General features: G+C 64.5%; 100 protein-coding genes, 2 pseudogenes and 1 riboswitch (2 of these 103 running past the window's edge). Of the genes and pseudogenes, 61 read left to right on the forward strand and 41 right to left on the reverse strand.

Annotated features, from left to right (window positions below; translation table 11 throughout):
• Both C7R54_RS17800 and C7R54_RS17805 read left to right on the forward strand, forming a co-directional pair.
• A protein-coding gene (locus C7R54_RS17800) for a 3-hydroxyacyl-CoA dehydrogenase/enoyl-CoA hydratase family protein (RefSeq protein WP_129151767.1) crosses the window boundary here: on the forward strand, nucleotides 1-2,014 show its 3' portion. It extends 440 nt beyond the left edge of the window; the window shows 2,014 of its 2,454 coding nt (coding positions 441-2,454); its start codon lies beyond the left edge, outside the window; its stop codon occupies nucleotides 2,012-2,014.
• Between the two features lie 86 nt (nucleotides 2,015-2,100).
• Nucleotides 2,101-3,306, forward strand: a complete 1,206-nt coding sequence (locus C7R54_RS17805; RefSeq protein WP_129151768.1) for an acetyl-CoA C-acyltransferase — start codon at nucleotides 2,101-2,103, stop codon at nucleotides 3,304-3,306.
• A 34-nt stretch (nucleotides 3,307-3,340) separates the two neighbouring features.
• Here C7R54_RS17805 and C7R54_RS17810 read toward each other — a convergent pair whose 3' ends face one another.
• From C7R54_RS17810 to C7R54_RS17825, 4 genes are all read right to left on the reverse strand, one after another.
• The gene (locus tag C7R54_RS17810) at nucleotides 3,341-4,216 is read right to left on the reverse strand and encodes a CPBP family intramembrane glutamic endopeptidase (RefSeq protein ID WP_129151769.1); all 876 of its coding nucleotides are present in this window, start codon (nucleotides 4,214-4,216) and stop codon (nucleotides 3,341-3,343) included.
• 74 nt (nucleotides 4,217-4,290) lie between these two features.
• The gene (locus tag C7R54_RS17815; protein WP_129151770.1) at nucleotides 4,291-5,166 is read right to left on the reverse strand and encodes a DMT family transporter; all 876 of its coding nucleotides are present in this window, start codon (nucleotides 5,164-5,166) and stop codon (nucleotides 4,291-4,293) included.
• A 173-nt stretch (nucleotides 5,167-5,339) separates the two neighbouring features.
• Complete coding sequence (locus tag C7R54_RS17820; protein WP_129151771.1) at nucleotides 5,340-5,909, reverse strand: SRPBCC family protein; 570 nt, start codon at nucleotides 5,907-5,909, stop codon at nucleotides 5,340-5,342.
• 42 nt (nucleotides 5,910-5,951) lie between these two features.
• Nucleotides 5,952-7,160 (reverse strand): O-antigen ligase family protein, encoded by a 1,209-nt coding sequence (locus tag C7R54_RS17825; protein ID WP_129151772.1) that lies wholly within the window; start codon nucleotides 7,158-7,160, stop codon nucleotides 5,952-5,954.
• A 259-nt stretch (nucleotides 7,161-7,419) separates the two neighbouring features.
• Here C7R54_RS17825 and C7R54_RS17830 point away from each other — a divergent pair, with 259 nt between their 5' ends.
• Genes C7R54_RS17830 through rfbC form a run of 6 tightly spaced genes read left to right on the forward strand, consistent with a single transcriptional unit; the run spans nucleotide 7,420 to nucleotide 12,920 of the window.
• Nucleotides 7,420-8,535, forward strand: a complete 1,116-nt coding sequence (locus C7R54_RS17830) for an MraY family glycosyltransferase (RefSeq protein WP_129151773.1) — start codon at nucleotides 7,420-7,422, stop codon at nucleotides 8,533-8,535.
• On the forward strand, nucleotides 8,526-9,497 hold the full coding sequence (locus C7R54_RS17835) for a glycosyltransferase family 2 protein (protein WP_240039587.1): 972 nt from the start codon (nucleotides 8,526-8,528) through the stop codon (nucleotides 9,495-9,497). The genes C7R54_RS17830 and C7R54_RS17835 overlap by 10 nt, the downstream gene beginning before the upstream one ends.
• Nucleotides 9,498-9,499: 2 nt before the next feature.
• Nucleotides 9,500-10,570, forward strand: coding sequence for a dTDP-glucose 4,6-dehydratase (gene rfbB, locus C7R54_RS17840; protein WP_129151774.1), 1,071 nt, complete (start codon nucleotides 9,500-9,502; stop codon nucleotides 10,568-10,570).
• Nucleotides 10,567-11,466, forward strand: coding sequence for a dTDP-4-dehydrorhamnose reductase (rfbD, locus tag C7R54_RS17845; protein WP_129151775.1), 900 nt, complete (start codon nucleotides 10,567-10,569; stop codon nucleotides 11,464-11,466). The genes rfbB and rfbD overlap by 4 nt, the downstream gene beginning before the upstream one ends.
• Before the next feature lie 3 nt (nucleotides 11,467-11,469).
• Nucleotides 11,470-12,366 carry a glucose-1-phosphate thymidylyltransferase RfbA gene (gene rfbA, locus C7R54_RS17850; RefSeq protein WP_129151776.1) on the forward strand — a complete coding sequence of 299 codons (897 nt, stop codon included), beginning with the start codon at nucleotides 11,470-11,472 and terminating at the stop codon, nucleotides 12,364-12,366.
• On the forward strand, nucleotides 12,363-12,920 hold the full coding sequence (gene rfbC, locus C7R54_RS17855) for a dTDP-4-dehydrorhamnose 3,5-epimerase (RefSeq protein ID WP_129151777.1): 558 nt from the start codon (nucleotides 12,363-12,365) through the stop codon (nucleotides 12,918-12,920). The genes rfbA and rfbC overlap by 4 nt, the downstream gene beginning before the upstream one ends.
• A 58-nt stretch (nucleotides 12,921-12,978) precedes the next feature.
• On the opposite strand, the gene cysQ is transcribed toward rfbC, so the two are convergent.
• Nucleotides 12,979-13,761, reverse strand: a complete 783-nt coding sequence (gene cysQ / locus C7R54_RS17860) for a 3'(2'),5'-bisphosphate nucleotidase CysQ (RefSeq protein ID WP_129152031.1) — start codon at nucleotides 13,759-13,761, stop codon at nucleotides 12,979-12,981.
• Nucleotides 13,762-14,112: 351 nt separating this feature from the next.
• Between cysQ and C7R54_RS29535 the strand changes: the two are divergent.
• The 18 genes and pseudogenes from C7R54_RS29535 to C7R54_RS17945 all read left to right on the forward strand — a co-directional run.
• Nucleotides 14,113-14,301, forward strand: a pseudogene (locus C7R54_RS29535) (helix-turn-helix domain-containing protein); the annotation flags it as partial.
• Between the two features lie 444 nt (nucleotides 14,302-14,745).
• Nucleotides 14,746-15,597: a sulfate adenylyltransferase subunit CysD gene (gene cysD / locus C7R54_RS29275; protein ID WP_240039604.1), complete on the forward strand. Its 852-nt coding sequence runs from the start codon at nucleotides 14,746-14,748 to the stop codon at nucleotides 15,595-15,597.
• On the forward strand, nucleotides 15,597-17,486 hold the full coding sequence (gene cysN / locus C7R54_RS17870) for a sulfate adenylyltransferase subunit CysN (RefSeq protein ID WP_129151778.1): 1,890 nt from the start codon (nucleotides 15,597-15,599) through the stop codon (nucleotides 17,484-17,486). Before cysD ends, cysN begins: the two co-directional genes overlap by 1 nt.
• An 11-nt stretch (nucleotides 17,487-17,497) precedes the next feature.
• A complete protein-coding gene (locus C7R54_RS17875; protein ID WP_158021237.1) occupies nucleotides 17,498-18,859 on the forward strand; it encodes an FAD/NAD(P)-binding protein in 1,362 nt (453 codons plus the stop codon).
• Nucleotides 18,860-19,024: 165 nt separating this feature from the next.
• Nucleotides 19,025-19,843, forward strand: coding sequence for an ABC transporter permease (locus C7R54_RS17880; protein ID WP_129151780.1), 819 nt, complete (start codon nucleotides 19,025-19,027; stop codon nucleotides 19,841-19,843).
• Nucleotides 19,833-21,215 (forward strand): ABC transporter ATP-binding protein, encoded by a 1,383-nt coding sequence (locus tag C7R54_RS17885; protein WP_129151781.1) that lies wholly within the window; start codon nucleotides 19,833-19,835, stop codon nucleotides 21,213-21,215. Before C7R54_RS17880 ends, C7R54_RS17885 begins: the two co-directional genes overlap by 11 nt.
• A complete protein-coding gene (locus C7R54_RS17890; protein WP_129151782.1) occupies nucleotides 21,208-25,839 on the forward strand; it encodes a glycoside hydrolase family 99-like domain-containing protein in 4,632 nt (1,543 codons plus the stop codon). Before C7R54_RS17885 ends, C7R54_RS17890 begins: the two co-directional genes overlap by 8 nt.
• Nucleotides 25,840-25,980: 141 nt before the next feature.
• Nucleotides 25,981-27,261, forward strand: a complete 1,281-nt coding sequence (locus C7R54_RS17895; RefSeq protein ID WP_129151783.1) for a hypothetical protein — start codon at nucleotides 25,981-25,983, stop codon at nucleotides 27,259-27,261.
• A 30-nt stretch (nucleotides 27,262-27,291) separates the two neighbouring features.
• Nucleotides 27,292-28,065 carry a glucose-1-phosphate cytidylyltransferase gene (gene rfbF / locus C7R54_RS17900; protein WP_129151784.1) on the forward strand — a complete coding sequence of 258 codons (774 nt, stop codon included), beginning with the start codon at nucleotides 27,292-27,294 and terminating at the stop codon, nucleotides 28,063-28,065.
• The gene (rfbG, locus tag C7R54_RS17905) at nucleotides 28,047-29,141 is read left to right on the forward strand and encodes a CDP-glucose 4,6-dehydratase (RefSeq protein ID WP_240039588.1); all 1,095 of its coding nucleotides are present in this window, start codon (nucleotides 28,047-28,049) and stop codon (nucleotides 29,139-29,141) included. Before rfbF ends, rfbG begins: the two co-directional genes overlap by 19 nt.
• An 80-nt stretch (nucleotides 29,142-29,221) precedes the next feature.
• Nucleotides 29,222-30,544 carry a lipopolysaccharide biosynthesis protein RfbH gene (gene rfbH, locus C7R54_RS17910; RefSeq protein WP_129151785.1) on the forward strand — a complete coding sequence of 441 codons (1,323 nt, stop codon included), beginning with the start codon at nucleotides 29,222-29,224 and terminating at the stop codon, nucleotides 30,542-30,544.
• Nucleotides 30,545-30,555: 11 nt separating this feature from the next.
• Nucleotides 30,556-31,380, forward strand: coding sequence for a transketolase (locus C7R54_RS17915; protein WP_129151786.1), 825 nt, complete (start codon nucleotides 30,556-30,558; stop codon nucleotides 31,378-31,380).
• Nucleotides 31,377-32,324: a transketolase family protein gene (locus C7R54_RS17920; RefSeq protein WP_129151787.1), complete on the forward strand. Its 948-nt coding sequence runs from the start codon at nucleotides 31,377-31,379 to the stop codon at nucleotides 32,322-32,324. Before C7R54_RS17915 ends, C7R54_RS17920 begins: the two co-directional genes overlap by 4 nt.
• Nucleotides 32,321-33,259 (forward strand): NAD-dependent epimerase/dehydratase family protein, encoded by a 939-nt coding sequence (locus C7R54_RS17925; protein ID WP_129151788.1) that lies wholly within the window; start codon nucleotides 32,321-32,323, stop codon nucleotides 33,257-33,259. Before C7R54_RS17920 ends, C7R54_RS17925 begins: the two co-directional genes overlap by 4 nt.
• The gene (locus C7R54_RS17930; RefSeq protein ID WP_129151789.1) at nucleotides 33,256-33,678 is read left to right on the forward strand and encodes a GtrA family protein; all 423 of its coding nucleotides are present in this window, start codon (nucleotides 33,256-33,258) and stop codon (nucleotides 33,676-33,678) included. Before C7R54_RS17925 ends, C7R54_RS17930 begins: the two co-directional genes overlap by 4 nt.
• Nucleotides 33,671-34,627 (forward strand): glycosyltransferase family 2 protein, encoded by a 957-nt coding sequence (locus tag C7R54_RS17935; RefSeq protein WP_129151790.1) that lies wholly within the window; start codon nucleotides 33,671-33,673, stop codon nucleotides 34,625-34,627. The genes C7R54_RS17930 and C7R54_RS17935 overlap by 8 nt, the downstream gene beginning before the upstream one ends.
• 3 nt (nucleotides 34,628-34,630) lie before the next feature.
• Nucleotides 34,631-35,602, forward strand: coding sequence for a lipopolysaccharide heptosyltransferase I (gene waaC, locus C7R54_RS17940; RefSeq protein WP_129151791.1), 972 nt, complete (start codon nucleotides 34,631-34,633; stop codon nucleotides 35,600-35,602).
• An 81-nt stretch (nucleotides 35,603-35,683) separates the two neighbouring features.
• Nucleotides 35,684-36,979 carry a 3-deoxy-D-manno-octulosonic acid transferase gene (locus C7R54_RS17945; protein ID WP_129151792.1) on the forward strand — a complete coding sequence of 432 codons (1,296 nt, stop codon included), beginning with the start codon at nucleotides 35,684-35,686 and terminating at the stop codon, nucleotides 36,977-36,979.
• Here the strand turns inward: C7R54_RS17945 and C7R54_RS17950 are convergent.
• Genes C7R54_RS17950 through C7R54_RS28985 form a run of 6 tightly spaced genes read right to left on the reverse strand, consistent with a single transcriptional unit; the run spans nucleotide 36,971 to nucleotide 44,712 of the window.
• The gene (locus C7R54_RS17950) at nucleotides 36,971-38,386 is read right to left on the reverse strand and encodes a hypothetical protein (protein ID WP_129151793.1); all 1,416 of its coding nucleotides are present in this window, start codon (nucleotides 38,384-38,386) and stop codon (nucleotides 36,971-36,973) included. The two genes, C7R54_RS17945 and C7R54_RS17950, sit on opposite strands and share 9 nt — an antisense overlap.
• 20 nt (nucleotides 38,387-38,406) lie before the next feature.
• Nucleotides 38,407-39,681, reverse strand: coding sequence for a glycosyl transferase (locus C7R54_RS17955; protein ID WP_129151794.1), 1,275 nt, complete (start codon nucleotides 39,679-39,681; stop codon nucleotides 38,407-38,409).
• Complete coding sequence (locus C7R54_RS28980) at nucleotides 39,678-41,330, reverse strand: glycosyltransferase family protein (protein WP_192903687.1); 1,653 nt, start codon at nucleotides 41,328-41,330, stop codon at nucleotides 39,678-39,680. Before C7R54_RS28980 ends, C7R54_RS17955 begins: the two co-directional genes overlap by 4 nt.
• 10 nt (nucleotides 41,331-41,340) lie before the next feature.
• Nucleotides 41,341-43,185, reverse strand: a complete 1,845-nt coding sequence (locus C7R54_RS17965) for a sulfotransferase (RefSeq protein WP_129151795.1) — start codon at nucleotides 43,183-43,185, stop codon at nucleotides 41,341-41,343.
• Nucleotides 43,179-44,531, reverse strand: coding sequence for an ABC transporter ATP-binding protein (locus tag C7R54_RS17970; RefSeq protein WP_192903688.1), 1,353 nt, complete (start codon nucleotides 44,529-44,531; stop codon nucleotides 43,179-43,181). The genes C7R54_RS17965 and C7R54_RS17970 overlap by 7 nt, the downstream gene beginning before the upstream one ends.
• Nucleotides 44,532-44,559: 28 nt before the next feature.
• Nucleotides 44,560-44,712, reverse strand: coding sequence for a hypothetical protein (locus C7R54_RS28985; protein WP_192903689.1), 153 nt, complete (start codon nucleotides 44,710-44,712; stop codon nucleotides 44,560-44,562).
• Between the two features lie 287 nt (nucleotides 44,713-44,999).
• Here C7R54_RS28985 and C7R54_RS17975 point away from each other — a divergent pair, with 287 nt between their 5' ends.
• Entirely contained in the window at nucleotides 45,000-46,595 is a 1,596-nt protein-coding gene (locus tag C7R54_RS17975; RefSeq protein WP_204524355.1) for a hypothetical protein, read from the forward strand.
• On the opposite strand, the gene C7R54_RS17980 is transcribed toward C7R54_RS17975, so the two are convergent.
• Entirely contained in the window at nucleotides 46,592-47,416 is an 825-nt protein-coding gene (locus C7R54_RS17980; RefSeq protein ID WP_129151796.1) for a type III pantothenate kinase, read from the reverse strand. The two genes, C7R54_RS17975 and C7R54_RS17980, sit on opposite strands and share 4 nt — an antisense overlap.
• A gap of 39 nt (nucleotides 47,417-47,455) precedes the next feature.
• The gene (locus tag C7R54_RS17985; RefSeq protein WP_129151797.1) at nucleotides 47,456-48,286 is read right to left on the reverse strand and encodes a biotin--[acetyl-CoA-carboxylase] ligase; all 831 of its coding nucleotides are present in this window, start codon (nucleotides 48,284-48,286) and stop codon (nucleotides 47,456-47,458) included.
• Nucleotides 48,287-48,595: 309 nt separating this feature from the next.
• Between C7R54_RS17985 and C7R54_RS17990 the strand changes: the two genes are divergently transcribed.
• The 5 genes and pseudogenes from C7R54_RS17990 to C7R54_RS18010 all read left to right on the forward strand — a co-directional run bounded on the left by C7R54_RS17990 (nucleotide 48,596) and on the right by C7R54_RS18010 (nucleotide 53,079).
• Nucleotides 48,596-49,726 (forward strand): MlaE family ABC transporter permease, encoded by a 1,131-nt coding sequence (locus C7R54_RS17990; protein WP_129151798.1) that lies wholly within the window; start codon nucleotides 48,596-48,598, stop codon nucleotides 49,724-49,726.
• Nucleotides 49,723-50,569: pseudogene (locus C7R54_RS17995) on the forward strand (ABC transporter ATP-binding protein). Before C7R54_RS17990 ends, C7R54_RS17995 begins: the two are co-directional and overlap by 4 nt.
• Complete coding sequence (locus C7R54_RS18000; protein ID WP_129151800.1) at nucleotides 50,556-51,503, forward strand: MlaD family protein; 948 nt, start codon at nucleotides 50,556-50,558, stop codon at nucleotides 51,501-51,503. The pseudogene C7R54_RS17995 and the gene C7R54_RS18000 overlap by 14 nt, the downstream one beginning before the upstream one ends.
• A gap of 2 nt (nucleotides 51,504-51,505) precedes the next feature.
• On the forward strand, nucleotides 51,506-52,156 hold the full coding sequence (locus tag C7R54_RS18005; RefSeq protein WP_129151801.1) for an ABC-type transport auxiliary lipoprotein family protein: 651 nt from the start codon (nucleotides 51,506-51,508) through the stop codon (nucleotides 52,154-52,156).
• A gap of 272 nt (nucleotides 52,157-52,428) precedes the next feature.
• Nucleotides 52,429-53,079 (forward strand): alpha/beta hydrolase, encoded by a 651-nt coding sequence (locus C7R54_RS18010; protein WP_129151802.1) that lies wholly within the window; start codon nucleotides 52,429-52,431, stop codon nucleotides 53,077-53,079.
• Here the strand turns inward: C7R54_RS18010 and C7R54_RS18015 are convergent.
• Complete coding sequence (locus tag C7R54_RS18015; protein WP_129151803.1) at nucleotides 53,051-55,198, reverse strand: putative bifunctional diguanylate cyclase/phosphodiesterase; 2,148 nt, start codon at nucleotides 55,196-55,198, stop codon at nucleotides 53,051-53,053. The two genes, C7R54_RS18010 and C7R54_RS18015, sit on opposite strands and share 29 nt — an antisense overlap.
• Before the next feature lie 324 nt (nucleotides 55,199-55,522).
• Here C7R54_RS18015 and C7R54_RS18020 point away from each other — a divergent pair, with 324 nt between their 5' ends.
• The 5 genes from C7R54_RS18020 to lipA all read left to right on the forward strand — a co-directional run bounded on the left by C7R54_RS18020 (nucleotide 55,523) and on the right by lipA (nucleotide 60,018).
• Nucleotides 55,523-56,818 carry a D-alanyl-D-alanine carboxypeptidase family protein gene (locus tag C7R54_RS18020; protein WP_129151804.1) on the forward strand — a complete coding sequence of 432 codons (1,296 nt, stop codon included), beginning with the start codon at nucleotides 55,523-55,525 and terminating at the stop codon, nucleotides 56,816-56,818.
• 160 nt (nucleotides 56,819-56,978) lie between these two features.
• Nucleotides 56,979-57,851: a D-amino acid aminotransferase gene (locus tag C7R54_RS18025; protein ID WP_129151805.1), complete on the forward strand. Its 873-nt coding sequence runs from the start codon at nucleotides 56,979-56,981 to the stop codon at nucleotides 57,849-57,851.
• 112 nt (nucleotides 57,852-57,963) lie between these two features.
• Nucleotides 57,964-58,239: a DUF493 family protein gene (locus C7R54_RS18030; protein WP_129151806.1), complete on the forward strand. Its 276-nt coding sequence runs from the start codon at nucleotides 57,964-57,966 to the stop codon at nucleotides 58,237-58,239.
• A gap of 49 nt (nucleotides 58,240-58,288) precedes the next feature.
• Nucleotides 58,289-58,954: a lipoyl(octanoyl) transferase LipB gene (gene lipB, locus C7R54_RS18035; RefSeq protein WP_129152037.1), complete on the forward strand. Its 666-nt coding sequence runs from the start codon at nucleotides 58,289-58,291 to the stop codon at nucleotides 58,952-58,954.
• Nucleotides 58,955-59,007: 53 nt separating this feature from the next.
• Nucleotides 59,008-60,018: a lipoyl synthase gene (gene lipA / locus C7R54_RS18040; protein WP_129151807.1), complete on the forward strand. Its 1,011-nt coding sequence runs from the start codon at nucleotides 59,008-59,010 to the stop codon at nucleotides 60,016-60,018.
• Between the two features lie 64 nt (nucleotides 60,019-60,082).
• On the opposite strand, the gene C7R54_RS18045 is transcribed toward lipA, so the two are convergent.
• The 7 genes from C7R54_RS18045 to C7R54_RS18075 all read right to left on the reverse strand — a co-directional run bounded on the left by C7R54_RS18045 (nucleotide 60,083) and on the right by C7R54_RS18075 (nucleotide 65,833).
• Nucleotides 60,083-60,646: a cob(I)yrinic acid a,c-diamide adenosyltransferase gene (locus C7R54_RS18045; protein WP_129151808.1), complete on the reverse strand. Its 564-nt coding sequence runs from the start codon at nucleotides 60,644-60,646 to the stop codon at nucleotides 60,083-60,085.
• Nucleotides 60,639-61,184 (reverse strand): GNAT family N-acetyltransferase, encoded by a 546-nt coding sequence (locus tag C7R54_RS18050; RefSeq protein ID WP_240039589.1) that lies wholly within the window; start codon nucleotides 61,182-61,184, stop codon nucleotides 60,639-60,641. Before C7R54_RS18050 ends, C7R54_RS18045 begins: the two co-directional genes overlap by 8 nt.
• Nucleotides 61,185-61,343: 159 nt before the next feature.
• On the reverse strand, nucleotides 61,344-62,684 hold the full coding sequence (gene hslU, locus C7R54_RS18055; RefSeq protein ID WP_129151809.1) for an ATP-dependent protease ATPase subunit HslU: 1,341 nt from the start codon (nucleotides 62,682-62,684) through the stop codon (nucleotides 61,344-61,346).
• Between the two features lie 50 nt (nucleotides 62,685-62,734).
• Complete coding sequence (hslV, locus tag C7R54_RS18060) at nucleotides 62,735-63,274, reverse strand: ATP-dependent protease subunit HslV (RefSeq protein ID WP_129151810.1); 540 nt, start codon at nucleotides 63,272-63,274, stop codon at nucleotides 62,735-62,737.
• 152 nt (nucleotides 63,275-63,426) lie between these two features.
• A complete protein-coding gene (gene dksA / locus C7R54_RS18065) occupies nucleotides 63,427-63,891 on the reverse strand; it encodes an RNA polymerase-binding protein DksA (protein WP_129151811.1) in 465 nt (154 codons plus the stop codon).
• 40 nt (nucleotides 63,892-63,931) lie between these two features.
• Complete coding sequence (locus C7R54_RS18070; RefSeq protein ID WP_129151812.1) at nucleotides 63,932-65,023, reverse strand: CobW family GTP-binding protein; 1,092 nt, start codon at nucleotides 65,021-65,023, stop codon at nucleotides 63,932-63,934.
• Between the two features lie 258 nt (nucleotides 65,024-65,281).
• Nucleotides 65,282-65,833, reverse strand: a complete 552-nt coding sequence (locus tag C7R54_RS18075; RefSeq protein ID WP_129151813.1) for a Fur family transcriptional regulator — start codon at nucleotides 65,831-65,833, stop codon at nucleotides 65,282-65,284.
• Nucleotides 65,834-66,141: 308 nt separating this feature from the next.
• Here C7R54_RS18075 and aztA point away from each other — a divergent pair, with 308 nt between their 5' ends.
• From aztA to C7R54_RS18105, 5 genes are all read left to right on the forward strand, one after another.
• The gene (gene aztA, locus C7R54_RS18085; protein ID WP_129151815.1) at nucleotides 66,142-66,909 is read left to right on the forward strand and encodes a zinc ABC transporter ATP-binding protein AztA; all 768 of its coding nucleotides are present in this window, start codon (nucleotides 66,142-66,144) and stop codon (nucleotides 66,907-66,909) included.
• Nucleotides 66,900-67,772: a metal ABC transporter permease gene (locus tag C7R54_RS18090; protein WP_129151816.1), complete on the forward strand. Its 873-nt coding sequence runs from the start codon at nucleotides 66,900-66,902 to the stop codon at nucleotides 67,770-67,772. Before aztA ends, C7R54_RS18090 begins: the two co-directional genes overlap by 10 nt.
• 21 nt (nucleotides 67,773-67,793) lie before the next feature.
• Nucleotides 67,794-68,810, forward strand: a complete 1,017-nt coding sequence (locus C7R54_RS18095; protein ID WP_129151817.1) for a metal ABC transporter substrate-binding protein — start codon at nucleotides 67,794-67,796, stop codon at nucleotides 68,808-68,810.
• A gap of 170 nt (nucleotides 68,811-68,980) precedes the next feature.
• Complete coding sequence (locus C7R54_RS18100) at nucleotides 68,981-69,622, forward strand: DUF1007 family protein (RefSeq protein WP_275669700.1); 642 nt, start codon at nucleotides 68,981-68,983, stop codon at nucleotides 69,620-69,622.
• Between the two features lie 113 nt (nucleotides 69,623-69,735).
• Nucleotides 69,736-70,941: a nickel/cobalt transporter gene (locus C7R54_RS18105; RefSeq protein ID WP_338026207.1), complete on the forward strand. Its 1,206-nt coding sequence runs from the start codon at nucleotides 69,736-69,738 to the stop codon at nucleotides 70,939-70,941.
• 78 nt (nucleotides 70,942-71,019) lie between these two features.
• Here the strand turns inward: C7R54_RS18105 and xerC are convergent, their stop codons facing one another.
• Genes xerC through C7R54_RS18130 form a run of 5 tightly spaced genes read right to left on the reverse strand, consistent with a single transcriptional unit; the run spans nucleotide 71,020 to nucleotide 75,546 of the window.
• A complete protein-coding gene (gene xerC / locus C7R54_RS18110) occupies nucleotides 71,020-71,982 on the reverse strand; it encodes a tyrosine recombinase XerC (RefSeq protein ID WP_129151818.1) in 963 nt (320 codons plus the stop codon).
• 50 nt (nucleotides 71,983-72,032) lie between these two features.
• A complete protein-coding gene (locus C7R54_RS18115) occupies nucleotides 72,033-72,698 on the reverse strand; it encodes a DUF484 family protein (RefSeq protein ID WP_129151819.1) in 666 nt (221 codons plus the stop codon).
• A gap of 2 nt (nucleotides 72,699-72,700) precedes the next feature.
• Nucleotides 72,701-73,615, reverse strand: coding sequence for a diaminopimelate epimerase (dapF, locus tag C7R54_RS18120; RefSeq protein ID WP_129151820.1), 915 nt, complete (start codon nucleotides 73,613-73,615; stop codon nucleotides 72,701-72,703).
• 48 nt (nucleotides 73,616-73,663) lie between these two features.
• The gene (locus C7R54_RS18125; RefSeq protein ID WP_129151821.1) at nucleotides 73,664-74,686 is read right to left on the reverse strand and encodes a lysophospholipid acyltransferase family protein; all 1,023 of its coding nucleotides are present in this window, start codon (nucleotides 74,684-74,686) and stop codon (nucleotides 73,664-73,666) included.
• Complete coding sequence (locus C7R54_RS18130) at nucleotides 74,683-75,546, reverse strand: lysophospholipid acyltransferase family protein (RefSeq protein WP_129152041.1); 864 nt, start codon at nucleotides 75,544-75,546, stop codon at nucleotides 74,683-74,685. The genes C7R54_RS18125 and C7R54_RS18130 overlap by 4 nt, the downstream gene beginning before the upstream one ends.
• 245 nt (nucleotides 75,547-75,791) lie before the next feature.
• Between C7R54_RS18130 and metK the strand changes: the two genes are divergently transcribed.
• The 4 genes from metK (at nucleotide 75,792) to C7R54_RS18150 (ending at nucleotide 80,089) form a co-directional block, all read left to right on the forward strand.
• Nucleotides 75,792-76,955 (forward strand): methionine adenosyltransferase, encoded by a 1,164-nt coding sequence (gene metK / locus C7R54_RS18135; protein WP_129151822.1) that lies wholly within the window; start codon nucleotides 75,792-75,794, stop codon nucleotides 76,953-76,955.
• Nucleotides 76,956-77,368: 413 nt separating this feature from the next.
• The gene (locus tag C7R54_RS18140; RefSeq protein WP_129151823.1) at nucleotides 77,369-78,253 is read left to right on the forward strand and encodes an alpha/beta fold hydrolase; all 885 of its coding nucleotides are present in this window, start codon (nucleotides 77,369-77,371) and stop codon (nucleotides 78,251-78,253) included.
• 120 nt (nucleotides 78,254-78,373) lie between these two features.
• Nucleotides 78,374-79,624, forward strand: coding sequence for an ABC transporter substrate-binding protein (locus tag C7R54_RS18145; protein ID WP_129151824.1), 1,251 nt, complete (start codon nucleotides 78,374-78,376; stop codon nucleotides 79,622-79,624).
• Nucleotides 79,625-79,798: 174 nt separating this feature from the next.
• The gene (locus C7R54_RS18150; RefSeq protein WP_377814084.1) at nucleotides 79,799-80,089 is read left to right on the forward strand and encodes a DUF1289 domain-containing protein; all 291 of its coding nucleotides are present in this window, start codon (nucleotides 79,799-79,801) and stop codon (nucleotides 80,087-80,089) included.
• A gap of 49 nt (nucleotides 80,090-80,138) precedes the next feature.
• Here the strand turns inward: C7R54_RS18150 and C7R54_RS18155 are convergent, their stop codons facing one another.
• Complete coding sequence (locus C7R54_RS18155) at nucleotides 80,139-80,786, reverse strand: OmpW/AlkL family protein (RefSeq protein ID WP_129152043.1); 648 nt, start codon at nucleotides 80,784-80,786, stop codon at nucleotides 80,139-80,141.
• A gap of 169 nt (nucleotides 80,787-80,955) precedes the next feature.
• Here C7R54_RS18155 and C7R54_RS18160 point away from each other — a divergent pair, with 169 nt between their 5' ends.
• The 4 genes from C7R54_RS18160 (at nucleotide 80,956) to metF (ending at nucleotide 84,996) form a co-directional block, all read left to right on the forward strand.
• Entirely contained in the window at nucleotides 80,956-81,987 is a 1,032-nt protein-coding gene (locus C7R54_RS18160) for a glycosyltransferase family 4 protein (protein WP_129151825.1), read from the forward strand.
• Nucleotides 81,980-82,111: riboswitch (S-adenosyl-L-homocysteine riboswitch) on the forward strand. Its footprint overlaps the gene before it by 8 nt.
• Nucleotides 82,112-82,248: 137 nt before the next feature.
• Nucleotides 82,249-83,667: an adenosylhomocysteinase gene (gene ahcY, locus C7R54_RS18165; RefSeq protein WP_129151826.1), complete on the forward strand. Its 1,419-nt coding sequence runs from the start codon at nucleotides 82,249-82,251 to the stop codon at nucleotides 83,665-83,667.
• A 151-nt stretch (nucleotides 83,668-83,818) separates the two neighbouring features.
• Nucleotides 83,819-84,157, forward strand: a complete 339-nt coding sequence (locus C7R54_RS18170; RefSeq protein WP_129151827.1) for a phage holin family protein — start codon at nucleotides 83,819-83,821, stop codon at nucleotides 84,155-84,157.
• Nucleotides 84,154-84,996, forward strand: coding sequence for a methylenetetrahydrofolate reductase [NAD(P)H] (gene metF / locus C7R54_RS18175; RefSeq protein ID WP_129151828.1), 843 nt, complete (start codon nucleotides 84,154-84,156; stop codon nucleotides 84,994-84,996). The genes C7R54_RS18170 and metF overlap by 4 nt, the downstream gene beginning before the upstream one ends.
• 84 nt (nucleotides 84,997-85,080) lie before the next feature.
• On the opposite strand, the gene C7R54_RS18180 is transcribed toward metF, so the two are convergent.
• On the reverse strand, nucleotides 85,081-85,518 hold the full coding sequence (locus tag C7R54_RS18180; protein ID WP_129151829.1) for an Lrp/AsnC family transcriptional regulator: 438 nt from the start codon (nucleotides 85,516-85,518) through the stop codon (nucleotides 85,081-85,083).
• Between the two features lie 164 nt (nucleotides 85,519-85,682).
• Between C7R54_RS18180 and C7R54_RS18185 the strand changes: the two genes are divergently transcribed.
• Nucleotides 85,683-86,561 (forward strand): DMT family transporter, encoded by an 879-nt coding sequence (locus C7R54_RS18185; RefSeq protein WP_129152044.1) that lies wholly within the window; start codon nucleotides 85,683-85,685, stop codon nucleotides 86,559-86,561.
• Here C7R54_RS18185 and C7R54_RS18190 read toward each other — a convergent pair.
• From C7R54_RS18190 to C7R54_RS18210, 5 genes are all read right to left on the reverse strand, one after another.
• Entirely contained in the window at nucleotides 86,549-87,412 is an 864-nt protein-coding gene (locus C7R54_RS18190) for a proteasome-type protease (protein WP_129151830.1), read from the reverse strand. The genes C7R54_RS18185 and C7R54_RS18190 overlap by 13 nt on opposite strands.
• 36 nt (nucleotides 87,413-87,448) lie before the next feature.
• Nucleotides 87,449-88,249: a transglutaminase family protein gene (locus C7R54_RS18195; protein ID WP_129151831.1), complete on the reverse strand. Its 801-nt coding sequence runs from the start codon at nucleotides 88,247-88,249 to the stop codon at nucleotides 87,449-87,451.
• A 17-nt stretch (nucleotides 88,250-88,266) separates the two neighbouring features.
• Nucleotides 88,267-89,235 (reverse strand): alpha-E domain-containing protein, encoded by a 969-nt coding sequence (locus C7R54_RS18200; RefSeq protein WP_129151832.1) that lies wholly within the window; start codon nucleotides 89,233-89,235, stop codon nucleotides 88,267-88,269.
• A 6-nt stretch (nucleotides 89,236-89,241) separates the two neighbouring features.
• Nucleotides 89,242-90,672: a circularly permuted type 2 ATP-grasp protein gene (locus tag C7R54_RS18205; protein ID WP_129152045.1), complete on the reverse strand. Its 1,431-nt coding sequence runs from the start codon at nucleotides 90,670-90,672 to the stop codon at nucleotides 89,242-89,244.
• Nucleotides 90,673-90,984: 312 nt separating this feature from the next.
• Nucleotides 90,985-91,611 (reverse strand): 5-formyltetrahydrofolate cyclo-ligase, encoded by a 627-nt coding sequence (locus tag C7R54_RS18210; protein ID WP_129151833.1) that lies wholly within the window; start codon nucleotides 91,609-91,611, stop codon nucleotides 90,985-90,987.
• A 46-nt stretch (nucleotides 91,612-91,657) separates the two neighbouring features.
• Between C7R54_RS18210 and C7R54_RS18215 the strand changes: the two genes are divergently transcribed.
• A complete protein-coding gene (locus C7R54_RS18215; RefSeq protein ID WP_377814081.1) occupies nucleotides 91,658-93,841 on the forward strand; it encodes a lytic transglycosylase domain-containing protein in 2,184 nt (727 codons plus the stop codon).
• 113 nt (nucleotides 93,842-93,954) lie between these two features.
• Nucleotides 93,955-95,028 carry a tRNA nucleotidyltransferase/poly(A) polymerase-related protein gene (locus C7R54_RS18220; RefSeq protein ID WP_192903697.1) on the forward strand — a complete coding sequence of 358 codons (1,074 nt, stop codon included), beginning with the start codon at nucleotides 93,955-93,957 and terminating at the stop codon, nucleotides 95,026-95,028.
• A gap of 42 nt (nucleotides 95,029-95,070) precedes the next feature.
• Here the strand turns inward: C7R54_RS18220 and C7R54_RS18225 are convergent, their stop codons facing one another.
• The 6 genes from C7R54_RS18225 to pap form a co-directional block, all read right to left on the reverse strand.
• Entirely contained in the window at nucleotides 95,071-96,243 is a 1,173-nt protein-coding gene (locus tag C7R54_RS18225; protein WP_129151835.1) for a class I SAM-dependent methyltransferase, read from the reverse strand.
• Nucleotides 96,244-96,468: 225 nt separating this feature from the next.
• Nucleotides 96,469-98,361 carry a DEAD/DEAH box helicase gene (locus C7R54_RS18230; protein WP_129151836.1) on the reverse strand — a complete coding sequence of 631 codons (1,893 nt, stop codon included), beginning with the start codon at nucleotides 98,359-98,361 and terminating at the stop codon, nucleotides 96,469-96,471.
• Between the two features lie 324 nt (nucleotides 98,362-98,685).
• The gene (locus tag C7R54_RS18235) at nucleotides 98,686-99,441 is read right to left on the reverse strand and encodes a uracil-DNA glycosylase (RefSeq protein WP_129151837.1); all 756 of its coding nucleotides are present in this window, start codon (nucleotides 99,439-99,441) and stop codon (nucleotides 98,686-98,688) included.
• A gap of 27 nt (nucleotides 99,442-99,468) precedes the next feature.
• Nucleotides 99,469-99,942: an STY0301 family protein gene (locus tag C7R54_RS18240; RefSeq protein WP_129151838.1), complete on the reverse strand. Its 474-nt coding sequence runs from the start codon at nucleotides 99,940-99,942 to the stop codon at nucleotides 99,469-99,471.
• Nucleotides 99,943-100,024: 82 nt separating this feature from the next.
• Nucleotides 100,025-100,489: an HIT family protein gene (locus C7R54_RS18245; RefSeq protein ID WP_129151839.1), complete on the reverse strand. Its 465-nt coding sequence runs from the start codon at nucleotides 100,487-100,489 to the stop codon at nucleotides 100,025-100,027.
• A gap of 48 nt (nucleotides 100,490-100,537) precedes the next feature.
• The gene (gene pap, locus C7R54_RS18250) at nucleotides 100,538-102,007 is read right to left on the reverse strand and encodes a polyphosphate:AMP phosphotransferase (RefSeq protein WP_129151840.1); all 1,470 of its coding nucleotides are present in this window, start codon (nucleotides 102,005-102,007) and stop codon (nucleotides 100,538-100,540) included.
• A gap of 121 nt (nucleotides 102,008-102,128) precedes the next feature.
• Between pap and selD the strand changes: the two genes are divergently transcribed.
• Entirely contained in the window at nucleotides 102,129-103,190 is a 1,062-nt protein-coding gene (selD, locus tag C7R54_RS18255; protein ID WP_129151841.1) for a selenide, water dikinase SelD, read from the forward strand.
• A 96-nt stretch (nucleotides 103,191-103,286) separates the two neighbouring features.
• Here selD and C7R54_RS18260 read toward each other — a convergent pair whose 3' ends face one another.
• A complete protein-coding gene (locus tag C7R54_RS18260) occupies nucleotides 103,287-104,204 on the reverse strand; it encodes a LysR family transcriptional regulator (protein ID WP_192903690.1) in 918 nt (305 codons plus the stop codon).
• 122 nt (nucleotides 104,205-104,326) lie between these two features.
• Between C7R54_RS18260 and C7R54_RS18265 the strand changes: the two genes are divergently transcribed.
• From C7R54_RS18265 to C7R54_RS18285, 5 genes are read left to right on the forward strand one after another with little or no spacing between them, the layout of a single operon-like run.
• A complete protein-coding gene (locus C7R54_RS18265) occupies nucleotides 104,327-105,343 on the forward strand; it encodes a TRAP transporter substrate-binding protein (RefSeq protein ID WP_129151842.1) in 1,017 nt (338 codons plus the stop codon).
• 12 nt (nucleotides 105,344-105,355) lie between these two features.
• Nucleotides 105,356-107,230, forward strand: coding sequence for a TRAP transporter large permease (locus C7R54_RS18270; protein WP_129151843.1), 1,875 nt, complete (start codon nucleotides 105,356-105,358; stop codon nucleotides 107,228-107,230).
• Nucleotides 107,231-107,246: 16 nt separating this feature from the next.
• Nucleotides 107,247-107,786, forward strand: a complete 540-nt coding sequence (locus tag C7R54_RS18275) for a VOC family protein (RefSeq protein ID WP_129151844.1) — start codon at nucleotides 107,247-107,249, stop codon at nucleotides 107,784-107,786.
• A gap of 35 nt (nucleotides 107,787-107,821) precedes the next feature.
• Complete coding sequence (locus tag C7R54_RS18280; RefSeq protein ID WP_129151845.1) at nucleotides 107,822-109,087, forward strand: ribulose-bisphosphate carboxylase large subunit family protein; 1,266 nt, start codon at nucleotides 107,822-107,824, stop codon at nucleotides 109,085-109,087.
• A complete protein-coding gene (locus C7R54_RS18285; protein WP_129151846.1) occupies nucleotides 109,080-110,522 on the forward strand; it encodes a four-carbon acid sugar kinase family protein in 1,443 nt (480 codons plus the stop codon). Before C7R54_RS18280 ends, C7R54_RS18285 begins: the two co-directional genes overlap by 8 nt.
• 18 nt (nucleotides 110,523-110,540) lie before the next feature.
• On the opposite strand, the gene C7R54_RS18290 is transcribed toward C7R54_RS18285, so the two are convergent.
• Nucleotides 110,541-111,785 (reverse strand): aminotransferase-like domain-containing protein, encoded by a 1,245-nt coding sequence (locus C7R54_RS18290; protein ID WP_129151847.1) that lies wholly within the window; start codon nucleotides 111,783-111,785, stop codon nucleotides 110,541-110,543.
• 188 nt (nucleotides 111,786-111,973) lie between these two features.
• Between C7R54_RS18290 and C7R54_RS18295 the strand changes: the two genes are divergently transcribed.
• Nucleotides 111,974-112,798, forward strand: coding sequence for a YggS family pyridoxal phosphate-dependent enzyme (locus tag C7R54_RS18295; RefSeq protein WP_129151848.1), 825 nt, complete (start codon nucleotides 111,974-111,976; stop codon nucleotides 112,796-112,798).
• Between the two features lie 172 nt (nucleotides 112,799-112,970).
• Nucleotides 112,971-113,552 carry the 5' portion of a Bug family tripartite tricarboxylate transporter substrate binding protein gene (locus tag C7R54_RS18300; protein ID WP_129151849.1) on the forward strand. Its footprint extends 384 nt past the window's final position, so only the first 582 of its 966 coding nucleotides appear in the window; it begins with the start codon at nucleotides 112,971-112,973; its stop codon lies off the right edge, out of view.

The following is a 113,552-nucleotide window of genomic DNA, read 5'->3' on the forward strand; positions in this document are numbered from 1 at the left end:
CCTGCCCGAAGACATCCAGCCCCGTTTCTGCGGCGTGCACTTTTTCAATCCGCCGCGCTACATGCCGCTGGTCGAGTTGATACCGGGGCCGCGCACGGCGCCCGAACTGCTGGATCGCCTGGAGACCTTCCTGGTGGCCGGCCTCGGCAAGCGCGTCGTGCGCGCGAAGGACACGCCCAATTTCATCGGCAATCGCATCGGCGTGTTCGGCATCATGGCGGCCATGGTGGAAGCCGATCGTCATGGCCTGACCTACGACATGGTCGACGAGCTGACCGGCAAGCGGCTGGGGCGCGCCAAGTCCGGCACCTTCCGCACGGCGGACGTGGTGGGCCTGGATACCTTGGCGCACGTCATGCGCACCATGCAGGACGGCCTGCCCGACGATCCCTTCCACCCGGCGTTCGCCACGCCGCCCGTGCTGGCCGAATTGCTGCGCAACGGCGCGCTGGGACAGAAGGCGGGGGCGGGCTTCTATCGCAAGGCGGGCAAGGCCATCCTGCGCCTGGATCCGCAAACCCGCGACTACGTGCCGGCCGATGCGCGGCTGGACGACGCGGTCGCCGCCGCGCTGGCGCAGCGCGATCCCGTGGGGCGCTTGCAGGCCCTGCGCGCTTGCGACCATCCGCAGGCGCGCTTCGTGTGGGCCTTGCTGCGCGACACCTTCCATTACGCCGCCGTGCACCTGGCCGATATCGCGGATAACGCGCGCGACCTGGACCAGGCCATGCGCTGGGGCTTCGGCCATGCGCAGGGGCCTTTCGAGGTCTGGCAGGCGGCAGGCTGGTTGCAGGTGGCGCGCTGGATACAGGAGGATATCGACCAGGGACATGCCCTGGCGGCCGTGCCCTTGCCGGCTTGGGTATTCGAAGGGCCCGTGGCGCAGGCGGGCGGCGTGCACACGCCCGCCGGCTCGTGGAATCCATCGCGTGGCGAATTCCAGGCGCGGCGCAAGCTGCCGGTCTACGCCGCGCACTTGGCGCCCCCCTTGATGTTCGGCGAAGCGACGGAGGCCGGGGCGCTGCTGGGAGACACGGTGTACGAGGATGCCGACATCCGCTTGTGGACCGCGCCCGCGCCGGGTCGGGGCGACGTGCTCATCGCGTCCTTCAAGACCAAGATGCATACCATCAGTCCCGCCGTGACGGCGGGGCTGTTGCGGGCGATCGACCTGGCCGAGCATAGCTACCGTGGCCTCGTCGTCTGGCAGGACGGGGAGCCGTTCTCCGCCGGTGCCGACCTGCAGGCCATGCTGCCGGCCTTCATGCAGGGCGGGGCTGCCGCCATCGAACCCATGGAGCGCGACTTGCAGCGCGTGGCTCAACGCATGCGCAACGCGCAGGTGCCGACCGTCGTTGCATTGGCGGGATTGGCCTTGGGCGGCGGTTGCGAGATCGCCGTGCATGCGTCGGCGCGAGTCGCGCACATGGAAACCTACATCGGCCTGGTCGAAGTCGGCGTCGGGCTGGTGCCGGGCGCGGGTGGCCTGGCCTACTGCGCGCGCCGCGCTGCCGAATTACGTGCGGCGAGCGCGCCCGACGCGCCGCTGTTGTGGTTCGTACAGAAATTCGCCCAGGCGGTCGCCACCGCGCAAGTCTCGCGTTCCGCCCTGGAGGCGCGCGATATCGGTTATCTGCGCGAAAGCGATCCCATCGTGCCGCATCCCGATGCCTTGCTCCACGCCGCCTTGCAGCAGGCGGGCGCCTTGGCCGATGCCGGTTGGCGTCCGCCCTTGCCGCAGCCCTTTCCGGTGGCGGGACGTGACGGCATCGCGACGCTGACGGCGCAGCTGGTGAACATGCGCGATGGCGGCTTCGTCTCGGCCTACGACTACGAGCTTGGGCTCGCGGTCGCGGAAGTCATCTGCGGCGGCGACGTGGATCCTGGATCATTGGTGGACGAGGAATGGATGTTGGCGCAGGAGCGCCGCGCCTTCCTGCGCTTGCTGGGCCAGCCCAAGACGCAGGAGCGCATTGCCGGCATGCTCAAGACGGGCAAGCCGGTGCGCAACTGAGGGCGGTTATTGCGGCCTGGTCCAGGCGATGGGGAGCGCCGACACGTGCGATAGCACTATCGTTGATAGAAAAATCGAGGAATACCATGTCTCGCACTTTGCAGGATGTCTATATCGTTGCGGCGACCCGCTCGCCGGTCGGCAAGGCGCCGCGTGGCGCGCTGCGCACGGTGCGTCCCGATGATTTGCTGGCGCACGTCATACGCGCGGCGCTGGCACAGGCGCCGACGCTGGACCCAGCCGCCATCCAGGACGCCGTGATCGGATGCGCGCGGCCCGAAGGCTCGCAAGGCTTGAACGTCGCGCGCCTGGCCGTGTTGCTGGCTGGCTTGCCCGATACCGTCGCGGGCATGACCGTGAATCGCTTCTGCGCGTCGGGGCTGAGCGCCATCGCGCTGGCGGCGGACCGCATCCGCGTCGGCGAGGCCGACGTCATGCTGGCCGGCGGCACGGAATCCATGAGCCAGGTGCCGATGATGGGGTACGCGCCGTCCTTCTCGCCGTCCGTGTTCGCGGAGGACGAGAACATCGGCATCGCCTACGGCATGGGCCTGACCGCCGAGCGGGTGGCGCGCCAGTGGAAGGTGTCGCGCGAAGACCAGGACGCGTTCGCGTTACGTTCGCATCAGCGTGCGTTGGATGCGCAGAAGAACGGCGAATTCGATGACGAGATTACGAGCGTGCCCGTTACGCTGCGCGCCCCCGACCTGTCCATGGGCACGGGCTTGCCCGTACAGGCGGGCATTGCGTTCTCGCGCGATGAAGGGCCGCGCGAGGATACCTCCTCCGAGGCCTTGGGCCGCCTCAAGCCCGTCTTCGCCGCGGGCGGCAGCGTCACCGCGGGGAACAGTTCACAGACCTCGGACGGCGCGGCCGTGCTTTTGCTGGCATCCGAACGCGCCGTGCGCGACCACAGCCTGACGCCGCTGGCCCGTTATGTGGGCTGCGCGGTGCGCGGCGTCGCGCCGGACATCATGGGCATAGGCCCGCGCGTCGCCATTCCCGCCGCATTGGCGCAGGCCGGCCTGTCCTTGAACCAGATCGACTGGATAGAACTGAACGAGGCGTTCGCCGCGCAGTCGCTGGCCGTCATGCGCGACCTGGGCCTGGATCCGGACAAGGTCAACCCGCTGGGCGGCGCCATCGCCCTGGGCCATCCCCTGGGCGCCACCGGCGCCATCCGCGCGGCCACGCTGGTGCATGGCTTGCGGCGCCGGCAGTTGAAGTACGGGATGGTGACGATGTGCGTCGGGACGGGGATGGGGGCGGCGGGGGTGTTCGAACGAGTGTGAGTCGGCCCCCGCGCAGGCGCCATCAAAGGCAGGTCTACTGTGTCGGGGGCATCTGCAATGCGGGATAAGTGAAAAAGAAGAAATGCACGGCGTTCAGCCCGAAGTGCGTCAACACCGCCGCTCGCAAGCCGCCGCGGCGATACGCCAGTCCATAGGCCAGGCCCGCCACGCCGGCCAGCAGCATCCAGCGCCATCCCCCCGCATAATGCGCGAACCCGAACAGCACGGCGGACAATATCCACGCGCCGTTGCGAGCCAGTTCGCCGTTGCCCAGCAAGCGCGACAACCCACCTTGCACATAACCTCGAAAGAACGCTTCCTCGGCCACGCAAACCAGCAGCAGATTATTCAAGATCCAGATCAATGAATACGGCGGAATCTTGGGCGCCCAATGCACCATCCCTAGCGCCACTGCCAGGATCATGCAGATAGGGACCGCCAGGGCCAGCGCCAGGCCCGTCGCGGGAAACGCTTGCCGCCAAAACCGACGGCACGCCATCCAGGGGAGGGCTAGTACGATCCAGAACCCGGCCAGCGGTTTATCCAGATTCAAATACATCGTAAAAGGCGCGGCATCCGGCGTAGTGCGCATGGCGTTGATCACCATCGGGTTATCGAACCCCGGAAGCACGTGGATGCTCAGCGCGACTGCTGTCGCCACATAGATGGCATGGCCGCAGAAGCGTAGCGAAGGATGCCTGCGAGGCTGGACCGCACAGCCCGCGATGAACAGCACAGCCAGTATGGCCAGGGCCTCCCAGGACAGCAGCAGGTCCAGGGTCGCCGCCGTATAGCCGCAGGCAAGCAACAGCGTTGCGTGCATACTCCAGCGAGGCGGCTGCAACCAGACACATGCCGCACCCAGGAAAATGCAGGCCCAGGTGAACCAGGCTAGGGGGTCGTACAACATATAACGTCTTCCATCGTGAGATTACGCGGTATATCGGCGTGCCGCACGTCGGCACACCGCAACCGTGCACGACGTCAGCGCAGGGCGGGCAGCTTCACCAGGCCCAATGCCAGCGCGGTGCCGGCCAATACGACCGCGGCGCCTGCCAGCATGTTGGGCGTGACGATTTCGTCCAAAAGGAACGCGCCCCAGAACACGCCGAAGATAGGTACCAAAAACGTCACACTAATCGCACCGGTCGGTCCGACGCTGGCGATAAGCCGGAAAAACAGGACGTAGGCGAAGGCAGTGCAGGCCAGCGCCAGCAAGAGGGTGGCGCTCCAGGCCTGGAAGGAGACCGGCTCATGCGGCCAGGTCCAGATCGCGAAGGGCAGTAGCGTCAACGCGGAAGCGAGCATGCTGCCGGTGGCGTTGGTCAAGGCGTCGACACCCGCCAGGTAGCGCTTGGTGCAATTGGCCGCGATGCCATAGCAGACGGGAGCGAGCAGGGCGGCGAGGACGGCAAGGCCGCTGCCGCCGGCGTCGAAGTGGAACTTGTCCCAGACCAGGACGACGATGCCCGCCAGGCCCAGCAGCATTCCCGCTACTCGCGAGGCTGGCAGGCGGTCGCCCAGCCAGATCCAGCCTATGGCCGCGCCCCACATCGGCGTGACGGCGTTGGCAATGGACAGGAAGCCGGCCCCTAGTTGCTGGGCGGCATAGGCGTAAAGAATGAAGGGCAGGGTGGCGTTGAACGTGCCGACGACCAAAATCGCCTTCCAATGGCGCAGCAGCACGCGCAACTTGTGCTGCCAGAGCAACAGGGGCAGAAGCGCCAGGGCGGCCAGGCCGACGCGCAATGCGATCAGGGCTGCCGGGCCGAACTCCGGCACGCCCATGCGCATGAACAGGAACGATCCGCCCCAGACGGCGGCCAGGACGAGCAGGTCGGTAATATCGCGGCTACGCATGGCGGGCCAGAACTTACGGTCTTGGGGCCGCAAGCATATCACCCGGACGTCGGCGGCCATGGCCGTTGCGTGGCGCTACGCGAGTAATCCGGTCAGGTCATCGGGCCGTTGGCCGCCCGGCCGCCTCCTCGCAGGGAAGTGGCATCAACCAACCGTGAAACAGCCTGCGATGTTCAGGTGAAGAAGGCGTGGTATCCGACGAACACCAGCACCACCGCCATGACCGCAGCCCACGACCACGGCGAATTCCGCAGGCCGCGCGACTCGGGTTCCGGCGGTGGCGGCGGTGGAGCCACGCGCGGTTGCCGCGACATATAGTCGATGAAGGACGCGAAGAACTTCTCTACGATCTTCTCCGCCGCTTTCATCAACGTCGCTTCACCGATCTCGCCCAGCTTGCCGCCGGCCATCGCCGCCACCGTATAGGACAGGCGGGTGCCTTCGTCCTTGGGCGTCAGGTTGACCTGGGCGGTGCCTATCGCCAGGCCGGCCGCCGCGCCCTTGCCTTCGAAGACCAGCGTACAGCCGTGGGGGGCGTTGACATCCGAAAGCAAAACCTCGCCTTCGTAGTCTGCTCCCAGGCCGGCTACCTTGGCCCTGACGGTAAAGGCATATTCCGTCGGCGATCTGCACTCCACCTGCACGCAGCCGGGAATGCACTCCCGGAGAACCGAACAGGTGGTCAACGCTTCCCAGGTCTGATGCTGGGTCGACGGAATCCATTGAGCATCTGAAATGCGCATGGCTGTCTCCTTTTTATGGAGTTTCAGCCATTCTGTACCTGTTCAGGTGCTCCGTCCATGGGGTTGTCCATAGTGGACGGTTGCAGAATGTGACGCGGCAAGCAGCCAAGCCACGCTGACCGCATAGAAGGAGACGGTGCGCATGCCGCGGAACATCAGTTCGGTCAGGCCGAAGATGGCGAAACCCAGGCAGAAGGCGAGTCCCATGGCCGCCGCCACCCGGTACTCCTGGGGAATTCCATTGCGAATCAATCGCTTAAGAAAAATCCAGGCCGGGGCGAAGTAGGCCAGCAGCAGGCCGATGCCACCCAGGATACCCGTCGTGGCGAGGGTATACAGCGGGTCGCTGTGCGCTTCGCCGAAGTTCTGGGCGACGTAGGTGGATACGCCCCGGCCTTCTTCCGCCTGGAGGCGGGCGACAAAGGGTTTGCCGCCACCGATGCCGAATAGCGGCTGTTCCGTGAACATCCGCCAGGCGGCGCCCCACAGTTGCAGGCGTATGCACATGGAGCTGTCGGTCAAGGGCGCTATTTCGCACTTGTGCAATTCCGTCACGCCCAATTCGACGCGCTGGCGCAGCGCGGAACTGCTGGCGCCCACGGCGGCGGCCAAGGCGAGGGCGATAAAACAGGCGGCGATTGCCTTGCGACGCCCCGCCTTGTGGGCGAACAGGGCCACGCCGATCAGGATGAACACGGGTACGGCCATCCACCCCGTGCGCGTCTGGGTCAGGACAAATCCATAGAACGCGGCGACGGCGGTGACGATCTTGACGGCCGCTTCGGTTCGCGAGTGGCGGGTCAGCCGCCAGCCAAGCGAAAACACGACGAGAACGCCGAACAAGAGCAGCAGGTTGCCGTAGCCGACTGCGTTGTACTCCTCCGTTTCCGGGCGGCCGCCGGTGGCCCAGGCCAGTTTTGCGACGGTAACGGAGGCTACCCAGCCGGCCAGGGCAAAACCGAGGAGGGGATAGCGGAGGTCGCGAGGGTCCAGCCGGCGCAGGGCGGCCAGGCAGACCAGCATGCCCAGGACAAGGCGGCCGGCGCGCTCGAACTCGGAACCGGAGCCGGAAGCGAAATGGTGCGCGGCCTGGCTGGCCAGCACGGCCACCAGCGTGACGGCCAGGCATGCCGCCAGCGTCTTGTAGCCCCCCAGACTGCCGTCCGGCGGGGCGGGCAGACAGGCCAGGGCGGCCAGGCTGGCCACCAGCGAGACATAAAACAGGGCGCTGCCGCCCTGGGACGTCGCCATCAGCAAGACCGGTAACAGGCCGATAGATCCGTTAAGCAATATGGAAAAAATGCAATAGCGGGGGTTTTTGGTCATGAAGCCGTGACATTGCGCAAGTAAAGGTGGCAGGCAACGTATCTCGAAAAACAAGTAAAATCGCCCTGCTATCTGATGGGGTAATGATAGCTGATGACGTCCGGCGGGCTCCGAGGAGCGCCGGTCTCTTAATGTTTCGCACCAGCCCTACAATATTCGAATAGTACTGGGTGGGTGTTCATTCATGCTTTATGTGTCAATCGCATTTATCGCTTCGGCCGTATTTACGCTGCTGACGCTGCGCTTTGGACATTGGCATGCGCGGTATACGGCTGATCATGACATGACTGGTGTCCAGAAGTATCACGTGCGACCCGTACCGCGTGTCGGCGGCGTATCTCTTCTGGTGGCGATGCTGTTCGTATGTGCGGTGGCGGCATGGCGCGAGCCGTTTCTGTTGAAGCAGCTTCTGTTGTTGATGCTCGCCAGCCTGCCGGCGTTCGTAGGCGGTCTCACCGAGGACATCACGAAAAACGTTCGTGCGAGTGTACGCCTGGTTCTTGCCATGGCGGCCGGCGCCTTGGGATATTTTTTTCTCGGTGCCGCGGTGGTGCGGCTCGACATTATCGGTGTCGATTGGCTGCTGCAGTTCACGGTTATCTCGTTCCTATGCACGATGATTGCCGTGGGCGGAGCAGCTAATGCCATCAATATTATTGACGGGTACAACGGACTGGCAGCCGTGGTTTCTGTCATGATCCTCGCTGGTCTGGCGTACGTTTCCTATTACCTCGGAGACCGCCTGCTGGTTGTAGCCGCGGTCGGAATGATAGGGGCGATAGGTGGATTTCTGATTTGGAATTACCCGCGTGGTTTGATATTCCTGGGTGATGGCGGCGCTTATTTCATCGGTTTTTTCATCGGTGAGCTTTCGGTATTAATGCTATATCGTCATCCGGACGTGTCGGCGTGGTTTCCTTTGCTCCTGTGTATCTACCCGGTATTTGAAACACTGTTCTCTGTTTATCGGAAACGATGGCTGCGAGGCCGGTCCCCCGGTATGCCGGACGGCGTGCATCTGCATATGCTGGTTTATAAGCGACTGGTGCGGTGGGCGATCGGATCGACCGAGGCCAAGGATAAGGTGCAACGCAACGCCATGACGTCGCCGTACCTGTGGGCACTTTCCTCTCTCGCGGTTATTCCCGCGGTATGCTTCTGGCAGTATGAATATGTGCTGATGGCTTTTGCGGCACTTTTTTCGATTGTTTATCTGGGCCTTTATCGAACCCTGGTCCGTTTCGCGTCACCACGTTGGCTGATGGTGAAGAAAGAGGTGGACGAATCTGAATGCAAGTAATGTCTTCAGCGGGAACCGAAACCGTGCTGCGCGATAGCGGCACTCCCCATGTCATCGTGTTGCTTTGCGCGTACAACGGCGAACGCTATTTGGCGGAGCAATTGGACTCGATCGCTGCCCAGACGCATCAGGAATGGACGGTATGGGTCTCCGACGATGGGTCCACCGACGGAACTCACGGCATACTCGAACACTATCGGCAGCGCTGGGGGGCCGACCGCCTGCGTGTCGTTTCAGGGCCGGGACGAGGTTTTGCGACGAACTTTCTTTCGTTAGTCTGCCGTACCGAAATCGTGGGCGACTATTTTTCCTATTCCGATCAGGACGATATCTGGCATCCTGAAAAGTTACAGCGCGCGTTGGAACGTCTGGAAACTCACGGTCGCGTAGTGCCCACGCTATACTGCTCGCGCACTCAGTTGATCGACGAGCAAGGCCGTAAATTGGGTTTTTCACCGTTGTTTACCCGGGCGCCTGGCTTCCGCAATGCCCTGGTCCAGAATGTCGGTGGGGGAAACACCATGGTTTTCAACCAGGCAGCGCGGCAACTGCTGGTGTCGGCCGGGCCGGACCTGAGAGTCGTTGCCCACGATTGGTGGACCTATGTGGCGGTCAGCGCGGCGGACGGTGTGGTGGTGTACGACCCGCAACCCACACTCCTTTACCGGCAGCATGGCGGTAATCTGATAGGCTCAAACCTCGGTTGGGGCGCGCGCTTGCAGCGGATACGCCTGCTCATGCATGGCCAATTGCGGGGATGGATAGACGAGAACATGGCGGGAATTCGCAGAATTTCTCCGCGCCTGTCCCCGGCCAACCGGCTAACATTCGATGCTTTTCTGGCGGCTCGCGACGGCGGGCCACTACGCCGCATGTGCGGCTTGAAGCGGTCTGGCGTATTCCGTCAGACGTTTATGGGTAATGTCGGGCTCTTTGCCGCGGCGTTTTTCAAGAAGCTATAGCCATGGCGATACTCGTTACCGGCGGTGCCGGTTTTATTGGTGGCAATTTCGTTCTGGACTGGTTGGCACAGTCCGGCGAACCGGTCATCAACGTCGACAAACTGACGTATGCCGGAAATCTGGAGACGCTCAAGTCCATCGACGGAAATCCAGCGCATCTTTTTGTCAAGGCGGATATTGGCGACCGCGCGGTCATCGGCGAGTTGCTGCGCACGCACCAGCCGCGGGCGGTGATCAACTTCGCGGCGGAGTCGCACGTGGACCGGTCGATCGATGGGCCAGGGGAATTCATTCAGACCAACGTAGTCGGCACATTCAATCTGCTGGAAAGCGTGCGCGGCTATTGGAACGAGCTGGATGAAGCTGCGCGCGCAGCGTTCCGCTTCCTGCACGTGTCCACCGATGAAGTGTACGGCACGCTGGAAGCGGACGATCCGCCGTTCAGTGAAAGCAACGCCTACGAGCCGAATAGTCCGTATTCCGCCAGCAAGGCCGCGTCCGACCATCTGGTGCGCGCCTGGCACCATACCTATGGCTTGCCGGTGCTGACGACCAATTGCAGCAATAACTACGGCCCTTACCATTTCCCTGAAAAACTGATTCCCCTCGTGATCCTCAACGCCATCGCAGGCAAGCCCCTGCCCATCTATGGCGACGGGCAACAGGTGCGGGATTGGCTCTTCGTAAAGGACCACTGCGCGGCGATCCGTGCGGTGCTGGCGGGCGGCAAGGTGGGCGAGACATACAACGTAGGCGGCTGGAACGAGAAGCCCAACTTGGACGTCGTGAAAACTATCTGCGGGATCCTCGACGAGTTGAAGCCGCGCACCGATGGTCTGTCCTACGCCGAACAGATTGCGTTCGTAAAGGACCGTCCTGGTCATGATCGTCGTTATGCCATCGATGCTCGCAAGCTGGAAAGGGAGCTTGGCTGGAAACCGGCCGAGACCTTTGAAACGGGCATACGGAAGACGGTGGCATGGTACCTGGAGAATACCCAGTGGACCGCCAATGTGCAGAGCGGCGCGTATCTGCAATGGGTCGAGAAAAACTACGCGGATCGGAACTCGTGAAAATATTGTTGCTTGGGTGCAATGGCCAGGTTGGATGGGAGCTTCAACGGTCGCTCGCCCCGCTCGGGCAGGTGACGGCGCTTGGCCGCGCCACCAGCGGTGATCTGTGCGGCGATCTCTCGGATGCCGACGGCCTGGCGCGGACGGTCCAGGTCGTGGCTCCAGACGTCATCGTCAATGCTGCGGCGTACACCGGGGTGGACAAGGCGGAAAGCGAAGAGGACTTGGCGCGGATGATTAATGGTGACGCGCCGGGCGTATTGGCGCGCGCTGCCGCGAAAACGGGTGCGCTGCTCGTCCATTATTCGACCGATTATGTTTTCGACGGATCGGGAGAAACGCCATGGCGGGAGGACGACCACACTGGTCCCTTGAGCGTGTACGGCAGCAGTAAACTGGCAGGCGAGTCGGCGATCCTTGCGTCCGGTTGCCACCACTTGATATTTCGTACCAGCTGGGTTTATGCCGCGCGGGGTGGAAATTTCGCCAAGACCATGTTGCGCTTGGCAGGCGAGCGGGACCGTCTCAGTGTCATCAATGACCAGTTCGGGGCTCCAACAGGCGCTGACCTTATCGCCGACGTGACTGCGCAGGCCGTCGCATCGCATCGCCGTGATGCTTCCTTGTCGGGCGTCTACCATCTGGCTGCGGCGGGCGTGACGACCTGGCATGCCTACGCTCGCTTCGTCCTGCATACTGCCGGCGAACTTGGCCTGGTTTTGCGCGCGACCGCTGATGCCGTCGATGCTGTTCCTACCTCGGCCTACAAGACGGCAGCCCAGCGGCCGAAAAATTCGCGATTGGACACTACCAAGCTTACGCGAGCCTTTGGGCTGGTCTTGCCCCCGTGGGAAAGCGGCGTCGCCCGCATGCTTGCCGAAGTTCTAGAGAAATAAGCCATGACCCAACAAAAAAAGCGTAAAGGCATCATCTTGGCCGGCGGATCGGGTACCCGCCTGTATCCGGTGACGAAGGCAGTGTCGAAGCAGTTATTGCCGATCTACGACAAACCGATGATTTATTACCCGCTTGCCACGCTGATGCTGGCGGGCCTACGTGACATCCTGATCATCTCGACACCGCAGGATACGCCGCGCTTCCAGCAACTGCTGGGGGACGGCAGCGACTGGGGCATGAACCTTGAATATGCCGTCCAGCCGAGTCCGGATGGCCTGGCGCAGGCTTTCATCATCGGCAAGGACTTCCTGGATGGCGCGCCGTCGGCGCTCGTGCTGGGCGATAACATCTTCTATGGCCACGATCTGCATGTGCAGCTCGATACCGCGTCCAATCGTAGTGAAGGGGCGACAGTCTTCGCCTATCACGTGCATGATCCGGAGCGCTACGGTGTGGTGGATTTCGATAGTTCGGGGCGTGCGACCTCCCTGGAAGAGAAACCGACGCAACCCAGGTCGAGCTATGCGGTAACTGGCCTGTATTTCTATGATTCGCAAATCATCGACATCGCAGCGTCGCTGAAGCCGTCGGCGCGAGGCGAGCTGGAAATCACCGATGCGAACCGCGTTTATCTCGAACGCAACCAGTTGAATGTAGAAATCCTCGGCCGCGGCTATGCCTGGCTCGATACGGGAACGCACGAAAGCTTGATCGAAGCCAGCAACTTCATCGAGACCATCGAGCATCGCCAAGGCCTGAAAGTGGCATGCCCGGAAGAAATCGCATATCGGCACGGATTTATCGACGCCGGCCAGTTGCAAAAGCTGGCGGAGCCACTCGCCAAGAGCACCTATGGGCAATACCTGATGCGTCTTTTGAAGAATGAGGTGCGTACGTGAACGTCATAGCCACCGACATCCCGGATGTGCTGATCATCGAACCGCGTGTATTCGGTGACGAGCGCGGGTTCTTCTTTGAAAGTTTCAATAGCCGGCTGTTCGACGAGGCCGTCGGTCGCAAGGTTAGCTTTGTACAGGACAACCATTCCCGTTCCGTGCGAGGTGTGCTGCGCGGCCTGCACTACCAGATGGAGCAGACGCAGGGGAAGCTGGTGAGAGCGGTCCACGGGACGGTCTACGATGTCGCCGTCGATATTCGCAAGTCCTCGCCCACGTTCGGAAAGTCCGTGGGCGTGCTCCTCAGCGCGGAGAACAAGCGGATGTTCTGGGTGCCCGAAGGTTTCGCGCACGGATTTCTGGTCTTGTCGGAGTCCGCGGATTTTCTCTATAAGACGACGGATTACTATCTGCCCCAGGCCGAGCGCTCCATTGCCTGGGACGATCCCGACCTGGCTATCGAATGGCCGCTGGACCAATTGCAGGGGGAGCAGGTTCAGCTGTCGGCCAAGGACAGACAAGGCGTCAAATTTCGCGAGGCGGAAGTCTTTGCCTGATAGCGGGGCGTGGCGGAGGACTGCATCCCCTCACTCCTCCGCGCTGGCCCGGCTCGGACTATTTAGCCCGTTCGCGCATTGCACGGGCGTAGAAATGGGGATTTTCGTAGCCGGCCTTGCCATAGCCCAGCGGCTGTTGGTCCAGGGTCAGGACCTCGCCGCCGGCGGCAAGCAGGACAGCATGGCCCGCAGCCGTGTCCCATTCCATCGTCCGGCCAAGGCGCGGATAAAGATCCGCACTGCCTTCCGCCACCAAGCAGAATTTCAGTGAGGAACCTGTCGATACGAATTGCTTGACGCAATAATCGACAAGAAAGCGCTTCATCGCCACTGCGTCGTTATGCGACCGGCTGCCCACCACGGTCAGACCATCGTGGGGGTGGACACGGCATTGCAGTGCCCGGTATTCGTTCGGACGACGGACAAACGCCCCGTGTCCGAGAGCGCCTGTATAGAGGGTTTTCAGGGCAGGGGCGTAAACGGCGCCCAGTATGGGCTGGCCTTTGTAGATGAGTCCGGCGTTGACCGTGAACTGTCCGTTGCGGCTAATGAATTCCCGCGTTCCATCCAGGGGGTCGACCAGCCAAAACCAGTCCTGGACGGCGTTGGCGCCGGCCTCATAGGCCTCCTCCGCAATGATTGGGATATCGGGCGTCAGGCGTCCCAATCCCTCAATCAGTATTTTCTCGGCCCGGCGATCCGCGAGGGTCTGTGGGCTGCCGTCCACCTTGGTCACCGTTTCGCAGTCCGCGGACGCATATACATCGAGCACCTCGCGTCCTGCGGTCAGCATCAGTTCGGTGAGCGCATCTAGGAGCGACGGGGCGTTGTAATTGTTCATGACTTTAAAAGTTTTAAGAAGAATCTCGTTTTTCCGGTCGGGAATTTGACTGTGCAAGTCAGTTAATGTTTAAATCGTTCATGTCTCCAGGGAGCGCAGCCCATGACCGGAAAACACCTAAACATGCAGGAACTCAATCAACGCCGCCGTGCGGCCGTACGGCTGCGCCTGCAAGGCCGCATGTTGCATGAGATTCGCGCCAGCACCGGGCTGTCCGCCCCTACTATTATCGCGGCTCACAAGGCTTATGAGCGCGGCGGTTGGGAAGGCGTGGACGTTTTGCGGCGAGGCAGGGCCGTGGGTGCCGGACGGGCGCTAACCGAGGAAGATGTGGATGACCTGCTGGCCGCCATGCTGCATTCTTCACCGGAGGAACATGGCCTGGCCGGCCAGGTATGGCAGACCGCCAGCTTGCACGGCCTGCTGGAACAGCGTCTCGATCGGACGCTGAGCGACCGCACGGTTGACCGTTATCTGGCCCGCTGGTCGTGGCCGGATCCCTTGGCGGCATTCAAGCAGGACGACGACGCCGCCATTCAACGCTGGTTGGCGACAGACTATGCGCGTCTTAATCAGCGCCGGCGTGCGGAGGGCGGCGACATCTACTGGTTGGCGCGGTGGAAGTCGGAGGCGGGTGTGTTGCTCATCGCGCGCAACCGGCGCGGCGCCCTGTATTGGGCGGGCGCTGCCGACGATGCCGAAGCCGGGGCTACGCAGGCGCAGGAGTGGGACGGCTTCGCACAGCGTTTGCAGCGCACCGTGGCTCACAAGACGTGGCTGATCCTCCCACAGGGAGCGCCCATCGAGGGCCTCTCGAACAGTCACCGTATCGAATGGGTCGCGCCGCGATTGGAGCCAGATGTTCCCGCGGGCAAAGATGAAGGCAAGGGCACCAGCATTATTTCGACCGAACGCATCCTGCGCCCCGGTATCGAAGGCGCGTTGACTCACCTGGATCGACTGGAAGCGGAGAGCATCCATATCATGCGGGAGGTGGTAGCCGAAGCCGAGAACCCGGTCATGCTGTATTCGATAGGAAAAGATTCGTCGGTGATGCTGCATCTGGCGCTGAAGGCCTTCTATCCCGCGCCGTTGCCGTTTCCATTGCTGCATGTCGACACGCGCTGGAAGTTCCGGGAGATGTACAAGTTTCGCGACCAACGGACGAAGGACATCGGTGCGAGGCTGATCACGCACATCAATCCGGAAGGAGTGGCCCAGGACGTAAATCCGTTCACGCACGGATCGGCTGTTCACACCGACATCATGAAAACTCAAGGCCTGAAGCAGGCTTTGGACAAGTACGGTTTCGACGCAGCTTTCGGTGGGGCGCGCCGCGACGAGGAAAAGGCGCGTGCGAAGGAACGGATTTTTTCCTTCCGCTCCGCCGGCCACCGTTGGGATCCGAAGAACCAGCGTCCCGAACTCTGGCGCCTCTATAACGGACGCAAGCGCGCGGGCGAAACGCTGCGGGTCTTTCCTTTGTCTAACTGGACGGAGTTGGACATATGGCTCTACATCCATCGCGAAAACATTCCCATCGTGCCCCTGTATTTCGCCGCCCAGCGTCCGGTAGTCGAACGGGACGGCATGCTTTTCATGGTCGACGACGATCGCATGCCGCTGCGCGAAGGTGAGCGGCCCGAAATGCGCCAAGTGCGGTTTCGCACCCTGGGCTGCTATCCGCTCACCGCGGCCGTAGAGTCCGACGCAACTACGTTGACCGACATCATCAAGGAAATGCTGGTCGCAACTACCTCCGAGCGGCAAGGGCGGGTCATTGACTTCGATGGCGCCGGCTCCATGGAGAAGAAAAAGCAGGAGGGATATTTCTGATGCGCTACGATCCTGGTTCCGACATCGCGCAGTATCTGGAAGCGCACGCCCGCAAGACCTTGCTGCGGTTCATCACCTGTGGCAGCGTGGATGATGGCAAGAGCACGCTGATCGGGCGCCTGCTTTACGAAGCCAAGCAGCTATTCGACGATCAACTGACGGCATTAGCGAGTGAGTCGCGTAAATACGGCACGCAGAACGGGCAACTGGACTTCGCATTGCTGGTCGACGGCCTGGCCGCGGAGCGCGAACAAGGCATCACCATCGACGTGGCCTATCGGTTTTTTTCCACCGAGAAACGCGAGTTCATTGTCGCCGACACGCCCGGCCACGAGCAATACACCCGCAATATGGTGACGGGCGCGTCCACAGCGGACGTGGCAGTGATTCTCGTCGATGCGCGGGCGGGCCTGCTCACGCAAACCCGCCGGCATAGTTTTCTCGTCTCGCTGTTGGGCATCCGCAATGTGGCGCTGGCGGTGAACAAGATGGACCTGGTCGATTATGACGAGGCGGTGTTCCGCAAGATAGAGGCCGAGTACAGGAGTTTCGCAAAGGAAGTGGGCCTGGAGTCCGTGACCGCGATCCCGGTATCCGCGCTGCGTGGTGACAACATCATGCAGGCGAGCGACGCGATGCCTTGGCACCAAGGCCCGACGCTCATCGATTATCTGGAGAATGTGCCCGTTCAGCAGCAAGCCGACGACGGCGCCTTCCGCTTGCCGGTGCAATGGGTCAACCGGCCCAATCAGGATTTCCGGGGCTATGCGGGCACTGTGGTGTCCGGTCGCATTGCCGTGGGAGATGCTGTGCGCGTGCTGCCGTCGGGGCGGGAAGCTGCCATTGCCCATATCGTGGGTTACGAATGTGATCTCGAACATGCGGTCGCCAACCAGGCTGTTACCCTGGTTCTGGACCGGGAGGTCGATGTGTCGCGCGGCGATGTACTCGTGAAAGCCGACGCGCCGGCAGAGGTCGCCGACCAGTTCGAAGCCCACATTGTCTGGATGGCAGATGCGCCCTTGTTGCGCGGTCGGCAGTACTTGATGAAGCTCGGCGCGCAGTCCGTAAACGCTAGTGTCACCGACATCAAGTACCAGGTAAACGTCAATTCGCTGGAACGCCTTGCGGCCAAAACCTTGCCCTTAAACGGCATCGGTATTTGCAATCTGCAGACGGACAGGCCCGTCGTGTTCGATCCCTACACCGTCAACCGGGATATGGGCGGGTTTATCCTTATCGACCGGATAACTTATGCCACGGTAGCGGCCGGCATGCTGCACTTCGCGCTGCGGCGTTCCAGCAATATCCATGTCCAGCATATCGACATCGACAAGCGAGAACGCGCCCGTATTAAAGGGCAGGCGCCGGGCGTGGTGTGGCTGACGGGCTTGTCCGGCTCGGGGAAATCAACGATTGCGAACCGCCTCGAGCAGCACTTGCACGCGCAGGGTTATCACACCTACATCCTTGATGGCGACAATGTGCGGCACGGCCTCAACAAGGACCTCGGTTTCACGGACGCTGATCGGGTCGAGAATATCCGACGAGTGGCGGAGGTCGCCAAACTCATGGTCGATGCTGGCCTGGTGGTGATCACCGCCTTCATATCTCCTTTCCGTGAAGAACGTCGTATGGCACGCGACCTGTTCGCGGCGGGCGAATTCATGGAGGTCTACGTCGATACGCCTCTGGCAGTGGCGGAGCAGCGCGATCCCAAGGGCCTTTACAAGAAGGCGCGCGCCGGCCAGCTCAAGAATTTTACCGGCATCGATTCGCCGTACGAGGCTCCGGAGACGCCGACGCTGCGTCTGCGCGCAGCCGAACAACCGCTCGACGAGATGGTCGCCGAGATCGTGCGCCTGCTGGCGGCACGCCCGCTGGGATGAGGAAAGTGATCATGCCCGACATTCGTAACTGCGCTCCGGCGCGCCGTATTGGTATCGTCGGCGGCGGGTTCAGCGGATCATTGATGGTCGTCCAGTTGTTGCGCCAAGCCACGAGCCCCTTGCAGATCGTCCTCTTCGAGCAGAAAGGCGTGCGCCTTGGCAAGGGGCTGGCCTATGGCACGACGGACGATTGCCACCTTCTCAATGTGCCCGCCGGGAAAATGAGTGCGCTGCCAGACCAATCGGACCATTTCCTCGACTGGGTCAGACGCCATGGCGGATTGCCGATGGCCGAACCTGGAGATTTTCTGCAGCGGCGGCTGTATGGCAGCTATATACATAGCTTGCTGATGGATGCTGTGGCTACACACCAAGGTCGCCACCAAGTCACCTTTGTGGAGGACGAGGTGATCGACGTTCGCGAGGATGAACAGGTCTTGACCTTGCTTTGCCGCTCCGGCGCGCGGTATCACGCGGAGCGTGTGGCGCTGGCTTTGGGCAACTTCCCGCCTGGCGATCCGCCGGAGACCGCGGGGCATCGGGGGTACTTCGCCAATCCCTGGCATGAACAGGCGCTCCCCGCCTTATTGCAGAGCCAATCGTGCCTGATGATCGGGTCCGGGCTGACGATGCTGGACCTTGTCACGAGCATGCATGCGCGTAACTACCGAGGGCAGATTCAAGTGGTTTCCCGCCGGGGCCTGATGCCGCAGGCGCACCGACCCGCCGTCCAGCCGATCGATACGGGCAGTCTGCACCCGGGCGTCAGCCTGCGGGCGTTGACGCGAGGGGTCAGGAGACTGGTCGAAGAGAACGAGGGCAATTGGCGTGCGGTGGTCGACGCTATGCGTCCCCTTAATTCCGTGGTCTGGCAGGGGTGGTCGCTGGCTGACCGATTGCGGTTTATCCGCCATGTACGGCCATATTGGGAAAATCGCCGCCATCGCAGCGCGCCGGCGTTGATCGGGCAATTCCACGCATTGATCGGCGCCGGTCGGGTACACGCTCACCAGGGGAGGGTGCAGGGTATCGTGGAAGAGGACGGCCGTCTCGTTGTGACGCTGCGGACGCGCGTGGGAGGTCGGACGATCGCTGTTCAGTCGGTGGTCAACTGCACCGGGGCCGAGTGCAATTTCCGCAAACTAGGCAGTGAACTGGTCCAGAACCTCCTGGAGCGGGGGGTGACGGCTTGTGACCCGACAGGCTTCGGCATAACCGTAGATGCCAGCGGCGCCTTGCGCGACCGCGACGGACGTTTGTCATCCCGCCTGTATACCCTGGGACCGCCGATGAAAGGGATCTTGTGGGAGACGACTGCCGTGCCGGAGCTGCGGGGCCAGGCGGCAGCGACGGCGGCTCGCCTGCTGGCGTGAACGCAGGTGCGGGCCGGCCGGCTCCCCAGCGGTTTCTTACATGAAGGGACGCTTTGCAATAGGCCCGAATGCTAAACTACGCAGTTAGCCTGAGTTTGGCGCAGGCCGGGTTGGCTTATCGCCCGTATACAGCGCGAACGGGCAGATCCAGAGAAAATTTTTCGAATGCAGGAATTCAAACCTACGCCGCGGGAAATGGCCGCAAGCTTAAGGCGAAACCGGTCACTGATCTCGACCTTGGTAAAGCGGGAAGTTATCGGCCGTTATCGCGGGTCGATCATGGGGATCCTCTGGTCATTCTTCAATCCTCTCTTCATGTTGGTGATCTACACCTTCGTGTTCAGCGTGGTGTTCAAGGCCCGTTGGCATGATGGTGCAGAATCGAAGACCGATTTCGCGCTTTTGCTGTTCGCCGGTCTTATCGTATTCAATCTGTTCGCGGAATGCCTGAATCGGGCGCCGACCTTGATCGTATCGAACGCGAACTATGTGAAGAAGGTCATTTTCCCACTCGAGATCCTGCCATGGGCCGCCCTCGGATCCGCCTTGTTCCACGCTTGCATCAGTATTGCGGTTTGGTTACTTGTCTATTCGATCGTTTATGGCGCCCCACATCTGACAGTATTGCTTTTACCCATCGTACTTGCGCCCATGTTGCTCATGACAATGGGGGTTTGCTGGGCGCTCGCTTCACTGGGTGTTTTTCTGCGCGATGTCTCGCATTTCATCGGCATCGTGACGTCGGTGCTGATGTTCATGTCGCCGATTTTCTACCCTATTACTGCCTTGCCCGAGAAGTATCGCACCATTCTCCTGGCCAATCCACTGGCGGGTACGATCGAGCAGGCCCGGGAAGTAATGTTCTGGGGCCGCATGCCCGACCTGCGGTTCCTCGGTATCTATCTGGGCTGCTCCTTATTGGTTGCATGGCTGGGTTTCGCATGGTTCCAGAAAACGCGTAAGGGATTTGCGGATGTCATCTGAAATAGCGATTCGCGCGAATAACATCAGCAAGTGCTATCACGTCTACCACAAACCGAACGAAAGGCTGAAACAACTGATCATGCCGCGCTTGCACCGCATGGTCGGGCGGCCCGCAAAGCACTATTTCAGCGAATTCTGGGCGCTCAGCGATGTCTCTTTCGAGATTCGGAAGGGAGAGACTGTGGGCATTGTTGGGCGCAACGGCAGCGGCAAATCCACATTGCTACAGATCATTTGCGGCACGTTGAATCCCACTAGCGGTAGCCTGTCGACCCGCGGCCGTATTGCCGCGCTCCTGGAACTGGGCTCCGGTTTCAATCCGGAGTTCACTGGGCGCGAAAATGTCTATATGAATGGAGCCTTGCTGGGAATGAGCGCCAAGGAAGTGGACGCGCGCTACGAAGACATCATTGCCTTCGCTGATATTGGCGATTTTGTCGAACAACCCGTCAAGACATATTCGAGCGGCATGGTAGTGCGCTTGGCCTTTGCAGTGGCCATCAATGCGGATCCGGAAATACTTGTCGTCGACGAAGCGTTGTCGGTCGGTGACGAACTCTTCCAGCGGAAGTGCTTTGCGCGTATCGAAGCGATAAAGAAGACCGGTGCCACCATATTGTTTGTCTCCCATTCGGGAGGCACCGTTGTGGAATTATGTGATCGCGCCATCCTGATGGATAAGGGCGAGAAGTTGGCCGTCGGAACGCCCAAGCATATCGTCGCCCTATACCAGAAGCTGCTATACGCGTCGGAAGATGCTCGTGCCGAGGTGCGAGCCGCCATTAAAGCGGGAACGCTGCAAACAAAAACCGGGCGTGATGGAGTGAAAAGCGATCTCCCCGCGCCCGAGAAGACGGTGTCCAGCGAGTCGCAGGCATTCCTCGACCCGTCCCTGGTGCCTACCAGCACCGTGATTTATGAGCCGCAAGGCGTGGAAATATCCGATCCGCACGTGAGAACAGCGGCAGGCAATCGCGTAAACAACTTGGTCAGGGGCGAGGTCTACCAATACTGCTACCAAGCGGCGTTTTCCGTTGCGACGGAGCGCGTCCGCTTCGGCATGCTGATCAAGACAATTACTGGCGTGGAACTGGGGGGCGCGTCGGGCACGGCCGCTGGGCAGGCTGGCCTCGATTTTGCACCGGAAGATCTCGTAGAGGTCCGCATCGAGTTCCGTTGCGTTCTCAATCCCGGTACCTACTTCTTCAATGCCGGCATCATGGGTATTGTAAATGGGACGGATACCTATCTCCACCGTATTGTCGACGCCGCCATGTTCCGTGTGCAGCCGGTACAGAATTCAGTGGCAAATGGCATCGTCGATTTCGAACCCACATTTCACCTGATCAACGAGCAGGCTTCAAATGAGTAGAAACCTGATCGCGGTGCTGGGTATGCACCGCAGCGGTACCAGCGCATTGACACGCGGCCTGCAGGTGTTCGGCGTGGACCTAGGCGACAGCCTGATGCCTCGCGTCGCAGGAATCAATGACAAGGGCTTCTGGGAAGACAGCGATATTGTCTCGTTCAACGAGGAGATTCTTTACTCATTGGGCAGCAGTTGGCATTCCTTGGCGCCCTTGCCGGACGATGCGCTCCAGCGCCTGGTAGAGGGAGGCTTTGTCGACCGTGGCGTCGTCATGCTTAACGCCAAGCTGGGTCGTGCCGAGTATTTCGGCATGAAGGATCCTCGCCTTGGAAAGCTGCAATTTTTCTGGAATATCGTTTTCCAACGTTGCGGCGTGGAGCCGCGATACGTTTATTCGTTGCGTCATCCGCAAAGCGTTCGCGATTCCTTGATGAAGCGCGATGGCTTTGCGCCAGTGAAATGCTATTACTTGTGGGCGGAACATCTGGTATCAGTATTGGCGGACGAGCAGGTGATCCGCCGGCCGCGCGTGCTGGTTGACTACGATCTGCTGTTGGCCCGGCCCGAAGCGGAGCTCGCGTATGTCGCCGGAGTGCTGGGACTGTCCATGGACAAGCCGGGACTCGAACAATACGCTCAGCAGTTCCTGGACACAGGGCTGCGACACACTCAGTATGACCCGTCGACGTTGACGGCCGACGCGGACTGTCCTGCTTTCGTTGTCGAACTGTATGTCCAGCTGTTGCGTGTCGCGCAACGTGAAATCGACCTGGATGCGCCTGCGGTGAGGCAGGCTGTCGAGGGCTGTCGTACGCGCCTGCGCGAAATCGCTCCATTGTTACGACTCGCTGCGTATGAAGAAGACAGCCGTCTACGTCTTTGCCACGTCGAGACCGAGGTGACGCAACTGCGGTCCGAGACCGAGCAGCAGGCTGCGCTAATCGCCGAATTGCGCGGGCACCTCGACGAGTTGAACACCGTACGCCAGAAGTCACGCGATCGGGCTGAAGAAATTCAGCAGCTTCTTATCGAGCTGAAGCGCCGTGACGTCCAGTTGTCCACGGTGAACGAAATGGTCAATGAGCAGGAGCGCCAACTGGAGGCGCTATCGAAGGCCCTCGACGATACTCGTAACTCGACCAGCTGGCGGCTGACCGCCCCGATGCGCTCGCTGATGTCCTCGTCGCGTCGTGTATCGACCGGCATGCAGGTCGCTCGCGCGGCGATTGCACGGCAGGGCGGACTTGCGCCTGCCCTGAGTAAGGTTGCCGCCATATTGCGTGACGAAGGTATCGCGGGAATTCGTGGCCGCGCACGCGCGGCCGCGCGCGCCGCCGTGCGGCCGGACGGCGACGTGATCATGGCCAGTGGCCGACAGCGTTCGGCGGTGAATTTCCGCCCTTATTACCTGAATCCTTTCTATGAGGTCATCGATGAGGACCTGCGCCACGCCCCAACGATAGGCATACACCTGCATCTGTACCACGACGATCTGCTCGATCAGGTGCTCGGGCACTTGCAGAATATTCCCTACGAGTTCGACCTATACGTGTCGGTGCGGGAGAGTGCCGACCCCGACGCGCTGGCCGCCATAATCGGCGCGGAGCTTCCCAAGGCGCGCAAAATCGTCGCAGAGCGCGTGCTCAATCGCGGACGAGATGTGGCGCCGTTTATCATCACGTTCGGAGAGCGGCTCAAACAATACGACGTCGTGGCGCATCTTCATACCAAGAAAAGCCCGCACGCCGCCTTGCTCGCAAATTGGCTCTCGAACATCCTGGAGCTTCTTTATGGCTCGCCGGGTGGCGACAGCCGCACGGTGGTTCAGATCGTCAACCTGCTCAAGGGCGGCGCCAAGGTTGTTTATCCGGAAGGCAGTCTGTCGATCGCGATGGACCACACGGGCTGGGCCGATAACTACGTCATGGCCGGTCGCCTGCTGCGGCGCTATACCCCATACCATATAGAGGACTTTCCGAGCATCGAATTTCCCCAGGGCATGATGTTCTGGGCACGGGGCGAATGCATTGCGGATTTTCTTTCCCTGCCCTTGAAAGTCGAGGATTTTCCGGAAGAGCCCATCGCCCCCGATGGCACGGTTGCCCACGCGCTCGAGCGCATGATTCTGATCATGACCACGCGCTTCGACGGCGCTTGTGTGCGGTTGCACAAGCGTGACGTCACGGACGAATACCCTTACTACGAAGAGCAGCAGGATTTTTCCGCCATTATCCCGGCAGATGCTCCCAGGGTTTTGTCCTATTACCTGCCGCAGTTTCATCCGACGCCGGAAAATGATGAATGGCATGGTCAGGGCTTTACCGAGTGGACCAAGGTCCGCGCGGCCAACCCTCTGTTTCTTGAGCACTACCAGCAGCACATTCCTCATCCCGATCTTGGTTACTACCTGCTCGATTCGCCCATGACGCTGCAAAAGCAGGCCGACATGATGAAGAAGGCAGGCGTTCATGGCCAGATCTTCTATCACTATTGGTTCGGAGGGCGTCTGATCCTGGAAAAGCCAGCGCGTATGCTGCTGGAGAATACTCAGGTCGACATGCCATTCTGCTTCTGCTGGGCCAACGAGAACTGGACCCGCCGCTGGGACGGCAACGAGAAGGAAATCCTGCTCGGTCAGAATTATTCAGCCGAGGATGCGGTCGCGTTCATCGAGTACCTCATTCCCTTCTTCCGTGACAGCCGATATATAACGGTTGAGGGTCGGCCGGTGCTGTTCGTCTATCGTGCGTCTTCGATTCCCGACCCTGATATGTACGTCGAAGCCTGGGCAAAGACGTGCCAGCGCCATGGACTGCGCGCGCCCTATGTGGTTGCGGTACTGACCCGAGGCGCCACGGACCCGCGCGACTTCGGCATGGATGCTGGCACCGAGCGCGTGTTGCATGACTGGACAGGCGGCGCGGCTCCCGACATCTCGGCGCAACTGTCTTTCTATGATGATTTCAATGGCAGCGTCCTGCGTTACGAGGATGTGGCCAACGTTTATATCGGAGAAAATCCGGAGCGTCCTTTTACCTGGTTCCGCAATGCTGTGCCGATCTGGGACAACACGGCCCGTTATGGCTCGGAGGCTTATGTCGTCCATGACAGCTCCCCACGGAAATTCCAGCAATGGATGCAGGTTCTGGTCGACCAGGCGATGGCGCATCTGCCTGGCGACCGCCACTTTATCCTGGTGAATGCCTGGAACGAGTGGGCCGAAGGGGCACACCTCGAGCCCGACACCAAGCACGGTTACGCCTATTTAAATTCGATAGGTCGTGCGCTGTCATATCAGCCCTATGATTCGCTTCTGTACGCGGAGGATGCGGCGTTGGCGAACACGCTGGTCGAGATCGAGATGGCCAGCTCTGCCGCCGACAGCCTGTTGATCGACGACACGCTGTGCGCTCGCTTCTTGCGGTGCCTCGCCAATTCGACGCTTTTCCGCAAATGCCTCGTGCGTTTCACGCAACCGCGCTACGCGCAATTGATGCGCGAGGTCGATCCAGGGCTGCCTCTCGTGGAATCGGGCGATACGGCGTCCTACAAGATCGTGATCGGTTGTGTGAGTTTCTTCACCCCCGACGCACTGGAAATGATGGTGCGCATGGGGGTGGCGTACAAGACCGCGGTCGTGATAGCCAACACTTACGATGGTGGCGGTAAGCTGCTGTCCGTGGCCGAAAATGCGAGTGTTGATCGGTCGGCGACGTATGGCGCGGCATTCGCTTTGTATCCCCGGGTCAACCAGGGCGATTTCAAGGTTTTCAAGCTCTGTCCGGCCGCGCGTTGCGTCGTCGCCCATGCCGACCCGCACCATTATCGGGACATGCCCGTTGTCACGACGATCATTCGCATCCACGCAAATGGCGAATTGCGACTGCTCGAGAACGCCCTGCTGACACTGCTGGCTCAGAAGGGCTGCCATGTGCGGCCACTGGTGACGGCCCAGGACTTCAGCGACGTGCGTAAGGCACAGCTAGAGGCGCTCTTGGCGTCGTATCCCTGGCATGCGGACTGCACGCCTGTTGTCCGCTATTTCGATTCGCCGGGCGGAACCGGCGACATGCGATCGGTAATGATGAACGAAGCGTTGAAGTCTGTTTGCGGTGGTTATGCCGCTTTCCTGGACTACGATGATCTTATGTTTCCGGGCGCCTATGCCAGTCTTATCGACCGGCTGCTGAAGACGGGTAAGGCAGTGGCGTTTGGCCGGGTCTTTGTCGCGATCTACGATTCCCGACTGCAAACAATAACCGAGCGACGCCGTACCTATGAATATGGGCGCAGCTACGACGATTTCCGTCTCGACAACCACGCGCCGATCCATAGTTTCCTGCTGGATATGGATAAACTCGATGTCCAGGACATCGTCTATTACGCTGATCAGAAGTATATGGAGGATTATCTAATGACGATGCAGATATTCACCGCGGATAATGCTGACTGGGAGGCTCTGTCAAGTCCGCATATCTATGTCGGGGACTACATGCATAGTGCCGATCGTGCGCATACGCTGGCAATATTGGATGTCGAAAGTCGCGCGAAGCTGTTGCAGAGCGAGGAGTACGAAAAATGTCGGCTGCGTCTTGCGGAAATGCGCAAAAAAACGGCCGGACGCTGATCGCATGTGGTTCCTTCCGCCCCCTTTCCTGCGAATCCGATGAGTTTCAGGTCCATCCCTGACTTCGTGGACAGGTATGCGCCTGCATGGATCGCGGTCATATTTACCATGGCCGTGCTCCTCGTGTGTTACCCGGGATTCATGTCTTACGACAGTCTGCGCATGCTCGAAGAGGCGCGGTCGCATGTATATGGCGGAATTTATCCGGCAATGCCTGTCTACCTGATGCGGTTGTCGGACATCACGGGGCACGGCCCGACGGTGATGCTCGTGGTCCAGAATTTTCTAATTTTTCTCGGTCTGGCAATCATATTGAGATTTCTTGCCGCGCCGTGGTGGTTTGCCGTGATGGTGATGGCGCTGATTTTGAGCATGCCGGTCGTTGTCGGGCCTATGCTGGTCGTCTGGAAAGACGTCACCACCACAGCGCCCATGCTTATGGCTCTGGTGCTCATCTATTGGGCGCGACGACATCCAAGTTCCCCCCGGGCGCCGGCGGCGAAGTGGTGCAGCATGCTGCTTCTCATCGTGGCGTCGTTGGTACGATTCAATGCCGTAACGGCCACGGCGGTCATCGCCGTGTACTGGGTGCTGTCGTTCTATTCCGGGCGAAGCCGGTTGAAACAGGTGGCAATTTTCCTGCTTGCGCTCGCTGCCATGGCGGCATGCAACAAGGTTGTCAATGGATACTCTTTTCCACGGTTTCAGAAACTCGCCGGCAATGACCTCGCATACGGCATCATGAATTACGACCTGGTAGGAATTTCCAAGTGGTCCGGTACTCCGCTGGTGCCGGTCGCTCCCGCAAGCGATCCGCTGTTTCCCAAGGCGACCATCACCGATATCAGTCGTATCTACAATTCCCTTGGCGCCTTGCATATCCAGGCAGCGAACGAGGCGCTGGGGAATCCCGTTAAACTCGCCGCCCCTGGATATTCAAATAATGACATCGCTCATGCGTGGATTGACGCCATCCTTCGATATCCGGCAGCTTATCTTCGCTATCGTCGCGATTTGTTTGAAGAAATAATAGGCGCAAAACCCACTCCGACGTTCGAGCCTACGCATTACGGGAAAATAGACGATAACAACTTAGGAATGAAATTTACCGATCGCGCGATTACCGGACAGGTTCTGACATATATCGAGAACGCTTCGACGGTGACGTTGGGCAAGCCCTGGCCTTATCTTTTGTTATCTATCGGATGTACCGCGATCATGCTAGGTTTGCGTACAATACCAGGACATCTCAGGGCGCTTGGAGGGGTGGCATTCTGCGCGGCGATAATGTACATCGTGCCGTTCTTCGCCATGACGGGAACCGGTGAGGTGAGGTACGTCTATCCCACCCTGATCCTGGGAAGTGTTCCAATATTGGTGCTCCTGCTCGGATGGCGGAGCAGGGCTGGGATAGCGCAGTAGATCCTCTAACTTTCTGATAAGTAAATTCAAATGAAAGCAGTGATTCTTGCGGGGGGGCTCGGAACCCGCATTAGCGAAGAAACCTCGGTCCGCCCCAAGCCCATGGTGGAGATCGGCGGCAAACCTATCCTCTGGCACATCATGAAGATCTATTCCGCGCATGGAATCAACGAATTCATCGTGTGCTGCGGCTACAAGGGCTATGTAATCAAGGAGTATTTCGCCAACTACTTCCTTCATATGTCCGACGTAACGTTCGACATGGAGAAGAACAGCATGCATGTGCATCAGCGTTACGCCGAACCTTGGAAGGTGACTCTGGTGGACACGGGCGATAGCACCATGACCGGTGGGCGCCTGAGACGCGTGGCCGACTATGTACGCAACGACGAAGCTTTTTGCATGACCTACGGTGACGGCGTCGGAAATGTGGACATTACCGCGCTCATCGCCTTCCACAAGGCGCAGAACGTCAAGGCAACACTGACTGCCACAATACCGCCCGGCCGATTCGGCGCGCTCGAAATCACGGACGGCAAGGTCAATAGTTTCAAGGAGAAACCGCAAGGGGATGGCGCCATGATCAATGGCGGCTTTTTCGTCCTTTCCCCGGATGTGCTGGACCTCATCGACGGCGACCCGACGATATGGGAACGTGAACCTCTGGAGCGTCTCGCCGAGGCCGGGCAACTCGCCGCTTATCCACATTCGGGTTTCTGGCAGCCCATGGACACGTTGCGCGACAAGACGCATCTGGAAGAACTTTGGCAAGGCGGAGCAGCCCCGTGGAAGGTGTGGTCGTGAATCCCGAGTTCTGGAATGGGCGACGCGTGTTCCTCACCGGGCACACGGGTTTCAAAGGCAGCTGGATGGCGTTATGGCTGCAATCCCTGGGCGCTGACGTGACCGGTTTCGCGCTAGCGCCCCCGACCCATCCCAACCTTTTCGACATTGCCGACGTCGCCCGGGGGCTATGCCACCATGTGGCCGATATCCGCAACGCCGATGCGCTGCATCGCGTCATGGCCGAATGCAAACCGGACGTGGTTATTCACATGGCCGCGCAACCATTGGTGCGCTACTCGTATGATGAACCGGTCGAAACGTATGCGACCAATGTCATGGGTACGGTTCATTTGCTCGAGGCGGTCCGTCGTGTCGGCGGGGTGCGGGCGGTGGTGAACATTACTACTGACAAGTGCTACGAGAATCGTGAATGGATCTGGGGCTACCGCGAAAACGAGCCTATGGGCGGCTACGATCCCTATAGCAACAGCAAGGGCTGCGCGGAACTAGTAAGCGCTGCCTATCGTTCTTCCTTTTTCAACCCCGCCGATTACGCACGTCACGGCGTGGCGGTGGCGACGGTCCGAGCGGGCAACGTGATCGGCGGCGGCGACTGGGCCAAGGATAGGCTCATTCCGGACATCCTGGCCGCCTTCGAGGCGGGGCAGGCAGTGCACATCCGCAACCCGGGGGCGATTCGTCCCTGGCAGCATGTATTGGAGCCGCTGCGTGGCTACCTGATGCTCGCGGAACGTCTGGTGGAAGCCGGTCCTGAATTTGGAGGTGCCTGGAATTTCGGTCCGCATGCCGATGATGCACGGCCGGTGGGTTGGATCGTCGAGCGCATGGGCAAGCTGTGGGGAGCAGGGGCACGCTGGGAAGTGGATAACGGCCAGCATCCCCATGAAGCGCATTTTCTGAGGCTCGATATCACCAAGGCCATGACACAGTTGGGCTGGTATCCCGCTCTGCGACTGGAAACCGCACTGCAGAGGATTATCGAATGGTCCCGCGCGCGGATGAGCGGCGCGGACATGCGGCAAGTGACGCTGGCGCAGATCCAGGCCTATCAGGCGACAGCGACGCAGGGGTGAAGCTGCCTCTTCGTCGCTGTGGCAGTGTCGTCTACACTAACGCCAACTGAATAACATCTTTTATTAAATACCGAACCTCCATGCAAAACGACAAAGCCGACGCCCTGCGCAAACAGATTCACGATCTTGTGGCCGAATATGCCGCAATTTCTTTGCGCCCGCAGCCTTTCCTGCCCGGCGCGACCACGGTGCCCCCGTCCGGCAAACTGCTTGACGCGACCGAGTTGCAGTACATGGTCGAGGCGTCGCTGGATGGCTGGTTGACCACCGGCCGTTTCAATGCCGAATTTGAACGCAAGTTGGCCGCTTTCATCGGCGTGAAGCATTTGATCACGGTGAATTCAGGTTCGTCGGCCAATCTGGTGGCATTCAGCACGCTTACCTCGCCTAAGCTGGGCGACCGGGCCATCCGCAAGGGCGACGAAGTCATCGGTGTGGCAGCCGGGTTTCCGACTACCGTCAATCCGATCCTCCAGTTCGGTGCCGTGCCCGTCTTCGTCGACGTCGATCCGCTGACCCACAATATCGACGCCAGCAAGATCGAGGCAGCCATCAGCCCCAAGACCAAGGCGATCATGCTGGCCCACTCCTTGGGCAACCCATTCAATCTGGATGCGGTCACCGCGATTTGCAAGAAGTACAACCTTTGGCTGGTGGAAGACTGTTGCGATGCCCTCGGCTCGACTTACCGAGGCCAGATGTGTGGCACCTTCGGTGATATCGCCACGCTCAGTTTTTACCCCGCCCACCACATCACCATGGGTGAAGGCGGTGCAGTTTTCACCAATAGCGATGAACTCAAGGCCATCGCCGAAAGCTTCCGAGATTGGGGTCGGGACTGCTATTGCGCTCCCGGCAAGGACAACACCTGCGGCAAGCGCTTCTGCTGGAAGTTGGGTGACCTTCCGGAAGGTTATGACCATAAATACACCTATAGCCACATCGGCTACAACCTGAAGATTTCCGATATGCAGGCGGCTTGTGGCTTGGCCCAACTTGCCAAGGCGCCGGCTTTCATCCAGGCACGCAAGGACAACTACTCATTCCTGCGCGAGCGCCTCGTCAACTGCGAGGAGTTCATCAACTTGCCGCAGCCCACCGAGCACTCGGACCCCTCGTGGTTCGGCTTTCCCATCACCATGAAGCCCGAATCGCCGGTCACTCGCCTGGAGCTGCTCAACTATCTGGACGAGAAAAAAGTCGGTACGCGCCTGTTGTTCGCCGGTAATCTGATACGCCAGCCGTCGATGATCGGTGCCCATTACCGCGTGAGCGGCGATCTGACCAACACCGACAACGTTATGAACAATACGTTTTGGATCGGCGTGCAGCCTTCGCTGAGCAAGGACATGCTGGAGTACGCCGCATCGCGTATCGAAACCTTCCTGGGCGTCGATTTCTGAGCTTGCGATCCATGACCCGTCTGCCATCCTCCCCTAGCTTCAATTCCGCGTCATTGCGCCGCACGGTATTGGACATGGCGTATGCCGGTTCGACCGTGCATATCGGCTGCGCCTTTTCCATCGTCGAGCTGTTGGCGGTGCTTTACCGTCATCATCTGCGCTATCCGGACAATGACCCGAATGCCGCGGGCCGCGACTATCTGGTGCTAAGCAAGGGGCATGGCGTGATGGCACAGTACGCATGCATGCGCGAGCTGGGTTGGCTGGATGTCTCCGCCATCAGCGGCTATTTTTCGGATGGCAGCGACCTCAAAGGACTGTCGGACTCGCGCGTGCCTGGCCTGGAAGTGACATCCGGTTCGCTCGGCCACGGATTTTCCGTCGGCGTTGGCATGGCCTTGGGCGCCAGGCTGCGCAAGACGGACCAGAAGACGTATGTGGTTGTTGGGGATGGCGAGATCAACGAAGGGCCGATCTGGGAGGGGGCGCTGTTCGCGGCCCATCACAAGTTGAACAACTTCATGACCATCATTGATGAAAACGGTTTCCAGGCCATGGGAAGGACCGACGAGGTGCTGAATCTCGGTTCCATCGAAGCCAAGTTCGCCAGTTTTGGCTTCGAGGCGATGAGTGTGGACGGCCACGACGAGGCGGCTATCCACGCGGCAATCCGCAGGCTGTGGGAAAGTCCATCGCCAGCCCCCAAGGCGCTTGTTGCCCGCACGGTAAAAGGCAAGGGCGTGCCGTTCATGGAACATAATAATGTTTGGCATTACACGCGCTTGAATGCCGATACCTATGCCCGGGCGATCGAAGCCGTGGGAGGTTCCAGATGAGAGCCGCATTTTCAGACACGCTGGTGCGGCTGGCGCGTGAGGATGCCAACGTCCTGCTGTTGACCGGCGATCATGGTTATGCCCTGTTTGACGCCTTCCGCAAGGAATGTCCCGATCAGTACATAAACGCCGGCATCGCTGAGCAAAACATGGTGGGCATGGCCGCCGGGTTGGCGCGTGCGGGGTTCCGCCCATTCGTCTATGGCCTCAGTGCCTTCATTCCCGTCCGCGTTGTCGAACAGATCAAGCTGGACGTTGCGCACGACCAATTGCCCGTCGTCTTCATTGGCGATGGAGCGGGTTTTGTCTACAGCCATCTGGGCACAAGCCACCAGTCCACGGAGGACATCGCCTGCACCCGCGCGATCCCGGATCTCGCGGTCTATTCTCCCGCGGACCGCCACGAAGTGGCGGCCTGCATGGAGCTGGCTTATCGCTCCGGCCGCTCGGTCTATCTGCGCATGGGCAAGTCCGACCGCGGTGATGTACATGCGGCACCCGGCGCATTGTCCGGCACTGACCTCGGTCAGATAGGCCGGCTCCTCCCCGTGGTGTCCGCCAAGGCGGAGCATCACCGTATTTCCTTCGTTGCGACCGGGTCCATGGTCCGCACGGCGATGGAAATAGCACGCGAAGAGTATCCCGAAGCGCCTGTCTGGAGCGTGCCCTTCATCAAACCGGTCGATGCCGATCAAGTGGCAGCCGTTTGCGCTCACAGCGATGTCGTGGTGACGCTAGAGGAGCATTCGGTGCACGGCGGCCTGGGTTCGCTAGTCGCCGAGATCGCGAGTGAACGGGCTCCCGCGCGCGTGCTGCGCATCGGCGTCGCAGATCGCTTTTCCGCGCATTGCGGTACCTACGATTACCTGCTGAAGGAACATGGCCTCGAGCGCGGTTTGGTCGCGGAACAGATACGTCGTTATCTGGCCACGACGACGAAATGAAGATCGCCATTCTTGGCGCGACTAGCCAGATCGCGCGCGACTTCATTGCCTGCTGCGACTCTGACGAGGCGTGGGACTTGTGGCTGTATGCGCGCCGCCCTGAAGCGGTGCGCAAATGGCTGACGGACATGGGACTGCGAACGCATGCCGTGGGCGATTTCGCCACATTCGGACAAGATGCCGACTATGATGCCGTCCTGAATTTCGTGGGCGTTGGCAGCCCCGCGCAGGCGCAAGCACTCGGTGCGTCGATATTCGAAACGACGCTGCAGTATGACCAGATGGCGCTGGATTATGTGCGTCACCGGGTTGATTGCCGGTACGTGTTTCTGAGTAGCGGCGCCGTATACGGGGGCGGGTTCGCGTCGCCGGCGATGGCTGACTCGCCCGCGACTGCAACGATCAATGCACCCGTGCCGCAGGATTGGTACGCGTGGGCGAAACTTGCGGCCGAATGCCGCCATCGGGCTCTGGCGCCGTTACCGATCGTCGATTTGCGCGTATTCAGCTATTTCAGCCGCAGCCAGGACTTGCAGGGACGTTTCCTTATTTCGGATATGCTTCGCGCCATCCGGGATGGCAGCGAAATGCAGACTGCGTCCGACTTCATTGTACGGGACTTCCTCGTGCCGGAGGATTTCCATCGATTAGTGCATGCTATCCTGACGGCTCCGCCAGCCAACTGCGGCGTGGACTGCTACAGCCAGGCCCCTATCGACAAGCCGGCGCTGCTGGCACTCATGAAGTCCGAGTTCGGACTGCGCTACATCGTGACACCATCGGTCAATACGGTGAACGCGACAGGGGCCAAGGTCCACTATTATTCGACCTACCGGCGCGCGGCGGATTTTGGCTACCGGCCGCGTTGGACGTCGGAGTCCGGCATTGTCCATGAGACGCAAGCTGTGCTCGGGCGACTTGGGAAACAGCGATGACGCCGGCCAGGAGCGCAGAAACGATCGTGCAGAGGCGGCCGAGTGCATCGTGGCGCGCCAGACTGGCGCGCTTTTTCGGCGTTGGTGTGCTCAACACACTATTCGGATATCTGGTGTATGCGGGACTGCTCCTGTTGCATGCATCGCCATTGATTGCCTTGCTGCTGGGCACCCTTTGCGGCGTCATCTTCAACTATTTCAGCATCGGACGCCTGGTGTTCCGTCAGCGGGGCGGCTGGGCGAACTTCGTGCGTTTTATCGTCGCATACGCAATTGTCTATGCCGTCAATGCCTTGTTGCTCAAGGGGCTGATTCATTATCTGCCGCTTGGCCCCTTCCTCGCGCAAATTTTGTGTATTCCGCCCAGCGTGCTGACCAGCTGGGTATTGATGAATCAGTGGGTTTATAAAAATGCTTGAATCAGGCTCGGGTCGCAGGCTTATCAGCATCGTAACGCCTTGCTATAACGAAGAGGCCAATATCGATGAACTCTATGCGCGCATCAAGGCCGTGATGGCGACGCTACCTGCTTACGATTATGAGCATATTTGCATCGATAATTGCTCGACTGACGGGACGGTCGCCAAGCTTAAGGAAATTGCTGCTCGTGACAAGCGGTTGAAGATCATCGTCAACGCTCGGAACTTCGGACACATTCGTTCTCCGTATCACGCGATCTTGCAGTCGCGCGGCGACGCTTGCGTGTTGATTGCGTCGGACCTGCAGGATCCGCCGGAGATGATCGCCGAGTTCGTGGAGAAGTGGGAACAGGGCTACAAGACCGTGCTCGCGGTCAAGCCGGAAAGCGACGAGCACTCTTTCATGTTCGCGTTGCGCAAGATCTATTATCGCCTTGTCACGCGCATATCGGAAGTCAAACTGGTGCCTAACGCTACGGGCGCAGGTCTGTTCGACAAGCAAGTGGTGGAAATTCTACGCAGCATCAAGGATCCCTATCCTTACTTCCGGGGCTTGTTGTGCGAGATCGGCTTTCCTATTGCAACCGTACCTTTCCGCCAGCCTCGGCGCCAGCGCGGCGTAACGAAGAACAATTTCTATACCCTGTATGACATAGGCATGCTGGGAATCACCAATCACTCGAAGGTGCCGTTGCGGCTGATGGCGATAGGGGGATTCGTGCTGGCTCTCGTCAGCCTCCTGATCGCGGGGCTGTTCCTGATCGCAAAGCTACTATTCTGGAGCTCCTTCCAAATAGGTCTTGCCCCTATCCTCATCGGCGTGTTCTTCTTCGGAGGCATGCAGGCTTTCTTCATTGGCTTTGTCGGTGAGTACATCGGCTCTATACACACACAGGTGCGTAACATGCCGCTGGTGGTGGAACTGGAGCGCGTCAACTTTGACGACTAAGACATGACGACCCGTATCCTTATTGTGCGCACTTCGTCTTTGGGAGACTTGGTGCACATGCTGCCGGCGATGTCCGACATAGCGCGTCACGTTCCGGACGCGCTTATCGAATGGGTCGCCGAGGAGTCTTTCGCTGAAATTCCGCGATGGCACCCAGCCGTCCGGGAAGTCATCAAGGTCGCCCACCGGCGGTGGCGCAAAGCATGGTGGTCGGGTGAGGTGCGGATGGAAAGACGTGCTCTCAACGAACGCTTGCGCTCTGTGCGCTATGACGTCGTGCTAGACATGCAGGCCTTGCTGAAATCCGCGTGGCTGGTCCGACAGACGCATGGGGAAAAGCATGGCCTGGACTGGAAATCGGCACGCGAGCCTTTGGCTTCCCTGTTCTACGACGTGCGCCATAAGGTGGAATTCTGGCAGCCGGCGGTGATACGCCAGCGTGCCTTGGCAGGCCTGACTTTTGGTTATACGCCCAGTGGCGCGCCGGACTTCGGTCTGCAGGCTTTCGCGCGGCATGCACGCAGCCTCGGCATGGCGGACCGATCCGACTATGCCGTGATCATGCCGAGCGCCAGCCGCCCCGACAAGCTGTGGCCAGAGGCGGACTGGCGCGCGGTGCTTGGTCGCCTGACCCAAGAGGGCTGCCGCTTGCGCGTGCTGGCCGGCAACGATCAGGAAGCCGAACGCGCGCGACAATTGATTTCGGGCGTGGATGGGGCGGAGGTCGTATGGCGCATGGACCTTACTTCCATCGCTCGTTTATTGGCAGGATCGCGGTTGATGGTGGGATTGGATAGCGGGCTGACGCATCTGTCCGCCGCGCTAGGACGTCCGACAATAGGTATCTATCGCGCGTCCACTCCGGTGCGCACGCCGCTGGTGGGGGATGCCTACACGGCAAGTCTCGGCGATCGCGGCGCGCCGCCTTCGCGCGAGGTCGTGCTCGCGGCGGTGGAGCAAGCGCTGGCTGCCTGAGCCGGGAACTGCTGCCGCACGGCGGTTCGGCATCGGCGAATGGCATGTTCAACAGCGCTGCCTTCGATATTCGAGGTTGATGTGAGCAGAACCCTATACACGCTCGTTCTTCGCTTGCTAGCGCCCGCGCTGTGGGTGTGGATGGCCTGGCGTGCTCGGGGATCTAGTGGGCGTTGGGAAATATTTTCTCGGGCGCGGTTTGGTTGCGCCGAGTCTCCGTCTCAAGGAATGGATAACGTCGGCCGCGTCTGGATACACGCGGTGAGCCTTGGCGAGACACGCGCGGCACAGTCTTTGATCCAGGCCCTGCTAGATGCCGGCGTGCGCCTGCTATTGACGCATACGACGCCGACGGGCCGGGCCGAAGGCGGTCGTTTGTTCGCAGCGGCCCTCGCCACTGGCCAATTGAGGCAAACCTGGCTGCCGTACGATTTCCCTGGATCGACGGGCCGCTTTTTCCGAACCTACCGCCCGGTCGTGGGCGTGTTAGTGGAGCGGGAGGTGTGGCCCAACTTGCTGTATCAGGCACGGCGTGCCGATGTGCCGATGGTATTGGCCAGCGCGCGTTTGTCCGCCTCATCGTTGAGTCAGACTCGCTGGCTGCGCAGCGCGTTGCAACGCGCCTATGCTTCTCTGGAAATGACGCTGGCTCAGACCACGGATGATGCCGCACGCTTGTTGAGCGTGGGAGCGCGCGAGGTGCGGGTGGTAGGCAACATGAAATTCGATATAAGGTTGCCTTCCGACCAACTCGAGTTCGGCCAGAATTGGCGACAAGCCTTAGGCCGTCCGGTGATCGCCATCGCCAGTACCCGTGAGGGTGAGGATGCCGTCTTCACCGCGCTGATCGCGGCGCAGGGAGACATGCCTCCGGATAGCCCGCACGCGCCTTTTTATCTTCTCATTCCCCGGCATCCTCAACGATTCGACGCGGCTGCGGCTCTTTTGTCGGAGCACGGCCTGGAATATTGGCGGCATAGCCAAATGGGAAAGGAACTCCCTCCGGCAAACGTCCGTGTTCTGCTGGGCGATACGTTAGGCGAGATGCCTTTCTATTATGCGGCGGCGGACGTTTCGATTATCGGTGGCGGTTTCGCGCCCCTGGGAGGGCAGAACCTGATAGAGGCGTGCGCTGCGGGGACGGCCGTGATCGTTGGTCCGCATATGTACAACTTTGCCCAGGCGACTCATGACGCTGTGGCGAGCGGCGCGGCGTTGCAGGTGACTGATGCCGCAGAGGCGATATCCCTGGCGGTTTCCCTGCTTGCCGACGACGCTATGCGTTGCAGAATGCGCGGCATGGGGTTGGCTTGGACAGCCAGTCATGCCGGCGCGACGGCTCGTATCGTACAGGCCCTCGCGCCCTGGTTACGATAGCCGCCGGCTTGAGTTTTCACCCTCCGTCGTGGGCACCGGCCGCTTGGCACGTATCCACATGGTGATGCGCCCTAACGCGAGGATCGCCAGCAGCGCTGAGAATACACCGGAGGGAAACACATATCGAGCGTCGGCCGCTGGCGCGGCAAAGTAAAGCAGGCCGACGAATCCGATGATGCCCAGGCCCAGCGCGAACAACAGGTCATAGCGCCACCGGTTGATCCAGACCGCGATCACCGCGAGCACGAGCGCCACGGCGTGCAGCAAGTAGATGCGCCGCAATGGGCTATTGCTCCAGGCGACGATGTCCTGGACCAGGGCGGAAGTACGAGCCGGATAGGCGAGCTGCAGCCCGAATTTGTTCCCGTCTATGCCGCTGTGGGTGGGATAAAACACCTGATGCCGGTGCAGGCCGAATTGCTCCAGAAAGACCGCGTTGCGTATTTTGAGATAGCACAATGGATGTTCCCGGATGACCGTCCGCCATTGAGCCTGAATAGCGCTTGCATCGACGCCCCAGCGCGGCACATGCGCTTGCCATATCGGATTGGTGAAAGTGATGTTGAGATGGCGAGAATCGAAGATACGCTTGAAATCGGCAGCAGGAATACGCTCACCGGATTCCAGCCCCTCGGGCAGCAGATTCAAGTTCTCGCAAGCGGATACACCTGTCAAATCCCAGAGATTGATAACTCCCACCAGATTTCCGACGGGGGGCAGTCGCTTGAAGTCGGGAAGCCGCCAGAGGGTGGTTGCATAGGAAACGCTAAGCACCAGCATGGCCCCCGCGAGGGCACCTATTCGCTTCCGCGTATCCGAGGCGCGCCCCGCGGGATTGATCACCGTCAGCAACATGAACGGCAGCACCAGCGGCAATGCGTTGTAGCGCAGGGAGATCGCGATGATCAGGAAGAAAAATACACAGAAAAACTTCCACCATTGGAAGCGACGAACGCCGCTCAGCCAGGTGGCGATGGCAGCCAACGAGAACGAGACTACCACTACGTCCTTCCATAGCACGATGACCGTTCCCGCCAGCGTGGGAAACAGGAAAAACAGTGCGACCAGTCCCACGCCCATGGCAGCCGCCATGGGCCCGGACCTGGCAAAGTGGCCGCAGATGGCGCTTGCGGAATAGAAAAGGACGAAACACTGCACGACAAACAAGCCGCCGGGACCGCCTGACAGCATCCTGGAGACGTAGAAGAGATAGTCGTGCATTGGCGGCCAGATTGCCGTCTCAACGCCCTCGATGGATTGCCGATAGGCAAGAATGCTGTCAAACGACATCAACCCTGGCCAGACACATATTGCCAGGAGCACCGTCGTGGCAAGGGCGATGAAGAAACCGTAGACCGAGTACAGGTGACGCCAAGCGTCATCAGGTATTGTGTATGCGCGAGACATGTTCAGTTCTTATTGACCACTTACCGCAATACCCGTTTCGCAATACCTCCGACGCCTTCGGTGCGCAACACCTCCCACGCCCGCTTCAAGGATCGACCGCGGGGACGCGGTGCCATAGGGATGTTGCCATGCGTCGCCGACGGATCGCCGGAAGGGCCGTCCGGGATGTTGCCACCAGCCTGGTAGCCAGGAGTCAGGCCCGCCGAAAGGCGATGCGTTGCGAGCGCCACGGTGCCGGCATCTTCATCGAACAATGCTGGATATTCGACCGGACCTTGCGTTTCCCACCAGGCCCGATAGCCCCCTCCCTGCGTCGCAAAGGGATCGGGAAACGCGCGCTGGAGGTCCAGCCGCTCGCGATAAATGACGCGGGCGGCCTTCGGAATCGGCGTGCCATCCGCAAAACGCGAATAAGCCCAGACGACCTTGCTTAGTGGATCATCGCCGGTATCTGCGATGGCGTTGTCGTACCACTCGATCAGGGCCGCGACGGTGGGCTGGTCGCCGGCATATTTTTGGGCCATCATCCTGTGCGCGCCGCTGTCGAACCCTGTGAAGTGGTAGAAGCCCAGCGGCTCGCCGTCCACCTTGACGCTATTGGGAAGTTCGCCCGTGATCGTCCGCGTCGACAGGTTCCATGGCGCGGCATTCAGGCGCGGCGTCCGCAGTACGCATACGCCTTCGAAAAAGGCGGGGGCGAGATCGATCCAGCGCTGATCGGTGAACAAGCCGTTATGGATTTCCGCCCGGCAGAAATAATAGAGGCGGTCCGACCACCACTGCGCGAACTGCTTGCCGATCTCGGTAGGCGCTACAGCCAGAAAGCCCAGGTTGTAGATCCCGTGCCGCAGGCAGGAGATCTCATTGTCCATTACGCCTGCCAGCGAGTGCTCTGGATCCACCAGATGAGGCGTCAGCGCAATGTTCGAATGCACGAGCGCTTCCAGGACTTCATCGATGGGCGAAAAAAGCACCGTATCCGGATCCAGATAGATCACTCCTCCGCAATCGTCACGGCCCAACAGGTGCGCAAGGAGGAAGGGCTTGATCGCGGTGGAAAGCTCGACGATTGTGTGGCAAAAGGCCCAGCCCCTGGCGTCAGCGATCCCGAGGCTGCTGAGCGGATGGATCTCGTCGAAAGGCTCCTGCGAAAGATCGAATCCCGGAGGAAGCTCATCCGACAGGGCAAGATGCACGATCCAGTCAGGGTGGAACTTTTTGATAGACCTGACCAACGTACGGACCTTTGGAATGTAGTTGCAGGCTGCACTGGTATAAACGTGGATCTTCTTCAAGGATGAGCCTTTGCATTCAAAAAATAGAGATCTCGGTCGAACGCCATGATTTCGGCAAGTAGTCCGGGGCCGTCCTGGCGCGGCGAAACCCTTCCCGTTGCCACTGAACGTGCGAGATCGGCCTGGGCCCCCAGATCCAGGCTCATGAGCGGGAGCCCCATGGATACCACTTCATGTGCGACGAAAGAGAAGGTTTCCGGGCAGATGGATGGCATCAAGGCGATGTTCACCTCGTATTTCTCCAAAAGCCCGGGAAGATCATACCGGTTGTAGGATCCTGTCTGCAGGATCACATCCGATGGCGGGGCGCCCTCAAGGCTGCCGAACACTACGATGCGAGCATCTGCTCCTGCCGCCGAAATAGCTTCGGCTAGTGCGACGACCACCCCGGCGCCCTTGTGGTGCGAGATGAATCCAATCACGCCGATAGTGAGCGTGCCGCCCGGCACCCTTGTCTGGCGCACCCGCCGCAGCGGCTCGACGTCGTGGGGACGTAGTGTCGCGTGTTTGGCAATATCGGGATAGGCACGTTCGAGCAAGCGCTTGCTCGATTGAGAGAAGCAACGGACTTCGTCGGCAATGCTTAACACTTCGGTCCACATCTTTCGCCAGCGCTCGATGGACCGTTCGCCGGTCAAGGACACGAAACCGTCGTCATGCTCGCGCAAGCATGAGTTACAGCGGTCGGTGGAAGGGACCCCGCAATATTTGCCGTTCTTGTCCAATAAGAACGGAGAGGGGCAAATCACGAAGTATTCGTGTATGGCGACGGCCAGCGTAGCATTTGATATGCGCTTGAGATCCAATAACAGCTGCTGAATCTTTCCAACCTGTGTAAACGACACGGCACAATTGAGCAGTATTTCCACTAAATTCGAGGACGCAAGAGCCGCCGCCAAGGCGTCGAAGTTTGCGAGCTTGCGCTCGAAAACTTCTTCCCCGTCGCGCACTTCTACATAGGTGCTCATAGAACCGACATCGAAACTGAGCAGGGCGACGGCGTCTCCCGCCTCCAGCCACTCGGACACCAATCGCTTGCGATAGAGATTGGCGCCGCCACCCATGGAGTGATCGACTACCAAGCGGCAGCGGCGTCCTTCCAGCCGGGAGGTCAACTCGATTTCCTCGGTACTGCGGGAATCGGGTGGCCGTCCCTTGTATTGCGCGGCCTTGGCCAGCAGGGTCCGGATCTTGCCCTGGCGCATATAGGTCAAGACCTGCTTGATCCGATGGCGGCGCCCGGACGGGGGGGCTGGCGCGAGTTCGGGCGGGACGGCATTTCCCCAGAGATCAAGGGCGGTGCTCAATGTCCGCCCTTCCTGGGTGCGGAACACGAACTGCGCCGCCTCCGGCCGCTCTTCACCCCATCCTGCCCAGAACATCAGGCCCGAACGGGCAGCCTGCGGGTGGTCGGGAAACACCTGGGCCACGTCATCCCTCAAACGGCCCATGGTCACCCGTGCGTAACTCGTGCGGCCATTCTTGAAATGCAGAAGCAGCGCGCCCTCGACAATTGAGCCGGCGCGATCCAAGGCCCAGCCAACGCCAAAGATACCGTGACCGTTGTTGGTCAGTTGGTCAACCTGGCAGATAAGCGTGCCGGGTGGCTCTACTGGCGCTTGAGGGCCCTGTGGGAAGTCCTGAGTCACTCTACTTGGCCTAATTCTTACCCGAACGCTTGAAAACCATCCTGGCGACGGGGTTTCGCGATTCGGTTACTTGCTTGAGTTGCTCGCCGAGGCGGTCGAGCTGTTCGAGCCGATCGAGGGCGAGCTTTTCGACGAAAGCTAGACCCTCAGTGGTTTTTTTCAATTGCGTATCCAACGTGGCGAGTTGCTCGAGCCGCTCCAAGGCGAGGCGCTCGGCCAGCGCAAGCGCTTGGCTCAGTGTCCTCGCCCTCGCATCCGCCACTTCCAGTTGGCGATCGCCCTCGAAGAAGTCATGCACTGCAACAAGCCCGGGTTTGACATCGCGCTCAAATTCATCCCTGATATTAATCCACTCCTGCGCATGTAGCGATGCCGACGAGAACGTATTCTGATCCGCAACATGCTTCCAATACTGGTAGGCGCGCAGCACCAGCGCAGGAATCTCGGTCGAACCGGCATCCGCACCGTGTGCCAGGGTCGGCGAAATGAATTCCGACGCGTATTGCTCAATCGTTTCCTGCTTACAGGACAATCCCAGCCATTCGCATAGGCTCTTCAGCATGGGCGCGGGACGGCTCATCAATGCGGAGAAATCGACCATGTGGCAATGGGAGCTGTCCTGGACATAGTCCAGGCTGCCCAGAAGATGCGTTAACCATAGCCAGGCGGCGCGCTTGGCCGAGATGCCATCTCTGCGCGCCAGTGAGTGCGCGACCTCAGCCGGATGGCGCAAAACGAATAGAAGATGGGGAACGATGCCCATCGACGCGAATACCTGCTGCCAGAAGGACGATAATAGGCACATCCGGGGATCCTTGAAGCCCCATGTCGCCGCGTCACCGAAAATCTCTTCCAGCAAGGACGCTGCCGGCGCGAGCTGGCGCGGCCACGACGGGGAGGGCACAGGATCGGGCGGCAGAGGCGAATCCCACCGCCGGTCAGCCAATTGAAGCAATTGGTCGTTGAACGCCACTATTTTGCGTTCTTCGAAATAGCCTTTCGGATTCCACTCATCTGCATGCGCCAGCGTGCTGCCCATGAATACGCCCAGGTTCTCCAGGCCGGCAGCGACGGCGCTGGTTCCGCTGCGATGCATGCCCAGCACAAGCACCACATTGCCTTTTTTGGGTTCGACGCCGGTTGACATTTTTTTAATTTCCTTCCATTCCGAAAAATCGTGATCAAGTAATGTGCTTAATGCGTCGACCTTCTCACGATAGAGCGATTTCAACACCCCGAGCAATTTAGGAGGAATTGTGCGTTTTTCACCTTCGAAAACGGGTCTGGACAATTCGCTGCGGGACTCTGCGGTGAAGAATTCCTCCAGGCCAACATGGTTGAGCACCCTGTTCAGGAGAGTCACAGGCTGGCCGATAATTTCCTCGTAGCGGGCGATTAAAACATGTTCTCTGGGAAAGACGGAGAGCCAGTTCCGCAGGCAGGCGGCATGGTCGCCACGTGCCAGGGAGCCCTGCGAATTGAAATGGTCCACAAACCACTGTTCCGACGCTTCCCCATATGTCATCTCCGCCCGCCGCAGCGCCATCAGTGCGGCTGACCAGGCGCGCTCGATGGGATTGCGCATCAGGTAGATGATCTTGAGCGACGGACACGAGGTGCGCACCTTTCGGATGGTGTCTAAAGGCAATATTGCGTACGCCGGCGTAATATCTCCATTGCAGCGGTCGTCATTGCCGAACAATCCAAGGTACCGCTGTAGGTCCTTGCCCGGGTAATGGTCCCAGAAATGGACTTCCTTGCCTCCCGGGAAATCGATCAAGGGATGCTTGCGCAATGCCTCGTATAACCAGGTAGTGCCACTTTTCTGGGCGCCGATGCAAACAAAATTCAACATGGGTCAAGCAGGTAATTTACTTCCAGACGACTCGAGAAATTAATCCAGCCCAGATCCGATGATTCATCGGCAGCTATCACACGAAAACGAAGGGCGTCCATGATGCGATGAAGATGCCTGAATCCATCTCCATTGTCGCCAGAAACCCCGGCATTGAGTAGATACACGCCTGGGTTGAGCCGGCAGATAAACTGGAACTGCACCGTCAACGTCGTGCCAGCCGCTACGTGCGTGATGCCATTGGCAATCTGGTTGGCCGAGGAACCGCCGCCCAATTCGACGCCCGCCATTGTCTTGAGCAGCATCCCGAAGCGCACTTGAGTTGCGGCCCGCTGAAAATGCACGCGATAGATATATTTATAGGATGCCCCCGTATGGAGGCAGTTGACCCTGCGCCCCTGCGCATTATAGAGCGCTACCGATGAGATGAGGGCGCCTTGCGGTTCGTACGAAATCGCCTCGCTCGTAGCCAGCGATGGGTCGAAGATCTCCTGGGCGATGCAGTCCTCACTGGCGCGGGACGCGGGCAATAAACTCGGCCTCGACTGGAGGAGTTCGTCCCGGAATTGGCGCCATAGCTGGAATTTTTTGTCGGTTGGCGTATTCAGCAACTGATGGTATTTCGCCACCACGTTCTTGGGATGTCCTTCCGCCAGCTTCGTTCCATTGGCCAACAGGATGGCTCGATCGCATAGACTTACGACAGCATTACTGGCATGGGAAACAAATAGGATAGTCGTCCCTTGGGCCTTGAGCTCTTCGAGCCTGGAATAGCATTTTCTTTGGAACAATTCATCGCCGACCGCCAATGCTTCGTCTATAATCAAAATATGTGGTTCGACGCTGATCGCCACCGAAAATGCCAGTCGGACTACCATCCCGCTTGAATATAATTTCACCGGCTGGTCGATGTAGTTGCCCACTCCCGAAAATTCCTCGATAGAAGCGAGGCGCGCGGTTGTTTCGTCTCTGCCGACGCCAAGGATCGCGGCATTTATATAGACGTTTTCCCGGCCGGTGAGTTCAGGATTAAAACCCGCTCCCAGCTCTAATAATCCTACCACCCGCCCCGCCACGGTCACCCGGCCGGTGGTCGGCGTCATCACGCCGCAAATAATCTGCAGTAACGTGGATTTGCCGCTTCCATTTTCGCCGATGATGCCCACGGTCTCCCCTTTGCCAATGACCAGGGAAATATCGTCGAGCGCCATGAATTTCTCTTTCGATTTTGCCGTGCCCAGATGGGGAATTATTCGCGGGCTGGCGCCGTCGCGCATATGGAAACGCTTGTTGACATGGAAACGCTTGCTGACGTGACTGACTTGTATTGCGATATCGGAATTCATGTACGGACTATTCACGCAGTAGCCTCTGCTAGGGACTGATGGTCACCCGATTCGCGTTTAGTTCCGCCCGGAATCGGCCCGGATCGCGGCCTTCCTCGGAAGGCGCCAGCCCGAACCAGCCTTGGCCGATTCCATACATTACGACATTGGCCAGCACGGTCAGCACGAAAAGGATGCGCATGGGGAGGATTCCTGTAGAGGGCGGCAGCGAATAGGGGGGAAGGAGGGCGTGGGTCCGGTGGGGAGCGGGCATCCGGCGCCGGGTTTTCACCTCGTTCCGAATTGTCGGCTACGGCGGCATGCAGGGCAAATCGCCTCTCGGCATGCCGTCTCCTCGCCGTTCCGCCTAGCGAACAGGGCCCATGCCGTGGCTGCGGTCCGCCGACCCCCTGCGTCCATCACTCGGACTCAGGCCGGAGGTAACATGCGCCGTGCTAACGTCCTGTGTCCGCGGAAGACCCGATACTTATGCCCCTCCTCCAGACAAATGGCAAGTCGCTACTGCTCAAGCATGTGGCGCTTTCATCCATTCTTGTCCTAGCCACATTCCTGTGGGAAGGTAATAAGGGGTACAGCTTGTGGGATGAAGGGTATCTTTGGTACGGCTCACAGCGCGTGCTTGCGGGTGAAGTGCCGATACGCGATTTCATGGCGTACGATCCAGGGCGCTACTATTGGGTGGCCGGTTTTATGGCGCTGTTTGGCGACCACGGAATCATGGCGCTGCGCGTGGCACTGGCATTATTCCAGGTGCTGGGCGTGACCGTAGGGTTGGGCTTGGTTGCCCGCTCCGCAAAAGGGGCTGCGGGCAAGACGGACATCTTATACCTGACGCTCTCGGCCTTGGTCGTCCTGATTTGGATGTTCACCAGGCATAAGGTCTTCGACATCTCCGTTTCCATTTTTCTTGTAGGGACTCTGTCGCTTCTCGTGGCTGCTCCATCGGCGCGGCGTTATCTGCTCACAGGCATCGCCGTTGGAATCGCCGCCATCATCGGCCGCAATCATGGAGTATATGGGTTGGTGGGCAGCCTTGGCGTGACCCTGTGGCTCCACGCCTTCAGCGAAACCAAGCCCGGCCTCGTCAAAAGCTGCTGCCTACTGGCGGCGGGCGTGGTGCTGGGATTCCTGCCGCTCCTCCTGGCGCTCTTTTTAGTCCCGGGCCTCGGGAAAGCGTTCTGGGAAAGCGTTAAGTTCATATTTGAGCAGGGTGCGACGAACTTGCCGCTGCCAGTGCCTTGGCCCTGGAAGGTTGATTTTTCGGCTCATCCCTTTACTGCGGCCTTTCCGAATTTCCTGGTCGGTATTTTTTTCATTGTCGTCTTGACCTTCGGTGCAGCTGCACTCGCTTGGTCGATTTATCAAGGTTGGAAAGGCAAGCCTGTTCAGCCGGCATTTGTCGGCGCAGCCTTCATGGCGCTTCCTTATGCGCATTTCGCGTTTTCACGGGCCGATCCGTCACATCTCGCGCAGGGAATAGCGCCGCTGGTGCTGGGGGCGTTGGTTTTCACCGCTGCACGTCCCGTACCCTCTCGATGGTTGCTGGCAGGGGGGCTCTTCGCGATGAGCGCGTGCGCGGTGCTTCGTTTTCATCCCGGCTGGCAGTGCGCCGTGGTTGAAAAATGCGTGGAATTGGAAATATCGGGCAACCGCATCGAGATGGACGGACGTACCGCATCGGACGTAGCGCTACTGCGCGGACTGGCGAAGGAATATGCGGGGAACGGCCGGTCCTTCATGGCAGCTCCCTTCTGGCCGGGCTCGTATGCACTCCTGGAGCGCAGGTCGCCGGTATGGGAGATATATCCGGTATTTTCCCGGCCAGCCTCATTCCAGGAAGCTGAGATTTCGCGATTGCAGGCGGAGCGACCGGGTTTCATCATTATCATCGACCAGGCGCTGGACGGCCGGGCAGAATATTTGTACGGAAATTCCCACCCCCTGGTCTATCAGTTCATCCTCGAAAACTACGAGCGGCTGGACTATCCGGAAAATCCCACGTACAAAATATACTTGGACAGGCGTCCCGGAACTGATGTGTCCGCGGGGTTGCCCCAGCGCTAGGAGTTCCAGGGCGCGCCGTGCCCGGCCAGCAAAGCAGCCAAGCCGTCCAGCACCGGGTTGTCGATTACCTCGGGCGCGGGAGGGCTGTCTCCCAGCGCGGACGCGACCTGGCCCAGCAGCCGTCGCGTTTCCGCTTCGACCTCTGGCCACCCGCCCCCCGCGACATAAAGGGTAAGCATCCGTCCGCCGTACTTTTGTCGCGCTACCAGCCATTGGCGCACAACAGCGCCTGCCTGCGCGGCTGCCACCCCTGTCGCAATCGCCGCATGGGTTTCAGCCGGAAAGAGCACCGGTTCTGCGTGCGCCAAGGGCAGATCCGCCGTCCCGCTAGCCAGCGCCCGCCGCATCATGACCGGTCCGGGCAGGATCAACCCGCCTTCGAAAACCCCATCCGCCCCGACCGTGTCCAGCGTCGTGGCGGTGCCGAACGACGCCAGCAGGAAGGCCGGCCGTGGCGCAGGCAGGCGACAGAGCACCCCCAGCATCGCGGCCCAGCGGTCCGACCCCAGCCGCTCGGGATATTGGTAGCGCGATGTCAGGCCCAACGCCTGTTCGCGCGGCGTAATCCATTCGACAGTGCAGCCATGCCGCCCCAATGCGGCCTCGATCGCCGCGGCGCGCTCCGGCCCCGCCACATTGCTGCCCAGTGCTCGGTGTGGCGCAGTAGGCAGCGCATCCAGCCACGCCGCAAACGCCGCGGTGTCGTTGTTGTCGAACGCGCAAGCGGTCGCCGCCGCCCGCACGCCAGTCGCCGCTGCGTCGGCCGCATTGATCAGGCCCACCTTCAGACGGGTATTACCCGAATCGATCAGCATCTCCATGGCGTTCCTTTCCCGCTGCGAGGACAACGGCCCCATCCCCTATGCCGCCCGCACCGACACTTCACCCACCGATATCGGCATCACGCCAGCCTCGGTGCGCACCAACAGCCGCCCATGCCTGTCCGTTCCGGACGCCGTACCGGTCTGCAGCACTTCCCCTCGGTCCAGCACCCGCACCGCGCGCCCGGCCAGCGCATCCACGCGCGCATACCGCTCGACAAACGCCTGGAACCCATGGGCCTGGATCTGCTCGATGGCTTCCCCCCATGCACGCGCCACGGCGGCGATGACATCGGCGATGGGCACATCAACCCCGACCCCCGCCCAATCCGCGATGGGCCTATTTAGTTCCCGCGACAGCAAGGCCGAGTCGGTCAGGTTGGTCCCCATCCCGATCACCACGACATGCCCGGCCGCCCGATCCACGGGATTGCGAGTGGTCTCCACCAGCACGCCGGACAGCTTGCCTTCGCCCCACATGACGTCATTGGGCCACTTGACCCGCAAGCCATCCGCCCCAGGACCGGCCAGCCCGCGCAGGGCTTCCGCCGCCACCAGGCCCGCCAACGGCGAGAGCGCCGGCAGCTCGGCGGCGGCAAGAGACGTGTCGAAGGCGCAGGAGAACATCAGCGCCTGGCCTGGACGGTTCTGCCAATTCCGCCCGGCCCGGCCGCGGCCGGTGTTCTGCAGATGAGCACCCCGCAGCCATGGACGCAGGCCGCGGCCCCCGACTTGCAGGCGCGCCCGTTCCAGCAGGTCCGCATTCGTCGATCCTGTCTCGTCCACCCAGTCCACCGCACCGAAATGGGGCAGACGCTGGCGGACCTCTTCGGCGAGCATGGCGGGCGAGGGGAGACGGCGGTCGGACATGATGTAACGCGAATCTGCCAAGGAAAGGGAACAGGAAATGACGGAAACGGGGCGCAGGGACGAAAACCACCAGCAGGCTCCGCGTACCGACAAAAACGAATACGGCCTGAATTGTATGGCCTTGGACCGAGGATTCCTCCTGAAGCCCCTCCAGGAAGCCCCACAGGCCCGCGCCATCTTGCCAATCCGACCGTCCCTTCCTCGAAACACACTTACCCATTCCCGTCACCAATTATTCCCCCCCGTCCGCGTATGATTACCTCTGTTACCGTCCAGGAGCATCGGCGCGCACCAGGCGCCCCCGCCTACATGGTCCATACCGCCCAGCCCCTCAACCCCGCCGTCGCCCCGTTCAAGAAATCCGGCGACATTTGCTACGTGGCGGGCGATTGGAGCGTGCAAGCGCTGGCGCATCCCGGCGAAGTCCAATCGCGCCGCCAGGCGCTGGCCAGCGCCACGTCGGCCATGCGCTGGGACCTGACCGGCATAGAGCGCCTGGATACCGTCGGCGCGAACCTGCTCTGGCACGCCTGGGGCGATGTGCTGCCCAAGCGGCTGCGCATCTCGCCCGGCCTGCAGGAGGTGTTCCAGGCGCTGGCGTCGCATCCCGGCGATGCGACCGCCGAACCGCCCCGGTCGGACCGCTGGGGCCCCGTCAGCGCCATCGGCTACGGCATATTCACCGCCGCGCACCACGGCAAGGCGATGACCATCATGCTGGGCCAGCTGGTGCTCGATGCCGCCTACCTGCTGTTCAATCCCGCCCGCATTCCCTGGCGCGAGATCTCCGCCCAGATCTACCGCATGGGCGCGCAGGCCCTGGGGATCACCGCCCTGGTCGGTTTCCTGATCGGCGTGGTGCTGTCCTATTTGTCGTCCCAGCAATTGCAGATGTTCGGGGCCGACCGCTTCATCGTGCGCCTGCTGGGCGTGTCCATCGTCCGCGAGCTGGGCCCCGTGCTGGCCGCTATCCTGGTGGCCGGCCGCTCGGGCTCGGCGATCACCGCGCAGATCGGCGTCATGCGGGTGACGCAGGAACTGGACGCCATGCGGGTGATGGGGATTTCGCAGAGCCAGCGCCTGATCCTGCCGCGCGTGGTGGCCCTGGCCGTCGCCATGCCCCTGCTGGTGGTCTGGACCGATGTCCTGGCCCTGCTGGGCGGCATGCTGGCGGCCCAGGCCCAGTTGGGCGTATCGTCGGCCTGGTTCCTGCAATCCCTGCCGGACGCCGTGACCTTCGCCAATTACATGATCGGCCTGTCCAAGGGCGTCGTCTTCGGTATTCTCATCGCGATGGTGGCCTGCCATTTCGGCCTGATCGTCGAACCCAACACCGAGAGCCTGGGCCGGCGCACGACGACGTCGGTGGTGACGTCCATTACCGGCGTCATCCTGGTCGATGCGCTTTTTGCTGTCCTGCTCAGCCGGGTGGCCCTATGAAAGACGACCTGCGAGAACAACGCTATCTGTTCGACGAGACGGCGCTGACCGTCGCGCCGATTATTTCGGTGCGCGGCCTGAAGACGGCCTTCGGCGACCACGTCGTGCACGAGAACCTGGACCTGTCGGTCTATCCGGGCGAGATCCTGACCCTGGTGGGCGGTTCGGGTTCCGGCAAGACGGTGCTGCTGCGCCAGATCATCGGCCTGAATACGCCGGCCGCCGGGACCGTGCAGGTGCTGGGCATGCCCCTGACGGAGATGTCCCGTGCCGAGTGCAACCGGCTGGCGCGGCGCTGGGGCGTGCTGTTCCAGGCGGGCGCGCTGTTCTCGGCGCTGACGGTCTTCGACAATGTCGCGTTGCCGCTGCGCGAGTTGCGCACGATACCCGAGGACCTGGTGCAGGACGTGGTGATGTGCCGCTTGAATATGGTCGGCATGACCGCGGCCGACGCCTACAAGCGGCCTTCCGACCTGTCCGGCGGCATGATCAAGCGCGTGGCGCTGGCCCGCGCGCTTTCGCTGGACCCCGAGCTGCTGTTCCTGGACGAGCCGACGGCCGGCCTGGATCCGCTGCGCTCGGACGAATTCGTCGACCTGGTGCGCAACCTGCACAGGCAATTGCACTTCACGGTGGTGATGGTGACGCACGATCTGGATACGTTGGTGGCGCTGTCGTCGCGGGTGGCCGTGCTGGCCGACAAGCGTGTCATCGCCTGCGATAAGCTGCCCGAAATCCTGAAGGTGGACCATCCCTTCATCCGCACGTTCTTTTTGGGCGAGCGCGGCCGCCGCGCATTGGGCGATCTTGTTCCCAAGGACCTCAAATAATGGAAAACCGTAGCTACGCCCTGCTGGCCGGCGCGTTTACGCTGCTATTGCTCGCGGCCGTGATCGTGATCGCGGTGGTGATCAATCGCGACCGGGCCGCCTTGCGCGACTATGAAATCGTCTCCTCCACGCCCGTGGGCGGCCTGTCCGCGCAATCGCCCGTGCGCTACCAGGGGGTACCGGTGGGCAAGGTGCAGTCGCTCGCCTTGAATCCGGACGTGCCGGGCCAGGTGCGCATTCGCATCGGCGTGGCGCCCAATACGCCCATCACGGAATCGACCTGGGCGGAATTGGGCGTGCAGGGCGTGACCGGGCTGGCCAACGTGGATTTGCGCGACGACGGCAGCTCCATCGAACGCCTGAAGCAGGTCGGGCATGAGTTGCCGGTGATCCCGCTGCGGCCGGGCCTGCTGGAGCGCTTCACCCAGCGCGGCGGGAACATCATGGACAACGTGGGCAATATCTCCGCGCAATTGAGCAAGCTGCTGGACGAGCAGAACGTGCAGGCCCTGCATGCTTCGCTGCAGAATGCCGTCGACCTGACCCATTCGCTGAAGGTGCTGAGCGAGGAGCTGGCCCCCGCGGCCGCCAAGATCGGCCCCCTGCTGGACAGCCTGAACGCGACCTCGCGCCAGGCCCAGTCGGCGGCCCGGGATTTCGATGCGCTGGCGCAGATCGCGCGCCAGACGCTGTTGCGCGTGGATCAGCGCGGCGGCCCCCTGGATCTCGCCACGGCCAGCCTGCAGAATATTTCGGAGGCGGCGTCGCGCCTGTCCACCGAGACGCTGCCGGCGGTCACGAATATGGCGAACCAGGTCAGCGCGACGGCGCGTGGCGTGTCGGTGACGGTGCGGCGCGTTGGCGATTCGCCGCAATCCTTGTTGTTCGGCGCGCCGCCGCCGCGCCCGGGGCCTGGTGAATCCGGCTTCGCGGGCTTCGGGAGATAAGAATGAAGACTTTCTCGTTCAAGGCTTTTTCGTTCGCGGTGGTCACGGTGGCCGCCGCGGCCACCGTGGCATTGAGCGGTTGCAGCGTGGGCCGCGCCAGCGCTCCCCAGACCGGGCTGTTCGACCTGGGGCCGTCGACGCCGGCAATTACCACCCTGCCCAAGCGTGAACCCATTTCGGTGAACATCACGGCGGTGTCCATGCTCAACGATACCGGCGTGATCTGGCGGATCGGCGAGAGCGCCAACCCCCAGTCCTACGCGACCTATCGCTGGGCCGCGACGCCGGCGCAGCTGTTGCAGCAGCGGCTGGTGGAGCGCCTGTCCACGCAAGGCCCCGTGCTGGCCGACTCGGTCGATCCGCGCGCGCCTGTCCTGCAAGTGACGCTCACCCGCTTCGAGCAGGTCTTTGCGCCGGATGGCTTGTCCAGCGAAGGGCGGGTGACCCTGCAAGCCGTCCTGTTGAGGGAACGCCGCACCATCGATGCCGTGCGGGTGGCACGCGTCGCGCCCGCCACCACGCAGGATGCTTCCGGCGGCGTGCAGGCCTTGCGGGTGGCGACCGACGCAGCCCTGGACGATCTTGCATTGTGGCTGGCGCAGAAGCTGCCCGCGCCGGCCGGCCCGATGGGCGTGCCGTTGGCCACGCATTGACGCGCTGAATCCGGACCCCGGAGCGCGGCTGGGAAAGCAGATCCGAGGGCCGCGGGCTCGTCGCTTCAGGCCACAAGCCATGCCCGCAGGCCACGCGCTTCCGCGCCGCGAATGAGCGGTCCGGCGCGCGGACCGGCCGCGTCCCTACAGCGATTCCCGTAATATGCAGTTCTCGAAACCCCCATCGCCCGCCGCCGCATCCCCGCGCCCGGGCGCCATCCCCGATGTCCCAGGCCGGATCGCCCCGGCCGCATAGCCTGTCCGAGTGCCTCATGTCCGCCCACACCGAAATCGTCGCTTTCGCCGGAGCCGCCGGTCGTATTGATTGCGCCATCGACTGGCCCGAACACCCGCCGCGCGGCTGGGCCCTGGTGCTGCATCCTCACCCGTTGCACGAGGGGACGCGCGACAACAAGGTGGTCACCACCATTTCACGTGCCTGCGTGCAGGAAGGACTGGTGGCGGTGCGGCCGGACTTCCGCGGCGTGCGCGCGTCCGAAGGGCAGTTCGACAAGGCCGTCGGTGAAACCGCGGATATGCAGCAACTGGTGATCCAGGTATTGGAGCGTCATCCCGAGCTGGTTGGCCTGCCCTGGGTGCTGGCGGGTTTTTCCTTCGGCACGGCGGTGGCCGCGCAATTGGATTCGGCCTTGGCCGAATTGGGCCAGACCCGTCCCGCCGCCTTGATCCTGGCCGGCCCGGCCGTCTGGCGCTTCCAGTTCCGCCAGGTCGACCTGCCGCCCGATACCTTGCTCGTGCACGGCGAGCAGGACGAAGTGGTGCCGCTAGGCGAATTGATGGACTGGACGCGCGACCGCGGCGTGCCGGTGGTGGTGATCCCCGGCGCCAGCCATTTCTTCCACGGCAAGCTGCTGCTGCTCAAGCAGCTGGTGCTTACGCGGCTGGCGCGGGCCCTGGCTTGATATCCAGCGCATCGGCCGCGGCCTGCACGACACGCCGCGCCTGCTGCGCGGATTGATCGAGGAAGGCTTCGAATTTGTCGGCCGGCATGGGGCGCTCCAGCAGATAGCCCTGCACCTGGTCGCATTCCAGGTCGTGCAGGGTGTCCAGTTGGGTGTCGGTCTCGACGCCTTCGGCCACCACTTCCATGTTCATCGAATGCGCCAGCGCGACGATGGCCGCGACGATGTTGCGGCCTTCCTCGCCGTGGGTATCGAGGCCCTGGGTGAAGAAGCGATCGATCTTGAGCTGCTGCACGCGGAATTGCTGCAGATAGGCCAGGCTGGAATAGCCGGTGCCGAAATCGTCGATGGCGATATTGAAGCCGTGCGCATGGAAGGCATGGATGACGCGCGAGCTTAGCTCGGCATCATGCATGGCCACGGTCTCCGTGATTTCGAACATGATGCGCGAAGGCGCGACGTCTTCCTGCTGGCAGATCTCCAGCATGCGCGGCACCACGTTGGGATGGTGCAGCTGCTGCGGCGACAGGTTGATGGCGATACGCAAGGGCTCGCGACCCTGCGCGTCCCAGCGCTTCAGGTGGCGGCAGACGGTGCGCGTGACCCAGTAGCCGATGTCGATGATCTGGCCGGAACGCTCGGCCACCGGGATGAATTCGGCGGGCATGATGGCGCCCAGCCGCGGGTGGTTCCAGCGTATCAAGGCCTCCGCGCCCGTCAGGCGGCGCCCGCCATCGGAGAACTTGGGCTGGAAGTGCAGGAACAGCTGGTCCTGCGTCATGGCTTCCTGCAAGCCTTGCTGGACCGTGAGCACGCGCTTGAAGCTTTCGCCCATGCTCTCTTCGTAGAAGCGATAGCCGTCGCGCCCGTCCTGCTTGGCGCCATACATGGCAATGTCCGCATGCTTGATCAATTGGTCGACGGTGTCGGCATCGTGCGGGTACATCGCGATGCCGATGCTGGTGGTGACGCGCAGCGATGTGCCGTTGAACACCAGCTCCTCGCGCAGCGCATCGATCACCGATTGGGCGACGCGCGCGGCGCCGTCCCGATTGTGCAGGCCTTCCACCATCACCACGAATTCGTCGCCGCCCAGCCGCGCCACGGTGTCCTCGCGGCGCACCCGCGCACGCAGGCGATGGGCGAAGGCCTTGAGCATGCCGTCGCCGATGCTGTGCCCGAGCGAGTCGTTGATGCTCTTGAAGCCGTCCAGGTCCATGAACAGTACGGCGAACTCGGTTTTCTGACCATTCGCGCGCAGGATGGCCTGCTCCATATTGCGCGTCAGCGTCGCGCGGTTGGGCAGGTCGGTCAGCGCATCGATGCTGGCCATGCGCACCAGCGCGGAGTTGAGTTTTTGCAGCGAGCCGCTCCACGACCGGCGCGATGCGTCGAAGCGGCTTTCCAGGGCCGACAGGACCAGCGTAAGCACCAGCACGAGCAAGGTGACGCCAGTCACCGACAAGCCCAGCCAGTGGATGTCCAGGTCATCCGCGGCGCCGCAGATGGCATTGGCATCGAAGTTCGCCGCGGCCATGCCGGTGTAGTGCATGCCCGTGATGGCGACCGCCATGATCAGCGACGCACCGACGCGCTTGACCGTCAGGAAGACGACGGCCTCTTCGGCGCGCAGCGCGTGGGCGATCCATAGCGCGGCCACGGATGCCACATAGGCGATGACCACGGACAGCACGAAGAGGGCGGTGTCGTACTGGATGGCCGGCATCATGCGCATGGCCGCCATGCCCAGGTAGTGCATGCCGCAGATACCCGCCGCCATCACGGCGCCGGCGAGCAGCGCCCGGCGCCAGGTCAGGGGTCCGTGCGTGGACACCAGCAGCGCGACATAGGACGCGCCGATGGCCATGGCCAGTGATACCGCCGTCATGCTGTAGTCGTAGCCGGTGCGGATGGGCAGCGTGAAGGCCAGCATGCCGATGAAGTGCATGGACCATACGCCCATGCCCATCGCGACCGCGCCGCCGGACAGCCAGGTGCGCCGCGCCACGTCCGTCGACGCCGATGTGATGCGGCCCGCCAGGTTCAATGCGGTATAGGACGCCAGCGTTGCAACAAGCAAGGACAGAACGACCGTCCAGAAATGGTAAATACCGCTCATGGTGGTGCTGGGGGCTTAGAGAAAGGCCGTCGAATCGGGGACTGCGCGAGACCCGCCATAGTGTCACGAATATCTTGCTAATGATACAAAGCGCTGCCGAGCCCCTTGCGGAGTGTTACCCCCGCGCCACAGTTGGGTTCGGGCGGCAAATTGGCCGGGAAGCCGCGCCACGTAAGGGTTTCTGTATAAATTCTTCAACGATGTTTCATCACGTTTCATCTTGCCCGCGCGTCATACACATTCCACGCAGTGTCGCCATTTCCTCGCTGCCTATAATTGGCGCTTCCCCACCTTAGCCACGACCACGAACGCCGACATTTGCCGATGACTCCACTGCCTCTGTTCCGCATTGCTCCCGTGTCCTTGTCCCGCCGCGTTATCGCGGGCGCCCTGATGGCGGCGATGATCGGAGGTAGCCCGATCGCGGCATGGGCCCAGGCCGCGGCGCCCACCCCCGCGCCTGCCGCGCAGCCCGCCACGCCGGCCAAGCCCGGCACGCCGACCCAGATCGGCGCCACGGATTCCAGCAACATCGTGCCCGTCGGCGACCTGTCCGCCATTCCGGCGCCCACGCTGGCGGCGCGCGCCTGGATCACCATCGACGTCAACAGCGGCCAGGTGCTGGCGGCTTCCAATCCCGACCAGAAGGTCGAACCGGCGTCGCTGACCAAGATCATGACCGCCTATGTGGTCTTCAATGCGCTGGATGAAAAGCGCATTACGCTGGACCAGCAGGTGCCGGTGTCCGAACATGCGTGGCGCACGGGCGGATCGCGCATGTTCATCGAGCCGCGCAAGCCGGTGACGGTCGAGGAATTGCTGCAGGGCGTGATCGTGCAGTCGGGCAACGACGCGTCGGTGGCCCTGGCAGAGGCCGTCGGCGGCAGCGAAACCGCGTTCGCCGCGCTGATGAACCAGGAAGCCGAGCGCCTGGGCATGAAGAACACGCACTTCATGAACGCCACGGGCTTGCCGGATCCGCAGCACATGACCAGCGTGCGCGACCTGGCGACCATCGCCACGCATCTGATCATCGATCACCCCGATTACTTCCACTTCTACAAGCAGAAGAGCTTTACCTACAACAAGATTTCCCAGTCCAACCGCAACCGGCTGCTATGGGCCGACCCGTCGGTTGACGGCATGAAGACCGGCCATACCGACTCGGCCGGCTACTGCCTGGTGGCTACCGCCTTGCGCGGCGATCGCCGCGTGCTGACCGTGCTGGTGGGCACCGACAGCGAAGCCACCCGCGCCGAGGAAAGCCTGAAGATCCTCAACTGGAGCTTCCAGAACTTCGATACCGTGAAGTTGTTCGACAAGGCCCAGCCCGGCATCGATGCGCGCGTCTGGGAAGGCAAGGTCGAGACCGTCAAGCTGGGGCCTCCTGCGCCGGTGTGGATCGCCGTGCCGCGCGGCAAGACGGCCGACGTCAAGCCGGTGGCCGAGCGTACCGATCCGTTGGTGGCGCCGCTGGAAAAGGGGCAGAAGGTCGGTACGCTGCGGCTGACGCTGGACAACAAGACGCTGCGCGTCGAACCGCTGGTGGTGCAGGAACCGGTCGAGCGCGCCGGCTTCTTCGGCCGCATGGTGGATACGGTCAAGCGCTGGTTCAACTAGGAAGGCGGGTATGGGTGCGGGCGCAAGGGTGTAAGCTTGCGCCCGACCGTCGATAAAAGGGGGCGGACCTTGGGTCCGCCTTTTGTTTTCGCCGCCGGGCCTGCCCGCAGGAAAAGCTTCCAGCGAGGGCAGGCCGGGCCGCATAAGGAGTATTCCCATCATGATTCCGGGCGTGCCAGCCGACAGCCAGGCGTATCTCAACGGTGAGTTCGTGCGCTTGCAGGATGCGAAGATCTCGGTCCTGGACCGAGGTTTCATCTTCGGCGATGGGATCTACGAGGTGGTGCCGGTCTACGAAGGCCGCCCCTTCCGCCTGTCGGAGCACCTGGCCCGCCTGGCGCGCAGCCTGGACAAGGTCCGCATTGCGTCGCCCTTCGATCGCGACGGCTGGGCCGCCCTGGTGCAGGGACTGATCGAACGCTCCGCGACGCCGTCCTGCATGGTGTACCTGCAGGTCACGCGTGGCGTGGCCAAGCGGGACCATGGGTTTCCCGCCGCGACGGTCACGCCCACGGTCTTCGGCATGGTCTCGCCCTTTACGCGCCCCACCGCCAGCGTGCGCGAGAACGGCCAATCGCTGGTCTCGATTCCGGACGAGCGCTGGCTGCATTGCGATATCAAGTCGGTGTCATTGCTGGGCAACGTGCTGGCCAAGCAGGCCGCCGTGGACGCCGGCGTGGACGAGGTCGTCCAATTCCGCGACGGCCTGTTGACCGAGGCGGCGTCGGCGAATATCTGGGTGGTTTCCGGCGGCAAGGTGATCGGCCCGCAGCGCGACCATCGGGTGCTGGAAGGCATACGCTACGGCCTGATGGCCGAGCTGGCGCAGGAAGCCGGCGTGCCTTTCGAAATGCGCGACGTGCCGCGCGCCGAGGTCGAAGCCGCGGACGAGCTGCTGATTTCCTCCGCCGCGCGCGAAGTGCTGCCCGTCACGCGCCTGGACGGCCGCCCCGTTGGCAATGGCAAGCCCGGCCCTGTTTATGCCAAACTGCGTGCGGGGTATGATGCGCGTATTGCAGCCTTGCTGGCTTAGTGGCGTGTTAGTTGCCGGCCTAGTTGCTGGCCCTGTTGCTAGCTCAGTGGCCGGCTTCGGGGCATGCCCCCCCAGGCTTGGAAAGCGCGCCTGGCGCCCCCATATATCTAGCATGACCACGATATCCCCCCAAGACTCCCTCATCGAATATCCCAGCGACTTTCCCATCAAGGTGATGGGAAAATCGCATCCGGAGTTCGCCCAGTTGCTGACCGAAGTGGTGTTGCAGTTCGACCCCGCCTTCGATCCGGCCACGGTCGAGATGCGGCCCAGCAAGGGCGGCAACTATATCGGCCTGACCTTCACCGTGCGGGCGACCTCGCGCGAGCAGTTGGACAACCTCTACCGCGCCCTGCACGGACACCATCTGGTGTCGGTGGTGCTGTAAGCCGCCGGGAGCCGCCGCCGTGCTGACGGACCCCGGCGCCGGCGCGCCCATGCACCGCTGGCTGGATCGCCCTGCCGACTACGAGACCGTGTGGCGGGGCATGCGGGCCTTCACCGAGGCCCGCACGCCGGCCACGGCCGATGAAATCTGGCTGTGCGAGCACGCCCCGGTCTATACGCTGGGCCAGGCGGGATTGCCCCAGCACGTGCTGGCGCCCGGTGATATTCCCGTCGTGCGCACGGATCGCGGCGGCCAGGTCACGTACCATGGCCCCGGCCAGGTGGTGGCCTACGTCCTTGCCGACTTGCGGCGCGCCGGCCTCTATGTGAAGGAATACGTGGCCTTCCTGGAGGACACGGCGATCGGCCTGCTGGCGGACTACGGCGTACAGGCCTGCAGGAAGCCGGGCGCACCGGGCGTCTATGTGCCGGGGACGGATGGCGAGCTGGCCAAGATCGCCGCCCTGGGCATCAAGGTGCGCTCGGGCTGTACCTACCATGGCGTCGCGTTGAACGTGGACATGGACTTGCGGCCTTTCGACGGCATCAATCCCTGTGGCTACGCCAACCTTGCCACGACCGACCTGGCTCATTGCGGCGTGCGCGCCGATTTGGTCGAGGTGGGAGAAGGGCTGGCGCGTCGCCTCGCCCTGCTGGCCAATAGCCGGGCCGTCGCCGGGGTCGGCGCGGGGGACCGTCTGGCGGCGGGAGTATGATGTCGTTTTGATTCCAGGCGACGCCCTCGCGCGCCGCGAAGCAACCCAGATCCATGTCAGCTGAAACGTCCTCCAGCGCGACTCCCGACGCGCCCGCCGCCGGCAATACGCCTGCCGCCGCTCCTTACGATCCCACCCAGAAGCAGAAATCGCAGGCCAAGACCGCCCGCATTCCCATCAAGGTGGTGCAGGTGGAGCGCCTGAAGAAGCCTGAATGGATCCGCGTGCGCGCCGCCGCGCCGGGTTCGCGCTTCTACGACATCAAGCGCATCCTGCGCGAACACAACCTGCATACGGTCTGCGAGGAAGCCTCGTGTCCGAACATCGGCGAGTGCTTCGGCAAGGGCACCGCCACGTTCATGATCATGGGCGACAAGTGCACGCGCCGCTGCCCCTTCTGTGATGTCGGCCACGGCCGTCCCGATCCGCTGGACGTCGACGAACCGCGCAACCTGGCCCGCACCATCGCCGCGCTGAAGCTGTCCTACGTGGTGATCACGTCGGTGGACCGCGACGACCTGCGCGATGGCGGTGCCGCTCACTTCGTGGAATGCATCCGCCAGGTGCGCGAGCAGTCGCCGTCCACCCGCATCGAAGTCCTGGTGCCGGATTTCCGCGGCCGGCTGGACCGTGCGCTGGAGATACTCAACGCCGGTCCGCCGGACGTGATGAACCACAACCTGGAAACCGTGCCGCGCCTGTACAAGCAGGCGCGCCCGGGCTCCGACTACGCCCATTCGCTGAAGCTGCTGGCCGAGTTCAAGAAGCTGCATCCGGACGTGCCGACCAAGTCGGGCCTGATGCTGGGCCTGGGCGAAACCGACGAGGAAATCCTCCAGGTCATGCGCGACATGCGTGCGCACAACGTCGACATGCTGACCATCGGCCAGTATCTGCAGCCGTCGGAGCACCACTTGCCGGTGCTGCGCTACGTGCATCCCGATACGTTCGCGATGTTCGAGCGCGAGGCCTATGAGATGGGCTTCTCGCACGCCGCCGTGGGCGCCATGGTGCGTTCGTCGTACCACGCCGACCAGCAGGCGCACGCGGCCGGCGTGAACTGAGCGGGGAGGGCGGCGCACGCCGCGTGACGCGGGTTGCCGCGCCACTGGACACGCGCCAGCGCGTTCAGGCGCCCGCCCGGGAGTTCGGGCTCTTCCATAGCAGGTCGCCCGTGCCCGCGTCCTGGTTGACGTGGCGCGCGGCGACGAACAGCAGGTCCGACAGCCGATTCAGGTATTGCCGCAAGGGCGGCCGCACCGTCTGGGTACGGCCCAGCGCCACCACCGCGCGCTCCGCGCGCCGGCAGATGGTGCGCGCCACATGCAGCAGGGCGGCCGTGCGCGTGCCGCCGGGCAGGATGAATTCCTGCAAGGGCGCCAGCGTGGCGTTGTAGTGCTTCAGGCAATCGTCCAGTTCCTGCGCGTGCGCTTCCTGCACGGCCACATAGCCCGGGATGCTCAATTCGGCGCCCAGGTCGAACAGGCAATGCTGGACGCGCCGCAGGTCCGCGGCCAGCCGCGCGTCGGCCAGGGGCTCGGCGAGCACCAGGCCCAGCGTGCTGTTCAACTCGTCGACGTCGCCCATCGCGGCGATCCGCAAATCGTCCTTGCCGACGCGGGTGCCGTCGCCCAGGCCCGTCGTGCCGTCGTCGCCGGTGCGGGTGGCGATGACGGACAGCCGGTTAGCCATGGCTGGCTCCCTGCTTTTCACCGGCCTGCCGGCCCATTTTCGCCAGCGCCTCGCCGGCCACGCGCACGATGCGCCACTCCGGCAGGACCTGCGCGCCCATGCCTTCATAGAAATCGATCGCCGGCTGGTTCCAGTCCAGCACCGTCCACTCGAAGCGGCCATAGCCGCGCTCGACGGCAATGGCCGCCAGGCGCAGCAGCAAGGCCTTGCCTATGCCGTGGCCGCGGTGGTCGGGATGGACGTAGATGTCTTCCAGGTACAGGCCGGGCTTGGCCAGGAAGGTGGAATAGTTCTGGAACCAGAGGGCGTAGGCGACCAGGCCGGTGCTGGCGTGGCCTGTTGTGTCGTCTGTTGCGTTGCCTTCGACCACCAGGCACTGGGCCGCGGGCTGTTCGCCGAACAGGGACGCGTGCAGGTTCGCGTCGGTGGCGGCGAACAGGTGCGTCAGTTTCTCGTATTCGGCCAAGCCGCGCATCAACGCCAGGATGGCGGGAATGTCGGCGGGCGTGGCGGGGCGGATAAGGGGGCTGGTGGCCAAGGCGGAGGGTCCTGGAAAGAGTTGGCCCCTATATTACCCAGCCCGCGCCCGGATGTAACGAACGCGGACCCCTGCGTGCGGCCCCCAGCGTGCGGACCCCGGGGCGCGGCCCCCAGGTATGCCGGTTCGCGCCACCACGCGTGGCGCGAAGCACGTAGCTCAAAGCACGTAGCGCGCCAGGTCCTGGCTACCCGCCGCTTCTTCCAGCTTGTCGTTGACGTAGGCTGCGTCGATACGCACCACCTTGCCGCTGGCGCTGGCATTGCTGGCGTCGAACGACAGGTCTTCGAGCAGCTTTTCCATCACCGTGTACAAGCGGCGCGCGCCGATGTTCTCGGTTTTCTCGTTCACCGCGAAAGCCAGTTCGGCCAGGCGCTGCACGCCTTCTTCGGTGAAGTCCAGGTGCACGTCCTCGGTTTCCATCAGCGCCACATACTGCTTGGTCAGCGACGCATCGGTTTCGGAAAGGATGCGTACGAAGTCCGCGGCAGACAGCGAGTCGAGCTCGACGCGGATGGGAAAGCGACCCTGCAATTCGGGAATCAGGTCCGACGGACGGGCCAGGTGGAAGGCGCCCGACGCGATGAACAGGATGTGATCGGTGCGTACCATGCCGTAGCGGGTGTTCACCGTGGTGCCTTCGACCAGCGGCAGCAGGTCGCGCTGCACGCCCTGGCGCGAGACTTCGGCGCCGCCGCTTTCCTGGCGCGCGGCGATCTTGTCGATTTCGTCCAGGAACACGATGCCGTTCTGTTCGACGTTGGCGATGGCCGTGGTGCGCAGGTCTTCCTCGTTGACGCGCTTGGCGGCTTCTTCGTCGACCAGCAGCTTGAACGCTTCCTTGACCTTGAGCTTGCGCGCCTTTTTCTTGTCGCGCTGCAAGCCGGCGAACATGCCGCGCAACTGCTCGGTCATTTCCTCCATGCCCGGCGGGCCCATGATGTCCATCTGGGGCGCCGGCTGGGCCACTTCGATTTCCACTTCCAGGTCGTCGATGGCCCCCTCGCGCAGGCGCTTGCGGAAAGTCTGGCGCGCGCTGCTTTCGGGGTTGCGCTCCGGTTCGCCGGACGCGGACCGGGCGGGCGGCACCAGGGCGTCCAGGATGCGGTCCTCGGCGGCGTCTTCGGCCTGGGTGCGCACACGGCGCATTTCCAGTTCGCGCGTCTGCTTGATCGAATATTCGGTGAGGTCGCGGATGATGGTGTCGACGTCGCGGCCGACATAGCCGACCTCGGTGAACTTGGTCGCTTCGATCTTGATGAAGGGCGCGTTGGCCAGCTTGGCCAGGCGGCGCGCGATCTCGGTCTTGCCCACGCCGGTGGGGCCGATCATCAGGATGTTCTTCGGATGGATTTCATGGCGCAGCGGTTCGGCCACCTGCTGGCGGCGCCAGCGATTGCGCAAGGCGACCGCGACGGCGCGCTTGGCGCGTGCCTGGCCGACGATGAATTTATCCAGTTCGGAGACGATCTCTCCGGGCGTCATGGTGGTTGCGGACATGGCTATGGGTCCTGATTAAACCTGGGAGCGTTGAAAGCTGGCGGGCGCGATTACTCGCCCAGCGTTTCGACGACGTGATTCATGTTGGTATAGATGCACAGCTCGCCGGCGATCTCCAACGATTTCTTGACGATGACTTCGGGCGGCAGGTCGGTGTTGACCAGCAGGGCACGCGCCGCGGACTGCGCATAGGCGCCGCCGGAGCCGATGGCCGCCAGGCCGTGTTCCGGTTCCAGCACATCGCCGTTGCCGGTCAGCACCAGCGTGTGATCCTCGTCAGCGACGATCAGCATGGCTTCCAGGCGGCGCAGGACACGGTCGGTGCGCCAGTCGCGGGTCAGTTCGACGGCGGCGCGCATCAGGTTGCCCTGGTGCTTTTCCAGCTTGGCTTCGAAACGTTCCTGCAGCGTGAAGGCGTCGGCGGTAGCGCCAGCGAAACCGGCCAGGATCTTGTCATGGTAAAGCCGGCGGATCTTGCGCGCGGTGCCCTTGATGACGATGTTGCCCAGCGTGACCTGTCCGTCGCCACCGAGAGCGACCCGCTTGCCGCGCCGGACGCAGACGATGGTGGTGGCGTGAAATTGTTCCATGGTGTTTTCCTCGGCTGAAGCAGGGCATATGGGGGCAGCGTGCCGGGAACTCAAGGGGGGAGGCATGCGCGGGGAAATCGCCGCGCAACAAAAAGCGGTGCCCGATTACTCGGGCACCGCTTCCTCGGCCATGCATCGGGGCGTGGCGCGTATCAGTCGCCGTACAGCTTCTGGCGCATTTCGCGGCGTTCCTGCGCTTCCAGCGACAGGGTGGCCGTGGGGCGGGCCAGCAGGCGGGGGATGCCGATGGGCTCGCCGGTTTCCTCGCACCAGCCGTATTCGCCGCTGTCGATGCGGGCGATGGACTGCTGGACCTTCTTCAGCAGCTTGCGCTCGCGGTCGCGCGTGCGCAGTTCCAGCGCATGCTCTTCCTCGATGGTGGCGCGGTCGGCCGGATCCGGCACGAACTGCGTTTCGCGCAGATGCTCGGTGGTTTCACCCGCGTTGTTCAGGATGTCCTGCTCCAGCTGCTTCAGCCGCTCTTTGAAGAACGCCAGCTGGCGGTCGTTCATATAGTCGGATTCCGGCATGGCCAGCAATTCCTTTTCGCTGGGCAGATCGACCGGCGAGTCGGTCGTCGATTTGCTTGATTTTTTGGTTGCTGCCTTGGTAGCCATGAAAACACTCCACTATGAATCGGATCCGGGCAGGGCAGCGTCAGGCTGCACCCACCAGGCACTGCTCCAGTCCCCGGGTAAATATCTCCTGGGGCAGCTTGCGGCCGATGAAAACCATCTTGGTCGACGGCTTCTCGTTCGCGGTCCACGGTTTGCCGGGCTCGGCGCCCATCATCATGTGCACGCCCTGGAAGAGCATGCGGCGATTGACGCCTTTCATGTAAAGGATGCCTTTATAGCGCAGCAAATCGGGGCCGTATACCTGCACCACGCCGCCGAGGAATTCCTCCAGCCGCGACGGATCGAAAGGCTTGTTCGAACGGAACACGAATGCGCCGATCTCGTCGTCGTGGTGGGCGTGATGATGGTGATGCGGGTGGTCGCAGCCGGCGCCGCAATCGCCGTGGTCATGATCGTGGTCGTGATCATGGTCATGGCGGGCGTCCGGATGCTCATCGGCCAGGAAGTCCGGGTCGATGTCCAGGATCGAGTTCAGGTTGAAGCCGCTGATGTCGATGATGGACTTCAGGTCCGCATCGCCGAAGTTCACCGGCGTGATCGGCGCGCGCGGATTGATGCGCACGACGCGGGCACGCAGGGCTTCGTAGTCGGCTTCGTTGACCAGGTCTTTCTTGGAAATCAGGATGCGGTCGGCAAAGCCGATCTGCTTCTGCGATTCCGGCTGTTCGTCCAGCGTGGCCATGCCGTGCTTGGCGTCGACCACCGTCACCACCGCGTCCAGGCGGTAGTAGTCGGCGATGTCGTCGTCCATGAAGAAGGTCTGGCACACCGGGCCGGGGTTGGCCATGCCGGTGGTTTCCAGGATGACGCGTTCGAACTTCAGCTCGCCGGCCTGGCGCTTCTGGCGCAACTCGTTGAGCGTGCGCATCAGGTCGCCGCGCACGGTGCAGCAGACGCAGCCGTTGCTCAGTTCGACGATCTCTTCGTCGCTGTCCTGGATCAACAGGTCGTTGTCGATGCTTTCGGGCCCGAACTCGTTTTCGATGACCGCGACGCGGCGGCCATGGTATTCGGTCAGGATACGTTTGAGCAGCGTCGTCTTGCCCGCACCGAGAAACCCGGTGAGGATGGTGACGGGAACCATATTGTCCAAACTGCGCGAGGTATTCATGATGACTGCGAATTAGATGCCTGAGCAGGGCCCCGGAGGGCCGGAGCGTTGAAGGGCGCGCCGGACAGGGCAGGACCAAGGCCGCGAACTGGAGGTCGCATCAGCCAGCGACCGGACGCAGGATTACAGCACAGTCGGCGGCGGGGGGCAAACCCCGGGCCTACCCTGGTTTAGCGCGAGGATTACAGCGAAATGGGGGCAGAAGCCGGCATTTCAAGACTGCAATCGGATACACGCCAGCACGGGACGTGCCCGGGGTCAATGCGCGTGCCCGGATCCGTGACGGTGGTCGTGCCCGGGAGCGTCGCCATGCTTGTGGCCGCCTGTTACACCTTGTGTTTTCTGGCAGGCCGGGCAAAGGGCGCGGATCTCGGTTTCGTGGCTGTTCAGGATGTAGCCCGTACGGGCGACCCGCTCGGCCAGCTGGCGGCTCATGGCGGGATCGCTGACTTCGGCCACCGCGCCGCAGCCGGTACAGACCACCAGCAGATCGTGCGGCGTGCCGCCGGCGTCATGGCAGGCCGCCCAGGCATTGACCGCGTCAAGACGGTGGATCAGGCCTTCGTCGAGCAGGAAATCCAGGGCGCGATAGACGGTGGGCGGCGCGGCGCCGGGATGGACGGCGCGCATGGCCTCCAGCAGCTCGTACGCCTTGACGCTGCGATCGTGGCGCAGCAATAGCTCCAGCACCTTGCGCCGTATGGGCGTCAGGCGCTTGCCGCGCTGGTTGCAGAGGTTTTCGGCAACGTCCAGTTGGGCGCTGATCTGGTCGGCGGAAGACGCCTTGGTGGGCCGGGAGGAGGTGGGCATACGGGCAGGAGCATACCGCGTCGGGACACGAGGGGGATACTTCATTTGATATGATATAACATTCACTCGTCGTTTCCCGCGCCGATTTTTCCGCCGCCGCCCCCTCGTATGTCCACGTCGCCTTCCCACCAGCAAGCTTCCGACGCCCAAAGCGGCGCCCAAAGCGCCACGCCCCTCGGCGTGTCCGGAGACCGGAGCGGGCCCGGGCCTGGACGTGGATCCTGGTTGCTGGCGTCGGCCTGGCAGCGAATGGGTGTTGCGCTGGCGCTCTGCGCCGGTCTTTGGACCTTGACGGGATGGGCGATGGGATGGTGGTGAGCACCAGGGTGGCAAGTCCGGTGCGGGCGAATCCGGTTCCCGCGGCCCGCATTACGCTGGACCGCGTTTCCTATGGCTGGCGCGGCCGCCCCGCCGTCAGCGGCGTCAGCGGCGTTTTCGCGCCCGGTTCGATGACGGCCATCGTGGGGCCCAACGGCGCCGGCAAGTCCACGCTGGTCAAAGGCATCATGGGTGTATTGCGGCCCTTGGGCGGCCATGTCCGCGTGGATGGCGCCGGCCGCCGCGAACTGGCCTGGCTGCCGCAGGCGGCCGATCTGGACCGTTCCTTTCCCATTACCGTACGGGAGCTGGTTGCCATGGGCGCCTGGCGCCGCGTGGGGCCTTGGCGCCGTTATGGGCGGACCGAACGCGACCGTGTCGAGCAGGCGCTGGCGGCTGTCGGGCTGGCGGACCTGGGTGATCGCATCGCCGGCACCCTTTCCGGCGGCCAGTTGCAACGCGCCCTGTTCGCCCGGCTGATGCTGCAGGATGCCGGCGTGCTGCTGCTGGACGAGCCCTTCGCCGCCGTCGACAGCCATACCACCGAGGACTTGATGGCCTTGCTGACCGACTGCCACGCGCAGGGCCGCACCGTGATCGCGGTGCTGCACGACATGGACCTGGTGCGGGCGCATTTTCCCCATACCTTGCTGCTGGCCGGTCGGACCGTGGCCTGGGGCGATACCGCCGACGTGCTTACCGAACAGAATTTGCGCGCGGCGCGGGCGCTGCGCGACCAGGAGCTGGCGTGGGATTGAACGAGTGGGTGGTGGCGCCCTTTGTCGACTATGGTTTCATGCGGCGGGCCCTGGCCGGGTCTTTCGCGTTGTCTTGCGGCGCCGCGCCGCTGGGCGTGTTCCTGGTCCTGCGCCGCATGAGCCTGATGGGCGACGCGATGTCGCATGCCATCCTGCCCGGCGTTGCGGCGGGTTTCCTGCTATCGGGCCTGTCGCTGACGGCCATGCTGCTGGGCGGCATCGTCACGGGGCTGGCGGTGGCGCTGCTGGCGGGCGTGGTGTCGCGCCTGACGCCGCTGCGCGAAGATGCCAGTTTCGCCGCGTTCTATCTGATTTCCCTGGGACTGGGCGTGCTGCTGGTGTCGCTGCGCGGCTCCAACATGGACCTGCTGCATGTGCTGTTCGGCACCGTGCTGGGCCTGGACGATGATGCCTTGCTGCTGGTTACCGTGTGCGCCACCATCACCCTGGTGGCGCTGGCGGGACTTTACCGCCTGCTGGTGGCCGAGTGCCTGGACCCGGGCTTCCTGCGCGCGGCGGGCGGCGGCGGCTCGATGGTGCACATGGCGTTCCTGATGCTGGTGGTGTTCAACCTGGTGTCCGGCTTCCAGGTGCTGGGCACGCTGATGGTGGTGGGCATCATGATGCTGCCGGCGGCTTCCGCGCGCTTCTGGGTGCGTTCCGCCGCCGGCCAGATTCCCCTGGCGGCCTTCCTGGGCGCCTTTGCCTCGCTGATGGGCTTGCTGGTTTCCTATCACTACAACGTGCCGGCGTCGCCCGCCATCATTCTGGCGGCGGGCGTGGTCTATCTGGTTTCCGTCGCAGGCGGGCCGCAGGGCGGCCTGCTGGACTTCTCACGGCGCGCGCGGCGCGGTGCGCGCTGATCTTCCACGGAGTATCCATCCATGGCATACGCGAGTTTTTCCCAACGGTTCCTGCCATTGCGCAGGCGGGCGCTGGCGGCATTGGCCCTGGCCGCCAGCGGCCTGCTGGGCGGCAGCATGGCCGCCTACGCCCAGCAGGCCCCGGACGCGGCGCCCGCCCCGGCGGGGCCGTTGAAGGTGGTGGCCAGTTTCTCCATCCTGGGCGACATGGTGAAGCAGATCGGCGGTGGCGACGTGCAGGTCGACGTGCTGGTCGGCCCGGACGGCGATGCCCATGAGTACGAGCCGACCCCGGCCGATGCCCGCCGCCTGGCCGCCGCCCAACTGGTGGTGGTCAATGGCCTGGGATTCGAGGCCTGGCTGCCCAAGCTGGTGCGCGCGTCCGGTTTCAAGGGGACGACCGTGGTGGCGTCGGAAGGCGTGACGCCGCGCGATTTCGGCGGCGACGCGACCGGGGGACATGGTCACGATCATGGCGCCGGCAAGCCGGGCGAGCATGCCCATGACGGCAATACCGATCCGCATGCGTGGCAGAACCTGGCCAATGGCGCCCGCTACGCCCGCAATATCGGCGCCGCGCTGGCGGCCGCGGATGCCGCGCATGCCGATGCCTATCGGCAGCGCACGGATGCGTATGTCGCGCGCATCGAGGCGCTGGACGCGCGGGTGAAACAGGCTTTCGCGGCCCTGCCGCCGGAGCGCCGGCGCGTGGTCACGTCGCATGATGCCTTCGGCTATTTCGGCGACGCTTACGGCATGACGTTCATCTCCGCCATGGGCATCTCGACCGAGGCCGAGCCGTCCGCCGCGGACGTTGCGCGCATCATCGGCCAGATCCGCCAGGAGAAGGTCCCCGCGGTGTTCTTCGAGAACGTCAGCAGTCCCAGGCTGGCGCAGCAGATCGCGCGCGAGACCGGTGCGCGCGTGGGCGGCACCTTGTACTCCGATGCCCTGGCCAAGCCGGGCTTGCCGGCCGCCACCTACCTGGGCATGTTCGAGTGGAACCTCAGCCAGTTCATGGCGGCGCTGAAGCCGTGAACGTGCGCGTTTTCCGCAATGCCAGGTGCTGCGCCGCGCATCGCGGCGGGCCGCTGACGGGCGGGCATGCTGGCGCGCGCGGCGCCAGGCCCGACATCACGGCGGGCGCCACGTTCAACGCCTTGCCTAGGGCCTCGGCGCCGGGCGGTATCAGGCGCGCGACCGGCGCCTTGCTGGCGGCTGCGGCCCTGGTGGCCGCCGCGCCCGCGCAGGCGCATCCGCATATGTGGATAGATGGCGAGGCCGTGCTGCGCTTCGATGGCCAAGGCCGGCTGGAAGCCCTGCGGGAACGCTGGCAGTTCGACGAGATGTTCGTCGCCTATACGACGCAGGGGCTGGCCGACAAGAAGGGCCAGCTGTCGCCCGCCACGCTGGATCGCATGGCGCGGGAATGGATGGGCGCCCTCGGCGAACCCATCTCCCATTACTTCACGCGCGTGGCCGTGGACGGCAAGGTGGTGGCCTATGCGGCGCCGCGCGACGCCAAGGTCGAATGGGACGCGAAGCGCAAGACGATGGCGCTGGTGTTCACGCTGCCCTTGCAGCAGCCGGTGGCGCCGGGCGCGACGGGCGTCGACATCGACATCATCGATCCCACCTATTTCGTGGCCTACGATTTCAGCACGGCGGGCGCCGTCGCCATGGACCGTGCGCCGGCGGGTTGCCGCGCGGACTACCGTCCGCCCAAGCCGCTGGATGCGGCGCTGGTGCAGCAGCTGGCGGCCATTCCGGCGGACCAGCCGGACTTGCCGGAGGAGTTGTTCGCGGTCACCAAGGGCTTGACGCATCGAATACGGCTGACGTGTCCGTGACCGATCTGTCGATAAACCCTGGGTCCGCGACTGGACGGCCTGCGACGCATGCATTCGCGAGGCCAGCGCCCGCGGGCCATGGGCGGCAAGCGGGAAAAGCGGGCATTTCCCGCTTGGTGATCTGCCTGGGTGTGTTGTTGGCGGGCGCGCTGTTGCCGGCGATGGCGGCGCCGCATCCGTTCGGCGTGCCGGAGGCGGGGGGCGGCGCGATGGACGGGCCGGACTGGCTGCTGCGCCTGCTGGGTTGGGTGTCGACCTGGCAGAGCCATTTCTATCGGCAGCTCACGGGAGCGCTGCGCGCCTGGCAGGACGATGCCTGGGCCGCATGGCCGATGGTGGGATTGTCGTTCGCGTATGGGGTCTTTCATGCGCTGGGGCCGGGACATGGCAAGGCGGTGGTTGCCACCTATGTGCTGGCCAATCGCCAGACGGCTCGCAACGGCGCCGTGCTGGCCTTGCTGTCGGCCTTGGTGCAGGCGCTGGTGGCAATCCTGCTGGTGAGCGTGGCCGGGGGTGTCCTGCGCGTCACGGCGGGGACCATGAACGCCGCGACGCGGTGGCTGGAGACAGGCTCGTTCGCGATGATCGTGGCGTTGGGCGCCTGGCTGGTGTGGCGCAAGGCGATACGGCCCGTGTGGCGGCGTACGGGCGGCCGCAGCGCCGCGCTCGACGCGGCGGGCGGTCGCGATGCCTATCATGGGCAGGGCGATGATGATGGCCACAGCCACAGCCACAGCCACAGCCACAGCCACAGCCACAGCCACAGCCACAGCCACAGCCACAGCCACAGCGACCACAGCCACGGCCACGGCCACGACCACGGCTACGGCTACGGCCAGCACACCGACCACACCGACCACAGCCATGCACAGGGCGGCAACCCCGCCTCGTGGGGCCAAGGCCATCGCGGCCATGCTCACGGCACGCACGGTGTCGATTGTGGCTGCGGCCATGCCCATGTCCCGCCGCTGCGTGCGGCGGCCGGGCGCTTGAATCCCCGCAAGGCATGGTCCGCCATCCTCGCGGTTGGCCTTCGTCCTTGCAGCGGCGCCTTGATCGTATTGGTGTTCGCGTTGGCGCAGGATTTCTACCTGGCCGGCATCGTGTCCGCATTGGCCATGGGCCTGGGTACGGGGTTGACCGTCGCCACGCTCGCCTGGGCCGCGGTCGCCGCGGGCGATCTGCTCGTGCGCGGCGGCGCGCGCCTGTCGCAGGCCTGGGCCGGGCGCCTGCGCTACGCCATGCAGGCCTGCGCGGCGGTGGCCGTGTTCGCTTTCGGCTTGCTGCTGCTGGGCGGCGCGGTCATGGGCGCCGCCTGACCGGCGCGTGTCCAGGGCTACCAGGCTCTTCAATATCTGCAAGGCAAGGCCTTCAAGGCCATCGGACCCTCGGGTAGTTCAGGACTTACGCCCCGCGCGCGGATGGGCCTGGTCATACACCTTGGCCAGATGCTGGAAGTCCAGCCGGGTATAGACCTGCGTGGTGGAGATGTTCGCGTGCCCCAGCATTTCCTGCACCGCGCGCAGGTCCTGCGCCGATTGCAGGACGTGGCTGGCGAAGCTGTGGCGCAGCACGTGCGGATGCACATGCACGGGCAGTCCGCTGGCCAGGGCCACTTTTTCCAGTTGCCGCTGCACGACGCGCGGTGTGATGCGCCGTCCGCGCTCGCCCAGGAACAGCGCGGCCGCGTCGGCGGGCCCGCTGGCGGGGCCCAGCAGGCGCGCGCGCACCTGCAGCCACGCTTGCAGCGCGGCCAGCGCCGCCGCGCCCACCGGCACCGACCGCCGCTTGCCACCCTTGCCCAGCACCACCACCTCGCGTTCGTCCAGGTTCAGCCAGCTGGAGGATTCGTGTTCAGGGCTGCGCGCATAGCGCCAGTCCAGGCCCGTGAGTTCCGACAGCCGCAGGCCGCTGGAATACAGCAGTTCGAACATGGCCTGGTCGCGCAGCGCGACGGGCTCCGTCGCGGCCTGCGCGACGGGTCTTTCGAGCAGGGCCTGGGCTTGTTCCACCGAGAGCGCCTTGGGCAGTCCGCGGGCGGCCTTGGGCGCCTTGACCCCCGCCACCGGATTACCAGGCAAACCAGCCTCGCGGGCCCACCACTGGTAGAAGCCCCGCCACGCCGCCAGCGCACGCGCCAGGCTGCGCGGACCCAGGTCGCGCGCATGCAGCCGCGCGACGAACTGCCGGATATGGCCATTGGACAACTGTTCCAGGGGCCGTTCGCCCGCCAGCGTGGCCAGGTGGGCAAGGTCGCGCCGGTAGCCGGCCAGCGTATGCGGGGAATAGCGCCGGTGCGTTTCCAGATGCGCGAGCCACGCCTGCATGGGCGGCGGCAGGGCTTGCGGATCGTGCGCCATGGTCCCCGTTGCTCCCATCATCCGTCCCTGGCCGCCGTGTAGGCCAACGTCTAGGCCGCCGCCAATCGGCGCAGCGTGGCGGATGCCAGGTTGCCGACGGTTTCGAGGAAGGCCGTGCCCTTGTCGGGCGCGAAGCGCTCGGCATCGTCCGAACCCAGGACCAGCAGGCCGATGCTGGGTTCTTCGGGGGCCGGACGCAGCGGAATCATGGCCAGCGATCGCGGCGTCGCCGAGAGCCATTTGACGGCCTCGAACGCCGTATCGGTGCCGCAATACGGCACTTTCAGGCTGTCGGTGAACGTCCTCACGTCTTCCGGCACCGGCTCGCCGTAGCCGGTTTCCGGCAGCTCCGCCAGGCGCCACAAGCGCAATCCGACTTCGTTGAGATCGAATTGCTGGGCCAGGCCCAGGGCGATTTCACCGGGCAAGCGCTGGATTTCCACTTCGCCGAGCAGGCGGCAGCACCACTGCGTCAGCTTGGTGCTGATGCTTTCATTGAAGCTGGCGTTGCTGATGAGTTCGTTCAGCCGCCATTCGAACTCGCGGTTGCGTTCGCGCAGCGTGAAGATCTGTCGTTCGCCCAGCGAAATCGTGCGCCCACCATGCGGATGCGGCACTTGCAGGGTGGAGAACAGCTCGGCATGCGCGGTGAAGAAATCGGGATTCTCCCGCAGGAAGTCGGCAACCTGGTCGGCGCTAAGAGTCGTGTCGGTCATGTTCAGCGATTCAATGCCATGGAAAAAACGAGCTGGTCGATGTCGATCCGGCCGGTGTAGACCGAAGTGGCCGGGCCGGTCATGCGCAGCGAGGATCCGTCCCAGTCCACCGTCAACACCCCGCCCCGCGCGTGCACGCGCACCGGCGTGTCCAGCACGCCGCGACGGATGCCCGCGGCCACCGCCGCGCAGGCGCCCGTGCCGCAGGCCAGTGTTTCGCCGGCGCCGCGTTCGTAGACACGCAAGCGTATGGTGTTGCGGTCGACGACCTGCATGAAGCCGGCGTTGACGCGGCGCGGAAAGCGCGCGTGCGATTCGACCAGGGGACCGATGCGTTCGACGGGTGCCTGGTCGACGTCGTCGACGATCTGCACCGCGTGTGGATTGGAAATGGCGACGGCCGAGATCTCCACCGTGGCCGGCAGGTCGCTGCCGCCGCCCCGTGCGGCCGTCGCGTCTTGCAAGGGCAGCGTGTACAGGGTGTCGGCGCCTTCCGTCCGGGTGGCCAGGCCAGCGGCGTCGAAGGGCAAGGCCGCCGGGTCGAACCGGGTGCTGCCCATTTCGACGGTGACCTGCTCGTCGTCGCCTTCGTCCAGCACGATGATGCCGGTGGCGATTTCCGCGCGCAGCGGGTTGCGGTCGGATAGGCCGGTCTCGTGCACGAAACGGACGAAGCAGCGCGCGCCGTTGCCGCAGTGTTCGACCTCGCTGCCATCCGAGTTGAAGATGCGGTAGCGGAAATCGGCCGCCGGCGAGGAGGCGGGCTCGACCAGCAGGATCTGGTCCGCGCCGATGCCGAAATGGCGGTCGCCGAGCGCGCGTGCGCGTTCGGGCGTCATTTCGATGGTTTGGCGCACGCCGTCGAGGACGACGAAGTCGTTGCCGGCGCCGTGCATTTTGGTGAAGTTCCAGTTCATGCGGGCCATTATCCTCCAATCCCGCCAGGCCGCGCAGGCCCGCCTGCCTCAGTAGAACTTGGCCTCGCCCGGCGGACGGGTCTTGAAGCGGCGATGCACCCAATAATATTGGCTGGGACAGCGCATGACCCAGCCTTCCAGTTCGCGGTTCAGGCGGGCGGTGGCGGCCTCGACGGTATCGTCGCCCGGGAAATCGGCCAGCGCCGGCAGCACTTCCACATGGTAATGGCCGGTGGCCGGGTCCCAGTGCTCCAGCACCGGGAAGACGGGCAACTGCCATTTGCGGGCGATCTGCGCGGTGGCCGGTACGGTGGCCGCCAGCACGCCGAAGAAGGGGACGAAGATGGCGCCGTCGCGGCCGAAGTCCATGTCCGGCAGGTAATAGACCGGGCGCGACTCGCGGATGTGGCGGATGAGCCCACGCACCCCGTCGCGTCGGCTGACCAGGTGGACGTCGTTGAAGCGGGTGCGGCCGGCCGCCACGATGGCGTCGACATCCGGATCGCGTTGCGGCGTGTACATGGTGGCGCCGGTGGGCGCGTCCATCGTCAACCGGGTGGCGGCGACATCCAGGCCGATGAAGTGCGGCGCCAGCAGCAGCATGGGTTTGCCTTCGTCCACCAGGCGCTGGAATTCGGGCGGGCGCGTGACGCTGACCATTTCCTCGATGGCCGCGCGTGAGCCGTACCACAGCACCCCGCGATCGATCAGCGACTGGCAGAGGGCGCGGAAATGCTCGCGCAGCCAGCGCTTGCGCGTGGCTTCGCTTTCATGGGGAAAGCACAGTTGCAGGTTGATGCGCACGATGCGCTGGCGGCGGCGGGCGAAACGCAGGGTCAGCCAGGTCAGGCCGGCGCCCAGGCGCTGGCGCGTGCCGGGGCTGACACGGCCGAACCAGCGGAACAGCGCTTCCAGCGCCCGGCGCTTCAGTCCTGGCTTGCCAGGTCCTGCCTTGGCCGGTTCCGCTTGACCTGGTCCCGCTTTGCCCGGTCCTGCCTGGTCGGCCCTGCCGGTTTGCGGTCCGGGCACGGCGCCATCCACGGTGCGCACCTTGTCCTGGGGCGCGTTCATGGCGCGGGCTCCTGTCCGGCCACGACGTCGGGCGGCGGCGCGCCCCGCGTCTTGTAGCGGTTGTAGCTCCACAGGTACTGCTGCGGGAAGCGGCGGATCAGGGTCTCCATGGACGCATTGAGCAGCGCGGCCTGTTCCTGGGGCGTATCGGGCAGGGGGGACGGGATGCGCATGAGATGGATGCGCCAGCCGCGGCCGCGAGGCAGCCGTTCGCTGGCCATCAGGACGATGGGAACGTCGTGCGGCGCGGCCAGTTTGCCGGGCAGCGTGATGGTATAGGCCATGCGTCCGAAGAAGGGCGCCCAGACGCCTTCGCCGGCGCCCGGCGCCTGGTCGGGCAGCAGGCCGATGGCCTGTTGCTTGCGCAAGGCGCGAACGAATTCGCGCACGCCTTGCAGGGTCGCGGGCACCGCGCGCAGTTCGGCCGTGTTGCGGGCCTGTTCCAGCAGCGGCGCCAGGGCCGGCTGGCGCGGCGGGCGGAACATCACCGTCAACGGCATGCGCTTGGCGAGATAGCGCGCGTTGATTTCGAAGCCGCCGAGATGGGGCGTCAGGAAAATGACGCCGCGCTGTTCGGCCAGGGCGGCCTCCGCCACGGCCCAGTCGTCGGTCACGGTACGGGCCAGGCAATCGTCGGGCCGGAACCAGATCTTGGGCTGCTCCAGCATCATGGCGCCGATCTCGCCGGCCGCGGCGCGCGCGAACGCGGCATCCGGATAGCCGGCCTGGCTCGCATTCGCGCGCAGGCGTTCGCGGTAGCGGCCGGGCAGCGCATAGGCCAGCCGCCCGCACAGCCGTCCCACGCCTTGCAGGAAGGTCAGGGGCAGGCAGGCCAGCAGACGAAATAAGACAACGATCAGCATGCGGAACGGAGGAGCAGGGGGGCACGGCGGCAAGAGCCGCCATTTTCGCTTAAAATCGCCCGGTCGCCGAGTTAACCGACAACTTGCGGGGCGACGCGCGGCGGGCCTTCGGCCGGCCGGGCAAAAATCCGCTAAAGCGTCGCGCCGAATCAAGGTCCCTTCCGAGATTGCGATTTCAGGTGCAACGCGCCGATGAACAATCTTGCCGGTTCAAGCCGGTTATTTGTCAGAAGGACCTTGCCGTGGCGCAGAACGACTTCCTCTTTACCTCCGAATCCGTATCCGAAGGCCATCCCGACAAGGTCGCGGACCAGATTTCCGATTCCATCCTGGACGCGATCTTCACGCAGGATCCCAATGCCCGCGTGGCCGCCGAGACCCTGTGCAACACCGGCCTGGTCGTCCTGGCCGGTGAAATCACCACCACCGCCAACGTCGACTACATCCAGGTCGCGCGCGACACCATCCGCCGCATCGGCTACGACAACACCGACTACGGCATCGACTACAAGGGCTGCGCGGTGCTGGTCGCCTACGACAAGCAATCGCCCGATATCGCGCAGGGCGTGGACCGCACTTCCGAGGACTACCTGAACCAGGGCGCCGGCGACCAGGGCCTGATGTTCGGCTACGCTTGCGACGAAACCCCCGACCTGATGCCCGCGCCGATCTGGTATTCGCACCGCCTGGTGCAGCGCCAGAGCGAACTGCGCAAGGACGGCCGCCTGCCGTGGCTGCGTCCGGACGCCAAGTCGCAGGTGACCTTCCGCTATATCGACGGCAAGCCCGCCGAGGTGGACACGGTCGTGCTGTCGACCCAGCACCATCCGGAAGTGTCGCAAGCGACCATCCGCGAAGCCGTCATCGAAGACATCATCAAGCCTTGCTTTCCGGCAGGCCTGATCACCGCCAAGACCAAGTTCCTGGTCAACCCGACCGGCCGTTTCGTCATCGGCGGCCCGCAAGGCGATTGCGGCCTGACCGGCCGCAAGATCATCGTCGACACGTACGGCGGCGCGTGCCCGCACGGCGGCGGCGCCTTCTCGGGCAAGGATCCGTCCAAGGTGGACCGTTCGGCCGCCTACGCGGCTCGCTACGTGGCCAAGAACATCGTGGCGGCCGGCCTGGCGCGCCAATGCCAGGTGCAGGTGAGCTACGCCATCGGCGTGGCCGAGCCCATCAACATCACCGTGTACACGGAAGGCACCGGCGTGCTGCCCGACGAGCAACTGGCCAAGCTGGTGCGCGAGCACTTCGACCTGCGTCCGAAGGGCATCGTCAACATGCTGGACCTGCTGCGCCCCATCTACGCGAAGACCGCCGCCTACGGCCACTTTGGCCGCTCGGAGCCGGAATTCACGTGGGAAGCGACCGACAAGGTCGCCGCGCTGAAGAAGTCCGCTTGATGCAGTCGGCTTGATGCAGTCAGCCTGACCGTCCCGCGCGGCCCTGAGGGCCGTCGAGACGGCCCAGGCCCAAGGGCGGCCCCTGCGGGGGCCGCCCTTTTTTCATCCGGCGCCACGCGATGGCGGTTGGCCCATGCGGCAAGCGGCGCCGATCGCGCGCCGCATGCCGCATGGGCGCGCGATCGATGGCGCAGTGCAGCTCGGCATCCTGCGCACGGCCGGCGAATATGCCGATATCGGCGTCCCCGCGCCGTATGGCGCCCGCGATCGGCGGCAGCCGGCATGTACAAGTGGGCCATGGCACGACGGGGCTTGCGCTGGATCGCCATCCTTGTCTATGGTTGAAGACCATGCGATTCCCGGCCGCGAGCGTTCAAGTGCGGCCCGTCGGAACCCTCATCCCAGGAGACATCATGACCGCGCTGTTCGACCTGCCCCTGCAACGCATAGACGTCGGCGACGGCATGCATATCGCCGCGCGGGTCGCGGGCGAGGGGCCGCCCTTGCTGCTGCTGCACGGGCATCCGCAGAATCACGTCATCTGGCACCGCGTCTGGCCGGCGCTGACCCGGCGCCATACCTGCGTGGCCGCCGACCTGCGCGGCTATGGCGACAGCGACAAGCCCGCTGCCGCGCCGGATCACGCCGCGCATTCCAAGCGCGTGATGGCGCAGGACATGGTGAACCTGATGCGCGCGCTGGGGCACGAGCGCTTCGACGTGCTGGCGCACGACCGCGGCGCGCGCGTGGCGCACCGGCTGGCGCTGGACCATCCCGGACGGGTCGGCCGCATGATGCTGCTGGATATCGCCCCCACGCTGGACATGTACCAGGGCACCACTCGCGCCTTCGCCCAGGCCTACTATCACTGGTTCTGGCTGATACAGCCGGCGCCCATGCCGGAAACCATGATCGGCCACGACCCGGTGTTCTACGTACGCGCCGTGATGGGCGGCCGCCCCGGCGGCCTGGCCATCTTCGATCCGCGCGCCCTGGCCGAATACGAGCGTTGCGCCGCGCTGCCGGGCCTGCCCGTGGGGATCTGCGAGGACTACCGTGCCTCCGCCACCGTGGACCTGGAGCATGACCGCGCCGACCGCGCCGCGGGCCGCAAGCTGGCGTGCCCCGTCCGCGTCCTGTGGGGCGCGCGCGGCGCGGTGGGCCGCAATTTCGATGTCCTGGCCCTGTGGCGAGCGGTCGCCGACGAGGTCGATGGCGAGGCCCTGGATGCCGCCCACTACCTGGCCGAGGAAGTTCCGGACGCGGTGACCGCGCAAGCGCTGGCGTTTTTCGTCTGAGGGTGCACGGGCCCGGCGGCGCTTCGCCCGGACGCCAGGCGGCGGCAACCTGCCTGTTCAGGCTGCCTGACGGCGATCCCCTCCGGTATAGTCACGCGAACAGCAACCGGAAAAGGCATCATGGACAAGCGTTACCCCCTCGCTAAAACCGCCTCGCTCCCTTCCCTTGCACGCGCCGGCCGATGGCTGGGCCTGGCCTCGGCGGCCTGGGCCCTGGCCGCCGGCGCCGCGCAGGCCCAGGTCACGGTGCGGATAGGCGAGGTCAACAGCTACAAGGCGCAGCCGGCTTTCCTCGAACCCTATCGCAACGGCATGCAGCTGGCGGTGGACGAGGTCAACGCGGCCGGCGGCGTGGCCGGCAAGAAGCTGGAATTGTTCACGCGCGACGATAACGCCAACCCGGGCGACGCCGTGCGCGCCGCCGAGGAGCTGATTTCGCGCGAACGGGTCGATGTGCTGCTGGGCGGCTACCTGTCCAATATCGGCCTGGCCCTGGCGGATTTCGCTCGCCAGAAGAAAATCTTCTTCCTCGCCAGCGAGCCGCTGACCGACAAGATCGTCTGGCAGAACGGCAACCGCTATACCTTCCGCCTGCGCGTCTCGACGTACATGCAGGCCGCGATGCTGGTGCCGGAAGCCGCCAAGCTGAACAAGAAGCGCTGGGCCTTCGTCTATCCCAATTACGAATACGGCCTGTCGGCGGTATCCACCTTCAAGGACCTGCTCAAGAAAGCGCAGCCCGACGTGGAGTTCGTCGGCGACCAGGCGGTCCCGCTGGGCAAGGTGGATGCCGGCAGCGTGACGCAGGCGCTGGCCGATGCCAAGCCCGACGCGATCTTCAACGTCCTGTTCGCCGGCGACCTGACCAAGCTGGTCCGCGAGGGCACCACGCGCGGCCTGTTCCCGGCCACGCCTGTGGTCAGCATGCTCACGGGCGAGCCGGAATATCTCGACCCGCTCAAGGACGAGACGCCGGCGGGCTGGATCGTGACCGGTTATCCGTGGTCGACCATCCAGACCCCCGAGCATGCGGCCTTCCTCAAGGCCTATCGCGATCGCTACAAGGACTATCCGCGCCTGGGCGCGGTGGTCGGCTACAGCGCCATCAAGTCGCTGGCGGCCGGGTTGGCCAAGTCCGGCGGCAGCGCGCAACCCGACAAGCTGATCGCGGCCTTCGAAGGCCTGCAGGTCGATATTCCCTTCGGCCGCATCCAGTACCGCGCCATCGACCATCAGTCGACCATGGGCGCCTATGTCGGCAAGCTGGCGGTCAAGGACGGCAAGGGCGTGATGGTGGACTACCAGTACAAGAATGGCGCCGATTTCCTGCCGTCGGACGAGGAAGTCCGCAAGCTGCGGCCGGCGCAGTAGGCAGGCGGGTAGGCGGGGGACCGTGCCGGACAGCTTGCCCGGCGCCCGGTCCGACGGTACGCCCGTCAGGCGATAACGCCGCAGTGGGCGCTTACATCACGCAATATCCCGCTGCCCGGCACGGGTAAGGGATGGCGGCCCGGTGCTATGCTCCACCCCATGGTTTGCCCGTACATCGATTCCTCTTCCGCCGTCCCCGAAGGCGCCGCGCCCGGCGCCGACGACAGTCCCGACGCCAAGCGCGCGGGCGATGCCGCCACGCCCCCCGCCCGCGAAGGCCGGGGCGTCTTCACCACGACCGATTCGCCGTGCGTGGCGGTCTGCTCCACGCTCTATGACGATGTCTGCCGCGGCTGCGGCCGCACGGCCATGGAAGTCGCGGAATGGGTCTTCCTGAGCCCCGAGGAAAAGCAGGTGATCTGGACCCGCATCCGCGCCGAAGGCTATCCGCGCCGCAAGGGGTGAGCCGCCCTTGCGGGGGCCCTTGTCATACCCGCCGCCCGCGTCCGGCGCTTCAGAATCGATAGCCCACCGCCACCGTGAACACCCACGGGTCGATATGCGCCCGCCCGATGGTGTCGCCGTTGAGCCTCACCCTGGAATCGATATCGATGTAGCGCACGTCGGCGTTCAACAGCCAGCGGTCGCTCAACTGGTAGTCCACGCCGATCTGGCCCGCCACGCCCCAGGAGTCCGTCAGCTTGACGTCGTTGCTCGAAAGGGCGCCGCGGCCCTTGGTGTCGAAGAAGTGGGTGTAGTTCAGGCCTACGCCCACATACGGCTGGATCCGGCTGTCCGGCAGGAAATGCCATTGCAGGCTGAGCGTGGGCGGCAGCTGCTTGGTGTCGACGATGTTGCCGCCGACGGCGCCGCTGCCGCGCACATCATGCTGGAAGGGCACCGCGCCCAGCAATTCGATGCCGATGTTCCGGGTGGCCATGTACGTGACCGTGAAGCTGGGACGCACGCTGTTGTTCGCGTGCAGCCCGACCGCCCCGTCCAGGGCCTTGCCGGTGTCGGACTTGGGCCGGACCTGGGTGGCGCCCACGCGCAGCAGCCAGTCTCCGGCATCGTAGGCGTGGGCCGGCGCGGCGGCCAACAGGGCCGCGCTCAGGCCGCACAACGCGGCGCCCGCGCGCGCGGCGCGCGCCAGGGTTGCCAGGGGAGTTGCCATCTTCGTATCTCCGATATCGAGGTCATGTACGGCTAGGATGGCAGCGGGGACGGAAGGGGCCGTTGACGAAAGTCAACGGTGGCGCGCGCGGTGCTGTCGCGTTCATGTCATGTAAGCGGCGCTTAATGACGCTTTTCGTGCCCCCTTGGTGCCCGCCATGCTCATAGTGCTGGTCACGGATGCCTGGCATCCGCAGGTCAATGGCGTCGTCCGCACTTGGACGACCATGTGCCGCTTGTTGCGGGAGTGGGGGCACGAAGTCCTCGTGGTCAGCCCCGAGGGCGCGCGCACCGTGCCGGCGCCGTCCGAGCCCGACCTGCGCCTGTGCCTGTTCCCGGGCCGGCAACTCAAGCGCATGCTGGGCGACGTGGTCCCCGACGCGCTGCACATCGCCACGGAAGGCCCGCTGGGCCTGGCCGCGCGCCGCATGGCGCAGAAAAGGGGCTGGCGTTTCACCACGTCCTTCCACACGATGTTCCCCGACTACCTGGAAGCGCGCATGGGCATCCCGGCATCCTTGCCGTGGCGCTTCCTGCGCTGGTTCCACAAGCCCTCGCAGCGGGTGCTGGTCCCCACGCCCACGGTGCGCGACATCGTGGCCGGCCGCGGGCTGCGGAACCTGCAGGTATGGTCACGCGGCGTGGATGGCAGGAAGTTCACGCCGGGCGCCCGCGACGGGTTTTCCGAACTGCCGCGCCCGCTATTCCTGAGCGTCGGCCGCGTCGCCAAGGAAAAGAACCTGGACGCTTTCCTGTCCCTGGACCTGCCCGGATCGAAGATGGTGGTGGGCGCGGGGCCGGACGAGGCGCGCCTGCGCAAGAAATTTCCGAACGTGCGTTTCGAGGGCATGCGATCGGACGCCGAGCTGCCGCGTTACTACTCGGCCGCCGACGTGTTCGTCTTCCCCAGCCTGACGGACACCTTCGGCCTGGTGATGCTGGAGGCCCAGGCCTGCGGCACGCCGGTGGCGGCATTCCGCAGCGAGGCGCCGCTGGCGGTGATTCAGGACGGCGTCACCGGCTGCCTGAACGATGACCTGGCCGCGGCCTGCCGCGCGGCGCTGGCGCTGGACCGCGACGTGGTGCGCCAGCACGCCCTGGCACGCACCTGGGACAGCGTGGCCAAGGATCTTTTGGCGGCCCTGGTACCGTTGACGCCTGCCACCCGCTACAATATCGCCCACGCTTGAGGAGCGTTGCGACGGACAGGCCGGGCAAGTCGATGGATGACATTGCTGCCGGCGGGTTCGCCAGGCTCAAGCATTCCAGGGTATGCCGCGTTCGCGCGGCGCCATGAAACGGCGCTCACCTTTACTGCATCGCGGCGGTGAAGGCGAGCACGCCGTCTGGTTCTCCACCGGTACGGCCGGACCCCCGACAGGCGGCGTCCGCGCGCTCGTCCCGCAGGCCGCGCGGCAGCGCCGTCCGTTTTCTCATGTGGAGCAATCACAATGAACACCGTATCCGATAAGTCCGTGGCCGACTACATCGTCGCCGATATCGGCCTGGCCGGCTGGGGCCGCCGCGAAATCGCCATCGCAGAAACCGAAATGCCCGGCCTGATGGCCACCCGCGAAGAGTACGCCGCGGCGCAGCCGTTGAAGGGCGCGCGCATCGCCGGCAGCCTGCACATGACCATCCAGACCGCGGTGCTCATCGAGACCCTGACGGCCCTGGGCGCCGATGTGCGCTGGGCCTCGTGCAACATCTTCTCGACGCAGGACCACGCCGCCGCCGCCATCGCCGCCGGCGGCACGCCGGTGTTCGCCATCAAGGGCGAAACCCTGGCCGAATACTGGGACTACACCCACAAGATCTTCGAGTGGCCCAACGGCGAACACGCCAACATGATCCTGGACGACGGCGGCGACGCCACGCTGCTGCTGCACCTGGGCGCCAAGGCCGAGCAGGACATCTCGGTGCTGGCCAAGCCCGGCAGCGAGGAAGAGCGCGTGCTGTTCGCGGCCATCAAGGCCACGCTGGCGCGTGATCCCAAGTGGTACTCGACCCGCCTGGCGCAGATCCGCGGCGTGACCGAGGAAACCACCACCGGCGTGCATCGCCTGTACCAGATGTCGCAGAAGGGCGAACTGGCCTTCGCCGCCATCAACGTCAACGACTCGGTCACCAAGTCCAAGTTCGACAACCTGTACGGCTGCCGCGAATCGCTGGTCGACGGCATCAAGCGCGCCACGGACGTGATGGTCGCCGGCAAGATCGCCGTGGTGGCAGGCTACGGCGACGTGGGCAAGGGCTGCGCCCAGGCGCTGATGGCCCTGCGCGCGCAGGTCTGGGTCACGGAAGTCGACCCCATCTGCGCCCTGCAGGCCGCGATGGAAGGCTACAAGGTCGTGACCATGGAAGAGGCCGCCGACAAGGCCGACATCTTCGTCACCGCCACCGGCAACTACAACGTCATCACGCGCGCCCACATGGACCGCATGAAGGACCAGGCCATCGTCTGCAACATCGGCCACTTCGACAACGAAATCGACGTCGCCGGCCTGGAAGGCCTGCAGTGGGAAGAGATCAAGCCCCAGGTCGACCACGTCATCTTCCCCGACGGCAAGCGCATCATCCTGCTGGCCAAGGGACGCCTGGTGAACCTGGGCTGCGCGACGGGCCATCCGTCCTTCGTGATGTCCTCGTCCTTCACCAACCAGACCATCGCGCAGATCGAGTTGTTCACGCGCAACGACGCCTACACCAAGGGCCAGGTCTACGTGCTGCCCAAGCAGCTGGACGAGAAGGTCGCGCGCCTGCACTTGAAGAAGCTGGGCGCGAACCTGACCACCTTGACCAAGGAGCAGGCCGACTACATCAGCGTGTCGGTTGACGGTCCTTACAAGAGCAATCACTACCGCTACTGATTTTGGCGCAAAATAGGGTCAGGTTCCACGCCCACCGGGCGTGGAATTCCCTGGCGGATGCCGGTGCCTCATTCCGGCGTATCCTGTCCTGGGATGCGTCCCTCCGATGCATCCGCCCATGCTGCTCGTCCAATTTAGCGGGAGACCCGATATGACCTTGATACTCGTCTGGATACTGAACGCCGTCGCCTTGCTGATCGTGGCTTATTTGCTGCCCGGCATCTCGGTGGCCAGTTTCGGATCGGCCCTGATCGCCGCCCTGGTGCTGGGCCTGCTCAATATGCTGGTCAAGCCGGTGCTGGTGTTGCTGACGCTACCCATCACCATCGTCACGTTGGGTCTTTTCCTCATCATCCTCAACGCGCTGTTGTTCTGGTTCGCCGGGTCCATCCTCAAAGGCTTCCAGGTCAACGGCTTCTGGTGGGCCGTGATCGGTGCGGTGCTGTACTCGATCATTTCGGGCCTGCTGTCCATGCTCGTAAGCTCATGACCGATACGAAGACGCCGGCGCTCAGCCTAGAATTCTTTCCGCCGCGCGATATCGCGGCCCAGGAGCGGCTGGTTCGCGCCGCCAAGCAGATGCTGGCCATGCATCCGCGTTATGTCAGCGTCACCTTCGGCGCCGGCGGCTCCACCCGCGAGGGCACCGCCGGCACGGTGCGCATCATGCGCAACCTGGGCGTGGCGGCCGCGCCGCACCTGTCGTGCGTGGGCGCCACGCGGGAAGACCTGCGCGGCATCCTGCGCGCCTATCGCGAGGAAGGCGTCAAGCAGGTGGTCGCCTTGCGGGGCGACCTGCCGTCCGGCATGGGCGGCGACGCCGGCGAGCTGCGCTATGCGCGCGATCTGGTGGCGTTCATCCGGGAAGAGACCGGTGACTGGTTCCATATCGAAGTGGCCGCCTATCCCGAAACCCATCCGCAGGCGGAAAGCCCGTCGGTCGACCTCGATCATTTCGTCGACAAGGTCCAGGCCGGCGCGGATAGCGCCATTACGCAGTATTTCTTCAACCCGGACGCCTATTTCGATTTCGTCGACCGGGCGCGCGCCAAGGGCGTGACCGTGCCTATCGTGCCGGGCATCATGCCCATCACCAATCACAGCCAGCTGGTGCGTTTTTCGCAAATGTGCGGCGCCGAGATCCCGCGCTGGATCCGCATGCGCCTGGCCGAATTCGGTGATGACAAGGCCTCCATCCGCTCCTTCGGCGTCGATGTCGTCTCCGACCTCTGCCGCCGCCTGCTGGACCAGGGCGCGCCGGGGCTGCACTTCTACACGTTGAACAACGCCGACGCGCCGATGGCGATCTGGAAGAACCTGGATCTGTAAGCCGGTAATCGGGTAAGCCGGTAAGCCGATAAGCCGATAAGCCGATAAGCCGATAAGCCGATAACCTGGTAGGCCCGCCGGCGTTCACAAGGGCGGCAGCCTACGCTTGACCGGCTGGGACTTGACGATTGCCGAGTTGGTCTCGGCGAGGTCGGTGATTCTTTCCAGAATGTGGTCCAGATGCTCGATGGAGCGCAGGTATAGGCGGCCGATGAAGCAGTCTTCGCCCGTCACCTTGTCGCACTCGCCGAACTCCGGGATCGCCTCGATCAGTTTCTGCACCGCATGGAGCTTGCCGGGCAAGGGCCGGATGCGGACGATCGCCTGCATGGGGTATCCCAAAGCCCGCGGCTCCGCCGATACGCTGAAGCCGTGGATGACGCCACGGTCTTCCAGCCGGCGCAGGCGCTCGGCGGCCGCCGGCGACGACAGGCCGATGTGTTCGGCCAGTGTCTTGATGGCCATACGGCCATCCTGCTGGAGCAGTGCCAGGATGCGGCGGTCGGTGTCATCGAGGCTCATAGGAAAATTTGGCGATTCGCCTAATAAACGAAGGCATAGGTAGTTTATTCCTTAAATTTTCCGCTGCGGGATTTGCCTCGGACCTTCTACATTGATGCCTCTGGTCCTGAAGGCCGTGGAGGGGCGAAAAAGTGAACGACGAGAAGGCGCGCGGGATAGTGGAGATGGTCGCGGCGATGGTGATCTCGGGCACCATCGGCTGGCTGGTGGTCGTGTCCGGGCGCCCGGTTACCCAGGTTGTGTTCTGGCGCTGTGTGTTTGGCGCGCTGGTGCTGCTGCCCGTCTGCGCGGCCAAGGGGTATCTGCTGCCAGGACGGATGAACTTGCGGCAGTTCGCGATGGCGATCGCGGGCGGCATCGCCATCGTGGCGAACTGGCTGTTCCTGTTCTCGGCCTACTCGGAATCCTCCATTTCCATTGCCACGACGGTCTATAACACCCAGCCGTTCATGCTGGTCGGCCTGGGCGCGCTGTTCCTGGGGGAGCGGCTGACCCTGGCCAAGCTGGGATGGTTGTCGCTGGCCTTCTTCGGCATGGTGCTTATCGTGCAGACCCGGCCCGATACCGGGGCGACGCAGGGGAATTACCTGCTGGGTATCGCGCTGGCGCTTGGCGCGGCGTTTTTCTACGCGCTGGCGGCGTTGTTCGCGAAGCGACTCAAGGGCGTACCGCCGCACCTGATCGCGCTGGTCCACGTCGCGGTCGGCATCATCGCCCTGTCGCCGCTGGCCTTGCATGGAGGATGGCCGGGTGGCGCTACCGCCTGGAGCACCCTGGTCACGCTAGGGGTCGTGCACACGGGCTTGATGTACATCCTGCTGTACGGGGCCATCCAGCGACTACCCACGCACTTGACCGGCGCCTTGTCCTTCATCTACCCCATCGTGGCCATCCTGGTGGATGGCGCGGCATTCGGGCATCGTCTGCACGTGGTGCAGGCAGCCGGGGCCGCCTTGATCCTGCTGGCGGCCGCGGGCATGACGCTAGGCTGGTCGTGGCGTCGGAAGACCCGCAAGAACGGCGCGCCTGTTTATCCGCGCTGATGCGTATCCGGGTTTTCCGCCAGCGATTGCAGGGGCGCCAGTTCGGTGGGCTCGGCGCTGCCCGGCTGGATGCGCAGCGGCTGGTGCACGCGGCCGGCGGGGACCAGGCTGTCGGGGTCGCAGGGGTCGGTCCAGATCGGGTCCTCGATTTCCGCGAAGACCTGGCGCAGGCGTTCGCCCCAGCTACTGCGAATCATGCGGAAGTATTCGTTGTTCTCGTCGATGTTGGCGAAGCGCGTGACGCGCAGCGCGTCGTTGTCGTACACCAGCAGGTCCAGCGGCAGGCCCACCGAGATATTCGAGCGCAGCGTGGAGTCCATGGAAATCAGCGCGCACTTGGCCGCCTCGTCCAGCGACGTGTCCGGTTGCAGCACCCGGTCCATGATGGGCTTGCCGTACTTGGCTTCGCCGATCTGGAAATAGGGGCATTCGTCGTGGGCCTCGATGAAGTTGCCCGCCGCGTAGACCTGGAACAGGCGGCAACGCTCGCCCTTGATCTGCCCGCCGAAAATCAGGTTGACGTTGAACTCCACCCCCTGCTCATGCAAGGCCTCGGCATCGCGCTTGTGCACCTGGCGCACCGCGTCGCCGACCAGGCGGGCCGCCTCGAACAGGTTGGGCGCGCGCCAGATCGATGAAGGGTCCTTGCTGTCGGGCGTCGAGAGCAGGTTGACGACGGCCTGGCTGACGGCCAGGTTGCCGGAGGTCATCAGGACCATGACGCGTTCGCCGGGGCGCTCGAAAACGCTGAGCTTGCGAAAGACGCTGATCTGGTCCACGCCGGCATTGGTGCGCGAGTCTGCAAGGAAGACCAGGCCGTCGCGCAGGCGGGCCGCTACGCAGTAAGTCATTGGCGTTACAGGGGAAAAGACGAGTCCACCATTGTATTACTGCTGCGCCGCCTGCACTTGCACCGACACGGTCATCGACTCCTGGCCGCCGCCGTTGCGGACCCCGCGCACCGGCGCCGCCGAGTCGTAGTCGCGCGCCACCGCCAGCCGGCAATGGCGGTCCGAGGCGAACTGGCGGTTGGTGATGTCCACGCTGCTCCAGCCCAGGTCGGGCAGCCAGACGTCGGCCCAGGCGTGGCTGGCCGCATGGTCGGCTTCCGTATACAGGTAGCCGCTGACATAACGGGCGGGCACGCCCAGCCCGCGGACGCAGGCGAGGAACAGATGGGCATGATCCTGGCAGACGCCGTGACCCAGGGCCAGCACCTGCCCGGCGGCCGTGGTGACGTCGGTGGTGCCGGGCTCGTAGGCGACCCGGTCGCTGATGGCCTCCGCCAGGGCCAGGCTGTCTTCCGGCCGGCTCAGGCCTTGCGGCAGCACCTGGCGGCAGAAAGCGCGGATGGCGTCGTCGGCCTGGGTCAGGACGGTGGGCACGCAGTAGGCATGGACCGGCAGCCGGCTTTCGTCGCCATTGATGACGCCATAGGGCACGGGATCGATCTCCACCTGCCCGCTGACGCGCAGTTCGATCTCGTCGTGCGGACGGCTTAGCGTCAGGGTGTGGGTGACGTTGCCGTAGGCATCGACCTGTTCCTGCAGCGTGCCCGGCGCGTCGATGTGCCAGCGCAGTGATCGCTGGTGCTCTTCCGGACGCGGGGTCAGGTGCAGGGTCTGGATGCTGTACGTCACCGGGGCGGTGTAGTGATAGCGCGTCACGTGCTTGATGAAGTGTTTCATGGCCTGCTTCCTTGGTTCTATGCCGGTATCGACAGCAGGAAGTCCTGGCTGATGCGGTTGCCCAGGTCGTTCGTGCGTTCGAGGAATTGCTCCAGGTAGCGATGCAATCCGTCCGCGAGGATGTCCTCGACGCGCGCGTATTGCAGTTCGGCGCAGAGCTTGCCGGCACGCCGCCCGGTCTCCGCGGAGCGGTCGTTGGCCACCAGGGCCAGGGTGCCGGCCACCGCGCGCATCGAGGCCAGCAGCGAGCGGGGCATGTCGCCGTGCAGGATCAGCAGCTCCGCCACGCGGTCGGGCGCGATGACGTCGCGATAGACCTTGCGATAGATCTCCAGGCCGGATACCGAGGTCAGGATGGCCGCCCAGCGGTAGAACTCGGTGTGCGTGGCGCCGGCGCTTTCCACCTCTTGCCGCGTTTCGTCGCCGCGCTCGTATTCGTGGAACTTGACGTCCAGCATGCGCGCCATGTTGTCGGCGCGTTCCAGGTACATGCCCAGGCGCAGGAAGTGCAGGGCCTCGTCTTCCAGCATCGTGCCTATCATGACGCCGCGCGCCACGTGCGAGCGGAACTTGACCCACTCGAAGAACTCGCCGGGATTGCGCTCCGGCAAGTCCATGCGCAGGTGCTTGAGCAGTTCCAGCCAGGTCGTGTTGTAGGTTTCCCAGACTTCGGTGGTCAGGCTGCCGCGCACGGCGCGGGCATTCTCGCGCGCCAGTCGCAGGCAGGCATAGATGGACGAGGGGTTGTCCTCGTCGCGCACCATGAAGCGCAGCACATCCCGTGGCGAGCCCTCGGGATAGCGCGCATCGAACTGGTTCTGCAATTCCGAGATGCGCATGAGCGCGCGCCAGGAGCGCTCGCGGGTGGCCTCGTCCTGCGGCAGCAGGGACATTTGCAGATTGACGTCCAGCATGCGCGCGGTGTTCTCGGCGCGCTCGACGTAGCGGCACATCCAGAACAGGTTGTCGGCGGTACGGCTAAGCATGATGGTTCACTCCTCCAGCACCCAGGTGTCCTTGGTGCCGCCGCCCTGGCTGCTGTTGACCACCAGCGACCCTTCGGTCAGCGCCACGCGGCACAGGCCGCCGGGCACCGTGCGCAGGTTCTTGCCGCACAGCACATAGGGGCGCAGGTCGACATGGCGCGGCGCCACGCCTGTTTCGACGTAGGTCGGCACGGTGGACAGCGCCAGCGTCGGCTGGGCGATATACGCCGCCGGATTGGCGCGCACGCGTTCCTTGAAGGCCTCCACCTGCGCGCGGGTCGAGGACGGCCCCACCAGCATGCCGTAGCCGCCCGCGCCGTGCACTTCCTTGACGACCAGCTCGTGCATATGGGCCAGTACGTGCGATAGCTCGTCCGGCCGCGCGCAGCGCCACGTCGGCACGTTTTGCAGTATGGGTTCCTCGCCGAGGTAGAAGCGGATCATGTCCGGCACGTACAGGTAGGTCGACTTGTCGTCGGCGATGCCGGTGCCGATCGCGTTGGCCAGCGTGATGCGGCCGGCACGGTAGACCGACAGCAGGCCCGGCACGCCCAGCGCCGAATCGGCGCGGAAGGACAGGGGATCCAGGAAGTCGTCGTCCAGGCGGCGATAGATGACGTCGACGCGGCGCGGGCCGCGCGTGGTGCGCATATAGACGGTGTTCTGCTCGACGAAGAGGTCGCGTCCCTCGACCAGTTCCACGCCCATCTGCTGCGCCAGGAAGGCGTGTTCGAAGTAGGCCGAGTTGTACTGGCCCGGCGTCAGCACCACCACGGTCGGATCGTCGATATTGCCGGGCGCGACTTCCCGCAGGTTGTCCAGCAGCAGGTCGGGATAGTGGGCTACCGGCTTGACCTTGATGCGGCTGAACGCGTCCGGCAGCAGCCGCATCGACATCTTGCGGTTCTCCAGCATGTAGGACACGCCGGAGGGCACGCGCAAGTTGTCTTCCAGGACATAGAATTCGCCCTCGCCGGCGCGCACCACGTCGATGCCCGCGACGTTGCAGTAGATGTCCTCGGCGACATCAACATCCTGCATTTCCGGACGGTACTGGGCATTCATGAACACCTGTTCGGCCGGCACGATGCCGGCCCGGACGATGTCGTGGCCGTGATAGATGTCGTGGATGAACATGTTCAGCGCCCGCACGCGCTGCTTCAGGCCGGCGTCGAGCTGGCGCCATTCCTGCGCGGGAATGATGCGCGGCACCAGGTCGAAGGGGATCAGGCGTTCGGTGCCGGCATCGTCCCCGGCCACCGAGAAGGTAATGCCGACGCGGCGGAAGCTGAGGTCCGCCTCCACGCGCCGGGCGGCCATGACGTCGTCGGTCTGCGACGAGAGCCATTGCTGGAAGTCGCGATAGTGCGGCCGTGTCGCGCCGTCGCGGTCGACCATTTCGTCATAGGCGGCGATACGGCCGGACGGTGTATCCATCATGTGGCTCCTCCTTGATGCGCGAGCCGTGGTCCGCGCGACAGCCAGCTTCTTGGGCTGGCAGAGCATCACAAGCAACACCTATGCCAACTTTTCGGAAGCTGGGTGGACAACAGCCCGCGACAGGTTTCTCGTTGTGTTTATGGAGCGGGGGAGGGGGACAGCCGCGCCGGCCGGACGCCGTAGAAGGCGGGAGGGCGCCGGCGGATGCCCGCAATGGCAAAAGAGAATGCCCCGAAATGGTGCGTTTCGGGGCATGGCGGGGCAGGGGCGGCGCCAGGATGAGTCATGGCGCGCCGGCAAACGGGCGTATTAGGGAGCCTTGGGCACCCAGCCGTCCGGGGTGAGCACCGCGTCGAGGCGGACGTCGTGGGGTGCGGGCACGTGCTCGATGGGATCCAGGCGGCCGCAGCTCCAGGCGACGCCTATGGTGGTGTGCGGATGGCCGGCGGCCTTCAGGGCGGCCAGGGTGCGGTCGTAATAGCCGCCGCCGTAGCCGACCCGGTCGGCCAGCGGCGTGTAGCCCAGCGTGGGCACCAGCACCAGGTCGGGGACCACCACCGTTCCGGCCAGGGGCTCCTGGATGCCGTAGGGCCCTTCGGCCATGGGGGCGTCCGGCGTCCAGGGGCGGAATTCGAGCGGCTGGTCGCGTTCGCGGACCGCCGGCAAGGCCACCGTGATCCCGGCTTCCACCCACTGTTCCAGCAGCGGCCGCAGGTCGGGCTCGTCCTGCAGGGGCCAGTAGGCCGCCACGACGGCGGGAGCCGGCCGGCCGGCCTTCAGCGCGGCGTCGCGCGCCAGCCCCAGCCAGGTGTAAAGACGCCCACGCATGAGCAGGGCGCCACGCCGCCGCTGGTCGTCCGGCAGCGCGGCGCGGAGTTGTCTTAATCGCGTGCGCAGCGGTACTGCGTTATCCTCTTGCGTAAATTTCGTGGACATATTTTTCCATACAGGGTGTTGCGGCGTGGCGCTAAGGAGACTAGGCCTGGAATCCGGACGTTATCAGAAATCCCCCCGCGCCGAGCAGGCACGGGCATGGCGCCGGCTGTTGCCGCTGCTGCCATTGCTGGCGGCCGCCTGCGCGCCGGTCGACGCGCAGCAGCGCAACGCCGCGCGGACCGACGCCGCGGTGGCGACCGTCGCGCCGGCAGCGCCGCCGTCGAGCGGTCTGCAAAGCGGTCCCCAAAGCGGTCTCCAGCCCGTCCCGGGAGCGATGCAGCCGGCGCCGTCCGCGCCGTCGGGCATGATCGCCCCGCAGGAGGCGCCCCTGCCGCTTGCCCCGGCCGCGTCCTCGCCGTCCATGGCGCAGCAGGCCGTGATCGCCGCGCGCGATGCCATGCAGCGCAAGCAATGGTCGGTGCTGGCCGTGACCGTGCCGCAGGCGCGAGCCGACATCCTTGGCATGTATCCGGAGTACTGGCTGCTGCGTTACCAGCTCTGGAACCTGCCCGCCAACCAGCGGCCCACCCCGGACCTGCAGAATTTCCTGCGGCGCAATGCCGACTCCTACCTGGGCGACAAGCTGCGGCAGGACTGGTTGCTGGTTGCCGCGCGCTCCGGCGATTTCGATACGGTCAACAAGCTGGGGCCGGTCAAGAACACCGGCCCGCAGACGGAATGCGCCATCCTGAACGCCCGCCACATGACCGGGCGCAAGGTCGACGCCCGGCAGGCCATGGAAACCTTCGCGCCCGGCCCCTGGTGCTGGACGCTCTACGATCAACTGGTGGCCGACAAGGTGCTGGGCTGGGAGCAGCTCGAACCGCAGCTGCGCGACGCCATCGAGAACAACAAGACATCGGACGCCGGCAAGTTCGCCAGCTACATGTTCGATCCCGCCCAGATGAAGGCCTACGACGCCTTGATGCGGGACCCGATGAAATGGCTGGTCAAGCAGCCCAAGCCGCCGCGCTCGCGCGCCGAGACCGAGCTGGTCACCATTGCCCTGGCGCGCCTGCCGCGCAAGGACCTGGACGTGGCCGACGCCTACTTCCGCCGCGAATGGGCCAAGAGCCTGCCGCGTGAGAACGTTGCCTGGCTGCGCGGCCAGTATGCGCTGGTAGCCGTGCTCAACCTGGATAGCCGGGCCAACGACTGGTACGTGGAGGCGGGCCATATCCGCATGACCTCCTATAACCAGGCCTGGAAGGTGCGCGCCGCGCTGCGCCAGCCCAAGATCGACTGGCGCTGGGTGATGGCCAGCATCGATGCGATGCCGGTTTCCGACCGCGCCGACCCCAGCTGGATCTACTGGTATGCGCGCGGCCTGGCCGCCACCGGCCGGAAGGAAGAGGCACTGCGCATGTATGCCGGGATTGCCGACCAGTTCAATTTCTACGGCCAATTGGCGGCCGAGGAGCTGGGCCGTCCCATCACCGTGCCGCCGCGCCCGGCGCCGGTCACGGCGCAGGAGCTGGCGCAGGCCCGGGCCAATCCCGGATTGCAGCGCGCCATCGCGATGTTCCGCCTGGGCTGGCGGCCCGAGGCGGTGCCCGAATGGAATTTCGCGATACGCGATATGGACGACCGCCAGTTGCTGGCGGCCGCCGAGCTGGCGCGCGTCGAGAATATCTACGACCGTGTGGTCAATACCTCGGACCGCACGGCGACGCAGTTCGATTTCAGCCAGCGTTATATCGCGCCCTTCGAAGGCCGCGTGGCCGCCAAGGCCAACGAGATATCGCTCGATCCGGCCTGGGTCTACGGGTTGATTCGCCAGGAATCGCGTTTCATCATGGACGCGCGGTCGTCCGTGGGCGCGTCCGGCCTGATGCAGCTGATGCCGGCCACCGCCAAGTGGGTGGCGCGCAAGATCGGCATGGATAACTTCACGCCGGCCAGCGTCAACGACTTCGACACCAATACCATCCTGGGCACCAATTACCTGAACATGGTGCTGCAGGACCTGGGCGGGTCGCAAGTGCTGGCCAGCGCCGGCTACAACGCGGGACCGCGGCGGCCCATCCAGTGGCGGTCGACGTTGAACCATCCGGTCGAGGGCGCCATCTTCGCGGAGACCATTCCCTTTACCGAGACGCGCACGTATGTGAAGAACGTGATGGCCAACGCCACCTACTACGCGGCGATATTCACCGGCCAGCCGCAATCGCTCAAGCAGCGCCTGGGCCAGATTTCGCCGCAGGCCGCCGAGCCGACGCCGCTGCCGTGAGCAAGGCCGGAACCGATACGGGTTCGCATGGCCAGCCGGCCCATGATCCGAGGCATGACCCGGATCACGATCCGGCCCACGATCCGGCCCACGACGCCGCCCACGACCCCGCGCTGGCCGGCCTCGCCGCCTACGTCGTCGGCGGCGCCGTGCGCGACGACCTGCTGGGCTTGCCCGCGGGCGACCGCGACTGGGTCGTCGTCGGCGCCACGCCCGAGCAGATGGCCAAGCGCGGCTTCCTGCCTGTCGGCGGCGATTTCCCCGTGTTCCTGCATCCGGTCACGCGCGAGGAATACGCGCTGGCACGCACGGAACGCAAATCGGGGCTGGGCTACAAGGGCTTCACGTTCTATACCGGCAGCGACGTTACCCTGGAGGCCGACCTGCAGCGGCGCGATCTCACCGTCAATGCGATCGCCCGTACCGCCGACGGCCAGTTGATCGACCCGCTGGGGGGCGCCGCGGACGTGCGCGCGCGCGTGTTGCGCCACGTCGGGGAGGCCTTCGCCGAGGATCCCGTGCGCATCCTGCGCCTGGCGCGGTTCGCGGCACGGTTTTCGGATTTCACCATCGCGCCGGAAACGCTGGCGCTGTGCCGGCGCATGGTGCAGGCCGGCGAGGCCGACGCGCTGGTGCCGGAGCGGGTCTGGAAGGAAATCTCGCGTGGCCTGATGACCGCCACGCCCTCGCGCGTGCTGGACGTGTTGCGCGAAAGCGGGGCGCTGCCGCGCGTGCTGCCCGGCCTGGTGGTGGATGAGGACACGGGCGCCGAGCTGGACAGGGCTGCCGCGGCGAACCTGCCCCTGCCGGGACGCTGGGCCTTGCTATGCCGTCACACGGCCGACGCCGGGGCCCTGGGCGCGCGCTTGCGCGTGCCGGCGGCGTGCACGGACGAGGCGCGCCTGCTGCCCGGGATGTTGACCGCCTTGGATAAAGCGCAAGACGATGCCGTCGCCCTGGACCTGATGGAGCGCTGCGACGCCCTGCGCAAGCCGGACCGCTATCTCGACCTGCTAAAGGCCGCGGCCATCGTGCGTCCGGTCGACATCGATCTCTGGGCGGCGCGCGTGGCGGCGGTGCGTGCCATCGACGCCGGCGCCATCGCCCGTGCCGAGGGCGGCGATCCCGCGCGGATCAAGCCCGCCTTGCGGGCGGCACGCCTGGAGGCCTTGCGGCGATCCGGTTGAGCGCTTGCGGTATTGGCGAGCCAGGGAAGGCGCGCCTGGCAGCTACAGCGTATCGCGCCTGTCTCCGCGATTGAAGCCCAGCAGCGGTGTATCCATCCCGCGGCCGACGGCCAGCACCTTGAACAGTTCGCCCATCTCCGCTTCCGACAGCAGTTTCTGCACCGGCGCGACGACGCGGGCATAGGCGCCGGCGTCGCTGGGGTCGAGGCCGGCAAGCTGTTCCATGAGGCCCGCATTCATGAGGAAGCGCGCCTGGGAGGTGTAGCCCAGGACGTCCAGCCCGCCTTCCAGCGCGGCATCGGCCATGGCGGTGAAATCGACGTGGGCGGTAATGTCCTGCAAGCCCGGCGCCAGGAAGGGATCGGCGTGCGAGTGGTGGCGCAGATGGCACATCAGCGTGCCGCCGGCGCGCTGCGGGTGGTAGTACTCGCGGCGGGGAAAACCGTAATCGAACAGCAGCGCGGCGCCGCGTTGCAACCACTGCCCCAGGCCGCGCACCCAGGCCTCGCCCTGGTGATTGATTTCGGAGACGTAGCCGGCCAACGGCGGCATCCGTTCGGCCATGCGCCGCGCCATGTCGTCCGGCGCGGCGCGGTCCTTCCAGACGAAGGCGCCTTGGGCATCGACGGCGACGCCGCGCTGGAAGGGATTTTCCTGCTCATCCCAACGGAAGACGTCGACCGGCATCGCGTCCAGCACCTCGTTGGCCAGTACGCATCCCACGAAGGACTCGGGCAGGCGGTCCAGCCAGGTGACCCGATCGCCCAGCGCGGCGAGCCGCGACTGCTGCCGCGCGCGCAGGTCGGCCGAAACCTCGACGATGGAATAACGCACCCGCAAGCCCTGGGCGTCCAGCGCGGCAATCACGCTGGCGGCCAGCGCGCCGCTGCCCGCGCCGAATTCCAGTACGTCCAGGCTGTCGCTGGCGCGCAGGATCTGCGCCGCCTGGTTGGCCAGCGTCTGGCCGAACAGGGGCGTCAGCTCGGGCGCGGTGACGAAGTCCCCCGTCGGCGCCTGGTCATGGGCGGATTCCGCCAGCTTGACGCTGCCGGCGGCGTAGTAGCCCAGGCCGGGGGCATAGAGCGCTTCGGCCATCCAGGCTTCGAAGGGAAGCCAGCCGCCTGCGCCGGCGATCACCTGGCGCAGGTGCCGGGCGACACGTTCGCCGTGGGCGCGGGTATCGGGATCGAAGTCGAAAGCGGGATGGGATGTCATGCTGCGGCGGGGGATGAAAAAGCAAAAAAGCGGAACCTCCATTTTTTCAGCAAATGGAGAATTCCGCTTCGACCGCCAAGTTACCGTCCGGATAGTATCTATCGGCTACTGTCCGGCTGGTATCCAGAAAAAGTCCCCATGCCGCGCGGCTTACGCCGCTTGCCGCTCTACGGGAGAGGCGCTTTTGCCTTGAGGCGGGTCAAGGTAAAAAAGGGACGTACGCGCTTAGTCGCGGCGGCCGGCGTAGCCAGGCTTGTCGAAGCGCTTGGCGGGTCCGCCAGCGCGCTTTTCGAAAGCCGGACGGGCCGGGCGGGCATAGCCGTCGCCCGAACCATGGCCGCCGGCGCCTTCGCGGCGTTCGGCGCGGAAGCTGCCTTCGGAGCGAGGGCCGCCTTCATGACGAGGGCCACCTTCGCGACGGAAGCCGCCTTCAGAACGGAAGCCACCGGGGCGGCCATCCGCTTCAGGACGGGCACCGCCTTCACGGCGGAAGCCACCCTCGGGACGAGCACCGCCTTCGCGACGGAAGCCCCCCTCGGGACGGGCGCCGCCTTCACGGCGGAAGCCACCCTCGGGGCGGGCGCCGCCTTCACGGCGGAAGCCACCCTCGGGACGGGCACCGCCTTCACGACGGAAGCCACCCTCGGGGCGGGCGCCGCCTTCACGGCGGAAGCCACCCTCGGGGCGGGCGCCGCCTTCACGGCGGAAACCTTCCGAGCGGAATGCGTCATCCGTACGGAAGCCGCCGCGCTCGGCGCGCTCGGCACGGAAACCACCGGTACGGCCATCCGCGTCCGGACGGGGCGAGCGCTGCTCGTAGCCCGGCCGGTCGCCACCGCGCCAGCCGCCCTGGGGACGGTCGCCGCCACCGAACGAACGCGGACGATCGCCGCCTTCGAAAGGACGGCCACGGCCCTGCGGACGCTTGCCGGCGAAGCCGCGCTTGCCGCCACGGTCGCCTTCATGCGGACGCGGCGCGCGCTTCGGCTCCAGGCCGGCGATGATCTGCGGCGCGATGGTCTGGCCGATGAAATGTTCGATACGGCGCACCTTGTGGCGTTCCGCGTGGGTGGCGAGGGTGAAGGCCAGCCCGTCACGGCCCGCGCGGCCGGTGCGGCCGATGCGGTGCACGTAGTCCTCGGCCTGCATGGGCAGGTCGTAGTTGACGGCGTGGCTGATGCCTTGCACGTCGATGCCGCGCGCCGCCACGTCGGTGGCCACCAGCACGCGCAGCTGGCCGCGTTGCAGCAGGCCCAGCGTGCGGGTGCGCTGGCGCTGGTTCATGTCGCCGTGCAGGGCGGCCGCGGCGAAGCCCTGGTCGCTCAGGTGGCCGGCCAGGTCGTCGGCGCCGCGCTTGGTGGCGGTGAAGACGATCGCCTGGTCCAGCGTGGCGTCACGCAGCACGTGATCCAGCAACTGCATCTTGTGTTGCAGGTCGTCGGCGTACAGCAGGCTTTGCGTGATGTTGCCGTGCTTTTCCTTCGCGCCGGCGATCTCGATGCGCTGCGGTTCGCGCATCATCTTGGCCGCCAGGCGTGCGACGCTGCCATCCAGCGTGGCCGAGAACAGCAGGGTCTGGCGTTCGGCCGGCAGGCGCGCCAGGATGGTCTCGATGTCCTCGATGAAGCCCATGTCCAGCATGCGGTCGGCTTCGTCGAGGACCAGGGTGTGCACGGTATTCAGTTTGACGCGGCCGGCTTGCAGGTGATCCAGCAGGCGGCCGGGCGTGGCGACCAGCACGTCGACGCGGCGCGACAGCGCCTTCAATTGGGCGCCATACGGCATGCCGCCGACGACGATGGTGGTGCGCAGGTCGGCGATATTGCGGCCGTAGATGCGCGTGGCGTCGTTGACCTGCATGGCCAGTTCGCGGGTGGGCGTCAGCACCAGCACCTGGACGCCCGAGCCCTTGTTGGCGGGCTGCTTGGCGACACGGTTCAGGGCGGGCAGCATGAAGGCGGCGGTCTTGCCGCTACCGGTTTGCGAGGAGACCATCAGGTCATGGCCAGCCAGCGCCTGCGGAATGGCGGCGGCCTGCACGGGCGTGGGGGCGGAGAAGCCCGCGGCTTCGAGAGCGGACAACAGGGTGGGAGCGAGTCCCAAGGATTCGAAAGACATTACTAGCCCTTGCCGCTTGATAAGCGGCAACAAAAATGCGCGGACGGCTAAAGGGATGGGAGGCCGGGTCCTGGCGCGGTTGAGTGAGCATCGAAGCCGACCGGATCAACCATGCGCGGGGCGCGTTCCTGGAAAATGAACGCAGGGCGAAAGGAAAGGAGGTCAGGAAGCGATGAAGTTCGGCTTGGGCCGGGGATCTGTTTTACCCGGCGGCGACTGCATGACTACCGGACCCGAAGACGCGGTGCGCAAAGGCGAGTGCCAGATGCGGAAACCGGACGAAGGCGCGGGAAAGTGCCGAAACTTTGTGGTGCAGCGCGCAAATCATAACCTGAATTCGTTCTGTAATGCCAGCTTTTTATCGGGCAAACCCCAATCGACAATTTTTTGCCCTTGAGATTCAAGCCAGTCATTGGCGCGCTTGAAATGGCCGCAGCCGAGGAAGGGCTGGGGGGGACGCAGCGCCGATAGCGGGGAAGGATGGTTGGCCGTCAGGACCAGATGCCTGTTGTCCGCCGGCAACAAAGCCTGTTTGGCCTGGGCATGGGCGCCCCACAGCAGGAAGACCTTGGGGTGCGGTTCACGGGCCACCAGGCGGATCAGGGCGTCGGTGACGTGTTCCCAGCCCCGCTTGGCATGCGAGGCCGGCTGGCCGTCTTCCACCGTCAGCGAGGTGTTCAGCAGCAGCACGCCCTGGCGCGTCCAGGGCGTGAGATCGTTGGCGGCCACCGCCACGCCCGGATATTCGGCCGCGATCTCCTTCAGGATGTTGCGCAGGCTGGGCGGCCGGCGTTCGTCATCCGGCACCGAGAAAGCCAGGCCCTGGGCCTGGCCCGGCCCATGGTAGGGGTCCTGGCCCAGGATCACCACGCGGACATCGGCCGGCGCCAGGTCGTGCAGGGCGCGGAAGGGCTGGGCGGGATAGAGGGTGGCGCCTTCGGCCAGGCGGCGGATGATCAGCGCATCCAGGCTGTCCAGGGCCTGCGCCACGGTGGGTTCGCGCAGGGCGGCGGCCCAGGCGTCGGGCAGGCGGGCAAGGTGCGGGGCGAGGGAGGTCGTCAGGCGGTTGTCGTTCGGCATGGCCGCCATTGTGCCAAAGCCGGGCGTCTAGTAGCAGACGATGTCCACCGATCCGCCCGGGCGCTTGCGGTCGCTCAGGTACTGGGTCATATCGCATTGGCTGATGTTGTCCGCCAGCTTGCGGACGGCGATCAGGTTGGTGTCGGTGTAGCTGCACCCTATCCAGTAGTCCTGCTGCTGGCCGCCGTGCTGCTGGAAGCGCCAGGTGGAGGAATAGCCCTTGGGCGTGCGCTTTTCGATGTCCGGCGACAAGGCCGCCATGTCTTGCGGGTCGCCGGAGAAGAAAGTGACCGCTTGCAGGTGGTGGTTGGCATCGCGGCGCGGATCGGCCATCAGCGACCAGCCCGGCGGGGTGGCCAGGGGCGTCTGCGAGATCTGCATCACCGGCGGGCAAGGCGTGTTGTTGATAGGGCGCGCGGCCCAGGCCGCCGGTGCGAGCAGCAGGACGCCCAGCAACAGCGGCAGTCGGGCGGAGCGGGAGCAAGACGTGGACTTCGGCATGGGGATTCCTGTGGCTGCGGCGCGGGGGCGCCGGTGGCCGTTCGCGCCGCATCCTGGGGATGGGACGCGCGCGGCCGGAGCTTCAATGGCGCGACATGGCGGTCAAGGCTTCGAGCAGGCGGTTGCGATAACGCTGCATCAGCCCTTGCGTGCGCGTCATGCGGTCGTGCCATTCCGCGGTTTCCGCGCCCGGCGCCACGCGCGGCGCCGCCCAGACGGCGTCGGGAAAGTGGCGGTCGCCGCGCCAACGCGGGATGACGTGCCAGTGCAGGTGCGGGACCATGTTGCCGAGCGAGGCCAGGTTGACCTTGTCCGGATGGAAGATCTCGCGTTGCACCTCCTCCACGGTCCACACCGTCTGCATCACCAGCTCGCGGCCATGGCGTGACAGGCTGGTCATCTCGGGAATATGGGAATTCCAGATGACGCGTGTGTAGCCCGGATAGTCCGCATCCTCGACCTCCACCACGCGCAGATGGTCGCCACGCCAGAGCAGGGAACCCCCGGCTTGCTGGCAGAGAGGGCAGTCGGGGTGCAGGGTGGTCATGGGGATTTATCGTCGGGCTGGCTGGGGATAAGACGCTTTATACCAAGATCATCCGCGTCCGAGCGCCTTTTCCACGGTCTCGACGATGTGTTCCAGGACTTGCAGGCGCGCCAGCCTTTTGTCGTCGGTGGCGATGACGTGCCAGGGCGCGCCCATGGTGTCGGTGCGCGCGATCATGTCATTGGCGGCGGCCAGGTAAGCGGGCCATTTGCGTCGGTTGCGCCAGTCGTCCGGCGTGATCTTGAAGGTCTTGTACGGCGACTTTTCGCGTTCGCGGAACCGCTTCAGCTGCTCGGCCTCGCTGATCGCCAGCCAGAACTTGAGGACGATGGCGCCATGCCCCACCAGCTGCGCCTCGAAATCGTTGATCTCGCCATAGGCGCGTTTCCACGCCGGCGCGGGCGTCAGTTCCTCGACGCGTTCCACCAGCACGCGGCCGTACCAGGACCGGTCGAAGATGGCGACGCGGCCCAGGCGGGGCAGGCGGCGCCAGAAGCGCCAGAGGTAGGGGCGCGAGAGTTCGTGCGGGGACGGCGCGGCCACGGGCGTGATTTCATAGTGGCGCGCGTCCAGCGGCTGGGTCACGCGGCGGATGGCGCCGCCCTTGCCGGCGGCATCCTGTCCTTCGAACGCCAGGACCAGGGACCGCTGGCGGAAAGCCGGGTCGCGCATGGCGCGCGCGAGGCGGCCTTGCAGGTCGCCCAGGCGGTTTTCGTAGTCGTCCTTGTCGACGTTGGCGCGATAGTCCAGCTTGTCCAGCACCTTGCGGCGGCCGGCGATGGCTGGCGTCGAGCCCGGGGCGGGGACGCGGATCGCGCCGCGCTGCAGCGCATGCAGCACCGCCTGCGCGGCGGCTACCGCCCGCATGTTGTCGTCGGCGCTGGGTATCACCACCCAGGGCGCGTGGGGACTGTCGGTGCGGCTGATGGCGTGGTGGCCGGACTCGCGCAAGCGGTCGAAATGCCGCTGCACCAGCAGGTCTTCCGGCAGCACCTGCCAGGCCGTTTCGGGAGAGGCGAGCAGGCGCTTGCTGCGCGCCTTCTGGGCCTTGGGCGACAAGTGGAACCAGAGCTTGAGGAGCTGTACGCCATTGGCCGACAGCTGTTCCTCGAAATGGCGTATGGACGAGGCCAGCGCATCCAGGCGGTCGGTATCGGGATGCTTGCGCGCGCCCTCGAACAACAGCGGCGCGTACCAGGACCCGAAGACGATCGCCGTGCGGCCTTTCGCCGGCAGGGCGTTCCAGTAGCGCCAGAGGGGTGGATACTGCCGCTCCCTTTCGTCCGGCAGGCCGAAGCCCTGGGTGACGATGTGGCGCGGGTCCATCCACTCGTTCAGCAGGTTGACGGTCGCGCCCTTGCCCGCGCCGTCGATGCCGGCGACCACGATGACCAAGGCCCGCTCGGCGGCCTCCAGGCGGGCATACTGCGCCTTGACCAGCGCGGTGCGCAGCCTGGTCTCCTGCTTCTTGAATGCGTCGCGGCTAAGACTGGGGTCGGCTTCGGCTTCGGCGAACATGCGATCGGTGGCGGGGAGGGTTGTCGGTGCGGAAGGATGTTGAACCATAAGGGCGGCCGCGGCAAGCTTCGCCGTGTGGATGCGGCCCCGGTGCTATGCTTGCCGGCACTGGAGAATGCACATGACACAAGACGCCCAGGCCGGCGCCGCGCCCCGGCTCACTTCCCTGTCCCACGGTGGCGGCTGTGGCTGCAAGATCGCGCCCGGCGTGCTGTCCGACCTGCTGTCGCGCTTCGGCCCCGCCATGGCCCATCCCCAGCTGATGGTGGGCACCGAGACCGCCGATGACGCCGCCGTCTATCGCCTGAACGACGAGCAGGCGCTGATCGCCACGACGGATTTCTTCATGCCCATCGTCGACGATCCATATGACTTCGGCCGCATCGCCGCCACCAATGCGCTGTCGGACGTGTATGCCATGGGCGGCACGCCCATCATGGCGCTCGCCATCGTCGGCATGCCGGTCAATGTGCTGCCGCGCGAAACCATCGCCCAGATCCTGAAGGGCGGCCAGGACGTGTGCGCCCAGGCCGGCATCCCCGTCGCCGGCGGGCACACCATCGATTCGGTTGAACCCATCTACGGCCTGGCCGCCATGGGCCTGGTGCATCCGTCGCGCGTGAAGCGCAATGCCGACGCCCGCGCCGGCGACGTGCTGGTCCTGAGCAAGCCGCTGGGCGTGGGCGTGCTGTCCGCGGCGCTGAAGAAGAACCACCTGGACGAAGCCGGCTACCGCGCCATGATCGCCAGCACCACCCGCCTGAATACGCCCGGCCCGGCGCTGGCGGCCTTGTCTGGCGTGCATGCCATCACGGACGTGACCGGTTTCGGCCTGCTCGGCCATGCGCTGGAGATGGCGCGCGGAGCGGGCCTGACGGCGCGCTTGCGCGTGGCCGGCCTGCCTTGGCTGCCGCAAGTGCAACAGCTGGCGCGCGAGGGCTATGTGACCGGGGCGTCGGGACGCAACTGGGCGTCTTATGGCGCATCGATACGGTTGGGCGCGGGGGTCGACGATGTCGCCCGCGCGCTGCTCACCGATCCGCAGACGTCCGGCGGCCTGCTGGTCTCCTGCGCGCCGGACGCGGTGGATGCGGTCATGGCGACGCTGGCCGGGCAGGGTTTTGACGGCGCCGCCGTGGTGGGCGAAATGGCGGCCGGCGAGCCGGTGGTCCAGGTGGATTGAAACGGCGGCCCGGTGCCGCCCCGCTTTGCCGCCTCTTCTTATGCCCCCTCTATGCCGCCCTCGCCGGCGGTATCCACGGCGGCATAAAGCGTGACATCACCCTCGGCTGCGCGCCGCCGGCCGCCTGGGCTTGCGCTCCAGCATCAATGCATACAGCTGCTGCGCCGCCGCGGGCAGGCTGGCGCCGCGCCGCTTGACCAGGTAGATGCGTCGCACCAGCCCCGGCATCCGCAATGGCCGGCTGACCAGGTCGGGGCGTTCGAATTCGTACAGCGTCAAGGCCGGCACGACGGTGATGCCGATGCCGGCGGCAATCATGCCGGTGACCGTGGCCAGCTGCTCGACCTCCATCACCGTCTTCATGGGATAGGGGTGGAAAGCCCGCTCCAGTTGCAGCCGCACGCTGTGCGAGCGCGCCAGATGGATGAAGGGCGCCTCGGACAGGTCGCGCAGGCTGATTTCGCGCTGGCGGGCCAGCGGATGATCCGCCTTGCACACCAGGTGGAAGCGGTCGTTGCACAGCAGGCGCGCCTCCAGGTCCTGCGCCTGCACGCCCGACGAGGCCAGGGCGAAATCCGCGCGGCCGGTGCGCACGCGCTCCAGCGAGGGCGCCGACAGCACGTCGGCCAGCTCGATATCGATGGCGGGATAGCGTCGCCGGAACTCCGCGAAGATGCCGGGCAGCCATCCCGCCGCGATCGAGGGCAGGGCCGCGATCGAGACGCGGCCCTTGCTCAGGGTCGCATGGCCACGGAAGTCGTCGATCATTTCGTCGAAGTCGTTGAGCATGCGGCGCACCGACGATTCCAGCAGCTGGCCTTGCGGGGTCAATTCGACGTTGCGCGTGTCGCGGTCGAACAGGCGATAGCCCAGCGTGTCCTCGATGGCGCGGATCAGGGAGCTGAAGGCCGATTGCGACAAATGGCATTGCACGGCGGCGCGCGTGAAGCTGCGCTGCTCCGCCAAGGCCAGGAAAGCGCGCAGATCACGGGTCGAGAGATTTATCTCTTTCATCGCATAATCGATCCAAATTTTCTGTTTCTCCAATTCTAGCCGCCGCGATACATTGATTTCAGCTTGAATTGCCGGCGCGCCCATAAGAAGACTTCGGCGCCGGCGCCCCCAAGGAGACATCCATGCCCCTCACCACCCGCCGCGCCATCCTGCGCGCGTTGGCCGCCACCCCCGCGCTGTACCTGGGCGTTCCGCGCCATGCGCGCGCCGCCGCCGAGTTTTCCTACAAGTACGCGCACAACCTGCCGATGACGCATCCGCTGCACATCCGCGCGCAGCAGGCCGTCGACCACATCAGGCAGGCGTCCAACGGCCGCCTGGACATCGCCATCTTTCCCAACAACCAGCTGGGCGGCGATACCGACATGCTGTCGCAGGTGCGCAGCGGCGGCATCGAGTTGTTCACGCCGTCGGCGCTGGTAATCGCCACCGTGGTGCCGGTGGCCGCCATCAATGCCGTCGGGTTCGCGTTTTCCGATTACGACCAGGTATGGAAGGCGATGGACGGCAAGCTGGGCGCGCATGTGCGCGAAAGCATTGCCAAGGCGAACCTGTACGCCTTCGAGAAGATGTGGGACAACGGCTTTCGCCAGGTAACCACCAGCAGCAAGCCCATCGCCGGCGCCAAGGACCTCGACGGCACCAAGATCCGCGTGCCGGTGAGCCCGCTGTCCATCTCCATGTTCAAGGCCTTGTCGGCCGCGCCGGCCAGCCTGCAGTTCAGCGAGGTCTATTCGGCCTTGCAGACCCGCATCGTCGATGCGCAGGAGAATCCGCTGCCCATCATCCAGGCGGCCAAGCTTTATGAAGTGCAGAAATACTGCTCGTTGACCAACCATATCTGGGACGGCTATTGGTTCATCGCCAACGGCCGCGCCTTCAAGCGCCTGCCGCCCGATTTGCAGAAGCTGTGGGAGACCTCGTTCAACGAGGCCGGCTTGCTGCAGCGCGAGGACCTGAAGAAAATGAACCAGTCCATCCAGGCCGACCTGGAAAGCAAGGGACTGAAGTTCAATCGCCCGGCCGCCGACAGTTTCCAGGCCGCCCTGCGCCAGTCCGGCTTCTATGGCGAATGGCGCGGCAAGTTCGGCGACCAGGCCTGGGGGCTGCTGGAAGGCGCCGTCGGCAAGCTGGCGTAGGCGGGACAGGCCATGCAAGCGCCCGCCGCCGCGTATGCCGCCAGGCCGGTCATCGGCTCGTCCAGCGGTTTCTTCGACCGTTGCGAACGCCTGCTCGGACTGGCGGTCGAGATCCCGGCCGCCGCCCTGGTGCTCGCCGAGATCTTCGTGCTGCTGGCCGGCGTGATCGCCCGCTATGCTTTCCATGCGCCGCTGGTATGGGGCGACGAGCTGGCGTCGATTCTTTTCCTTTGGCTGTCCATGCTGGGCGCCGTGGTGGCGTTGCGGCGCGGCGAGCACATGCGCATGACGGCGCTGCTGGCGCGCTGCGCGCCGGGCACGCGCGCCTGGCTCGATACCGTGGCCATCGCCGCTTCGCTGGCCTTCCTGCTGGTGGTCTTTCCCCATGCGCTGGAATACGCCAGCGAGGAGGCCATCGTCACGACGCCGGCGCTGGAAATCTCCAATGCATGGCGCGCGTCCGCCTTGCCGATCGGCTTCGGGTTGATGGCGGTGTTCGCGCTGCTGCGCCTGCTGCGGGTGGGCAGCGCGAGACAGGTGCTGGGCGCGCTGGCGGCGGTGGCCGCCATCATCGGCCTGCTCGTGCTGGCGCAGCCGCTGCTGGCGGGACTGGGCAAGATCAACCTCGTCATCTTCTTCGTCGGCGTGGTGGCGGCCAATGTCTTCCTGGGCGTGCCCATCGCCTTTTCCTTCGCCCTGGCCACGTTCGGCTACCTCGCGCTGACCACCCATACCCCCATGATGGTGCTGGTGGGCCGCATGGACGAGGGCATGTCGCATCTCATCCTGCTGGCCGTGCCCATGTTCATCTTCCTGGGCCTGCTGATCGAAATGACCGGCATGGCGCGCGCGATGATCGGCTTTTTGGCCAGCCTGCTGGGCCATGTGCGCGGGGGGCTGTCCTATGTGCTGATCGGCGCCATGTACCTGGTCTCGGGCATCTCCGGGTCCAAGGTGGCGGACATGGCCGCCGTGGCGCCGGCCTTGTTCCCCGAAATGAGGAAGCGGGGCGCCCAGCCCGGCAACCTTGCCGCGCTGCTGTCCTGCACCGGCGCGCAGACCGAGACCATTCCGCCCAGCATCGTGCTGATCACCATCGGGTCGGTGACCGGGGTCTCCATCGCCGCCCTGTTCACCGGCGGCCTGCTGCCCGGCGCGGCGCTGGGCCTGGTGCTGGCGCTCATCGTCTGGCGCCGCAGCCGCGGCGAAGACCTGTCCCAGGTGCGCCGCGCACCCGCGCGCGAGATCCTGCGCCTGATGGCGGTGGCCTTGCCGGCCCTGCTGCTGCCTTTCTTCATACGCGCGGCCGTGGTCGAGGGCGTGGCCACGGCCACCGAGGTGTCGACCCTGGGCATCGCGTATTCGGTATTGGCGGGCCTCTTGCTGTACCGCCGTTTCGAGTGGCAGCGCCTGCCGCGCATGTTGATCGATACGGCGGCGCTGGCCGGCGCCATCATCTTCATCGTCGGCGCGGCCACGGGCATGGCCTGGGGGCTGACCCAATCGGGTTTCTCGCGCGACCTGGCCGATGTCATGGCGCGCCTGCCGGGCGGCGCCATCGGCTTCCTGCTGGTGTCCATCGTTGCGTTCACCATCCTGGGCAGCGTGCTGGAGGGCATACCGGCCATCGTGCTGTTCGGCCCCTTGCTGTTTCCGATCGCGCGCGCCGTCGGTGTCAACGAGGTGCACTACGCGATGGTGGTGATTCTTTCCATGGGCGTGGGCTTGTTCGCGCCGCCGTTCGGCGTGGGCTATTACGGCGCCTGCGCCATCAGCAAGGTCAGTCCGGACGAGGTCATGCCCTATATGTGGGGCTACCTGGGCGCGCTGGTGGTCGGCGTCCTGCTGGTGGCTTTCATTCCCTGGATTTCCACGGGTTTTCTCTGATCGAGGTTGCAACGCTATGAGTCGATTCTTTGGCGAGGTCCGGCAGGCCGGCTACGTCGTGCACGATATCCACAAGGAAATGAAGCATTGGAGCGAAGTGCTGGGCATAGGCCCCTGGTACTACGCCGATCGCGTGCCGGTGAAGAATTTCCGCTACAAGGGCGAACCGTCGCCCATTGAGGTGTCGGTGGCGCTGGCCAATTCGGGACCCTTGCAAATCGAGCTGATCCAGCAGCGCAATGACGCGCCGTCCATGTACAAGGCATTCCTCGACGCCGGCCGCACGGGCTTGCAGCATCTGGCCTACTGGACCGAGAACTTCGACGAGGACCTGGCGCGGCTGCGGGCGCGCGGCCTGGAGGTCGGCATGAGCGGCGAAGTGGGCGAGCGTGGCCGCTACGTCTATTACGAGACCGAGACCCATCCCGGCACCGTCATCGAACTTTCCGAGGTGGCCGGTCCCAAGGGCAAGTTGTTCAAGCTGATCCGCGAGGCCTCGATAGGCTGGGACGGCAAGGATCCGGTGCGTCCCTTTCCCGATCTTTCCACGCTTTAGCCTGCTTGCAGGCATCCGCTCGTACAGGCCACGCCATGAATGATGTCCCGCGCGCCGATTTCCGCGCCACCTACCTGATCGAAACCCCTTTCCCGCTGGAGCAGGCGGCAGAGGTGCTGGCTGGCGAACAGTCCAGCGGCACCTTCGTGCGCGTGGCCGGCGAGACCGACGACCTGCGGGCGCGTTCGCGCGCCGTGGTCGAGTCCATCGAGCAGGTCGGCGAGTCCGCCGTGCCCAGCCTGCCCAATGCCTACCTGGAACGTCGCGGCGTGGGCGGACCCTACCGGCAGGCTCGCATCGTCGTTTCCTTTCCGATCGACAACGTCGGCGCCAATCTGCCGACGCTGGCGGCCACCGTCGGCGGCAATATCTATGACCTGGGCGAGATGACCGGCGTCAAGCTGCTGTCGCTGGACCTGCCCGCCGACTACGTGCGGCGGTTCGATGCGCCGCGCCACGGCGTGGCGGGCACCCGCGCCTTGACGGGACGCGCAGCCGGGCCCATCCTGGGCACCATCATCAAGCCCAACGTCGGCATGTCGCCGGCCGCCACCGCCCGTACGGTGGCGGGCCTGTGCGCGGCGGGGGTGGACTTCATCAAGGACGACGAAGTGATGGCCAACCCTCCGCATTCGCCGCTGGCCCAACGGGTGGATGAAGTCATGCGCGTCATCAACGACCATGCCCAGCGCACCGGTCGCAAGGTGATGTATGCCTTCAATATCTCCGACGACCTGGACGCCATGCGCCGCCACGCCGACCTGGTGGCCGCGGCGGGCGGGACCTGCGTCATGGCCAGCCTGAACTGGTGCGGCTTCTCCGCGATCCAGGCCTTGCGGCGCGGTACGCCGCTGGCCCTGCATGGACATCGGAACGGCATGGCCATGATGTCCCGGCATCCCGCGCTGGGCATGGATTTCCAGGCCTACCAGGCGCTGTGGCGGCTGGCCGGCGTGGACCAGCTGCACGTCAACGGCCTGGGCGGCAAGTTCTATGAAAGCGACGACAGCGTCGTGGCGTCGGCGCGCGCCTGTCTCGCCCCCATGGCCGGCGGCGATGCCGTGATGCCGGTGTTTTCCTCGGGCCAATGGGCAGGCACCGTGCCGGCGACGTTCGCGGCGCTGGGCGGTCAGGACCTGATCTTCCTGTCCGGCGGCGGCATCCTCGGCCATCCGGACGGCCCGGCGGCGGGCGTGCAAAGCATCCGCGATGCCTGGGAGGCCGCCGAGGCCGGCATCGCGCTGCCTGAATTCGCGCGCCAGCGGCCGGCGCTGGCGCAGGCGCTGGCTTTCTATGGGTAGCGGGGCCGGCGCCACGGCAAGCGGGGCGCTGGCGCACGCGCGGCCCCGGGTGGCCTTCTATGGCGACGACTTCACCGGCTCCACCGACACGCTGGCCGCGGCGGTGACGGGCGGATGGCGCGCCGCGCTGTTCATGGACGTGCCCAGCGCCGAGGACCTGCGCCGTCACGGCGCGCTGGACTGCATAGGCGTGGCGGGCAGCGCGCGATCCCTGTCGCCGGCCGCGATGGACCGCGTGCTACCGCGTATTTTCTCCGGCCTGGCGGCGACCGGCGCGGCAGTGCTGCATTACAAGACCTGCTCCACCTTCGACAGCGCGCCGCACGTCGGCAGCATCGGCCATGCGGCCATGCTGGCGCGCGCGGCGTTGCGGCGGACGGCCGATGCGCCGCCCGCCCCAGCGTATATCGTCGGTGGCCAGCCCAATCTTGGACGGTACTGCGCCTACGCGAACCTGTACGCGCGCGCCGGCCAGGATGGCGGCATCCATCGCATCGATCGCCATCCCACCATGCGCCATCATCCCGTCACGCCCATGGACGAGGCGGACTTGCGCGTGCACCTGGGCAGGCAGGGGCTGCGGCCGTGGTCCTTCGACGCGGAAATGCTGGAACTACCGGAGGCCGAACAGGATGTTCGCCTGGACGCCATGCTGCGCGAGGGCGCCGACGCCGTGCTGTTCGATGTGACGCGGCCCGCGCATCTGGCGGCGATAGGCCGCCTGCTATGGGCACGCTGTCCGGGCGACGGGCCCTTGCTGGCGCTGGGGCCGACCGGCGTGGTGCAGGCCTTGCTCGCGGGGACCGGCGCTGGATCTCCCGCATCCATGGCGGCAGGCGGCGCGGACAAGGCGCAGGCGGCCAGCGGTCCCACCGCCGCGTCGGGGGGCCGCGTGTCTCCGGCTGCCGTGGCGCAGACCTTTATCGTGGCGGGCAGCCGCTCGCCCGTGACCGCGGCGCAGATCGACCGGTCCGTGCAGGACGGCTTCGTGTCCGTCGAGGCCGATCCGGCGGCGCTGGCCCGCCATGGGGAAGGCCATGACGAGAGCGTCGTCGCGGACCTGGTCGCGCGGATCGTCGACGCGCTGCGCACGGGCCGCAGCGTGGTTGCGCACACGACCTTCGCCGACGCCGGCGCGGCCCTGCGTCCGGGCTACACGCAGGCGCTGGCGGTGGGGAGCGGACGCCTGATGCGGGACGTGCTGGCCCGCCATCCCCTGCGGCGCGTGGGGTTCGCGGGCGGCGACACGTCCAGCCTGGCCGTGCAGTCTTGGGGAATCGCCGCGCTGACGCTGGCCTATGTCCTGGCGCCCGGCGTGGCGGTGTGCCGTATCGACGCCCCGGGCCAGGACCTGGATGGCGTCGAGCTGATGCTCAAGGGCGGCCAGATGGGGCCGCCGGCGCTGTTCAGCGACTTGCTGGCCGGCAGCGCCTGAGCGTCGCCAGCCAGCCGCTCATGCCGCCAACGCGATCGAGACGGGCTCGTTGGCTTCGCAGGCCCGCAAGGCGCGGCGCAGGCGCACGATGCCTTCGGTGATCTGCGCTTCGTTCATGGTGGCGAAGGAAAGGCGCATGGCTTGCGCGTCGGCCTGCGCCGGGTCGCTATAGAACGCATTGCCCGGCACATAGACGATCTCGTGCTCGATGGCATGGGGCAGCAGGCGGGTGCTGTCGATGGCCCCGGTCAGCCGGGCCCAGCAGAACATGCCGCCCTGCGGTTGCAGGAAGGTGATTTCGTCGCCCATGTGGGTGCGCAGGGCATCGCCCAGGGCGGCGCAGCGCGCGCCGTAGGCCGCGCGGATGCGCGGCACGTGCTGGTCGTAGTGGCCGTCGGCCAGGTATTGCGCGACGATTTCCTGGATCCAGGCCGAGCAGGCCATATCGTCGGCGGCCTTGGCGCCCGTACAGCGACGGCGCACCTCGGCCGGGGCGATCATCCAGCCGATGCGCAGGCCCGGCGCCATGGTCTTGGACATGCTGGAGATATAGGCGGTCCACTGGCGGGCCTCGCCCGTGGCCAGGGCGATGATGGGCGGCACGGCCGCGCCGGAGAAACGCAGCTCGCCGTAGGGATCGTCCTCCACCAGCAGGAAACGGTGTTCGACGGCCACTTCGAGCAGGCGCAGGCGTTTTTCGCGCGTGAGCGTGGCGCCGCAGGGGTTGGAGAAGGTGGCGACCACGCTGACCAGCTTGGGCTTGTGGATGGCCGCCATGCGCGCCAGCGCCTCGACGTCCACGCCTTCCGGGCCGGACGGCACGGTGAGCACCGTGGCGCCCGTGTGGCGCATGGTCTGGGCCGAGTTGGGAAAGCCCGGGCTTTCGACGAAAGCCACGTCGCCCGGTTGCAGCATGACGCGGGATAGCAGCGCCAGTGCCTGTTGCGAGCCGCCGGTCACGGCCAGCTCGGTGTCCGGGTCACAGGAAATGCCGCGCTGCGCCGACAGCCTGGCCAGCGCGTGCCGCAGGCTGGCCTGGCCCTCGATGTTCGAATATTGCAGGCAATCGACCAGCCGGGTGCCCACGTTCGCGGCGGCGGCATTCAGTCCGGCGACGTCGAACAATTCCTGGGCGGGGTAGCCGCCCGCCATCGAGATCGTGCCGGGACGGTTGGCGTAGGGCGCGAGACGGCGGATGGGCGAGGTGGGCGGGTGCGTGAAGGGTGCCGCGAACGCATATTCGGGCACGGTAGAGGACGGCATGGTGGTCGCTGGGGAAGAGACGATGATCCGCCGGGGGCGGGCCGGACTGCGTACGACATCCCGGCGTGGCGTGCGGCGCGCGTGTCGCCGGCGGACCGGCCCCACGACCACCGCGGTAAACATGGCTTACCGGGCGTGAACGATTCTAAACTAGAAGCCCCTCGTGGTTCCGTTGTGGGAGCCCGTGGATGCCGGCATGGGCCGAGCCTGTTCCCGCTACGTTGTTTTTCGTCCATTTCATCTCTCTGGTCACCGTGTCCGACTCCGACTACGCTTTTGCCGCCCGCTTCGCCACCCGCCTCGCCGCCATCCAGGCGCGCATCGATACCGCTTGCCGCCGCGTGGGGCGCGATCCCGCCGGCGTGGCGCTGTTGCCGGTCAGCAAGACTTTTGGCGTCGATTTGATTCGCGCCGCCGCGTCATGCGGACTGCGCCGCTTTGGCGAGAACCGGATGCAGGAGGTCCGGGAAAAAGCCCCGCTCCTGGCCGACTGCGCGATCGATTGGGTGGTGATCGGCCATTTGCAGACCAACAAGGCCAAGGATGCCGCCGCACTGGCCGCCGAAGTGCAATCGCTGGACCGCCTGGACCTGGCGCAGGCCCTCGATCGCCGGTTGCGCCCGGCAGGCCGCGTGCTGGACGTGCTGGTCCAGGTCAAGACCTCGGACGAACCTTCCAAGTTCGGGCTGGACGGCGATGACTTGCCGGCCTTCCTGCGCGCGCTGGCGGCGGACCATCCCAGCCTGCGGGTGCGCGGCCTGATGACGCTGGCGGTGAACAGCGATGACGAGCAGGCGGTGCGCGCATGTTTCCGCCGCCTGCGCGAGCTGCGCGACGCCGCGCGCGCTGGCGGCCTGGTGGCCGCCGCCTGGCGCACCGAGGGCGACCAGGGCGGCCTGGACCGGCTGTCCATGGGCATGAGCGGCGATTTCGAACTCGCCATCGAGGAAGGCTCCACCGAAGTCCGCATCGGCAGCGCGCTCTTCGGCGCGCGCGACTATCCGGCGGCTTGACGCCGCCCGCGCTCAACGCATGAAAGTCTCGGGGTTCCCCCCGAGGCTGCCGGTTGACCGGAACGAGGGGCGTGGGGACATAATGGCGGCAGGGTAGCCGCCGCAGGCATTGCAGGCGTTACAGGCGACTGGGTGGACGGCGGGCCCGCCATAACGACATCAGGAGACAGCCATGCCTTTCACGATCCGGCGCCTGCTGGCGCTGGCCTTGACCTGCCTCGCCGCCAACGCGTCCGCCCAGAACTGGCCGACCCAGCCCCTGCGCTGGATCGTGCCCTATCCCGCCGGCGGCGGCTCGGACGTGGTGGCCCGCGCGGTGGCCGCCGGGCTGGAGCAGCCGCTGGGCCAGACCATCGTGGTCGAGAACCGGCCCGGGGCGGCCACCATCATCGGCGCGACCGCCGTGGCGCAGGCCGATCCCAATGGCTACATGATAGGTACCGCCGATTCCGGCACCCTGGCCTACAACCCCGCGCTGTATGCCAAGCTGTCCTACGATCCGCAACGTTTCACCTATATCGGCGGACTGGCCCAGCTGCCGCTGCTGCTGGCGGTCAATGCGAAGTCTCCGTTTCATTCCGTCGCCGACGTCATCGCCGCCGCCCGGCGCGAGCCGGGCAAGCTGACCGCCGCGTCGGCGGGCGCGGGGTCGCCCCATCACCTGGCCTTGGAACTGTTCAAGCAGCGCGCAGGCGTCAATGTGCTGCACGTGCCCTACAAAGGCGCGGCGCCCGCCATCCAGGACCTGCTGGGC

Source organism: Achromobacter aloeverae (assembly GCF_004121055.1).
Taxonomy (GTDB): Bacteria; Pseudomonadota; Gammaproteobacteria; order Burkholderiales; family Burkholderiaceae_B; genus Bordetella_C; species Bordetella_C aloeverae.

What these genes read in the sequence shown, in the direction of transcription:
- C7R54_RS17985 (WP_129151797.1), bottom strand. Translation starts at nt 48,286, where the DNA reads ATGTCCGACCGCCGTCTCCCCTCGCCCGCCATGCTCGCCGAAGAGGTC.
- C7R54_RS17830 (WP_129151773.1), top strand. Translation starts at nt 7,420, where the DNA reads ATGCTTTATGTGTCAATCGCATTTATCGCTTCGGCCGTATTTACGCTG.
- C7R54_RS17915 (WP_129151786.1), top strand. Translation starts at nt 30,556, where the DNA reads ATGACCCGTCTGCCATCCTCCCCTAGCTTCAATTCCGCGTCATTGCGC.
- C7R54_RS17950 (WP_129151793.1), bottom strand. Translation starts at nt 38,386, where the DNA reads ATGTCTCGCGCATACACAATACCTGATGACGCTTGGCGTCACCTGTAC.
- C7R54_RS18240 (WP_129151838.1), bottom strand. Translation starts at nt 99,942, where the DNA reads ATGCCGAAGTCCACGTCTTGCTCCCGCTCCGCCCGACTGCCGCTGTTG.
- C7R54_RS17810 (WP_129151769.1), bottom strand. Translation starts at nt 4,216, where the DNA reads ATGTTGTACGACCCCCTAGCCTGGTTCACCTGGGCCTGCATTTTCCTG.
- C7R54_RS18260 (WP_192903690.1), bottom strand. Translation starts at nt 104,204, where the DNA reads ATGAAAGAGATAAATCTCTCGACCCGTGATCTGCGCGCTTTCCTGGCC.
- C7R54_RS18145 (WP_129151824.1), top strand. Translation starts at nt 78,374, where the DNA reads ATGGACAAGCGTTACCCCCTCGCTAAAACCGCCTCGCTCCCTTCCCTT.
- C7R54_RS18210 (WP_129151833.1), bottom strand. Translation starts at nt 91,611, where the DNA reads ATGTCCACGAAATTTACGCAAGAGGATAACGCAGTACCGCTGCGCACG.
- lipA (WP_129151807.1), top strand. Translation starts at nt 59,008, where the DNA reads ATGTCAGCTGAAACGTCCTCCAGCGCGACTCCCGACGCGCCCGCCGCC.
- dapF (WP_129151820.1), bottom strand. Translation starts at nt 73,615, where the DNA reads ATGAACTGGAACTTCACCAAAATGCACGGCGCCGGCAACGACTTCGTC.
- C7R54_RS18010 (WP_129151802.1), top strand. Translation starts at nt 52,429, where the DNA reads ATGTCCGCCCACACCGAAATCGTCGCTTTCGCCGGAGCCGCCGGTCGT.
- C7R54_RS18075 (WP_129151813.1), bottom strand. Translation starts at nt 65,833, where the DNA reads ATGCCCACCTCCTCCCGGCCCACCAAGGCGTCTTCCGCCGACCAGATC.
- hslU (WP_129151809.1), bottom strand. Translation starts at nt 62,684, where the DNA reads ATGTCCGCAACCACCATGACGCCCGGAGAGATCGTCTCCGAACTGGAT.
- C7R54_RS18230 (WP_129151836.1), bottom strand. Translation starts at nt 98,361, where the DNA reads ATGTCTTTCGAATCCTTGGGACTCGCTCCCACCCTGTTGTCCGCTCTC.
- C7R54_RS18185 (WP_129152044.1), top strand. Translation starts at nt 85,683, where the DNA reads ATGGTCGCGGCGATGGTGATCTCGGGCACCATCGGCTGGCTGGTGGTC.
- cysQ (WP_129152031.1), bottom strand. Translation starts at nt 13,761, where the DNA reads ATGAACAATTACAACGCCCCGTCGCTCCTAGATGCGCTCACCGAACTG.
- C7R54_RS17930 (WP_129151789.1), top strand. Translation starts at nt 33,256, where the DNA reads ATGACGCCGGCCAGGAGCGCAGAAACGATCGTGCAGAGGCGGCCGAGT.
- C7R54_RS18125 (WP_129151821.1), bottom strand. Translation starts at nt 74,686, where the DNA reads ATGAACGCGCCCCAGGACAAGGTGCGCACCGTGGATGGCGCCGTGCCC.
- C7R54_RS18070 (WP_129151812.1), bottom strand. Translation starts at nt 65,023, where the DNA reads ATGAATACCTCGCGCAGTTTGGACAATATGGTTCCCGTCACCATCCTC.
- C7R54_RS18095 (WP_129151817.1), top strand. Translation starts at nt 67,794, where the DNA reads ATGGCATACGCGAGTTTTTCCCAACGGTTCCTGCCATTGCGCAGGCGG.
- C7R54_RS18245 (WP_129151839.1), bottom strand. Translation starts at nt 100,489, where the DNA reads ATGACCACCCTGCACCCCGACTGCCCTCTCTGCCAGCAAGCCGGGGGT.
- C7R54_RS18270 (WP_129151843.1), top strand. Translation starts at nt 105,356, where the DNA reads ATGCAAGCGCCCGCCGCCGCGTATGCCGCCAGGCCGGTCATCGGCTCG.
- C7R54_RS18045 (WP_129151808.1), bottom strand. Translation starts at nt 60,646, where the DNA reads ATGGCTAACCGGCTGTCCGTCATCGCCACCCGCACCGGCGACGACGGC.
- dksA (WP_129151811.1), bottom strand. Translation starts at nt 63,891, where the DNA reads ATGGCTACCAAGGCAGCAACCAAAAAATCAAGCAAATCGACGACCGAC.
- C7R54_RS18275 (WP_129151844.1), top strand. Translation starts at nt 107,247, where the DNA reads ATGAGTCGATTCTTTGGCGAGGTCCGGCAGGCCGGCTACGTCGTGCAC.
- C7R54_RS18005 (WP_129151801.1), top strand. Translation starts at nt 51,506, where the DNA reads ATGAAGACTTTCTCGTTCAAGGCTTTTTCGTTCGCGGTGGTCACGGTG.
- C7R54_RS18200 (WP_129151832.1), bottom strand. Translation starts at nt 89,235, where the DNA reads ATGCTTAGCCGTACCGCCGACAACCTGTTCTGGATGTGCCGCTACGTC.
- C7R54_RS17815 (WP_129151770.1), bottom strand. Translation starts at nt 5,166, where the DNA reads ATGCGTAGCCGCGATATTACCGACCTGCTCGTCCTGGCCGCCGTCTGG.
- C7R54_RS18290 (WP_129151847.1), bottom strand. Translation starts at nt 111,785, where the DNA reads ATGCCGTCCTCTACCGTGCCCGAATATGCGTTCGCGGCACCCTTCACG.
- C7R54_RS18030 (WP_129151806.1), top strand. Translation starts at nt 57,964, where the DNA reads ATGACCACGATATCCCCCCAAGACTCCCTCATCGAATATCCCAGCGAC.
- C7R54_RS18140 (WP_129151823.1), top strand. Translation starts at nt 77,369, where the DNA reads ATGACCGCGCTGTTCGACCTGCCCCTGCAACGCATAGACGTCGGCGAC.
- C7R54_RS17895 (WP_129151783.1), top strand. Translation starts at nt 25,981, where the DNA reads ATGTCTTACGACAGTCTGCGCATGCTCGAAGAGGCGCGGTCGCATGTA.
- waaC (WP_129151791.1), top strand. Translation starts at nt 34,631, where the DNA reads ATGACGACCCGTATCCTTATTGTGCGCACTTCGTCTTTGGGAGACTTG.
- xerC (WP_129151818.1), bottom strand. Translation starts at nt 71,982, where the DNA reads ATGGCGCACGATCCGCAAGCCCTGCCGCCGCCCATGCAGGCGTGGCTC.
- C7R54_RS28985 (WP_192903689.1), bottom strand. Translation starts at nt 44,712, where the DNA reads ATGCGCATCCTTTTCGTGCTGACCGTGCTGGCCAATGTCGTAATGTAT.
- C7R54_RS18170 (WP_129151827.1), top strand. Translation starts at nt 83,819, where the DNA reads ATGACCTTGATACTCGTCTGGATACTGAACGCCGTCGCCTTGCTGATC.
- C7R54_RS18190 (WP_129151830.1), bottom strand. Translation starts at nt 87,412, where the DNA reads ATGACTTACTGCGTAGCGGCCCGCCTGCGCGACGGCCTGGTCTTCCTT.
- cysD (WP_240039604.1), top strand. Translation starts at nt 14,746, where the DNA reads ATGCGGGAGGTGGTAGCCGAAGCCGAGAACCCGGTCATGCTGTATTCG.
- rfbF (WP_129151784.1), top strand. Translation starts at nt 27,292, where the DNA reads ATGAAAGCAGTGATTCTTGCGGGGGGGCTCGGAACCCGCATTAGCGAA.
- aztA (WP_129151815.1), top strand. Translation starts at nt 66,142, where the DNA reads ATGGTGGTGAGCACCAGGGTGGCAAGTCCGGTGCGGGCGAATCCGGTT.
- C7R54_RS17820 (WP_129151771.1), bottom strand. Translation starts at nt 5,909, where the DNA reads ATGCGCATTTCAGATGCTCAATGGATTCCGTCGACCCAGCATCAGACC.
- C7R54_RS17890 (WP_129151782.1), top strand. Translation starts at nt 21,208, where the DNA reads ATGAGTAGAAACCTGATCGCGGTGCTGGGTATGCACCGCAGCGGTACC.
- C7R54_RS17835 (WP_240039587.1), top strand. Translation starts at nt 8,526, where the DNA reads ATGCAAGTAATGTCTTCAGCGGGAACCGAAACCGTGCTGCGCGATAGC.
- C7R54_RS18235 (WP_129151837.1), bottom strand. Translation starts at nt 99,441, where the DNA reads ATGCCGAACGACAACCGCCTGACGACCTCCCTCGCCCCGCACCTTGCC.
- C7R54_RS18180 (WP_129151829.1), bottom strand. Translation starts at nt 85,518, where the DNA reads ATGAGCCTCGATGACACCGACCGCCGCATCCTGGCACTGCTCCAGCAG.
- C7R54_RS18020 (WP_129151804.1), top strand. Translation starts at nt 55,523, where the DNA reads ATGACTCCACTGCCTCTGTTCCGCATTGCTCCCGTGTCCTTGTCCCGC.
- C7R54_RS17965 (WP_129151795.1), bottom strand. Translation starts at nt 43,185, where the DNA reads ATGTTGAATTTTGTTTGCATCGGCGCCCAGAAAAGTGGCACTACCTGG.
- C7R54_RS18225 (WP_129151835.1), bottom strand. Translation starts at nt 96,243, where the DNA reads ATGACATCCCATCCCGCTTTCGACTTCGATCCCGATACCCGCGCCCAC.
- C7R54_RS17925 (WP_129151788.1), top strand. Translation starts at nt 32,321, where the DNA reads ATGAAGATCGCCATTCTTGGCGCGACTAGCCAGATCGCGCGCGACTTC.
- cysN (WP_129151778.1), top strand. Translation starts at nt 15,597, where the DNA reads ATGCGCTACGATCCTGGTTCCGACATCGCGCAGTATCTGGAAGCGCAC.
- C7R54_RS17805 (WP_129151768.1), top strand. Translation starts at nt 2,101, where the DNA reads ATGTCTCGCACTTTGCAGGATGTCTATATCGTTGCGGCGACCCGCTCG.
- rfbA (WP_129151776.1), top strand. Translation starts at nt 11,470, where the DNA reads ATGACCCAACAAAAAAAGCGTAAAGGCATCATCTTGGCCGGCGGATCG.
- C7R54_RS17980 (WP_129151796.1), bottom strand. Translation starts at nt 47,416, where the DNA reads ATGGAGATGCTGATCGATTCGGGTAATACCCGTCTGAAGGTGGGCCTG.
- C7R54_RS17880 (WP_129151780.1), top strand. Translation starts at nt 19,025, where the DNA reads ATGCAGGAATTCAAACCTACGCCGCGGGAAATGGCCGCAAGCTTAAGG.
- C7R54_RS17990 (WP_129151798.1), top strand. Translation starts at nt 48,596, where the DNA reads ATGGTCCATACCGCCCAGCCCCTCAACCCCGCCGTCGCCCCGTTCAAG.
- C7R54_RS18115 (WP_129151819.1), bottom strand. Translation starts at nt 72,698, where the DNA reads ATGACCGACACGACTCTTAGCGCCGACCAGGTTGCCGACTTCCTGCGG.
- C7R54_RS17970 (WP_192903688.1), bottom strand. Translation starts at nt 44,531, where the DNA reads ATGAATTCCGATATCGCAATACAAGTCAGTCACGTCAGCAAGCGTTTC.
- C7R54_RS18295 (WP_129151848.1), top strand. Translation starts at nt 111,974, where the DNA reads ATGCCGGCATGGGCCGAGCCTGTTCCCGCTACGTTGTTTTTCGTCCAT.
- C7R54_RS18000 (WP_129151800.1), top strand. Translation starts at nt 50,556, where the DNA reads ATGGAAAACCGTAGCTACGCCCTGCTGGCCGGCGCGTTTACGCTGCTA.
- hslV (WP_129151810.1), bottom strand. Translation starts at nt 63,274, where the DNA reads ATGGAACAATTTCACGCCACCACCATCGTCTGCGTCCGGCGCGGCAAG.
- C7R54_RS18280 (WP_129151845.1), top strand. Translation starts at nt 107,822, where the DNA reads ATGAATGATGTCCCGCGCGCCGATTTCCGCGCCACCTACCTGATCGAA.
- C7R54_RS17975 (WP_204524355.1), top strand. Translation starts at nt 45,000, where the DNA reads ATGCCCCTCCTCCAGACAAATGGCAAGTCGCTACTGCTCAAGCATGTG.
- ahcY (WP_129151826.1), top strand. Translation starts at nt 82,249, where the DNA reads ATGAACACCGTATCCGATAAGTCCGTGGCCGACTACATCGTCGCCGAT.
- lipB (WP_129152037.1), top strand. Translation starts at nt 58,289, where the DNA reads ATGCACCGCTGGCTGGATCGCCCTGCCGACTACGAGACCGTGTGGCGG.
- C7R54_RS18205 (WP_129152045.1), bottom strand. Translation starts at nt 90,672, where the DNA reads ATGGATACACCGTCCGGCCGTATCGCCGCCTATGACGAAATGGTCGAC.
- metF (WP_129151828.1), top strand. Translation starts at nt 84,154, where the DNA reads ATGACCGATACGAAGACGCCGGCGCTCAGCCTAGAATTCTTTCCGCCG.
- C7R54_RS17825 (WP_129151772.1), bottom strand. Translation starts at nt 7,160, where the DNA reads ATGGCGACGTCCCAGGGCGGCAGCGCCCTGTTTTATGTCTCGCTGGTG.
- C7R54_RS17875 (WP_158021237.1), top strand. Translation starts at nt 17,498, where the DNA reads ATGCCCGACATTCGTAACTGCGCTCCGGCGCGCCGTATTGGTATCGTC.
- selD (WP_129151841.1), top strand. Translation starts at nt 102,129, where the DNA reads ATGACACAAGACGCCCAGGCCGGCGCCGCGCCCCGGCTCACTTCCCTG.
- C7R54_RS18195 (WP_129151831.1), bottom strand. Translation starts at nt 88,249, where the DNA reads ATGAAACACTTCATCAAGCACGTGACGCGCTATCACTACACCGCCCCG.
- C7R54_RS18265 (WP_129151842.1), top strand. Translation starts at nt 104,327, where the DNA reads ATGCCCCTCACCACCCGCCGCGCCATCCTGCGCGCGTTGGCCGCCACC.
- C7R54_RS17885 (WP_129151781.1), top strand. Translation starts at nt 19,833, where the DNA reads ATGTCATCTGAAATAGCGATTCGCGCGAATAACATCAGCAAGTGCTAT.
- C7R54_RS18015 (WP_129151803.1), bottom strand. Translation starts at nt 55,198, where the DNA reads ATGAGCGGTATTTACCATTTCTGGACGGTCGTTCTGTCCTTGCTTGTT.
- C7R54_RS18160 (WP_129151825.1), top strand. Translation starts at nt 80,956, where the DNA reads ATGCTCATAGTGCTGGTCACGGATGCCTGGCATCCGCAGGTCAATGGC.
- C7R54_RS17920 (WP_129151787.1), top strand. Translation starts at nt 31,377, where the DNA reads ATGAGAGCCGCATTTTCAGACACGCTGGTGCGGCTGGCGCGTGAGGAT.
- rfbH (WP_129151785.1), top strand. Translation starts at nt 29,222, where the DNA reads ATGCAAAACGACAAAGCCGACGCCCTGCGCAAACAGATTCACGATCTT.
- C7R54_RS18285 (WP_129151846.1), top strand. Translation starts at nt 109,080, where the DNA reads ATGGGTAGCGGGGCCGGCGCCACGGCAAGCGGGGCGCTGGCGCACGCG.
- C7R54_RS18025 (WP_129151805.1), top strand. Translation starts at nt 56,979, where the DNA reads ATGATTCCGGGCGTGCCAGCCGACAGCCAGGCGTATCTCAACGGTGAG.
- C7R54_RS17935 (WP_129151790.1), top strand. Translation starts at nt 33,671, where the DNA reads ATGCTTGAATCAGGCTCGGGTCGCAGGCTTATCAGCATCGTAACGCCT.
- rfbB (WP_129151774.1), top strand. Translation starts at nt 9,500, where the DNA reads ATGGCGATACTCGTTACCGGCGGTGCCGGTTTTATTGGTGGCAATTTC.
- pap (WP_129151840.1), bottom strand. Translation starts at nt 102,007, where the DNA reads ATGTTCGCCGAAGCCGAAGCCGACCCCAGTCTTAGCCGCGACGCATTC.